Raw genomic sequence first — 115,343 nt, forward strand, 5'->3', positions numbered from 1 at the left:
CAACAGCAACAGCAACAGCAACAGCAACAGCAACAGCAACAGCAACAGCAACAGCAACAGCAACAGCAACAGCAACAGCAACAAAAGTCTCAAAACGAAGGGAAAGAAGCGCAAGGACAACAGTCACAAAATCAGCAGGATTCTGAAAATAAAAAAGAAAAACAAAAAACGGAACAACATCAACCGCAACGAGATGACAAGCAAGTGAAGGATCAAGGTGAACCAATACAGGCTAAAGCGCATCCCGAAAAAATGCATCAGGATGATCCTGAGTTTCGTCGACTAGAAGCAGTAGAAAGTGCTCGCGACCCAAGCTTTTTGATCCGTGCGCAAATGCAACTTCAAGCGCAACAAAAACAACCTCCACAACAATCTCAAAAGGAGTGGTAAGCCTGTGATGAACAAAGGCGTAAAACTGGTCTTTATTTTTGTGGCCAGCCTAATATCCAATTTCTCGGTGATGGCACAGACACTTCAAGCTAGTGTGAATAAAACACAAGTAGCCAAGAATGAAGTGATTAACCTCAGAATCATTTCAGATACTGAGCTCAGCTCAGACGCAATCGACTTCAACGTTCTAGAGAAAGACTTCTTCTTGGGTCAACCTCGTTATGGCCGCTCTAGCAATAACATTAACGGAAGAAAATCAGTGCGTACCGAGTGGAGTATCTCAATTGCACCAATGAAAGAAGGTGTTTTGACTATTCCAAGTTTTTCCGCTGATGGTATGAGAACGGAGCCGATCAAACTACGTGTCAACGCGAGCCAAACAGACCCCAATCTTGATGATCTATTTAGCTTCAATATTACGGTCGACAACAGTACGCTCTACCCTCAGCAATCTGCAACATTACGTATACAGCTTCTAATCAAAGCGGACACTCGACGCCTAGATAACCCACAAATAGTACCTCCGCAAATTGAAGGCATGAAGCTTGAGGCACTGGGTGGCTTACAGCAAAGACATAAGATCTTAAATGGGTTAGAAGTAGCGGTCATAGAGCAGTCGTTTCGCCTAACGGCCAATCAACCAGGCACTTATACCTTGATAGGTCCTAAACTGACCGGTTCTTATATTTATGGCGACAGCTTGACGGGCTCAACCAAAATAATGCCTATCAACACCAAAGCGGAACGCATGCCAATCACGGTCAAACCGATTCCGAGCGAATTTAAAGGTGAATGGCTTCCTGCTTCAGCGTTAGAAATGACACAGAGCTGGCAAGACGATCAAGGTAATCTACTGTCGACTAACGCGATCAACACAGTAAAGCAAGGTTCTTCACTCACTCGAACCATTCAAGTTAAGGCTCGCGGTACACAAGCCGAATATCTGCCACGAGTCAATATTAGTTACCCGAGTTCACTGCGCGTGTATCCCGAACAACCTAAGTTCGATAGCGGAAGAGATGGCACCGTTACCATGACGGTGAAGCAAGTCATTATTCCTACAGAGGCCGGGAGATATACCTTACCAGGATACGACTTGAACTGGTGGGACAGTCAAAATGATGAAGCGAAGAAAACAACGTTACCAGAGCTAACATTAGACGTAGAGAAAAATGACACTGGGCTAATCACGTTGCCGGAATCGCCTCTTTCAGCACCTTTAGTGTCAGCCCCTAGTCCTGAATCAAGCGGCGGTGTGAGCAGTCTCTGGCGAACGTTAACCTTTGTTTTCTTAGGGCTTTGGATAATGACATTGGGAATCGCAATTTGGGCATGGAAAAAGCGGTCAATAACAGCGAGTGGAACGGTTTCAAATACTGAACAACCACTTTGCATCGACGCGCTAAAAAAAGTCATCGAAGAGGGCGATGCTGCGAAAATTGAACGCTCTGTAAATGAGTATTTAACCACTCATCAAGACAGGTTAAACCCTGGTGACGTACAAGCAATTAAGCAAGAGCTTAATGCCATGAATCAAGCGCGTTTTAGTGCTAACCAACAACCTTGGAGCCCTGATTTGCTGCTAGCGAAAATTCAAAACCTTGGCAAAGCAAACGTAACGAAAACCGACCACCAACTCGAAAAGCTATAAATAACTAAATAACAATGGCAGCTCTCATGAGCTGCCAATTCTCTTATCCGGCCAAATTTTGCTTTAGCGGTTTTATCTAGAGCACCAACCGCCGCCTCTTCCCTATCAAGTTGCTCTTATGAACATCACTTACTCAACAAAACTTGGGCTCGTATTCGTATCGCCTTACACAATTTCGCCCATGATTCTTCGCTTGATAGAGTGCCTTATCCGACAACTGATATAAATGGTCGAAATTAAAGTCTTTGCCTTTCGCTTTATAACAGGAGTAACCGACTGAAACGGTAAGTAACTCCCCTTCTGGGTTATGTCGATGCTTTATCCCCTCGCCCTCGATACATTGACGAATGCACTCTGCTCTCAGTCGAACCTCCTCTTGATCAGAACCAATCATGAGCAACGCAAACTCCTCACCTCCGATACGGCAAAAAACTTCATCTTCACCTTTGGTATGATGATCCAAGATATAGCCAATTCGCATCAAGGCAATATCGCCTTCGAGATGACCATAGTGATTATTGAATAAGCCAAAATGGTCAATATCAATCAGGATCAGGCCAAACGACATGTCGTCTTCACACTCTAGGGCGCAATATTTTTGCATCACATGTTCTAACATGCGGCGATTACCAAGACGCGTCAAAGGATCGAGCTTAGAAAGTACCTCAAGCTGTCGATTGGCTTCCTCTAACTCTTTTGTTCGGTTCTGAACCTCCAGCTCTAAGTTTTCGTTTAATTCGCGAATCGCCTCTTGAGCTTGAGTACGTTGCAATACTTCAGCTAAGCTGGACGCGAACATACGAATCACTTCACGTAACTGAGAAGTTAAGGGCGCACGTGTCAGCAAATTATCAACAGCGATAAAGGCGATAGGACCACTGCTATTTGAAGTCAATACCGTCATCGCAGCCCAACCAAAGCCAACAATATTACAGTCATGATAAATAGGCACTGATTCTTCAAATGCGACTTCGTTTGGCATTGAGCGAGCCAGATTTATAAGAGAGAAATCTTGGGTTTCGCCAAAGAAGTAAGATTCATCCACCACGTTCCCTTGAATATCGGTGCCCCACGTTCCTTGCATGTAAGAGCAATTTTCATCAGTTAAAAACACCGCCATTCGATCAATACCAAGATTTTTAATGGCGAAAGTGACGGCCGATTTACATACTCCGCTGACAGTAGTGCAACGTGATAACTCAACCATGCTTGAATGCAACATGCGTACGTTTTGTTCTTGGCGCTTACGAATGTAAATTTGAGAGAAGAGTGAACCAAACGAGTCCAACATCTGTTTTTGATATGCCGTTATCGGCTTACGATGAATAAAGTTATCTAGCGCGAACCACCCAAACGGTTCATTGCCATCGCGTAAAATCAACATCGCATTCCAGCCCTGCCCGATGACCTTGCCTGCTGTGTATATTGGCGCGTCTTCTACAATCACTAAGTTGCTCTCAAGGCTAGATAACGCGGTGATATACTCCTCGCTAAGTTGGTGTAAATCATATTGTGTGTGAAATTCATCAATCGTAATTCCTGACTCATCCGTACCGTATGTACCACTGAAGCTACGCTTTTTCATATCGAGAAGCATCAGTGTAGAGCGATCAAACCCAAGTCGTTCACGTAACGCTTCGACGGCTTTGTAGTACAAGTCCTTTAAAGAATCAGGATTAGAGATTTCGAGTGCAACTTGCTGAACTAACTTCATATTTTCGATAAAGCGCTCGCGTTGGCTAATCTCATCAACATATTGCGCTTCACGAATATCTCTGTGCCTGATCTCTTTCGAGGCATTTTTTTCAGCACGAATACATTGCCAACGCGCCGCTGCGAGCTGCATTGCGTCGTAACTTTCTTCATAGATATTATGTGCTGTGCGAGCATGTACAGATTGAATCAGTAGGTAGGTACGTTTGATAGGCGTGTTGTCGAGCATCATGATGTAACTATCACCGCCTAAATCTCGGGTGTGATTCCAGTTACAAGTGTTAATCGCCAGAGGTATGATGCTTTCAGAGGTATCAAACTGACTTGCCCACTCCCAGAATGTCTCAGGATAGTTTTGGGTTGGGTAAAGCTCTCCGCGAGAGAAGCTCATTGAATGACGAGGGTTAATTGAAGGATCTTCAAAAATAGCGAGGGCTTGAGGGGAGAACAGACTCTCTAAATGATCAAAGATTGCCTCCGCTAGCAACCGATGGTCCCTCGTTGAAGACACTTTTCTTGTAAAACTTCTTAAACTCACCCTACCAACCTAATCTACTTTTTTATCCTCGATAAAAAACTACTTAGGCCATGATATGCAATCAATACGTTCAAATTTGAGCTGTTAAGTCATTCGCAAAATTATCAGATTTAGTGTTACATTCGAGAGCTCTTCAGCACTTTTAAAGCCATGTTTCACATAAGTTACATACTTTATAAACTGGGGAGGAAAGTTATGCTTATTTACAAGATTTTTTGTGTTGGTAGGCGTTATAAGCCCACGACTTAAAAAGAAAAAGGCCCCTCATCAAGAGGGGCAAAGTTACCATCGCTTATAGTTATTTAGTGATGCTTGTAAATACGGTGGATTAACCGAAATCACCATTTACGTAGCCTTGAGTACGGTCGTCTTGAGGGTTGCTAAAGATCACTTGCGTATCGTTGTGCTCAACCAGTTCACCCATTAGAAAAAACGCAGTGCGGTCAGAGATACGACGCGCCTGTTGCATTGAGTGAGTCACGATAACGATGGTGTAGTTCTTCTTTAGCTCTTCCATCAACTCTTCGATTTTGTGTGTCGCAATTGGGTCAAGTGCCGACGTTGGCTCATCCATCAGAATCACATCAGGCTCCATCGCGATTGTACGTGCAATACATAAACGTTGCTGCTGACCACCAGAAAGACCGAATGCGTGTGATTTAAGGCGATCTTTCACCTCATCCCAAAGTGCAGCACCGCGCAGCGAACGCTCTACCACTTCATCAATTGTCTTTTTGTCTTTGATACCTTGAGCACGTAAGCCGTAAGCCACGTTCTCGTAAATGCTCATCGGGAATGGGTTTGGCTTTTGGAATACCATGCCGACTTTGATGCGAAGGTCAGCAACATCAATGTTGCCGTAAATATCTTCGCCGTCCATCGCCAATTTACCTGTAATTTTCACGCCTTCGATTAGGTCATTCATTCGGTTCAAACAGCGTAGAAGCGTTGATTTTCCGCAACCTGACGGGCCGATAAGTGCCGTCACTTGGCGAACTGGAATTGGTAAGTTGATCGATTTCAGTGCTTGGTTGTCACCGTAGAATAGGTCTAGGTTTTCAATATCAAATTTGTTCATTGTCTTAATCTCTTAATTCTTGAATTCGTGTCTTTTAACGTGCGTTCTTAATTAGTGTTGTTAGTAAGTTGCGGTGTTAAAACGTCTAGCAATCAGTTTCGTTACCATGTTGATCAAGAGAACAACTACGATAAGCACTGTTGCCGTACCGTAAGCCTGATTCCATTCTTCAACGGTAAACAGTTCGGTAGTCAGTTTGTATAGGTGAACGGTTAGCGTACGACCTGAATCCAATAAAGAATCAGGAATACGTGCAACCATACCTGCTGTCAGGAATACTGGAGCAGACTCACCAATGACACGACCAATACTTAGAATGACCGAGGTTAAGATACCTGGCATTGCGCTCGGAAGAATCAAACGCCAGATAGTGTAAATCTTAGAAGCACCGAGGCCATAAGAGCCTTCACGGTACGTTTGTGGTACTGCCATCAACGCTTCTTCCGTTGTACGGATGATAACTGGCAGGATTAGGATACTTAGCGTCAATGCACCCGACAGAATCGAGAAGCCAAGGCCAAGAATCGCCACGAAGAAAGTCATACCAAACAGGCCGAAAATGATCGACGGGATACCCGCCAATGACTCGGTACAGAATCGGATGATTTTCACCAAACGACTGCCCACTTTCGCGTATTCGGTCAAGTAGATTGCCGTCATGATACCGAGTGGCGCTGCCACTGCGATAGAAGCGATAACCATGTAAATGGTCGCCACAATCATTGGAAAGATACCGTGCTCTTCACCTGTGCGCGTATAGTTATCAGTAATGAAGTTCCAATCTACGTGTTGTAGACCGTTTGATAGGATGTACCAGATAATCCAGAACAAAAAACCTACCGTTAGTGCTGCCGAGATCCAGACAAATGCGTTAAAGACATTATCTTTGAACTGGCGTGCTTTTTTCAGTTTTGCGCGATCCATAATAGTCACCTTTAACGAGCGATTACTTCGCTTTTTCTCGGTTTAGGTACAGTAGTACAGCGTTCAACGACATGATGAAGACCAGAAGTACTACACCTGTAGCGTAAAGTGCGTTCGCGTGAACACCACTTGCGTAAGACATTTCAATAGCGATGTTTGCAGTTAGTGTACGAGCCGAATCAAGGATGCCTTCTGGCATTGCCGGCGCGTTACCCATAACCATGATAATCGCCATGGTCTCACCCAACGCACGACCGATACCCAGAATCACACCTGTCATGATGCCTGAGCGAGCCGCTGGAACGAGCAATTTAAAGATGGTGTAGATTTTCGATGCGCCCAGTGCCAAAGAACCTTCTTTATAAGTACGAGGGACAGCGCGGATAGACGTTTCAGATACCGTAATTACTGTTGGTAGAATCATCACACCAAGAACAATAATACCGGCCAAGATAGTGTTACCTGCAGGTACATCAAATACCTTCTGAATCAATGGAACGATAATAACCAGACCGAAGAAACCGTAGACCACTGAAGGAATACCGGCTAGCAGCTCAACCGCAGGACGGATGATGTCTGCTAATCGCTTTGGTGCGATTTCAGCGATAAAAATGGCGGTCAGAACACCAATTGGAACCCCAACAATGACAGCACCAGCCGTCGATACGATAGATGCCACAATCATGGTGGCGACACCGTAAAGCGCAGGTGGTAACCAGTTTTGTCCTAAGACAATGCCCGATACGCCTGCTTCTTGGAATGCCGGAATACTCTCTCGAACGATGAAGTATGCAATAACGGCCAATGAAACAATGCCGATTACGGCACTCGTTAGGAACAAGCCGTGGAAGATGCGCTCTTTCCAGTCTACACGACGCTTCTCGCGTAGGCCTGACTTGCTGATAGCTCTAGCGTCAGTATTCATAAGCTTTTCACTATTTGTTGCGATGGTCATTTAAAAATCTCACGGTTCTGGGCAATGCCGTTGAACACAATGGATAGAAAAGGCTCAGCCCTAAACGTTGGGCTGAGCAAACTTTAGAGTCCCGATGGGATTAGTTAACTGAGATGTAACCTTTTTGGTCAACTAGCGCTTGCGCTTCGTCAGTTAGCATCCAGTCTAGGAATTTTTGCGTTTCTGTTGATGGCTTGCCTTCTTTGTAAAGAACAAGGAATGGACGCGCTACTTTGTAAGAACCGTTTTTAACGTTAGCTACCGTTGCATCAACGCCGTCGATTGCTAGCGCATTAACAGTGTTGTCTACAGTACCAAGAGAAATGTAGCCGATTGCGTATGGGTTAGATGCAACCATTGTTTTCAGTGCGCCGTTACCGTTTGCAACTTGAGCACGTTGAGAGATAGCTGATACTTTCTTACCAGAAATCTTCATTTTTAGAGACATGATGTCTTCAAATGCGCCACGAGTACCAGAAGCCGTGTCACGAGTAATGGCTACGATTGGCTTGTCTGCACCACCGACTTCTTTCCAGTTTGATACTTCGCCTTTGTAGATTGCAGTCACTTGCTCGGCTGTTAGACCTGGCAGTTTGTTTTGTGGGTTAACAACCACTGCGATACCATCACGAGCAACCACTTCTTCGATTAGTGTTGATTCTTTTTCAGAGTCTTTTAGATTACGAGAAGACATACCAAGGTCTGCTGAACCATTTTTCGCTGCTTTTACACCAGCTGAAGAACCAGGACCTTGAACTTCGATAAATACGTTAGGGTTCTTCTTCATGTACGTTTCAGAGAAAACTTCCATCAGTGGAGTTACGCTGCTAGAACCCACTGCAGAGATAGTTTCTTTAGCAGAAACAGGAGTCACTGCCATTGCGCCTAGAAGTGCGATTGCACCGATTACTGTCTTTTTCATCACAATTTCCTTAAGTGGCTTTATTGCCGTTGTGTTTCACTTGAACGGTGCTCACTTTAGAATTTGAATATGACAGTTGTGTTTCACTTAGTTGAACCCTCTATGACACGTTGTCATTTCTAACTATTAATTCCGCGACTTATCCCTCTCTCAATTTGAACGTAACGTTTTTATAACGTTGCCTCATGTTCAAGATGATAACCCCATCGATTTTGGTACATTTCATAACAATTAGATATGAGTAACTCATTGATTTGGCAAATATAACAATTAAAATCGAAATGCTTATTTATAAAAAAGATAATAATCAAACCGATAGAGGGTCAATCTCATGCGTCAATTTCTTAGTACGCTTTCTATTAAACTTCAGGTTTTTCTGCCTGTTCTATTCACAGTTATATTACTCATCATTGGACTGAGTGTCGGAATCGGTAAACTCGATCAAGCATTCAATAAGGTTTCGGCTTCCACCCATAAGCTAATCATTCACAAAGAGGAACTTAGCGGCATCGTAGACAACACTTACGCCATGCGCATCAAAGCCATTTATAGTCTATTTAGAGCCGAAGATGTTCAGTCTCTCAACCAAGAGCTTTCTGAGCGACAAAACAAAAACCGCGATTTTCTTAACTCCATAGACAATCTCCCTGGCGTTCAAAATGAAGTCAATGCTATGCGTAAGGCCATGAATCACTATGTTGATTTCACTCGCGTTACCATGACACCTCTGCTCACCACTAAACACTCTTCTGATTACACCACCTCTGATTTCAATCAAAAGTACGAATCTGCAATGGCTGAGTATCGATTAGCTGGCGAAGCGATGATCAACGCCATCGACAAACTATCTAAACAATTGAATCAAATCGTCACCGATGAAGTCGAAACGAATGGCGAACAACATTCAACCACGCTCACTTACAGCGCCGTCTCGCTTGCGGTGATCTTGAGTGCCGCTTCACTTATTAGTTGGGTACTCGCCAGCTACATCGTTGCGCCGATTCGTAACCTTCAAGTAACGATGCAGGAAGTCGCGAAGGGAAACCTACTAGTTAAGGCCGAAGCCATCGGGAAAAACGAAGTGTCTCAGCTGGCTCGAGATGTAAACCAGACCATAGAAAAACTGCGTGAAACTGTAAGCGCATTGGTTCGCATTAGTGAAGATGTGGCATCAGCATCAACCGAGTTAGCAACTGTTATGACTCAAAGCAGCGTCAACTCGGATCAAGAAAAGCAAGAAGTTGAGCAAGTAGCCTCTGCGATCAATCAGCTAGAGTCGACCGCAGCTGAAGTATCGACCAATGCACAAGAAGCCGATAGTGCATCAAATCAAGCACGTACGTTAACCTCACAAAGTATAAGCATGTTTGGGGAAAGTACTCGCGCAAGTGAAAAGATGGCGGAACAACTTAACGAAGCCGCTGCCGTCGTGACTTCGCTAAAAGAACAATCAGAACACATTGGTCGCGTGATCGAAGTGATTGAAGGTATTTCTGAGCAAACGAATCTACTTGCACTGAATGCAGCGATTGAAGCTGCACGAGCGGGCGAAAGTGGCCGAGGCTTTGCGGTAGTGGCCGATGAAGTACGTATGCTGGCAGCGCGAACTCAGGAGTCCACCAAAGAGATCCAAACCATTATAGAAGAGCTACAGCAACAATCTGGTCACGCAAATGAAAGTATGCATTCCAGCTTAGCCATGTTGTCAGACAACCAAGCTCTGACACAAGAAGTTAGCCAATCACTTGCTAATATCAGTAATGCTATCGCCGATCTGAACTCAATCAACACTCAAGTTGCAACCGCATCAGAAGAGCAGAAACAGGTCACGGCTGATATCAACAACAACTTAACGAACATCTATGAACTAGTGAGCCAGAACGTAACTGGCATTACGCAATCAGCCGCAGCAGCGCAAGAACTGTCTGGCTTAGCGGAAAACCAAAAACATCAGCTTAAGCAGTTCCAAGTTTAAATACTCTGCTCAACACGATAAGTTCCAAAGATTAGAAAAGAAAAAGCTCCGCACTGGCGGAGCCTATTATAAAGGCAAAGCTATCAACCCTTATTAACGTAATAATTATTATTCATCTGTCACTAACAAGAGAGAACTTTTGAAACTTGAGTTTAACGGATCTCTATTGAAAACCTCACCATTAGTCGTATCAAAAGTTGCAACATGCTTACCGTCGCCATTAGGTGTGTTGCTCCAGACATAACGCCCTAGAACATCATCTCCATCTGTCAGACTATAGCCGCTAGCAAACCCTGTACTATTTATGGCTGGGCTGTGGCAAGCTCGCTCAGTTAGAGATACCAGCTCTTTGATATTTGCTAGTCGCCAATTTTTTTTGTCAGCAAAATTGTGAAGAGGATGGTTGCCGTCCTTATTACGAATTTGTTTGGCTGTGGAGAGAGCGAGTTGCCATGACATTGTAGATCGCGTCCCCTGGCATTCTTGATTTCCTACATTCCATGTCATACCAACTGGACAGCGCATCCATGTAAGACCTGTTTTTAAGTCAGTTACGGTACCGTTATCAGAATATGTATAACGCGTGTTAGGTGCCGTTTTAGCAAAGTCAGTAGAACACTCTTGTGCAGCCATTGCAGTTTGAGAAGCCAAAGCAAGAGATAGTACAGTTATTAATTTCTTCATCTTATTGGCCCTTTACTGCTACTAGACGGATTGGGAATTGGTATGAGTCATCGGCGTCTGCACTTGTGTTGCTTGAGCGAATATCGACGAGTGAAATAGTGCCTCTATCTACGCCCCGAGAGATAATTGCAGGAAAATAAACCTCAGCATCAACGAGCTGTGATGATGTATTCACAAACGTAAAGTCGCTATGCCAAAACGCACCATACTCTAAATAAGGACTGCCTATCGTTTGCTGTGGGAAGTATTTAACATTGAAACCATACACGTTGTGTGGCGCATATTCCTCGTTCGGAGCGAACAGTGTTTGTTCACCAAAGTCTAATAAGTCATATGTTTCACGGTAAGTAGGCAAGCGCCAACCAGTGATTCCACATAACGATTGTTTGTTTATGTACTCAACATATTGGCTAGTGGTACAAACTTTATCACCAGCGTCTTTACAACCTGCAAGCTCTACATCTTTGCTAAATGGCTTAAATGTTTCAGACTCAAACGCAAATAGGCGATCTTTAAATTGAACCGAGCTCGCATCCGCACTCTTATTTTCCCAAACAAGACCAGTACGCTCGTCCATAGTACAAGCCCACTCAGTCGCATCTGCAGCTAAAGCTGCACCTTGTGAATCTAGCTTAACGAACTTAAAGCCAGCGCCTGTCGACGTTTGCTTGTCCTCTTTGTCGAAGCCGTATTCCGCATCTTGACCAGGGTAAGACGCTTGAACCTCTACTACGTCTGCTGCTCCTTCAGCAAAATAAAGAACGGCGCCCGTATCGTTACTACCAACCGTTTGTTCAGCAACCGCTACAATTTCTTCAGCAAATGCACTTACTTCCGCTTCAGACAGAAGATCAGAGGCCAACGATTTACCTTGGAAGCTAAGATTTTGAGCAAGCAGCGCTACGCCTTTGATCATTTGCTTTGGTTGCATCGCAGCTAATAGCACAACCGTGTTTTGCTCTAGCTTATCTAGCTCGCTGGCTTCTGCGTTAGACATCACCGTACCAGAAAGAGAAACGCCGGCATCGGCGAGTTGCGCTTTCACAATCTCTTCAGCTTGAGCAACGGTTTTACCGTCAATTACAAGACCCGCGAGCAACGTTGTTACACCATTGACCGTGTTACCCGTTGCTAAATTTTGACCCGGAGCCGCAAGACGCAACGTTTGGTTTGAACCTTGATCAACTTGAGCAAGAATGGTACTGGTTAGTACGTTTTTGTCGCTTGAAGTCAGGCTAAATTTACCGGCATTATCCGTTTTAGCACTCGGTTCAGTGGAATCACAAACGTAGTTTTGGTTTAAATCGATACATACTGGCGTATCAAGAAGTGTACCTGCAGAAACGATGGTGCCAGCTACATCATAGGTCGGTGCCGACGTGTCACCACCAGAACCTCCGCCACAGCCAGCAAGGGCTAGTGACATAGCAACGAAAGAATATTGAAACTTCATAGATTTTATCTTCTTTTGATTTTAATTAACGAGAGCGAATCACTCTCACCATTGAAAGCAGGAAAAGTCCTAACAAGGTCCAAGGCGAACCACTGCCACCTGAACCACCGCCACTGCTTTCTTTAGTGGTATCAGCACTACACTGATACTGAGCAAAGTGACTCACACCCCACTCTTTCAACACCCCAGAGTTCCCTGACACGCGGTCAGACACTTCGAGACGCCAAGTACCCCAACTCGGTTGCCCGACAAGTGCTTGTAACTCCTCGTCATACTGAGCGGTGAAGTAACCTTTAAATCCTTTGGTATTGCTTGATTGATGGCTAAGTAGCACGACCGATTTGCCTTGTGGAGACACAAGCGTCACTTGCAGATCTTGCAGTGAGTCATGTTCGATGTTCAGGTAAACCGCAAACGAATCATCAATCGTGCGTGACTTGTCCGATAGCGTCTGAGAGAACAGTCTGTCGCCCTGTTCCGGCAAAGCGGAGTTCACTGGTTGAGGCTGGATATCGAGCTCTGGCGTACCATTAACCAGCATCACCTTTTCACTCCACTGGTGAGTCTTTAGGCCTTCAGAAAATTGATAATCCAATGAAATAGAGGAATCGAATTGCGTGCCACATGTTAGACCGCTTGGTAACGCTACCTTCATTGAGGTCGAGTCAGAAAGCGTTTCATCAAAGTCGAAAACAGATGCGTTGTTTAGCTGCCATTGCCCTTTGATGCTCGCTTCACGGCCAGTTTGGCTCAGGCTCAAACCAACGTCTTGACCTTGTGCGATGTATCGAGCGTCATAGCGAACACGAAGAGGCGCTTTAAGTAAGTTGTGTCTGTTGAAGCTGTCCGTCAGGAATTGGGCGTAGTCTTTATTTGGGAACAAGGTGTTTGCGGCAAACACGGTCGACTCCGCCAGATCATGCATTTTCACGCCACGACCAATGCCGTACATGCCTTCAAGAACAATGGCGTCAAACTCGCGGAACACCCTATCGGTATCATCACCGTATCGTTCAACCGATGCTTTAAGCGCTTGAAACAGCGGCGTTGACCATAGCTCGTCACCTAGTTCACCGCCCACACTGACGTGCGCTGGGTACTCTGAGCTCTCGAAGTAACGTGCTCTTTGGTTCCATAAGCTACGAGTTGTTTTGCGTGTTCCGAACACACCGTCCCAGTTGAACACCGTATCTAACTCGAATTCTTGACCACGACGCGAAGCATCCAAATATTGAATGCGGTAGCTCGCGCTGCCCGCCCAGTAATCAGCAAAACCCTCTGCGATAGCACCAGTGTGACCGTACGCCCAATCCGGTACGATTTGGTAATGAATGCCATGCCCAAGCTCGTGTATCACGACATCAGCATCGACTGCATCCGGAGAAACACCACCGACACCCAGCATGAGTGCTTTCGGACCGTAATAGTAAGTAGAGTTATCTTTTGATAAACCGCGAGCGTCAAAACGAAGCGGTTCGTCAAACAAGTCGTAAGGCAGGCTTGTCAGATATTGGATCGAGCTATCAAGATGATAAAAAGCCATCAACTGTGGGAACGCATTGTCACCAAACTCGGTGCTTTGCATCTCATCAACACTGTCAAATGCTTGAACCCCTTCTGCGCTGAGAAAGTCCAACGTATCGAGTACAGGCGCTTCACCAGGTGTTGGGGCTGCAAATAAGCCCGTCGCATCCACTTGCTTCAATCTTGGGTTAGACAAATAGAACTTACCGCCGGACTGTAAAACCTCAATCGACTTGGTGACGTACTCGATCGGCTGAGGGTAATCAGACAGTGCTGACCACGTCGATTCTGGTGCCGCTTGCTGTTGCATGGTGCGAAGATCTGGGTTGAATAAAGAAACCTCAACATTAACCAGACTTCCAGAGCTCAAAGCAGGTGGCTCTTGTGCTTGCAGTTGGCGAGGCGATTCCAATTCCATTGCAACCGTTGGTTTACCGTTGCGAATGATCGTATCTTCAAGGCTCTTAAACACTCGCACAACGTGATGATTTTTATCGGTTGTTACTACTAGGGTGCGCTGTGCTTGATATTCACCGTTTACCCAAACATCAAAATTGTAATGCTCACCAAGCTGAGACTGGGTTTTGTAACGGAACTTAAACTCGCCCGCTTCTGAGTAGTGGCTATCTAGATAAGTTTTCGCTTGCGCTTCATTCGTTACCACAGAGTCCGTTGCGGGATAATCCCACTCTGCAGCCTGTGCCGCAGGGGTACAAGCAATAAGCAGCGAAAACGCCAATGGTTTTAGCTTCATGATTTCGTCCTAGAATTCGTATTTTGCAGTCAGCGTGAAGTAGCGCCCTGGCTCAGTTGAGTAACGCTTACTTTCCTCAGCGATACCCGCTACGTCTTGGTATCGGATGTATTCTTTGTCGAATAGGTTGATGATGTTTGCGCTAACACGAAGGTCTTTGGAAACGTGGTAAGTTGCGCCGATATCAAACGTATTCCACGCGCTTGTCTGCGCACACTCTGTCGCTAGGCCAAGCGTGGTCTGGCATTTAGGAACGCGATCCATAGCTGCGGCCCAGTTCCAAGCCACGTAAGCGTTGAAGTCTTGGTTGGCGTATTTCAGTTGAGCGTTACCTTCGAATGGCGTAATGCTTCGAACGTATTCGCCTTCCGCGTCTTTGCCATCTACGTAGCCAAACTTAGTGCTGATGTCCCATTGTTTGGTGAGCGCGTAACCCGCAGAAAGCTCTGCGCCATAAGTCTCTACGCCATCAAGGTTTTGGTACTGTTTGATGTAATTACCAGTGCTTGAGTCAAAGCCCGTGGTCACAACGTCGATGAAGTTTTCAAACTTGTTGTAGAACAAAGACGCATAGACATACGCACGACCGTTATCGAACTTGTTACCGATTTCAAATGAGTCGGAAGTTTCAGCTTCTAGATCCATGTTTGGTGCAATGACAAACGGCGTGAGCGGCACAAAGTCGTGGCTTACGAAGCCATACGCTTTATCGTATTCCGGAGCACGGTAACCATGGTTATAAGATACATAAGCGATGTTGTTGGCAAACATTTCACGAGAAACCGAAAGACTTGGAGATACCTCTGAGCTATCCATGTCTTTTAATGGGAAGCCGCCCACTTCACCCGCACCGTCTGGCGTGAGACGGTGCGCATCAAAGCGTAGGCCACCTGTGATGGTCCATTTATCCAGTTCCACCATGTCTCGGACATACAAGCCAATGTTATAAGCACGAGCAGGAGCGAAAGGTTGTTTGGTCGAAGGTGTTACTCCGTTCCAATCAATCTTGGAGTCGCTATCTGTGCGTTCGTAATAGTCAGTAGAAAGCTCGACACCGTAAGCCAATTGGTGCTCAGCATTTGCTGCATAAATCGTATTGGTGAAATCGCCACGGAAGCCAATTGTTTCGTCAATGAAGGTTTTGTGTTCCAGCTCGCGACGCTTGGTGATCAAACCATTGTGATCCACTTGGCGCATTAAACGGTTGGTGTCTTCCACCACTTCGGTGTGACGCCAGTAAACTTTGGTATCCAACTCTTCGAACCAAGTTGGATTAATCGGAGTCACCTCTGCACCAATATAAGCGCTGTACTCTTCCGTGGTTTCATCCTCAGCAAAGTCTTCAATATGCCAAATTCCATCAGGTTGAATGGACGGTGAACCCTCCAAACGCTCTTGGTTCTGGGTGTAGAGTTCCGCTTTGGCTTTCAACATCACCTCTTCATTGAAAAAGTGGTTGATCGTATAAGCACCGCTGTAACCATCGAGGTCGCGGTTATACAAATCTTCATCAAAGTTACGTGTCTCTTGTCCTTGCCAGTATGAAACGTTAAACAAACTCTCTGTATCACCGGAACGAAAAGCTAGATTACTCGTGCCTTTGTACTTGTTGCTGATATCGGTGTAAGTACCGGAAACATCGGTGTAGAAGTCTTTGTCTTTTAAGAAATCACCCGGCTGACTGGATTCTAAAATCACCACACCGCCGATCGCGCCAGAGCCATGCACCGAAGAACTTGCCCCTTTAATGATTTGCAGCGATTCAAAATTGGATAAATCAAAAGTATCTCGCCCAACGGCATCATTAATGTCATTCGCACCGAAGCCATCCGCAGAACGAATGCCATCACGAACGATCATAATACGGTTACCCGTCATACCACGGATGGTAATGTTTTGCGGACGTCCTGCACCGCCCGTCACGCTTACACCAGGTTCGTTACGCAGCACGTCATATAGCTCGGTCTCGCCTCTTTCTTCGATTTGCTCGTTTGTGATAACCGCGACACTACCTGCCACTTTTGACAATGGCTGATCGATTTTATTGGCGGTTACCACCACCTCTTCCATTGAGAAAACCTTAGATTCGGCGTGCACTTGACTGGCAGCAAGTACCGAAAGTACTGCCGCTGACACTGGGGTAAGCTTCATTTACTGCTCCGCTTTAGATGTTTTAATGAGTGATAGTAGAAATGCGTATTCTTTTGCTTGTTGTTCTTGCGCTTGTCGCGGGTCCATTTGGTGGCCCGAATTAAAATCAGTTTGCAACAAGTACGGCCCGTTGCGCTCACTTAACGCTGAAACTTTAGCGAGATACTTTGCGCCTTCCCAATATGGCACGCGCTGATCGATTAAACCGACTTGAACAAACATGGGTGGGTAAGCGTCTTTATGGATATTGAGAATCGGATCGTACGCCTTCATTAACGCCAATTGTTCAGGTTTGGTTGGGTTACCCCATTCGCCATACTGCTGTGTGGTAAGCGGAAGTGAGGTATCCGTCATACTTGCAACCACATCAACAAAAGGCACTTTAAGTACGACACCTGAAAACAATTTAGGATCTTGATTAACCGCTCCGGCCACCAACGTGCCACCAGCACTAGAACCGATGGCGAAAACCTCTCTATTGCCACGTTCGAATGTTTGCAGCGCCTTCGCGGCCGCGACAAAATCACCAATAGAATTGGCTTTTCGCACACCACGGCCTTGCTCGTGCCATTCATCGCCAAAGTACCCACCACCACGGACATGGGCGATAGCGTAAATCACACCTTGGTCGAGTAAACTGATAACCTGAGGCATAAAGTACGGTTTCATCGTAAAACCATACGCGCCGTAACCGTAAATCATCACAGGAGATTGTGGGTGCAATTTGTCTTTGCGATACGCCAAAGAGACAGGGACAGAAACGCCGTCGTGCTTAATAAAAATACGTTGGGATACATAACGCTGACTATCAAAGTCTTGGTAAGCATCTTGAGAGTACAAGGATTTATTCAGCGTTTTTACATCGAACTCTTCCCACTGAGGAGGCGTAGTCATCGACATGCTTCGGATACGAATTTTGTTTGATTCAAAATCGCCCAATGTGCTTAGCCAAGCGACATTACCATCGTGTTCCAATGGCAGTATCACTTTTTCCTGCCCTTGGTAAGAATACACCGTCAAAGTCGACACATTGTTTGGCTTGCTAAGTGCCACAACTCCTGCATCATAAAGGTAGAACTGTTCAAGCGGCTCACGAGGATTGGTGAAGCGTTGCCATGTTGCGCCAAGCGGTGCGAGTTCGACTTGGTAAAGGGCGAACTTTCCTTCAAGGTTGCTTTTCAGATAAATGTAACCTTTCGCCACATCCGCGTAATATTCCACACCCACTTCAGGCTTTCGCAATGAATCTGAGACAGTGCCCGTTTCTAGGTCGACAAGCTTCTGCTCTGTTGTTGACTCGTTGTTGCTTTGCAGCACAGCATAACGGCTATCTGCCGCACGATAGAAAGAAAGTAACCAATCTGACTTGGGTTCATTCCATAGGACTGTTTTTGCCAAAGATTCAGTGGAGATACGTAAGATCTGATGAGGTCGCTGAGTGCGCTTTTCTTTTGCAACGAGGAATGCCACTTTCCCGTTAGGTGACAACAATACGCCACTATCGACGTGCGTCGCCAGTTCCGTAGATTGACCGGAGAGTAAATCAACAACCACAGCACGATATTGTTCGCTACCGTCGATATCTTCCGTGAAAAGAAGCGTGTCACCATTCACTTGCCATTGACCAAGTTGGTAGTACTGATGCGCAGATTGTCGTTCATCGAAATCGAACACCACGTTTTCTGGTGCATGTTGACTCGCACGGGATAATAGTAAGTAACGACCATCGCGACGCGTTAGCGTCCATTCTCTTCCACTCACGATCGACCATGGCTTATCACCTTTGTCTGCCACCATGGTATCCCACTGCGTGAGTAGGTTTTTTGTCAACGTCTGATAACTTTTTTGGTGCTGTTCAGTTTTGTGGTTTTGTTCTGTTAGGTAGGTAAGAACTCGCTCATCTTTACGAGCATCATCTCGAAGCCAGTTGAAATCATCAGCAGCAAAGCCAGAACTAGAGGTAATTATGAGCCCTAAAAAAACATGAGTAAATTTCATATAGAGAGCGAATTCATTTATAGGATTAATACAATGGCGCGTATTCTGCCCTTAAATAAAAATGAGATCAATTATCATTTTCATAATCATGTGAGGTTTTTATCTAGTGTGTGAGGAAAAACGTTTGCTTTGACCGAGGTAATAAAACTTAATAACTTCCTAAATTAGCGTTCTATGCTGTTTATATACAACCAGACAAATATAAAAGCTGACAAACGAGTGAGTATGGAAAGACGCTATTTCACCTAGCGACAGACATAAAAAATCCGAGTGCGAACACTCGGATTTTTAAGAACTAAAATCAATGGGAAACTACAGCAGCTTTTACTCTTCAGAGCTCGGTGCCGCTGGTTTTTTCTTAGGGATGAAGACATCATCACCCACAGATACGTTTTTGTAGAAGCTCTTGTCACGCTTAGCTGGTTTTTTCGCCGACTTTTTCGCTTGAGGGCGAGCTTTCTTTGCGGTCGCTTTCTTATTGCGAAAATCTGGTTTAGGTGGCTTAAGGCCTTTAAACTTACCTTTCAAATCTTCGAACACTGAAAACTCAAGATCTTGTTGTAGGTATGCTTCTACACGTTTAAAGCTATCCCAGTCTTTTGGACCAACAAGAGAGATTGCATCCCCTTTGTTTCCAGCACGACCAGTACGACCAACTCGGTGTACGTATTCTTCAGTATGCTTTGGCATATCGAAGTTGATGACGTGTGTCACAGTTGCAATATCCAAACCGCGGGAAGCAACATCAGTCGTTACAAGGATCTTAAATACTGCGCGCTCAAACTGACTCATAATGGTGTTACGTTGAGTCTGGTTCAAGTTACCACTCAGTGCTACAGCCTTCAGTTTCTTTTCGTTTAGCTTTTCTGTTAGTCGCTCAGTATCATCACGCGTTGCCGTAAAGATAATAACTTGACGGTATTCAGCCTCAGAAAGAACACGATCTAAAATTGCCTCTTTATGATCCAGGTGATCACACAAGTAAAATTTTTGCGTAATATCTTTATGTTCTTCGTTAGAAACGCCGATAGCAATTCGCTTTGGCGCATTGAGCATTTCAGCCGCGATTTCATTGACGTCTGCATGATCTAATGTCGCAGAGAACATCAACGTTTGACGACGACGATGCTTGGCTGCTTTATGAATGCGACGAAGCTCTGGTGCAAAGCCCAAATCCAACATACGGTCTGCTTCGTCAAGAATCAGCGTTTCCAAACCATCCAGATAAAGCGAACGATGATCTAAGTGATCAGCCAAACGTCCTGGTGTCGCCACGATAAATTTCGGGTAACGACGCAGAGCTTTTACCTGATCGTTAAAGTTCTCACCACCCAAAATCAGTGCTGCTTCATAAGATAGGCCAGCTAGCATAGAACGAAGCTCACCATATACTTGTTTCGCTAGCTCACGAGTAGGAGCAAGGATAACCGCGCGAGGGTCTTTCGCAGAAAACGATTTTGTCTTTAAAGACTTATGAAGCATTGGCAATACAAACGCCAAAGTCTTGCCCGAACCTGTTTTCGAAGATGCCAATAGATCCTTGCCTGCAATCGCAACAGGAATCGCCTGCTGCTGAATGTCAGTCGCTTTTTTAAAATCGTAGTGTTTTAGGTTCTTCAACAATCGGTTGTCTAGGCCTAGATCTTTAAATTGCAAAGTATTCTCCAATAAATCAGTCAGCGTCTGAGCGCTCTGTAGTGTCGTTTCCGCTCTAACGCAGCAAAAAAATAAAGCTCGGTATAATACCGCAAATCATAGGAGTATAGATAGAGATCACACAAACTAATTCCCTGTGGTGACGGTAAAACATCATTTGTGGCTCAGTTCAGAGTAAACCCTAGCCTTTTTGATGTGCATCTGAACGTGAAGTTCAGTGAAAGGCCTTTCAGATATATCTTCTATTCTTCAACAAAACGACGTAAATAGCAGTTATTTGGGCCAATAAACTTTCATTTGTGTCAATATCGTCTAAATTATTGATATCAGGAACGTGGCAAATACACCTGCTATGAAAACTGTTGTGAGAACGAAATAAAGGATAGGTAGTTAAACTTTGTTAAGTTCAGGTAAAAGTTGACGTCAGGTACTCCATGAAATTCTTGGGTTTTTTTGACTTTTGCTACATCATGTACTGATAAAATGTAACCACATTTAACCTCGCTACTGTATAAAATAATAGTTAGTAGCGAGACTTTCACTATAAGCAAGGAGTTCTTATATGAACAAAACGTTGATCGCAGCTGCAGCAACTTCAGTACTTCTACTAGCCGGTTGTGCTTCTTCTGATGACGCAGCTACAGCAAATGCAGCAAAATTAGACGAACTAAGCAACCAAGTTAGCCAACTAAGCCAAGACGTACAAGCTCTTCAATCTGACGTTCAAAAATCAGGCGCAGCAGCAATGGCTGCTCAAGAAGAAGCTGAGCGTGCTAACGAGCGTATCGATAACATCGCTCAGTCTTACACTAAGTAAGATTTAATACCGCGTCTTAACGCCCGTTAAGGCGCGGTTATTTCGATAGGAACCCCATTCTGTGCAGCGATTGCTGCTTTAGCCTTCACGTTTTTCATACCGAATTCATCCAACCACCACTTTAACTCTTTCGGCACTTTGAGTTCATCTTTCTCGCCATTACTACGAGTCAAAGGCTCATGTGCTTCTAAGAACACACTTCTGTCAGGCTCAAGTGTCATTTTGATAGGCTGGTTAATGATGTTAACGTCTTCACCGTTACGAACCTTGTCAAATAACCACTCAATGTCACTTGGGTCCATACGAATACAACCCGCGCTGACCCGCATACCAATCCCAAAGTCCTTGTTGGTACCATGAATTAGGTATTCGCCATTCCCGTAAGCTAAACGCAATGCAAACATACCAAGTGGATTATCAGGCCCCGCAGGAACAACGGCTGGTAGGTCAATGCCCTTTGCTTTGTACTCGGCACGAATAGAGGCTGGAGGAGTCCATGTAGGGTTCGGTCGTTTTTGGCTGATACGCGTTGTCATTACTGGGGTATCGCGCCCTATTCGGCCAATTCCGACAGGAAATACATGGACAATATCCTCTCCTTTCGGAAAGTAATATAAGCGCAGCTCGGCTAGATTAATAACGATACCTTTATAAGGTACGTCTGGGAGGATTAGCTGTGTCGGAATAGTAAGAACATGCCCCTCTTCTGGTAAGAAGGGATCCACGCCTTTGTTTGCGGCCATTAAACCTAGCATACCCACATCGTAGAGCTTAGCGATATTTGCCATGGTTTCGCCTTCTTGCACGACGTGGTTTTCAAGGCGACCAATTAAACGGCTTCCATCCTCTGGTAATTCGTACATCTTAGCGAATGATAGACCACTCACTAAAGATAACGACACAGATAGCAGGGTACGTTTTGCGAAACTCATTGATCGCTTTTTGCTAAGCATTTCACTCTATTCCTTGGCACTTTTAAAGAGCTGTAAGGTTATCTCTCTTTCTGTCTTGTGATCAACCATCGGCTTGTGATATTCCAGTAAAGAAAAGCCCTCCCAAGTCCAAGGTTTATGGATGTATTTGTTCGGTACACTTTTGATTTCTGGTACCCAGTGGCGCACAAATTCACCATTAGCATCGAACTTTTCGCCTTGGCTTATCGGGTTGAAAATACGAAAGTATGGCTGCCCGTCACAGCCCGTAGAGGCAGACCATTGCCAGCCACCATTGTTCGCTGCAAAATCGCCGTCCACCAGCTTACTCATGAAGTACGCTTCTCCCCATCGCCAATCAACATGTAAGTCCTTGGTAAGAAAGCTCGCGACAATCATACGTAATCGGTTGTGCATCCAGCCTGTTTGATTGAGCTGACGCATTGCTGCATCAACGATTGGGTATCCTGTTGTTCCTGTCTTCCATCGCTCAAAGGCTTTCTCATCATAGGACCACTGGATTTTATCCTCCCAATCGATAAATCCTTTGCCTTTGACGAGTTTTGGTTCGAAAACCAATAGGTGCTGATAAAACTCACGCCAAATGATCTCACTTAGCCAAGTTGCTTTCCCTTCTGTAAGGTCATTTTGTTGATTTTCAGCATACAAACGAGCAATACACTGCCTTGGTGATAGCGCGCCAATCGCAAGGTATGGAGACAGTTGGCTAGTGCCATCAATAGCTGGAAAGTCTCGCTCGCTTTGATACGCGTCACTGCGCTCCCGTGCAAATTCCCTAAGCTGCTTCAAAATATCATTAGTCGAAGCCAGCCAGTCTTCACTGGATTCTCGAGGATAGCTAAATGTGAAGCTTGAATTAAATCGAGCCGACTCTAATTGTTCGAGTACCTTTTTATTGAGTGGCGCTTGCTCGTGAGGTTTTACTACCGTCGGCATATGGAACTGCGTTAACCAAGCACGCTTGAATGGCGTAAATACCTTAAAATATTCGCCTTGCTTATTAAGAACCGTCGTTGGCGCGTGCACACATTTGTCATGAAACAGTTCAAATTCGATATCGTGAGAAGCTAACGCTTCACTTACTTGTGTATCCAGCTCTCGTTCGTTCACCTCATAATGAATGTTTGCCATAACAGACGTGGCTTCAAGTGTTTCCGCCCACCCACTAATCACATCTGTACAATCGGAAAACGACGGCACCTCTTTGTACAAAAAAGGAATATTAAGGCTTTCAAGCTCCTCGTTAAGACAAGCTAAGCGACGAGCAATGAGATCTGCCTGCATCGGCGCCATGTGATGCTCCCGCCACTGCTCTGGCGTCGCGATAAAGCAAGCGACAACAGGCTGACCTGAATCCAACGCCGCTTTGAGTGCCGTGTGGTCTAACGCACGTAAGTCACGTCGAAACCATACTAAAATCATGGTAGCTCCTATCTTTTGTCTACTAAGTTAGGTGTAATTTCTCTATCACTTCAGAGCACCCCATCCGATCACCTAGTTGTGCGTGAAGCATTTTGATGGACGCTACTTGTTTAGCAGCTAGCGCTTTGTTGGAGAAAAGGTAGATAAACGAACCATTTTCAACGACCTCGTGATCTAGTAGACCAGAAACATCATCAACCTTATCGATCAAAGTCGTGTGATACCCTTGTTCGCAAAGCTTCGCTGCTTGAATCCAACTCTCAGACTCTCTGTTTTGTTCAAAGCTAATGAGCAGACACTTTCCTTTGGAAGCGGCTTTGTTTTCAGAATCGATAACAAGGGCAAGTCGAGTGATCAAACAAGTCTGAAATAACCCTACCTGTAAAGATCGCAGCGATCCTTTTACCATGTCTAGCGCATCAAATACTGGGCTAATAAACTGATCAATAACGAGTTTTAGTGGATACTCTTTAAGAACAGAGGCAAGTAAACTCTCTGCTTTTCCTCGATTCAGGGTAGACAGCGCAAGCAGCATGTTTTCAACTTCTTCGAGTGTGCGAACCTCGTTTTTGACTTCGACATCGGCGCTTTTTCCTAGCAGCCCCTTCACTTTACCAATCGAAATCCCCTTCGCGAGCCAGCTCTGGACTTCGCGAATCGTATCGAGATCTTGCTGGCGATAAAGTCTGTGTCCTTTTTCAGTTCGCTGAGGTTGGATCAAGTTGTATCTTCGTTGCCAAGCTCTCAGCGTAACTGGTTTTACACCCGTGATTTCTGCGACATCTCGGATCGCGTATAGTTTTTCTTCTGAACTACAAACCATAGCGTAATCTCATCTCCTGCGGATACGGTTCTAAAAACTTCTGTTTTGCTAAATACTCGTCTGGGTAAGTATTTAAGTAATGCTTAATCAATGTAAGTGGTGCTAGCAGAGGCAGCATTCCGATACGGTAGTCGTGAATCACTGTCGCTAACTCTTCTTTTTCTTCTTTAGTTAGTGAGCGTTTGAAGTACCCTTGTAAATGCATCAACACATTTGTGTTGTTTTTGCGGCTAGCCCGATTCGTTAACGCCTTCATAAGTCCTAAACGATACTCTTGGTAAAAGTCTTCAATTTCATAATTAGCGACATCAGCGACTAAGCGGCCAAGGGAGCGGTATGACTCTGGGTGGTGTGCCATTAACGTCAGTTTGTAGCGCGAATGAAAGTCGATGATTTTGCCACGAGTAGGCTCACCTTCCATCGAGCCGTAAAAGTCATTTAGACAAAATACTCGAGTAATAAAATTTTCTTTCAATACAGGGTCGTTAAGTCTGCCATCCTCTTCAACAGGCAACCAAGGCATTTTTTGCATCAATGTTTGTGTATACAAGCCAACACCTTCTTTCGCAGCACTGTTCTTGCTGTAAACCTTGACTCGCTCCATGCCACAAGTTGGTGACTTGGCACAAACGATGTAACCACAAAGCTGCTCGCTTTGAAGTTCATCTACTTTATTGGCCGAGTAAGTGAGCATATTGTCGGTATGATCATTTTCTGGATTTTTGGTTTCAACCAATGCAACACGCTCTTCATTAGAAACAAGACGAATTGTTGGACGGGGTACTGGCATACCTACGCCGACTTCAGGGCATACCGAAACAAAGTCAAAATACGGGCTGAGCTCTTTAGTCACAAAGTTGCTCACCTTATGACCAGAGTCAAAACGCACTCGTTCACCCAAAACACACGAACTGATACCTACTTTGATTGAAGATTCCATGATGACGCATCCCTATACAAAAAGTTTTGTTGTATAACTTATAGCAAGCCTTTCCAGATTGTACAAGAAAATAAGTTGTACAATTTAATCGTTTTACTTCACTCGAAAGTATTTCGATCAACCAGCTGTCAGAAAAAAGTTTGGCCCAAAAACAAAGAATTTGTGCGCGCAATCGACAAACTGCTCAAAAGCAAATCGATTGCTCTTTTGATTTCAACAGATTTGGTTATCAATAGTAGTTGCAGTTTCTAAATGCGTGGTTTTTGTGACTAAGCTCTCAAGGGGCTACTGTACGTCCCGATATTATTGCCTCAACGAAAACGAACAAGTTCAACAGAATTGGTAATAGCGTTCTATAATAGAGGCGTTTTATCAAAACAAAACTTTGGAGAGCACTTATGGCAACCCCACACATTAACGCACAACCAGGTGATTTCGCTGAAACAGTTCTAATGCCAGGCGACCCGTTGCGCGCTAAATACATCGCTGAAACGTTCCTAGAAGATGTGAAACAAGTTTGTGACGTTCGCAACATGTTCGGCTTTACTGGCACTTACAAAGGCAAAAAAGTTTCTGTAATGGGCCACGGCATGGGTATCCCGTCTTGCTGTATCTACGTACACGAGCTAATCGCTGAATACGGCGTGAAAAACGTTATCCGTGTAGGTAGCTGTGGTGCAGTACGTGACGACGTGAAACTAATGGACGTTGTTATCGGTATGGGTGCTTCTACAGACTCTAAAGTTAACCGTATCCGTTTCAACAACCACGATTTCGCAGCAATCGCTGATTACGGTCTTCTAGAAGAAGCAGTTAACCAAGCGCGCGCTCAGGAAGTGCCTGTAAAAGTAGGTAACGTATTCTCTGCAGACCTGTTCTACACACCAGAAGCAGACATCTTCGAGAAGATGGAAAAACTAGGCATCCTAGGTGTAGACATGGAAGCGGCTGGTATCTACGGCGTAGCAGCTGACCTAGGCGCGAAAGCACTGACTATCCTGACAGTTTCTGACCACATCATCCGTGGTGAAAAACTAAGCTCAGAAGAGCGTCAGAAGTCGTTCAACGACATGATGAAAGTTGCACTAGAAACTGCAATCAACATCTAAGAACAAATAGTAAGTAATAATTTGCAGCCAGAGTTATGCTGGCTGCCCGAATTATCCCGAGGGGGCGATTGTGTCTAACGGCGAACTGCCAAAAGACGCAGATGGGTTACAACTCAACTTTTGTAAAACATTGGCGTGTGACAACTTTGGATTGAGTGATGCAAAGCGTTACGTTCTGCAACATGCGAACCCTAAGCGTCCGGCGATGGTATGCCGTGAATGTGGAGCTTTCCCCCCCTTACTTAATAATCGCGATGTCGTGAACGAACTTCATCGCCTGCGGCACGTCCACAGTGACGGGTTGCCTGCTTGCCGTAATGATGATTGCGACAACTTTGGACTTTCTGTCCACACTCACAAACACCTCTATCACGCTTTCGGTTACAGTGGCGATCGCCAACGTTACCGCTGTAAAGTGTGTCAAAGTACCTTTGTCGACAAGTGGTCTGGTGCCAACAAGAAGCTTCAATTTCAAGAGAACTTGATGGGTTTATTGTTTACGGGATATTCCGTACGAGAAATCTGCCGCAAGCTTAGTATTAACCCAAAAACCTTTTACGATCATGTTGACCATATAGCTAGCCGCTGCCGCCGCAAGCTGGCAACCATTGATGCGCGCTGGGTAAACCACGCAACGCATTATGAATTGGCCTCAAACTATATTGCATTGCAACCGAACAGCAATAATGGTGTGTATTGGATTGTTTCTGGCGAAGCGCATTCTGGCTATATTCTTTGCCAGCACGTCAATTATTCCGCTGATGAAGAGCCAATCGCAACGCTCGATCATAATCCTTACGATGAGGTGTCTCGTTTTGTTTCCCAGGAGTACGTAGCGGAAGCAAGTGAGCCGCTTGCGGAACCTTCTCATCACCTCAGAGAGCGAATTGACCAAAAATACCAAACAATTTTGGCTCGCGGTAACGTAGAAGACCCTCTTGGTAATCTATCTGTATTTCATTACCCTTCAAAAGGGGCATTAGTCCGTCCGCCATACACCTCGTATGCACACTATTTGCACGTACTTGATATGTGCTGCCCAAACAAACGTGTATCTCTATACATGCCTCAAGATCCCCTACTACGTTCGGCTGCACTGAGCGTTTGTTTACCTCGCATTAAAGAGAAAAGTGTCGACTTGATGTACGTAGAAGAGGACGCTAGTTGGGACATGAGTACTCCCTTTGGCAAAGTCGATATCGCCTATATGAGTTGGTGGCGCGATCGTTGGGCAATCTCTAGTCAAAACGAAAACCACAAAGGCATTTGCTACCTCGCTGGCGATCAAAATGAGCCTGAAAAATGGTTTAACGTTGCGACAACTCGTCATGTGAAGTTTTATCAAAACCGCTTTCAGATTCTTTTCGAAAGCTTCATTAACGAGCCACGTCGCAAATTACGACCTGCTGGTATTTTACCTCTTTTAGATATATTCAGAGCTTGGCATAATTTGTGCTATCAGGATAAACAAGGTCTTACCGCTGCACAAAGGTTAGAAGTCTCTGATGCACCTTTGACAATCAAACAGCTCCTATCGTAGCTATTCTATTGGTAATTTAGATGTAGTAATTAGGGGTTGTAACGGTATACATTACGGCCCCTGATCGTTTACCAAAACGTTATCCGCATCGCTTTGGTAAAGAAACATGCATCTAACCACTTAATATTAGGTGTGATTTCCAGTTCGATAGTCATGGATGTGAACGTTGGATAAAAACCAAATTCAGCTAGAAGATGATCTCACTAAGCTTAAAGGCCAAATAAAATCGGCCCCTAAACATACCTTTAATGTTGCGCAGCAATATCTTATCCGCGCGGAACAAATTTTATTTGTGGACGGAGAGATCAAAGCCTTACTCATCATGGCGCAATGCTGTTGGTGCCTAATGGATTATCGACAAGGCTTAAAACTCGTCAAAGACGCTTACAGCAAACAAACACAGCTTGAAACCGACGATCATCTCCCGGAAATTCTCCATCTTTTTGCACTCCAATATTGGGGCCAAGCAAAGTATTATTCCGCGCAACAATATTGGATTAATGCGCTCGAACAATCTGCTCTTGTTGATGATGTTGAAATTCAAATCGAATCTCTAATTGGGCTTGGTAATGTATGGCGCATCACTAATGAACACCAACTTGCCGCTTCAACTCATGAGTTAGCCGTTAAAGTGGCAAACAATGTTCGTATTGCTTGGTTAGAAGGCAAAGCGCGCATCCTATTAGCTTGGGACTATTACTTACTAAATAAGTTTGTCGAGATGCTTACGGTACTGGATGGAGCAACCGAAGTATTAAAAGATCATGATGACAGTACGTGGCAAGCCGAGATCTGGGACTTTAAAGGGTTAGCACTGCTTGGACTAGAACGCCTTGATGCGGCCGAAGAAGCCACCCAAAAAGCCCACCAGCTCGCCATTGAGCATGATCTCGTTTGGATGAAAGCACACTCTTTTATTAGCCGAGCAAGACTTGAGCTTTTGCGCCAAAATACAGACAGCGCTGCCAAGTTGCTACTTGCAGCAGAAGAGTCTGCACTCAGTTTCGACCACGGTGAGCTACTCAGCCAAATTTGCTTCCAACAATCACGAGTCGCTGAAGAACAAGGAGACTTTGAGTCTGCGTTTAACGCGTTCAAGAAATACCGTAAGCACGCACTCAAAATGCTCAAAGAACAAACTCATCGAATCAGCATGGATAAAGCAAGAGGCTCTAAACGCCAACTAGAGCAGCGAGCACGTAAGCTGATCAATCATATTCGCTCTCAACACGAATACGACCCTGAAAAACAGTTCTCTAATGTCGTTTCTGAGACCTACTGGTGGGAACAGTTAGTTTTGTTTAAAACGGAGCTCAAACGCTCTAACCACGCCATCATTATGATTCAGCATTCAAACCCCGAAGTTCTCGATGTTTGTACCGAGCTCGTTCATGCATTGACAACCTCTAGCGACCTCATCTCGAGAATTTCCAGTAACAGGCTAGCAATGTTAATTGCAGAAAAAGGTCAAGCAGCAGAAGAGGTCTACCGCACTGTCCAAGCGATGTTAGACATCTATCCATGGAAGCGACGCGGAATCAAAGGCCCGAAACCGATACTGTATTTGCAAGATATCCTGACCTTCCCATTCACGTTAGAACAGCTCGAAGAAAGTTATATTGAGGTAATGAAGAATGGAACAACTGCTTAGCAAGGTGACTGACGCAGGTATCGATCCTTCTTCCGTTTCAGGTGAAGAAGCGATTACGCTATGGGAACACATAGGGTTACATATTGCGTCAACAAACCGAGAGAAAGCGCATTGCTATATCATTAGCGCCGAGTATCGAAGAGAGATCAAACAGCTCAACGACAGCATTAGTGAATTGAAACAAGCGCTTGAGTTGCTTGTTTTACCAGAGGATGTAGAAGATATTCTTTCTGTGAAAGCAAGCTTGAGTGAGCGTTTGGTTGAAGTAGGTGACTACAATGCGGCATTAACCGAGTATGTCGCTTCAACCAATATCGCCGTCGAGTACGGCTATATTGATGAGTACGTATTGGCCATTATTGGAATGGGTAATTTATGCGATGCCTATGGGGATCACCAACGTGCATTACGTTATTATCAAAAAATAGATGCTATCGATCACGCTATTGGCAGTCGATCCCTACGCCTTCGTTACAAGCTGTACATGCTTGCCTGTTATATCAGCTTGAACCGTACCGCAGACGCCAAAGAGCTGTTGAGTGAATGTGAAGAACTGAGCATTCTCGTCAGTGATAAAAACCTCGCCGCACAAATTCACCTCTACCGAGCCAAATTACATCGTCTGCAAGAAGACTACCCCAATGCGTTGCTGGCTATTTCGAATGTTCAGTATACAACGGGTAGTGCCACGACATACTGGTTATCCACGATGGTCAAAATTGAGACTGCGTATTGTCTAAACGGTGTAGGGCACACCTCTTTAGCTAATTTAACGTTGGACTCCATCAGTAAAAGGATTCAAAAGCAGCTATCTCCTATCGTTACTCAGCATTTTTATAACGCGATGAGTCAAGTTTACGCCTCTCAAGGGTTGTATCAAGAAGCATTAAATTGTGAAAAAAAAGCGCATAGAATCGAATCTGATCTTGTAAAACATATTCCGAACGGTGAGTTAGGGTCTGCTCAACTACGCCGACTTTCACGCTTTGAGTTACAACTCAAACTCATTTTGTCAGAGCTAGAAAACAAAGAACTAAAAGAAACCACCAAGCAGCATAAAAATACTGTTGCTCAGCTACAGCAGGACGTCTTTACCGATCCACTTACTTCTTTACACAACCGACGCTGGCTAGAAGTTAAACTAAAAGATCTACTTCTGCACGATACTGCATTTGCATTGATGGTCATCGATATCGATCACTTCAAATCCATCAATGACGAACTAAGCCACTTGGTGGGCGACAAAGCGATCAAAAGTGTGTCACAGGAACTGGCGTCCTACTTCAGATTTAAAGGCGCATCGTGCGTACGATTTGGTGGTGAAGAGTTCCTCGTGATCCTTGAGAATACCCAACTGGAACGAGCAGAAATGCATGCCGAGAATTATCGTGAACGGATTTATCAATATGGTTGGGACGATATTCTTGGTGAGCGGGGGCTGACCGTATCCATAGGGATTACCTTGCATCGGGAAGGCGAGAATACTCAGCGAACTTTTTATCGTGCAGACAAAGCTCTTTATCGCGCCAAAGCCAATGGCAGAAACCAAGTCTGTACCGAACTTTAAACCATGCCCCGGTTGACACCTGGGGCTTTAGTATACTTTTTACTTATCCTTCCTATATCACTTCACTGCTTGTTTAAATAAGTACTCAGCAACACTTTAACTGCCAATAAACATCCGTGGATACTTACATCGCATAAACATAATTCCTACATAAAAACCGCTTGATTCATCTGTAGTTAAGACAAATACTTAAATTGTTAATTTACGTAGATTTTCCATTTCGCAATACGCACAGGTAGGTAAGATGTTTCTAGACTATTTTGCACTTGGGTTACTCATCTTCGTTGCTTTAGTGATCTTTTACGGAATCATTGTCATCCATGATATTCCATATGAAATCGCCAAAGAGAGAGAGCACCCGCACCAAGACGCAATTCACTACGCTGGCTGGGTCAGCCTTTTCACTTTGCATGCGCTGTGGCCATTTTTATGGATCTGGGCAACATTATGGCGCAAGGAACGCGGCTGGGGTTTTAAACAACTAGAACAAGAAACACACGACATTCATCACCGCCTTGAAGAACTCATCGATGAAGTCAACGAACTCAAAAACGAAGTATCGATGTTGAAACAACAAAAGATTCAGCAAAAGCCTTTGCCTGAACAAAGTAAAGAGGACGAATAATGGACTTATTGCTGATTCTGACTTACGCAGCTCTTTGTATTGCCATTTTTAAAATTTTCAATATTCCTCTAAACAAATGGACCGTTCCAACCGCCGTACTTGGCGGCGTAGTGTTAGTGGGCACACTCGTGCTGCTTATGAACTACAACCACCCATTTACTCAATTGGGTAACCAAGTGTTCCCGACTACGCCTATCGTCTCTGGCGTGCGTGGCCGCGTGGTAGAAGTGCCAGTCCAGGCCAACCAACCGCTCAAAACGGGCGATATTCTTTTCAAAATCGATCCTGTGCCTTTTGAAGCAGAAGTTGCTCGCCTTGAAGCGAAAGTCAAAGAAGCAAGCCAAGGTGCCTTGGGTTTAGAGTCTGATCTAAGAGAGGCAGAAGCTGCTGTATTGAAAGCGCAAGCGGACAGAGATAAAGCACAAAGGGAATTCAGCCGATATCAAAGGGGCTTTGATCGTGGCGCGTTTACTGAACAAGATTTGGATACTCGACGCCAAGCGTATAAAGCGGCAGAAGCCATGTTAGACGTTGCGATTTTGCAACAAGAACAAGCGCAAATCGCTCTGGACTCTGAAATCGGAGGCGAAAATACCCAAGTCGCGCAACTTCTTGCCGAGCTGCGTAAAGCAGAGTTTAACCTAGAGCAAACCGTCGTTCGTGCGCCAACCGATGGTTACGTTACGCAATTGGCTTTGCGTCCTGGAGTTATGGCTGTGCCGTTGCCACTTGCCCCGGCAATGACCTTCGTACATACCGAAGACATTACGTACACCGCGGCATTCAGACAGAACTCATTACAACGCTTGAAGCCAGGCTTTGAAGCAGAATTTATGTTCCGCGCAATTCCGGGCAAAGTGTTCCGTGGCGAAGTCATTGACGTGATTCCAGCCATTGGTGAAAGCCAAATTCAAGCGCGAGGCGCTCTGCTTGGGACTGATGCCTTGCGCACGAGCGGACGTGTTTTTGCGAAGCTGAAAATTACCGACGACTTGAGTGGATACCACCTACCAATGGGTACTGCGGTTGAAGTTGCAGTTTATTCAGACAGCTTTACTCACGTATCAGTGATGCGCAAAGTTCTTATTCGTATGAAGAGCTGGCAGAACTATTTATACCTCGACCATTAATGAACATATAGCGCATTCATTTATCGGTAAAAATAACATCAAACCGTGTAATCAGGGGCTGACGATCAGCCCCTGATTCATTCTAGCCATCCAGATAGATAGCATTCCCACTTTTATTAATATTCTGTATAATGCGCGCCTTATTTTTAATGCTTGCTAAAACCAAAGCCAGTCAAAGGGATGCGTGAATCAAATCACACATTTCCTGAAGAAAAATAGAGCAAACAATAAGCAGCTTGGTTGTTTTGAATATATGTTACACAATCAAATAACTAACGCTTTCCGACAAAACAATTAAACGTTCTTTAAAATCGACTATTGAACTGAGGTTATCTATGAATCTTTCCGCTAAAACTGTTGTGGTTATTGCAATCGGTGCTGCTCTTTACGGTATCGGCGGCTTACCTATGTTTGGCATCCCTGTGTTTGCAAACACAACGCTAAAACCAGCAATGGCAGTATTAGCATTGTTCTCAGTACTATTTGGACCACTTGTTGGCTTCTTGGTTGGTTTTATTGGTCACTGGGTTACTGACCTATTTGCAGGTTGGGGCGTATGGCTCACTTGGGTACTTGGTTCAGGTATTGTTGGTTTGATTATCGGTCTATTCCCTTCTCTAACGCGCTACCGTTTGGAGAAAGGTGATTTCAATATGAAAGACTTCGCGTTATTCGTAGTACTTGCGCTATTAGGCAACGTATTTGGTTACGGTTGCTCTGCATTCCTCGACACGATTTTATACGCAGAACCGTTCACTAAAGTGTTTACCCAGCTTTCTATTATCGCGATCGGTAACACCATTCTTATTGCTATTGTTGGCTTCTTCATTCTTAAATCTGTCGCTAAACGTAACAAGCAAAGCCGTAACTTAACAGAGGCTTAATGTCGAATGACAATCGAATTTTCTAACTTCTCTTTTAGATATGAGTCGCTGGACAAACCGACGCTAAAAAATATCAATCTAAGGATAGAGAAAGGAGAGAAAATCGTCATTATCGGTCCAAGTGGTAGTGGTAAATCTACCCTTGGGCAATGTCTTAACGGACTGATCCCACACGCAATCAAAGGGGAAACCAGTGGAACATTGACCATCAATGGTCAAGACACCGCCCCCTTCGACATGCACCAATACACTGAGCAAGTTGGCACCGTACTGCAAGATACGGACAGCCAATTTGTCGGTTTGAGCATTGGCGAAGACATTGCATTTGCGCTGGAGAACCAGCTAACTTCAAATATCGACATGTACCCATTGGTCAAAGCCACGGCCAAAATGGTCGACTTGGAACAGATGCTAGAACGCTCACCCCACGATTTATCTGGCGGGCAGAAACAGCGTGTTTCTTTGGCGGGCATTCTCGTCGATGATGTCGATATCCTTTTGTTTGATGAACCACTAGCTGCGCTTGACCCTAAAACGGGAAAAAAAACCATCGAGATCATCGATGATCTACACCGCGAAACGGGCAAAACCATCGTAATCATTGAGCATCGTCTTGAAGACGTTCTGCATCGCTCAGTTGACCGTATTATCTTGATGGAAAGCGGCGAAATCATTGCCGATACAACGCCAGATGAAATTTTAGCGTCGCCTCTGCTAGAAGATTACGGCATCCGCGAACCGCTTTATATTTCAGCACTGAAAGAAGCAGGCTGCGCGATTGAGGACGATGCAAAACCTTCTAGCTTAACTACCTTACCGTTGGAGCAATATAAACCGGCAGTACAAGCATGGTTTGATGGTTCAACAGCACAACCACCTAAAACGCCAGCCGAGACTTTGTTTGAAGTCCGTGGCCTCACCTATTCTTACGACGGTGAGAAAAACGCGTTAGAAGACGTGAGTTTTGACATCAAGCGTGGCGAGTTTGTCTCTGTACTTGGTAAAAATGGCTCGGGTAAATCGACCATCACCAAACTGATTATGGGCGTTATTGAAGCGGATAGCGGCTCAATGAGTATGAATGGTCAAGATCTTAACGAACTGACCATCTTCGAGCGCAGCCAGAAAGTGGGCGTGGTGATGCAAAACCCGAATCACATGATTTCCCATCACATGATTTTCGACGAAGTGGCCTTCGGCCTCCGTAATCGTGGCGTTGAAGAGAAACAAATCGAAGCTAAAGTACTTGAAGTCCTTGAGCTGTGCGGTTTGAGCAAATACCGTCACTGGCCAATCGAAGCATTGAGCTACGGCCAGAAAAAGCGCGTAACCATTGCGTCAATTTTGGTATTGGAACCAGAGCTTCTGATCCTTGATGAACCGACGGCAGGTCAGGACTATCGAAACTACACGTCTATGCTGAGTTTCATCGAAAAGCTCAATCGCGAGTTGGGCGTAACCGTGATGATCATCTCTCATGACATGCATTTAGTGCTGGAATACACCACGCGCTCTATCGTGATTGCAGACAGTAAATTAGTCGCGGATGCACCAATGACGCAGGTATTCAGCAGTCCAGAGCTACTAGACCAAGCAAACCTCACCACAACAAGTCTGTTTGAGTTGGCTACAAAAGTTGGCATCGAAGACACCAATGGCTTTATGCAGCACTTTATCAATGTAGAAAAAGCGCACCGCCAACAAAAAAGCGACGACGTAAACCAACTAGAGAAAGCGGTGGCATGAAAGACAATAAGATGAAGTTTGGTATCAACTACATCGATACCCAATCGCCACTTCATAAGTTGAATGGCATTACTAAGTTCTTGCTTTTCATTGCTTGGGTAACGGTGGTGTTGACCACATTTGACTTGCGAATCATCGCGCTGTTGATCGTGCTTGGTTTAGGCTTATTGAAAATGACCAAAGTGCCATTTCATGTCTACAAACCGCTTTTACTGGGGACAGGCACGGTATTACTGATCAATGCCCTGTTTATGTTCGCGTTAGCACCGCAACAAGGTACTGAGTTCATGGGCTCATCAACGGTTTTACTCTCGTTACCCGGTAATTACTCGCTCACTCAAGAGACGTTGTTTTACCTAGTAACAGTGACGTTGAAATACTTAAGCATGTTTCCAATCGCGTTGGTGTTTGTATTTACCACTCACCCGACGGAGTTTTCAGCCAGCTTGAACCGCTTGGGTGTACCTTACAAAATCGCCTATGCCGTAAGCTTAACGCTGCGCTACTTGCCGGAAGTGAAAAAGGACTTTGTTAACATCATGCACGCGCAACAAGCACGAGGAGTAGAACTGAGCAAGAAGGCTCCGTTGTTCACTCGTATGAAGAACGTCGCGAAGATTCTTGGACCTCTGATTTTCTCTAGTTTAGACCGAGCCGATCAAATCTCAAACGCGATGACGCTACGTGGTTTTGGCCGTCACTCCTCTCGCACTTGGTACAGCTTAAAACCACTAACCACAGCCGATATGATCTGTATGGCGGGGATTGCGGTGATAGTGATTGCGGCGATCAGCAAGCGTGTGATGGACACACAACTGTTCTGGTATCCGTTTTAAATTCTGAAGCTTCAAACTGAACATAACGTGGTTAGTGTTGTGACCACGTTATCTTCCGTCTTTCCCCTCGATAACTCGCCTGTTGACTTCTAGCTTGCAAGTATTCAAAAGAAGCGGTAATTTCAGCGGCTCGCTGATGTGCCAGAAAGTTGCTTATTCAAACGACCAACATGAACTAAACTCATCAGTTTTATCAGGGGCTTAATGATCAACTGCGCACTGCCCACGATGAAAAGCCAAGTACCACTTTCAATCAACGAATCATTCAAAAAGAAAAAGCTACCAATTAAAAACCAAATAGCAATGAGTAGGTCGTTTGCAGCACCTAACGCCTCATAGCGGCGCTGAATAACGATGTGACGGCTTCCTAGATCTAAATCCAACTCTCTGCCATGTATCTGCACTGTATAGCTCCCCTCTTATTGTTTCGCGTCAGTTATGCCCAAGTTATTTCGAAATACTTAGTTCTAAACCCTAACGGACGTGGCATGCATTGACAACCATTGGAGGGATTATCTATTTGCAATAAAAAGAAAAGGGCGCATAAGCACCCTTTTTAGCGAGTCTAATTACAGGTATTCGCTTTAACGATTAGATAGTGAGTACCAACTTAACTCCACTTCAACAAGCGAGTTTCGTTGCCTTCTTCCGGCTTCGCTGGAATATTGAGTGACAACAGCAAGCTCACTGCTGCCATACCAGCGCCGATGTAAAATACGCTCGCAGGTGAAACAAGCCAGATGACACCAAACGTAACAGGTATTACAACTGCAGCAATATGGTTAATCGTAAACGCAACGCCTGCGGTCGACGCCATATCGGCAGGATCGGCAATTTTCTGGAAGTAGGTTTTAATCGCAAGCGCTAACGCGAAAAATAAATGATCGACAACATACAATGCTGCCGCCCACTCTGCCGTTTGCACCAAACCGTACCCGACGAACACGAAGATCAAACCGACGTATTCAAACATCAACGCTTTGCGCTCACCAACAACGCCGATAAAACGGCCTATTCGCTTCGCAAACAAGAAGTTAAAGACATAGTTAATCAGGAACAGCAACGTAATATCTGCGGCGGAGTAACCAAACTTTTCTACCATCAAGAAACCAGCGAACACCGTAAAAATTTGACGGCGTGCTCCACTCATAAACGTAAGCGCATAGTATAACCAGTAACGTTTACGCAGGATGAGCTTCTTGTTCTGAGGCACTTTTGTCTTAAATTGTGGGAAGGCAAATGCCATCACCAAAATGAGCACAAAACCTAAACCACCAGCCATTAAATAGACCGTTTTAAAATCAAGTTTGAGCTGTTCGAGCGAAACCCAAATGGCGCCGTAGGTAAACAGAGAAGCCAAAGCTCCAACAGAAATAAACTTACCCAGCATTTCTGGCGCTTCTTCTTTAGATAGCCATTGTAAAGACAAAGACTGCTTGAGTGTTTCAAAGTAATGGAAGCCGGTGGACATTAACAAGGTTGTAAAAAGTAGACCGTACAAAGTGGGAAAATAACCTGTTAATGCCGTACCAAGCGTAAGCATCGCCAAAGAGACGAGCATAAAGCGTTGCTCTCGGATAAACAGCAATACAAACACGGTGGTAAAGGCCAAAAAACCCGGAATTTCACGCACACTTTGCAATAGGCCTATGTCTGCACCATCAAAGTTTGCTTTCTCGATAACAAAGTTGTTCAACAACGCCATCCAGGTAGAAAAAGCAATGGGCACGATAATGGAAATTAACAGGAGGAAATTTTGCGGCGTTCTCCAGCCGTGCGATGAGGTAGTCATGATGTTTCCTTTAAATATGAAGGCATCATCATAGCTTTAAATGTAACAAATTCGCAATATCATTATTATTTTAAGCCCAGAGCAAGCAGATATGGCTGAGGGATATTGTTATGAAGATAAACATCGCGCTTAACTCCTGGCTAAGCGCGATGTTCAAGTATCAAGAGAAATAAAGCATGAGTAAATGTGCTCAGTGGCTTAATCAATGACTTTTACTGATAGGCGATTTTTAAATTCAAACACATGTTCTGGACATACATCCAAACAACGACCACAACTAATGCAGTTTTGATCCATAACTCGACGATCTCCCTCTTTCAAAGGCTGCCGAAGCACTTCTGGTTCTGGGCAAACGTAAAAGCAATCCATGCATTTGGTGCAATCTTCGCGGCGAACAGCAGTAACGCGCAACAGGCTTTTTCGGCCTATCACGCCATAGGTAGCCCCCAGTGGACATAAGTGCCCACACCACCCATGCTCAACCAAGAGTAAATCCAACACGAACACTAGGGCGATCAACACCCAACCTGCGCCCATACCAAACACCAACCCGCGATGCAGTGCCGCCACTGGATCTAACCATGTCCAAAGAATTGCGCCAGACAGCGCACTGCCCAACATCAAAACAGGGATCAGCCAATAACGAATCACGGGAGACCAACGATAGCTCGCTTTAATGTTGAGCTTTCGACGCAACCACGCCGCCAAGTCTGTCACGATGTTCAACGGGCACACCCAAGCACAAAATGCGCGCGGCGCCAAAATCGCGTAAAACACCACGACAATCACTACGCCTAACAACGCATTAAACTCCGGAACATGCCCTGTCGCCAAAGCTTGAAGCACAATTAACGGGTCACTTAACGGCACGGTATCGAGCAACATACTTGATGACAGATTACCAGTTAGAATTCCCAGCGTCGGCCCAGCCATAAATAGCGCAATGATGGTGAACTGACATAGCCGACGTAAAATCAAAAACCGATGCGCGCGCCACCAACCAAGCTTTTCAAGCGCTTCTTTGCCAGCATTTTGAGCTAAGTTCTTTGCCATTACTTACCTCCTTTTAGCGATTCAAGCGCACCTTCCGGTACAGGCGTCTCACTAGGGAGGATATTTTCGAGTGGTTTGTCGATCTCTTTCCAACCAAAATTGTAGTGGCTGCCCACTTTGCCTTTCGCCAAATCCGTCGGGACAACTTTAATAGCAGCGACATCCAACACGCACGCTTGTTCACACTTACCGCATCCGGTACACACTTCGGAATTCACTGTAGGGATAAGTTTGGCGTGATAGCCAGTTCGCTCGTTGTGAACCATCTCTAACGTGATGGCTTCATCAATCAGCGGACAAACGCGATAACAAACATCGCATCGTAACCCTTGCCAGTTAAGGCAAGTTTCATGGTCTATAAGAACCGCTGTACCCATTCGAGCATCATCAATATCGGTTAATTTCGGATCTAGCGCCCCACTCGGACAAGCGACAACACAAGGAATGTCTTCGCACATTTCGCAGGGAATATCGCGTGCAGTAAAGTAAGGTGAGCCAGTCGCGACAGGTGAAAGTAATGTCGCAAGTTTCAAGGTATCGTAAGGACATGCCTGAACACACAAGCCACATCGAATACAAGCTGATTCGAAATCGCCTTCCGGCAGTGCACCAGGCGGACGAATAGGCACACCTTTGGTTTCTCGAGCTTGGCTTTGTAGCGATTGTAAGCCCAATACACACGCAGCTGCGCCAACACCAGCCGCAGTCCGAGCTGTATCACGCAAAAATCGGCGCCGACTTTGCGATATTTTAGACTGAGAGGATTTCATGCTATTTCCTCAACAAAACTCCCTTATCAAGTTAAGCATAAATAGCCCTAAACGTGTCGTTTCCCTATACCTCATAGGAGGTAACTCCATCCTCTATTGATTCAAGTCAACTGACGCACAGTGCCGTCGTCACAGTTTGACTAAATGCGTTTATTTACTGCGACATGAAATTCACCACGATACTCTGCAGTACGCGCCATTCTCAGTACAATAATTCAACACCTTTGCAATCTACTCGTTCAATTCGATGACAAATCACTACTAAAAATTCAAAAAAACACATCATAACAAGCTAATTTAAAAGGCATTTATCCATTAAACATAAAAAAACACTATCCAAATAAGAAAACTGTGGTTAGATTAAAAATTAAAACTAAAAAGCGAAGGAGAGAGGCATGGAAATTATCGTACGTCCAACGACCGTCGAAGACGCAGCGGCACTCGTAGAAATCTATTCACAACCAAAAGCACAACGTGAAACCCTGCAACTCCCAAAGCCTTCGCTCGCGATGTGGGTGGAAAGGTTGTCAAACATACCTGATGGTGTTTATAGCTATGTCGCTGAAATTGATGGTAAAATCGTCGGAAATATTGGCTTTCACCACTCTCTACGTCCAAGAACGATGCACACGGCATCGTTTGGCATCGGAGTACATGATAGTTTCCATGGACTCGGTATTGGTAGCAAATTGATAGAAACAGTCACTGAACTAGCAGATAACTGGTTAAATGTGAGAAGAATTCAGATAGAGGTCAATGCCGATAACGACGCCGCCATTGGGCTTTATAAAAAGCATGGATTTCAAATTGAAGGTGAAGCGATTGACGGTTCCTTCCGTGATGGTGAATTCATCAATACCTATTATATGGCGCGCATCAGACCAGGCCAAAGATAAAACAAAGCCTCCTACTAATTGGAGGCTTTTCTTTTTAAACTTCGACTCACTTTCGTAAGTAAGCCAACGCTCTGCGAGTCAATGCTTCTGTGTAGGGATTGATCTTCCAGTGGTCGGAACTCCAACCTTTCACAAAGCGCTGAAAGTCTGCCCAAGCCACAGCAAACAAAGGACGCCATTCACGCTCGACTTCATTAGGGTCAAGATTCGGTTGATAGACCATTAGCGCGTGTTGCAACTGAGCAAAATACGTATCCAAAACCCAAACTTCCATCTCTGCACAACGTTCTGGCTTAACGGCGCTACTCATAAACAGTGCCACATCTTTCATTGCACACCCACATCCAACGTATTGAAAGTCAACCGCAGCAACGCTTGATTCTTCTTCATCAAAACAGAAGTTCGCCAATTTGGCATCACCATGTACTAGTGTTTTAAACTTAGCTTGCGAAAGCGTTTGATCAATCAATTGAGCCGCATTTTGTAGCTCAGTGTCTTGCAATGCTTCAAGCTCGTCGGGTCTGGTTGCTAAGTGCCAGTATGTTCCGGTATGCCACAACTTATCCGAACGAACATCGATGTATCGCGCATGAAAGTTCGCCAACCAAGTGAGGCAGGCTTGTAGATGCTCTAGCTGTGCATCTGTGATGACTTTTGGAAAGCCCACCTCGGCGAGATCTTCCATCACAATGAGCCATTCATTCTCCGATTGGAACGTTTTTAGACCTTGTGGTACTCGGCAGCGAGTATCCACCCCTCCGGAAAAATGCTCATACCAATTCACTTCCACCTGATAAGAGTGCAGCTTTCTTTGATGAGAACGGTCCGTATTCCAGCCTCTAGGATGCTCTGAAGGCTTAGGGAGTTTTACATGCTTAATGATCACCGAACGAGTTGAATAAGTAACTCGGACTAACTCTCCATAGCCTCCCCATAGCGATTGTATGACTTCTACAGAGCGGTAATTACCTAGATTGAGTTCCTGGCCAATATTTTGGTAGCGTTGGTGGTTGTTACTCATCATGCGAGCAGATGTAACCACGTTTGGTTCTTCTCCATGTAGTGAATAACATATGGGCAAACTGGTTTGATTTGATAACCGAGTGACTCAATTTCTGGCAACACCGCTTCCATCATCACTTTTCCGTACCCCTTACCTCGCAGTGCTTCAGGAACAACCGTTGATGTAATGTGCATGACATTACCCTTAAGCTGATAAATTAACTTGGCTTTATAGCCCTGCTCTAAATCAACCCAGAATGTACTATTCGTGGCTTCATGAGTTACTTTATGCATATCTTGCTCTCTAATTTTTGTTACAGATTGATTGAATCAAACTATATCACTGAATAAAATCGATACCATGCGAGAGTGCTGCTTCGCCTCACGCGATTACCTTCTTACATCAGGTACGACAATTATAATGAGAAATATGAGCCCAATTGCCAGAGACGGCAAGCTACCTCTGCAAAGCAAGAAGGCACCAGAACGTCAGGCAAGTACATTAAATAGCACCGATGCAATGGCAATGGTCGAACATGGCAGTGAAGTGAGCTTAAACGTCACCACCCCCGTTGGTACAAAGTTTATTACAACCAGCACATTTGTTGGCTGTCACTCAAATAATACTGCATTGATAGAGGTTCCGAACATCTCCGATGAAGACTTGAAGTTCTATTTTCAAGAAGGCTTTTGGATCAATGTAAAAGCCTACTCTCATCGAGGTGAAGGGGCCGTTATCCCATTTCGGGCCCAATTACAGCATCGACTAGGCGATCCGTACCCAATTTTGGTGCTAGACCTACCTAACACTATGCAGGTCTTTCAGCTTCGCAAAGAAGTGCGTTACGAAGTAAATTTGAGAGCGCGTGTTTGTTTAGAAGCCTATCGAACTGAATGCGAAATAAGAGATTTATCTCGTAGTGGCTGTCGTTTTGTAACATCACCAATGAGCCGACCACTTCAGGTTGGTGACCACGTTTCATTGGATCTAACGATGCCCGGAGAAAGTCGTATGCTAGCGCCGTTGCGAGGTCGTATTTGTAATTTACAAAAATCAACGCACTATGCTCGCTACGGAATGGAGTTTGATGAGGTTGGTAAAAACAACGCTAAAAACCTCCTCAGTCACCTCAAATTTGATGGTACTAAGCTCACACTAAAAAGATAGATTTGATAACCCCTATCGCTTATCAAGAAGCTTCGAAGTGCTAGAAAACAAGAAACCCCATACTTTTCAGTAAGGGGTTTTATTTACTAAGAATAAGGCAGTATCTTAGATAAGAGTCATGACTTAAAAGTCGTAACGTAGACCTAGCGCTAGCTCATCTTTTTCATCAGCGCCTTCGTTATCCATTAGATCGAAGTTGTATGATGCGTAGCCACGGAAGTTAGGCTTGAAGTAGTAAGTTACATCAACAGCTAGGTTTTCTACAGTATCTGCGTCTTCTAGTTCACCTTTGTTGAACGTAGAAGTGAATACAGTTTGACCCATAGTGTAAGCAGCGGCTAGTTCGTAGCCTTTGTAATCAAGAGTCTTGCCTGCAACATCCATATCCGCGCCAGTGTAGTTACCAGCGAAGTAGAAGTCACCTACAGAGTATGCAGCTACCAGCATGAACTCATCGCTGTCGTTTTGATCTGCGTAACCAGCACCTAGTTCAAAACCAGTGTTAGCAAACGCGTAAACACCAGATAGAGAGAAGCCATCTTCCTCGTTGTCTGTAAAGCCTTGTGCATCTGTTGTGCGATCAGCAAAACGGTAGCTAGCGCGTACAGCTAGTTGCTCGAATTGGCCTTTGTAAGACAGCATGTTATCTGTACGGTCAGAAACAGGCAGTTTAAGTGCTGCTGTGTTACCGTGGTAAGCCATAATGTCAGTAAAGTCAGTAAGAACCACTAGTGCGCCGTCGTTTTTACCGTAAGTTACTTCACCGTATTTGCCACCCAGACCTGCATAAGCGTAACGAGTTTCAAGATCACTGTCGTTATCTACAGCACCTTCTTCTTTTGTTTTGAACTCACCTTCCCAAAAACCAACACCGTATAGGTTTTCATTGATTTCCTGTTTGCCTAGGAAGTTAAGACGGATGCGAGTACGGTCTTCTGCCTTACCATCCATCATAGAAAGACGCGCTTCAGCGCGGCCGCCCATCTCAAGAGAAGTGCCATCTTGGTTGTATAGTTCTGAAGCGACAACTTGAGATCCTGATGCCATTAGCGCCACTGCTACAGCTAAAGTTTTTAATTTCATTTTTATTTTCCATATCATTGTTTTATATGTGCTTTCTCACCAGAAAAACAGGACTTTTCTGTACCAACGAGAAAACTGGCGGCATAGTAGCAGCTGTTATTTTTCACGCAACGTGTTGAATAAACAGCGCTTATAGAAGAAAACACCACTTAAAATGACGATATGAATACCTCTCAACCATCAAGTTATCGGTTGAGTTAAAAAAAATGTTCGCGTCAAAAAAAAATTGACGAAAAAAATGTAAAAACAATATCACAAAACGTGATATCGCCCGCAAAAAAAATCTTGTTAACTAACTGTTTTAGATAGACTTATTGATAATAAATCCGATTATTACAAACAAAAAAATCCCTGAGCATTCACTCAGGGATTTAGAGATTTGATAAGTAGATGATGAATTAAAGCTTAAAGAAACTTAATTGCTCTTTCTGCTTCTCTGCAAGTAATGAAAGCTCAGTACTCGCACTTGCACTCTGGCTGATGCCCGCTACGTTTTGGTTTACAAGCTCCGACATGTTAACCACGTTGCGATTGATATCTTGAGTAACTTGAGACTGCTCTTCGGCTGCGGTTGCTACTTGCGTGTTTGAATCGTTGATGTTGGCGACTGACTCGGTAATTCCAACCAACGCTTCATTCGCTTGTTGCGTCAGCTCGTTGTTGCGGCTAAGCATATCAAGGCTGACTTGCATACTGTCATTCGCAAGCCCAGACTGCGCTTGAAGCTCTTCAATGATCGTTTGGATCTCTTGTGTCGAGTCTTGAGTACGCGCTGCTAGCATGCGTACTTCATCAGCTACTACCGCAAAACCACGACCAGATTCACCAGCTCGCGCCGCTTCAATCGCAGCATTCAATGCTAGCAAGTTGGTCTGCTCAGATACGCCGCGAATCACTTCAATAACATCGTTGATCTGTACAGATTGCTCTTTTAGACGCAAAACAACTTGCGCTGCATCGTTCAATGCTTGAGACATTTGCGCACTTGCTTCCGCACTTTCTTGGAAGATAGCCAAACCTGATTGAGCAAGTCCATCAGCTTCACGCGCAGTTGCGTCAGCAGAGGTCGCGTTATCACTCACATTATTCGCAGTGCTTGCAAGCTCGTTAACCGCAGATGCAACTTGCTCGATCTCCGCCAACTCTTGTTGAGCGTTCGCTTCCGCTTGCGTCATTACCGCAGCTAATTCGGTCGATGCAGATGCAACTTCCTCACTAATACGGGTTAACTGGTCCACAGTGTTGTATAACTGCTCTGCGGTTTGGTTTACATCTTTGCTCAGCTTAGAGATCTCATTGTCCCCATCGACATCTGCACGTACTGATAGATTACCCATTGCTAACTGACGCATCACTTCTTGCAGCTTTTGGATTGGTGTAACAATCATGCCAGATAGGAACCAAGCGCCTATCAATGAGAAAGCAAATACCGCTAAAACCGTCAACATAGCGTTATTTTGCACACGTTCATTTTGCTGATGACTTCTGATAGTAGATTGTTCAGCTTGCTCGTTTACATGCTTTGATAGTGTGTTAATTTGTTGGACCATTTCTCGGCCAACATTGCGATACTCTTTGACAAATGCACGGTACTCGCTATCCGATTTCAAACCTTGATCGTATTGGTTGAAGAAAGCAACTGAGCGCTCTGAATATCGCACATAGGATTCAATTGCTTGGCGAACTTTAACGGCATCGTCACGGAATAGGTTTCGGGCTTCAATTGCGCTTAAATCGGCATCAACTTGCTTTAAGCCTTCTTTCAATTCGGTTAGAAAATTCTCACGACGAGAAGCATCGTAAATAGCGTAAACCGCGCTTATGCGCAGAGGGTAAATTTGGTCGTCAATACTCGCCAATGTGTCTTTGTGAAAAACCAAAGATTCTTGGTTGGAAGCAATAACATCTTGCTCTGCTTGAAGATTGTTTTTAGTAATCCAAAGAGCAATAAACAAAACAATCGCGGTAAATAATACCGGAACCAAAATTTGCGTTCGTACTGACAAATTTTTCAGTGATAACTGCATGACAGGGCCTCAGTTGTATGCGTGATGTCTATATCCAAACAAACTCGAGCAGTGCTTATAACAACGTTACTTTTCGGCAGTTTGAATATCTATGCTTCCTTGCGACGGGATAAATCCCAGACGAATAAACAAGTGGCGAATATTAGAGGTCGATCACACTTTTGTCTAGTGCAAAAACTCTCCATTTTCAATCTGTTATTGACAATATCCCGACAGTGGCGTCGGGATATTGTCGTTATGATAAATTATGATCACTTATGATGAGATACATTCACATTTAGGACGGTTTCAGCCTATTTTCTCAACGAATTGAGCTTAGCTTGAGCAAGGCCAAAAATGGTATCGATTGGATAAGAGCCTTCATCGGTTGGCTCACCAGCAACTTTCCCCGTAAACAATTCGATAGCTTCAGTAACATGGTCAATCGCCCAAATATTAAACTCGCCTTTTTCGACTGCTTTCACGATGTCGGAACGAAGCATTAGATTGTGAACATTAGAGCGCGGAATAATGACCCCCTGCCCGTCATGACGACCTTTAATTACACACACATCATAAAAGCCTTCGATCTTTTCGTTTACGCCACCAATAGGCTGAGCTTGGCCAAATTGATTCATCGATCCTGTTATCGCAATGTCTTGTCGATTTGGTTGCTTTGAAAAAGCAGACACAACCGCACATAACTCAGCCATGCTGGCACTATCACCATCAACACCACCATAGGATTGCTCAAAGGTAATGGTGGTCGTTAATGGCACTCGTGCCGTTTTACCAAATACGGAAGATAAGTAGGCAGACAAAATCATCACGCCCTTAGAGTGAATACTGCCCCCCAAATCCACGCTGCGCTCGATATCGATAACATCCCCATCACCGTAACACGTCGTCGCTGTGATGCGATTCGGTGCACCAAACATGTAGTCACTAGTGCTCAATACCGAAAGTGCGTTCACTTGGCCTACGGCTTCTCCTTCGGTGCGAATCAGCGTTGTGCCGTTAATAAAGGTTTCCATTACATTATCGCGTAATCGGCTTACTCGCATTTCTTGGTTATTGAGCGCCTCTTCAACATGACCAATACGGATCATGTTAGAGTTGGCTTGACGAGCCACGTAGTTCGACTCTCGAAGCAAGTTGGCGATATTAGCCGAATGTAGAGATAGCTTGGATTGGTCGCCAGACAAACGTGAGCTGTATTCGATGATCCGAGCAATGGCTTTGCGATCGCAATGCAGCATATTGTTGTCATGCACCACGCTAGATATAAAGCGCGCGTAATGCAGCTCAGACTCCGGCGTACGTTTCATTTCGTCTTCGAAATCTGCCGTCACACGGAACAACTCGCTGAACTCTGGATCGTAATGTTGGAGTAATTGGTAAGTTCGGTAATCACCAAACAAGATGATTTTGATATCAAGCGGAATCGGTTCAGGATCGAGTGATACCGCCCCCGTCAATGTGACTTCTTTTTCTAGAGACGTAAAACTCAATTGACGAGCACGCAATGCGCGCTTCAAACCATCCCAAACGTAAGGCTGTTCAAGTACTTTCTGAGCATCCATTAATAGAACGCCGCCATTCGCCTTATGCAAGCTCCCTGCGCGAATCAGCGAGAAGTCGGTAAACACCGTTCCCTTGAAAGTGGCAGTCTCAATCGACCCGAAGAGTGAATGATAGTTGGGATTTTCTTCAACAACGATAGGAAATTCGCTGCTTTTACGGCTTACCAAGACGTTCACTTTATAACGACGTGGCAATTTTTTATCCAAGGATGCCGTCGCAATTTCGCCTTGCTCGCCACTTTGGTCAAGGAAGATATCTGCGTTTTCAACAATATCTTTTTGCAGCTCAGTTAAGTAGGTTTTGATTTCGGAATATTGCGCGTAATCCACTTTGAGTTTTTTGATGAAGTGAGTAATCACATCAAGCGTCACTTCATCATTGAGCTTTTTGATTTTATCGCTGTATGTCTCTTCCCACTCCGTAAGCTCACGAACCATCGAGCGCAATCGCACTTCGAGTTCATCAATAGCATCGCTGAATTGCTCTTGTTCTTTTTTGCTTAGTACATCAAAAGACTCTTCCGTATGAAGCTCATCACCGTTCATGGCGACAAACTGATAATCCCCCTGCGTAGTCAGTGTTAGGCTGATGCCCTTTTCTTTTGCCTCTCGACTAATACGATCCAGCTCGTTTTGTTGCTTAGCTGCCAATTGATTTTTTAATCGCTCAGCGCGGCTAAAGTACATTTCATTGTCGAATGCTAGGGGTAAAGCATTCAATAATTTGCCCATTAAAGCTTCAATATCAACACGTAGTTTATTTCCGATACCACAAGGCAGCTTTAATACCTTTGGTGTACGGGTATCCTCAAAGTTCGCAACGTAACACCAATCAAACAGGGCTGCTGCATCGTGCTGGTGACGATTCAGATAGCGCAAGATCATGGTGCGTTTACCTAGCCCATTCTGACCAATGGCGTAGATGTTATACCCTTTCTCTTTGATGGACATCGCAAACTCGACCGCTTTTTGCGCGCGCTCTTGGCCCACGATTTCATCAATTGGAGGTAACTCCTTGGTCGACTTACATGGCATATTCTCTAGATCTGCTACAGAATATAGCAGCTTAGCTTCCAATCTTAGTATTGCCATATCCACTTCCTTTTTTCTTATTTTCGTTATTTGAGTGTAGAGATTATTTGCTTAATTTTAAGTGATTTACCTTCCACCCTAGATTGATTGGACATTTTATGAACACATAAGTGATATTAACACGCACTTGCAATTGATAATCAATTTCATTTAATATCTAAACAAATCAAATGTTGTGGAGATGGATATGAATATTGAGCAATGCTGGATGCGCTACTTAAAAGCGGAGCAACTGATGGAACAAGGCCATTGGCCAGAAGCTCATCGTTTATATGACGACGTGCTCAACAATCTACCCAACCACATTCATTTAGCGCTAGAAAATGCACAAACTAAACCTTGCCAATTTGTATGTCTCATTACGGGACTTAGAGATGCCAGCGTGACGCAATCAGAGATTCTCAACAAACTCGGCTTACAACATGATGCGTTCTCAATACTCAATCAAACTTACGCGCTATTTCAATTTTTGCAGCTAGAGAGCCATGAACTGATTGAGCGCGTAGGTCACCTACTTGGTCAACAGAGCGAAGACTTATTAGCTCACATGGCGGCATTTTGCTCTGCCCAACGTAATGCTCAATGGATGATAGAACTCGAGCACGTAACGCGGGCGCATGAGCAGTTCTTACATTTGCAAGCAATGAGTTCGGCAAAATCTTCGCCTTCTCACCTGTATAATTAATCTAAAGCTCAAGCATTGAGGCCAGCTAGGTTTATGCTATCCATTGCTTGAGTATCATTTGCTTTATCAACCACAAGGATCTGTGATGTCTTCTAAAACCATTCTTTCGGTGAACAACCTATCAGTCAGCTTTACGACAAACGATGGGATCGTCGATGCAGTAAAGAATGTTAGCTTCGATTTAAAAGCAGGCGAGACGCTGTCCATCGTTGGCGAATCTGGCTCTGGCAAGTCAGTCTCAACCAATGCACTGATGAAACTACTGCCAGACAACGCTATTTTGCATGAAAGCTCATCCATCATGTTTGAGGGTAGCTCCATCTTGGATAAAACAGAGCGTGAAATGCAAAGTATTCGCGGTGATCGCATTGGCATGATTTTTCAAGAGCCGATGACCTCACTAAACCCGTACATGCGGGTGGGTATCCAAGTCGCTGAGGCCATCATGTGTCACCGCCCGGTCGACAGACGAACAGCAAAAGCAAAGGTGTTAGAGCTGTTTGAATTGGTTCATATGCCAAACCCAGAAAAAGCGTACAACAAGTACCCACACGAATTTTCTGGTGGTCAATTGCAACGCATCATGATTGCGATGGCACTGATTAACGAGCCCGATATTTTGATCGCCGACGAACCAACAACGGCGTTGGATGTCACGGTTCAAGCAGAAGTGTTGCACCTGATTAAAGAAATTCAGGCTCAGATGGGCATGGCAATCCTATTTATTACTCATGACTTAGGCGTCGTAAAACACTTTGCAGACCGTGTCATTGTGATGTGTAAAGGAGAAGTCGTCGAAGAAGGCGAAACACAAACACTCTTCAAGGACCCAAAGCACGAATACACACGTATGCTAATCAATTCGATTCCTAAAGGCAGTAAGGAGCCTATTAGCGAAAGTGCTACGCAGCTGTTAAAGGCTGACGATATACGAGTCAAATTCTTGGTAAAGTCGCATTTTATTGCGAGCAAGAATGAGTACTTCGAAGCGGTAAAAGGCATTTCTCTTGAGCTTAAACAAGGAGAGACCCTCGGGATCGTTGGGGAGTCCGGTTCAGGTAAGTCTACACTCGGCCGAGCTTTGATAGGTCTACTGCCCTCAACTGGCAAAATAGAATATAAAGGCCAAGATATGGCCTTGCTGACAAACAAAGAACGTTTTGAGCTGAAAAAAGACGTTCAGATGGTATTCCAAGACCCTTATGGTTCGCTTTCTCCTCGTATGACTATCGGCGAGATCATCACTGAAGGATTAACTGTCCACCAGCCAATGTTGAGTAAAAAAGAACGTATGCAGAAAGCACGCGACGTGCTTCGAGAGGTTCGCTTAGATCCCGCGTCCATCAACCGTTATCCACACGAGTTTTCGGGAGGCCAGCGTCAGCGTATTGCTATCGCGCGAGCACTGATTCTTGAACCTTCGTTTATTTTGCTTGATGAGCCAACCTCTGCATTGGACCGCTCGGTTCAACTGACTGTGATTGATCTCCTGAAAGATTTGCAGAAAAAACACAATATTGGCTACTTGTTTATTAGCCACGATCTATCAGTAGTTAAAGCACTCTCTGATCGTGTTCTAGTCATGCAAAAGGGCGAGGTCATGGAGCAAGGTACGGCCGAAAAGATTTTCCAAAACCCTAAAAATGACTACACGAAAAAACTGATAGATGCCTCATTTGATCTTGAAAACAGTGAAAATCAGCACAATGCGGCTTAGGTTCATCACAGTTTCATATTCATAAACTAGGATTAAGAAAAGGTGATAAATTCATCTTGTCTTAAGAATGGCGTAGCTGCCTTTCGGTTTGGCCGCCGAGACTGGTTGGTTCAAGAGTCAGACTTAGTCAACCTGGCTCAAATACTGGCAAACAGTATGAATTGAGTTCCCCCAACCATGAAAAATGCCGCGACACTGTCGCGGCATTTTTTTATTCTCAGAAGCTTCGAACAACTAGGGCATTAAATCGACTCAATACCCATATTATGTAACGTAAATGCATACATGTCTGTGGTGAGGTCAATTTGCTTACTCAGCGGCATTCCTGCACCATGACCGGCATTAACATCAATGCGTATCAATACTGGATTAGCGCCTTGCTGTTTGTCTTGCAGCTCCGCAATAAACTTGTACGAATGTGCTGGAACCACACGATCGTCGTGATCGGCGGTTGTCACCAATGTCGCAGGATATTGCACGTTTTCTTTTACATTGTGAACAGGAGAGTAGCCAAGCAAGTATTGGAACATCGCTTCGCTTTGCGAAGACGTGCCATAGTCATACTTCCAGCCTTCTCCAGACGTAAACGTGTGGTAACGCAGCATATCAAGCACGCCAACCGCAGGCAGCGCGACTTTGAATAGTTCAGGGCGTTGCGTCATACACGCTCCAACTAACAAACCACCATTAGAACCACCGCGAATCGCTAGGCGATCCGAGCTCGTGTAGTCGTTTTCAATCAGGTATTCCGCCGCCGCAATAAAGTCATCAAACACGTTTTGCTTTTGCTGCTGAGTGCCTGCGTTGTGCCAGGCTTTACCGTATTCACCGCCGCCTCGCATGTTGGCGACAGCGTATATACCACCCAACTCTAGCCAGTTGGCTACATTGCCAGAAAACATTGGAGTAAGGCTGATGTTAAAACCGCCGTAACCATACAACATGGTTGGTGCTCTACCATCAAGTGCAACGCCCTTCTTGTATGAAATGATCATCGGAACTTGCGTGCCGTCTTTTGAGGTGTAAAACACCTGTTTTGATTCATACTCATTACGATCGAACGGTGCCTTTGATTCTTGAAACAGTGTCGATTCACCAGACTCAACATCAAATGAGAAGATCGTCGGAGGCGTCACGTAGTTAGTGAATGTGTAATAAAGTGTGGTTTCTTCTTTTTTACCCGCCAGACCATAAGCCGTGCCTTCTCCCGGCAATTGTACATCTCGAATCCACTCACCTTGGTAGTTAAACTGCTGCACTTTAGAAAGCACATCTACCATATAAGTCGCAAACAGATAACCGCCACCTTTGCTGATTTCTAACGGCTGTTCTTGTTCAGCAATCACGTCAGCCCATTGTTCTGTCTGAGTGTTGTAGCTGACAACTTTGCCATTCGGCGCGTCTAGGTTGGTGTAAAGCAGCAAGGTTGCGTCTTGGCTATCAATTAAGTAGGTGTCTCCTTGCGTTGTCTCGCGCAGCGTCACAATTGCCTGTAACTCAGACTGTAAATCAATATAAAACAGACGATTACCCGATGTAGATTCTGCGCCAGAGATAATGAGGAAGCGATCATCTGTCGTCGTCGTACCAGACACATAACGATGAACTTGCGTATCCAACTCACCGAAAATCACTTTATCTTCAGATTGAGGTGTACCAAGTTCATGATAATAAAGCTTGTGATGCTCAGTTCGAGCAGACAACTCGCTGCCTTGCGGCTTATCGTAGCTTGAGTAATAGAAGCCTTTGCTGCCCAGCCAAGAAATCGACGTAAACTTCGCATCAACAATCTCAGGCTCTAACTGTTCTTTGGTTTCCGTATCAATGACAAAGATCTTACGCCAATCACTGCCCCCTTCCGAGATGGAATACGCGACCAAACGATAGTCTTTAGAGAAGCTGACTTCGCCAAGAGAGGTCGTGCCCTCTTCGGAGAAAGTATTTGGATCAAGGAAAACCTCGGCTTCTCCCTCGCCTTTACGTCGATACAATACGCTTTGGTTTTGCAAACCGTCGTTTTTGTAGAAGTAGGTGTAGTCACCACGTACAAATGGCTGGGAATATTTTTCGTAGTTTTGACTGTTCGCCACTAAGTCACGGATTTGTTGGCGGTACGGGATCTGACCAAGGAAATCGAACGTGACCGAATTTTGACCCGAAACCCATTGTGCGGTTTCTTCACTTCGATCATCTTCTAACCAGCGATAAGGGTCGGCAATGTCGTGACCAAAATAAGTGTCCACGACAGAATCTTTACGTGTTTTTGGGTAATGCATAACGTCCGTGTTACTCCGTTGTTTTTATTAAGTTGTTTATCTTCAATCGTTTTATTGCGGTGATTACCTTAGAGCACCCTATTTTGATTTCAACGACATTGTTTTAAATCTATGAAGAACCTAGAAATAATGAGATATCGTTAAGTATCGGTCACGAATGTGCTCAATAAGCAGCTTCACTTTGTTCGGTGGTTGACGAGTAAACGGATACACCGCGTAGATACCCAACTTTTTACCTACTAATTCAGGAAAAATATCCACCAGTTGACCATTACGAATATCGTGATACACCAAGCAGCGCGGGACGTAAGCAATACCATGGCCGCCCAGAGCGGCTTTACGTAATGCGGTCGCGTTATCAGTAGAAAAGCAGCCCGATACTTTGACGATGTAATTGCCATCTTCTCCTTTAAACTCCCAATCCGTTGCACCTGTGGTTTGGTAAGCGTATTGCAGACAATTGTGCGTGGTGAGATCAATCGGCTCGATCGGTTTCCCATTTTTCGCAATATAAGAAGGTGACGCGCATACCACCCATTGGGAATCGAGAATATGTCGTGCGATCAAACTAGAGTCGGCTAGGTAGCCAGTTCGAATGACTAAATCGTAACCATCAGCCACTAAATCGACAAAGCGATTATCCAATGACATGTCCACGGTCAGACCCGGATGAAGGTTACAAAACTCGGCAACAGCATCAGCAAGTATCAAATCTCCAGAGATACACGGCACGGACATTTTTATATGACCGCTCACATTCTCTCCAAAGCCTGCAACAGCATCCATAGCTTCCTGAGTGGCCTGCTTCACATTTTTAGCACTGTGGAGTAACACCTTACCTGCCTCGGTCAAGGTTAATTTGCGCGTTGTTCGATATAATAGCTGAGCCCCTATTTCTTCCTCTAACCTCGCCATTCTTTTGCTAACTACCGAATTTGTAAGGTTATTTGCCTCTGCAACCTTACTAAAGCTGCCAAGTTCGATTACTTGAGAAAATAGGATTAAGTCGTCTGCTCTCATACCATTATGTCACTTTTGGAATTAATTATTTTCATTATTTCCCTATATCAACAAAAAATAAAGGAGTAAATTCACGCCAAATTAACAAAACCATTACAACAAAAAGTCACCTCTACAGCGGATTGACACCGTTCGAGAAGTCAGCGTACGAAGGATGTACAAATGAGTGAAACCCTACTTGCCCTAGTGGCATTTTCGCCAATTGTTGTTGCCGCCATCTTATTGGTTGGTCTCAACTGGCCTGCTAAAAAAGCCATGCCTGTTGCGTTCGGTCTAACCGTCGCTATCGCACTTATGTTTTGGGATATGTCAGCCAATCGCGTACTGGCTTCCGTATTCCAAGGACTGGGCATTACTGTCTCTGTTCTATGGATCGTGTTTGGTGCCATCTTCTTGCTCAACACTTTAAAACACACTGGAGCGATCACCACAATCCGTAATGGATTTACCGATATTTCGGCTGACCGCCGTGTACAAGCCATCATCATTGCTTGGTGCTTTGGCTCGTTCATTGAAGGCGCATCTGGGTTCGGTACCCCGGCAGCAATCGCTGCACCACTACTGGTTGCAATCGGCTTCCCTGCGCTAGCCGCTGTCCTTATGGGCATGATGATTCAGTCTACGCCTGTTTCATTCGGCGCGGTAGGCACGCCTATCATCGTAGGTGTAAACAAAGGTTTAGACACGCATAACATCAGTGAGTCGTTGGCCGCACAAGGTGCAACGTGGGAAATGTACCTGCAAGATATCACAGCACACGTTGCTGTCATTCACGCAGTCGTAGGTACGATGATCCCGGTATTAATGGCGATGATGTTAACACGTTTCTTCGGCAAGAACAGAAGCTGGAGTGAAGGCCTGGATATTCTACCATTTGCGTTATTCGCTGGTGTCTCTTTCACCGTTCCATACGCGTTAACCGGCGTATTCTTGGGCGCAGAGTTCCCTTCACTTATCGGTGGTTTGGTTGGTCTGTCTATCGTTGTTACCGCAGCGAAAAAAGGCTTCTTAGTACCAAAGACTAAGTGGGATTTCGAAAGCGAAGACAGATGGCCTGCAGAGTGGTTAGGTTCGCTAAAAGTCGATCTAAACGACAATCCGGGCAAGCCAATGAGCATCGTAAAAGCTTGGGTTCCATATGTAATGCTGGCAGTTATTCTCGTCGCAAGCCGCGTAAGCCCCGAGCTGAAAGGCTTTGTACAAAGCGTAAGTTTGTCGTTCAGCAACATTCTTGGTGAGACTGGCGTTAGCGCTGCGATTCAGCCGTTATACCTTCCTGGTGGCATTCTGGTGTTTGTCGCACTACTTGCTGCAATGTTACAAAGCGGCAGCGTAAAGCCATTGCGTGAAGCATTTGGCGAGTCAAGCAAAACACTGATTGGGGCGGGTTTTGTCTTGGTATTTACCATTCCGATGGTTCGTATCTTTATCAACTCAGGCATCAACGGTGCTGACCTAGCAAGTATGCCCGTCACAACCGCAAACTTCGCCTCTGACCTTGTTGGTTCTGCGTTCCCAGCGCTGAGTGCCACCGTTGGTGCTCTGGGTGCGTTCATCGCTGGCTCAAACACGGTATCAAATATGATGTTCAGCCAGTTCCAATTCGAAGTGGCACAAACGTTGTCTATTTCGAGTGTGATTGTTGTATCACTCCAGGCCGTCGGTGCTGCCGCAGGTAACATGATTGCGATTCACAACGTTGTTGCCGCATCAGCCACGGTAGGTTTGCTTGGTCGAGAAGGCGCAACATTGCGTAAAACGATTATCCCTACGTTCTACTACATTGTAATGACAGGCATTATTGGATTGGTGCTGATTTATGGCTTCCAAATGACAGATGTCTTGATGAAGTAACGCGAAATGCAGGGTTTACAGCCCTGCCTAATTTGACACAGCTGTCTGCACTACTACCCCGACATGTTGATTTAGCTTGCTACATCAATTCCCCCGACAGCTGTGTCACCCTTTCCAGTTTGCATAACTGATTGAGTGATTTAACAAAATTTTTCAACCAATTATGTAAATGGGTTACCAACATCACCGATTCAAACGTAAGTGAACCATAGGTAACTATACTCATTTTGATGTCTTCACTGCTTTGCGATGAAGGCTCAACGAAAGAGCAAATTGCTCCACAACTTTGCTTAGAATAACCGCTAGGACACCATTATGATTATCTCAGCTTCTACTGACTACCGCGCTGCCGCGAAAGCCAAGCTTCCCCCGTTTCTATTCCATTATATTGATGGCGGCTCTTACGACGAACGCACGCTGAAGCGTAATACTGACGATTTAGGTGATGTCGCTCTTCGCCAACGCGTCCTACGCGATATGACAGATTTGAGCCTCGAAACCGAGATCTTCGGTGAGAAACTGGCAATGCCAATCGCGCTAGCTCCTGTTGGTCTAACTGGTATGTACGCGCGCCGAGGCGAGGTGCAAGCAGCAAAAGCAGCCGAGAAAAAAGGCATCCCATTTACTATGTCGACTGTTTCGGTTTGTCCGATTGAAGAAGTCGCACCTGCAATTGAACGTCCAATGTGGTTCCAGCTTTACGTGCTTAAAGATCGTGGCTTTATGAAAAACGTACTTGAGCGTGCAAAAGCAGCAGGCGTAACAACGCTGGTGTTTACCGTTGATATGCCAGTTCCTGGCGCACGTTACCGTGACATGCACTCAGGTATGAGTGGCCCTAACGCGGCCATGCGTCGTGTATTCCAGGCGATGCGCCACCCAAGCTGGGCGCTGGATGTGGGTCTACTTGGTAAACCGCACGACTTAGGTAACATCTCAACTTATCGTGGCGAACCAACAAAGCTAGAAGATTACATCGGCTGGTTAGGCGCAAACTTCGACCCTTCTATCTCCTGGAAAGATCTTGAGTGGATTCGTGATTTTTGGGATGGCCCAATGGTTATCAAAGGCATTCTAGATGAAGAAGACGCGAAAGATGCGGTACGTTTCGGCGCAGATGGCATTGTGGTATCTAACCATGGTGGCCGTCAGTTAGATGGCGTACTTTCAAGTGCTAAAGCACTACCAAGCATTGCGGATGCGGTAAAAGGTGATCTTAAGATCTTCGTAGACTCTGGTATTCGTACTGGTCTTGATGTCGTTCGTATGCTCGCACTTGGTGCAGACTGTACGCTTCTTGGCCGTTCATTTGTGTACGCATTGGCAGCACAAGGCGGAGCAGGCGTTGAAAACCTACTGGATCTGTACGATAAAGAAATGCGTGTAGCAATGACACTGACTGGCGCTAAGTCTATCGCGGATCTTTCACGCGATTCGCTAGTGAAAATCCCATAATCTTTGCAAGCGAGCAAAACAGAAACGAAAAAACGAGCCAACAGTGGCTCGTTTTTTATTGCTCTTCAACCCGATAATTTGACGAGCAAGCTAGCTAACTTGGTGGACGTACTCGATCACGACTTGGTTTCCGTCGATAAACACGTTACTGATATCGCCATCCACCGTCACACGATTTTGTAAATAAACGGTACCAGAAGCAGATAGATCACGCTCCGTCAAAGACGGAATCACCTGACCAGGACGTACATGTAGCTGCTCGCATAGCTGTTTTACAAAACCTAGCGTCAGTGGAGAATTACCACGTAACAAGCCAGAAAACTCGTGTAGACTCAAACCAAGGCGCTTCGCCATTTCCATTTGAGTGATGTGCATTTTGGCTTTTTGTGACATCCAGATGTCGTAGAGCGCGTTTCGATCCAGCTCTGTAAATTCCATATCTGCCTCCGCTAATTCAAGAGCCAATACACTCTCACACTTACTTAAGATAAATGTTAGCGATAAGTCAGAGAAGTTATAATTGATCGTCCAAATATCAACCCTCAATCATTGGTAGCGTACCTCTGAACATGCATGAGGCGGTCGCTCAGCAAAACGTAAAGGTAACTCTCTTGTCATTGGAAGGAAAAGTCCATCTCGGCGGTTTAGACATAAGTAAATGATTTAAAGGAAATCACTGGGGTGAAGGAGTAATATCTGCTACCTTTCCTTCCATGGTTCACTAGAAATAAGTTACATATGCCACAGTGGTTTACCGAATTACAAAGCTACATTGAAACGTCTCATCAAAATTGGAGTGGAAGCGTCCTTTTCATTACGCTCGCTAGCTTTATAGCTTGGATAGCTTGGCGGCTGATTCGCTCTCGCCTCGCTGCGCTCGTAGAGAAAACGCCCTTCCACTGGGATGACATGTTGCTTGATGCGCTAAAAGCGCCAGTCAGTACACTCATTTGGTGTTGGCCTGCAACCGTCTCTATCGGCATCATATTAGAGAGCGAGCTCAACGATAAAATAAACTGGTTAAGTACGCTGAAACTGATTTTAATCATCAGCATCTTCGTATGGACCGTTATGCGGCTCATTACCAATGTTGAAGAGCATGTTCTCGAACAAAAGAACCGAGATGAAACAACAGTACAAGCGATAGCTAAGGTCGCGCGCCTGTTCTTTATTACCGTCGGAATTCTAACCGTAATGCAGGCATTTGGTCTGTCACTATCGGGCCTACTTACCTTCGGTGGTGTTGGTGGTTTGATCGTCGGTTTAGCGGCGAAGGATTTGCTGTCTAACTTTTTTGGAGGTCTTATGATCTACTTCGATCGTCCATTTAAAGTTGGCGATTGGATCCGTTCTCCAGACCGACAAATAGAGGGGACGGTAGAACGCATTGGCTGGCGTATGACCATTATCCGAACTTTCGATAAGCGTCCACTGTATGTGCCAAACTCAGTGTTTAGCAGCATTGTCGTAGAAAACCCATCTCGCATGCTGAACCGACGTATCTACGAAAAAATTGGACTTCGTTACGACGATGCTGAAAAAATGCCGCAAATTATCACCGCGGTAAAAGAAATGCTGAAAAATCACAAAGACATTGATGCACGCCAAACACTTATCGTCAACTTCGATACATTCGGTCCATCATCATTGCACTTCTTTATCTATACCTTTACTAAAACCGTGAATTGGGTGAGATACCATGAGGTAAAGCAGGACATACTGCTTAAGGTAATCAACATCATTAAAGAACACGATGCAGATATCGCGTTCCCTACTCAGACGCTTAAGCTTGATCCTGTACAAATGGTAAAAGCGGAAGAGCAAGAAGATCACGGCTTCTAGTTCTCACCAATACCCAAATAATCAAGCCCGCTGTGTTTAAGCGGGCTTTTTATTTTTCTTTGCATGAAGTGGTTATTGTTGCGTTAACACCATACGTGCATTCAGCGGTTGGATTGGGCGATTGTTTTTCCCCATTACTTCCGAAAAAGATTTTATCTGCTCAGGAGAAATAGTTTGTGCTTCTTTCATCACGAACCAACGTACACCTTCAGAGCATGGCGGTGTCGTTAGTGAGCCGTTAAAGCGGTAGTAGTCTTTATCACTTGGGATAAGGGCATCAGCATCAAATGGAACCTTGATGGTAACATCTTGATCTTTAGTTGGAATGTTAGCTAGCATCTTAGCTAGATCTGGGTTCGCGTCACCCAGTTTAAAGAACACCGCGACAACAGCTAGATGACCTACTTTGTCGGCATGCACAAAGTGTACTTCTAATGGGTATTCTTTACCATCCACATGGTTTTCAGATGGCGTATGGAAGTGGAACTGTTTCAACATAAACTCTTTACCATCAATGGTGAGTGTGTTTTTACCTTCTAAACCAGTCTGTAAAGTGTGACCGTTGTTCAGCAGTGAAATTGCCTTACCTTCGTAGTCGAAATTCAATTTTTCTAGCTTCGCTTCGGTCGCCGATTCAATGTTGATTGGGCTCTGGTTTTGACCTTTCGCGCACTCAGATGCAAACTCACCCCAATGAGCTGGCCCATGGTTTCCCTCGTAGCCCCAGCTTGCTGCATAAGCTGTTCCTGTAAATACCAGTGCCAAACCTAATGTTGTTAGTGACTTCTTCATCATTTTCCTTATTTCTGAAAGTTAAATTCCGTGAGAATAAAGCCATACTAATCTCACAAAATTAAGCAGTGACAGAGTGAAAACTATGATTACAAAAGATTTTTGGAATAGAAGCCTCTAATGATGTAATTGACATGATGCTCAAAATTGAACGTCAACGATTATTGAGTCGGTGTAAGTACCTGCAGGAGGGGTCGTTTGGCTGGTTAGTATCTGCGCGCGATAATTATAATTCTGTGGAGTGATACCATCCGGAATGGAGCCGCCAGTATCGACGTCACCGTGTTCACGACGTTCAGAACTGGTGCCTCCCCAGCGCTCCATCGTTGATGACTTATAGATTTCATACTCCAAATAGTGACCACTAGAAATCATTCGCCGCTGACCGCCGGACGCATTTAGGCCGTCATTCAAGCCAATGGAGAAGGAACTATTCTTGGTACAAGTTAACGATATAACCTGACTGACTGGTTCAAAACCGGCCACTAATGGGGACGAACCAAAATCAATATCTGGCGCTGTGATCATACAATCAGGGGTCACTTCCAACTCAACCGTAATCACGCTTTGAGCGCTGCCATTGGCGCGGCCAATGCATACCCCTAGAACCCCGATACCCTTACAGTAATCCCAAATCCAGGATACGGTGATTTGGTCTTTGTAAGTCCCAGCGGAAAGATTACTACCCACTCCCGTCCGAGCATAGAGCGGAAACTCGGCTTGAGTGCCAAACAACCCGAGTAAATCGAGTAACCCGATTTCAAAAAAATTGTAAGTTTGGCCGAATACATACTCTTGTGAAAGACCTGGATCGCCAAAAATCTGATAGCTGAGCTCCGAACTCGGATCATCCTCATTTAATAGCAAACCATTATTTATACTGTTAAACGTTGCTGATACGTAGTCGCCACTTAACAAAGACACAAGTGTAGAAAAGTCACACATAATCCCCGCATGAGGCTGAGCTTTGCTGCTGAGAGCTTGCAACAGTAAACGAAGAAACATTGCCAAACAAGATTAAAGGTGTTGCCGCCGTGAGCTGACAAGCCATTGTCGAGAACGAGAAAAAGAGAAGTAGGCTAGCAAGCCAGCGGCGCAAAATCATAGTACGGTCTCTTCTTCGGCTTTGATACAAACCTGCTCAGGCAATGTTTGTATTTTTTGACTCTCACGCTGATACAACCCCTCAATAAACACTTTACATGGCGACTGTCCTTGAGGATAAAACTGAATATAGCGGCCTGGGTCAACGCCTTCAAAGTACGTAAAACCATCCCAACCAATTTGGCTTGTTAAGCCCGTTTCTGAGCGGCCATATGTACCAATCGGAAGGAACAAATGATTTTCGTCTACCACCGTCATGCTCAGTGCAATTTGTAGCTCTATTGGGAACTCTAACAGGTAGCCGTAGCCCGAATGTATCGAAGCAAACTGCTCTGTTGCAGAAAACGCAGCATTGGCAGGTAAATTAAGTGGATCGATTTCATATTTGGCGGTGTAATACGCCGTAGCCCAAGGAACAAGTAAGTAACCTTCATCGTCTGTCACTCCGACAATTTGATTTTCATATTTAACCGGAATACCTTCAAAACCACTGGTGCTCACCACAGCGAAGCTGTCATACACTTCATTCGCCGGGAATATTTCTCCATCCAACGTAGAGACCGAACCTGCCATTTCCGCAAAATAATCATAGTCGCCACTGGTGCCATTTAACCCCGCTCTGAACTGCGCCCATGACGCACGGTAGGTCAAATCAGCCTGTTTACGGTTTTCTGGGTGTTCGTTAATATCATGCGCTAAATTGACGCCCCATCCACCTCGTATTGGCGCAAGGCGGCTGTAACCCACTCGCCCTCGCACATCGCCATCATCCTCTCTTTTCAGCGTTAGCCCCGAACTTCCCCCCAAAGAACTGAAAGGTAGAGAGAATTGCGCCAACGTAACACTCTGACCACCAATACTATGGTTGTAAGACAGGGACATATTGATATTAAAAGGCAGAGCGTAGCTATAAGTAAGATTTAGGGTACGTGAATCTGAGTCGGATTGTTGAATATCAAAGTACCCACCAGAAAGTGAGCCCCAATCTCCCAAACGGACTCCCATATTGATTTGTGATAGATGGCGCGACGCGAGTGAAGCGTCCTTGCCGTCATCGAGCATTTCGTAATTTGGTAAATGAGATAAGGTATAAAAGTCGGCTTGTTCTACTTGAGTACGAGCAGCGAAGCTAAACAGCCGAGACTGATAACTATAACCTAGCGCATATGAGGTAGATTGATCCTGAAAATTACTCACACGAAACGAGGCATCCACCGTACCTAAATTGAAAGCATTGGTGACAAAGCCCAGCCCCGCAACGATCAGGTCATCTTTTGCTTCGGCTTGAGCTTCTAATGTTAACCAATCAGTCATGCCATGACGCAGAGCGGTAACCACGCCACCGTCTCCATAGTCGTTAGATGCATTACCGAAATTTTCTCTGATCGCACCAATACTCGCACTGTAAGATGTAAATCCGGTCTTCAGTAGATCGGAAGAGAGAAAAAATGGGCTGGTCATGACCGTTTGCTTACCTTGAGCATCCGTTGCAATTACCGTTGCTTCCCCAGCACCAGAGAGCATTGGAATATCGTTAATAATGAAAGGACCGGGCCCAACATTCATTGAGTCAGTTTTAAAGCCATTGATAAACAAATCTAACGTAGTGGGCGCTGTGACCTCACCGTAAAATGCAGGTAACGGCGTCGTCACGACATCCGGACGCATAGAGAAATCATGCGACAACTGAATACCCGCCAGTCTTACTGGTTGGCTCCAAGATAAAGGGCGAACAATATAGTCACCTACCTCTATACGAATTCGCTTCTCTTGATTGACGTACTCGTAACTCGTATCAAAACGAGTGTACTGGCTGCTTTGCTGGGACTGAACATCGCGATGAAAGTTAGATTTAAATATCCCGGTAGTAGAAAAAACGCCAAACTCAGAAAAGGCTCTGACTTCATGATTGATAGAAACCTCCTTTTGTCGGCTTTCGTTCTCGTACACACCAAATACGTTGTAGTTAAGCAGGCCACCACGCCCAAACTGAGCCGGGGAAAATCGCCCCATATCCTGCGCTGATAAGTTCTGCATCGGTAACCAATTAGGCGGTACGTCAATTGCAAGTTGCAATGACGATTGCAAGTAACGCACGTTAACACCTGGGATAGACGTAACCTCAAGTCTCTCTTCGGTTCCAGGCAACGACTTGGCGGTAACCCCAACTGAAATGAGGTCCTCCCGGAGCAAAAAGAACTGATCGCCAACTCGCTCAACTTTCGCAACAAGCCCTGTTGCTCTTTGATTGATCACCAACTCCAGATTGAGGCTGATATTCTCAAACTTTTCTAAAGAGAAATTTTCAGGACTCGGTAGCTCAGAGAAGTGGTTTGCTGAATTTGCACAAAGACCAATACTGCTCCACGTTACGCTAAGTAATACCAACCAAAAGAAAGCATTCATTGTATTAAATCTATTCATTATTGCTTCAATGGTATTTGGTAACGTTTACCTCCAATATTCGCGCTCAAACTCATAGGTCTGACATTACTATGGGGAATAGACCAAACCTTATACTGTTCAGGAAGAATATAGCCAGCTAGTCCATCGGAAATAACGACAGGATCTTTATTTGGTAGGTTCAATTGTAAATTCACTAAGCGAACATGGTATTTTCCTGAATTTTTAATGTGAACAAAACGCTGATTATTTTTCTTAATAAACTGTGCCTGTAAATCACCCCATAATTCACTGTCACGGTTTGGTTTTTGAGTATCAGTCAGCCCTTTCCCGTAAATAAACAAAGGTATCGAGTAACGCATTCGGACTTTTACAGCGAGTTCATTTTCCGTCAATTCTGTTTGAGGGTTTTGAGTTGGCGGTAATTCATCTATGATCACTCGGTATGCATACTCCTTACCTGCAGAGGCCTCATCTTGGTTGATGATGCGGATTAACTGCTTTTCACCTGGTTCAATTTTGACAAACGGAGGGGTTGCAATTAACTGGCTTTGACTTGAATAACTATCTTCTCCTTCGTTTTGTTCCCACTTAAAAATTCTCACTTGCAAATAAGAATCAGCACTGCCTTTATTTACCATCCAAAGTGATGTTGCATTACTCTCCTCTGATATTTTGGGGTAAATCGGCCAAATTAATAATGAGTTAGCATTGGCATTTGAGAAAAAAACAAAAAGGAAGGTTATTAATAATAGTTTTTTGAGTATGAATTCCATTTCACCCCTCCAAAGTTCACTTACCACTCTAATGTCAGCGTAAGCGTATCCATATAAATTCCAGCCATTTCATTCCCATTTATTGTCGCCTTTGCCCAGATAGGAAACTGAATATTATCTGGGTCTTGGTCGGTATCGACGGAATATTGCGTGTCAATATCAAGCACCTGCGTATAATTTAGATCCTGAAACAAAAAGTAATCTACCGTTGTCGCTTCTTCACTGTGCTTTAGCTTACGTACACCGTCCGATTCATTCATCCCGCCATTTACGGAAACATTCATCGTAATACCCGGAGTACAACTTAATGTGAGTGATGAACTGTAAGTGATGCTGCCTTGTACTTCCGTCGCGTAAACTGAAGAATGCTCACCAAAATCTAACGTACCTATTTGCCCGGCTTGGGTTGGGCTTTCTTCTTGTACTGAGCCGTTAATCAAACAACCTGTATCTACGATGGCAGACACCTGAAAAGTTTGTGTCGCATCAGCCAGCACAGTTAAAGAACACAAACTCATCGCGACAAGTGAAAAGCTCCTAACAACCAGCGTCACGTTTTACCAGCTTAGCGTCACACTGATGGTATCGGAGTATGTACCGGCAATGCTGCTCGTACCGTAAGCTTTCGCAAAAAGCTCAATAGTTTGCGATGTTGCACTAGTAAATTCAGACAGAGCTACCGTCCCGCCTTGTATAATTTGTGTGCTTCGGTCTGAGTCGGTAAACAACGTATAATCAATAAATTGCGCGCCATTTGACATCGCATAGGTACCAACGGTCGCACTTGCATCATACAATCCGGTGCCCAATGTAAACGTCGGTGTCACACCGTTACTACAAAGCACTTCAATACCCGTCGCACTACCACCATTTACCACACCATCTTGTTCACTGAAGATTGCAGGCACGTCTCCAAAGGCGAGTGAGCCAAAGCCAACGCCAGAAGCTGCATCTACCGCATTATTTCCATTAATCACACAACCTTGTACAAGGTTAATTGAAACATCAATCGTACCGCTCACTGACGCTCCACTCGCTTGCCAACTAAATGAGGTTAAGAGCAGAGGCATCATCAGATAAAATCTTTTCATATAAAGCTCCATTTTTACATTCCACTGTATATCGGTAACCTTTTTATTAGTTATAGCTCAATTATGACAAACCAAATGCATATAAAATGTAAAACAATAAAAAGAAGCAGGATAAGGATAAAGACGAACAGCAAATAAAAACATTAAACTTAAAAATTACGCTTTTTAAGCATATGATGCTGAAAAATAACCACTAAAAACAAATGGTTATTATCTTGTTCCAAATACAGAATCGACAATGAGTTAGAAGGTAGGGTGAAGTTGAGTGGAAAAAATCTAAAAAAAGTAGCAGAACGATACGAGAAGTTTAGAAAAGATTGGCGACCATTTCTTCCCGAAACAAGAATCTTCATGAAACAAAAATGCGCCCCAAAAAGGAGCGCATTTCTTACTTGAATAAGTTATTCCCAATCAAGAATAACCTTGCCTGACATGCCGCTGCGCATTACGTCGAAGCCTTCTTGAAAGTCATCAATCTTGTAGTGGTGCGTGATGATTGGCGATAGATCCAGACCAGATTGGATCAGTGAAGCCATCTTGTACCAAGTTTCGAACATTTCGCGACCGTAGATACCTTTGATCACCAAGCCTTTGAAGATAACTTGGTTCCAGTCGATACCCATGTCTGACGGTGGAATACCTAGTAGTGCAATGCGACCACCGTGGTTCATTGTGGTTAGCATTGAGTTGAATGCTGCTGGGTTACCAGACATTTCTAGACCAACGTCGAAGCCTTCTGTCATGCCTAGCTCAGCCATTACGTCTTCTAGCTTCTCTTCAGCCACGTTTACTGCGCGTGTTACACCCATCTTACGAGCAAGCTCTAGACGGTATTCGTTCACGTCTGTGATCACTACGTGGCGAGCACCAACGTGCTTTGCTACTGCCGCTGCCATGATACCGATTGGGCCGGCACCTGTGATAAGCACGTCTTCGCCTACTAGGTCGAAAGAAAGTGCTGTGTGTACTGCGTTACCAAACGGGTCAAAGATAGACGCTAGATCGTCAGAGATGCCTTCAGGGATCTTGAACGCGTTGAACGCTGGGATCACTAGGTATTCTGCGAATGCACCTTCGCGGTTAACGCCCACACCAATCGTGTTACGACATAGGTGAGTACGGCCGCCACGACAGTTACGACAATGACCACACGTGATGTGACCTTCGCCAGATACGCGGTCACCGATTTCAAAGCCACGAACTTCCTGACCAATCGCAACCACTTCACCCACGTATTCGTGACCGACAACCATAGGCACTGGAATTGTCTTTTGTGACCATTCGTCCCAATTGTAGATGTGTACGTCTGTACCACAGATAGCGGTTTTCTTAATTTTGATCAGAATGTCGTTATGGCCAACTTCAGGTTTATCAACCTCAGTCATCCAGATGCCTTCTTCAGGCTTTAGCTTTGATAATGCTTTAATTTTCATAATGTAACCTTAATTAAAGGCCCTATTGTCTAAGGCCTAGAATCTTAAATAAGACCCATGTCCTTACCAACTTGGATGAACGCGTCGATTGCACGGTCTAGTTGCTCGCGAGAGTGCGCCGCAGACATTTGAGTACGGATACGTGCTTGACCTTTTGGTACTACAGGGAATGAGAAGCCGATTACGTAGATGCCTTTCTCCAGCGCACGCTCTGCAAATTCTGCTGCTACTTTTGCGTCGCCAAGCATGATTGGGATGATTGCGTGGTCAGCACCACCCATTGTGAAACCCGCGTCTTCCATACGAGTACGGAAGTGTGCTGCGTTTTCCCATAGACGATCACGTAGGTCACCGCTCTCTTCTAGTAGATCTAGAACGCGGATAGAAGCGCTTACGATTGCTGGTGCAACAGAGTTAGAGAATAGGTATGGACGAGAACGCTGACGTAGCCAGTCAATCACTTCCGCTTTACCAGATGTGTAACCGCCTGAAGCGCCGCCCATTGCTTTGCCTAGCGTACCAGTGATGATGTCGATACGGTCAACCACGTTGTGGTGCTCGTGCGTACCTGCACCTGTTTTGCCCATGAAGCCAACAGCGTGAGAGTCATCAACCATAGTCAATGCGCCGTACTTCTCTGCTAGGTCACAGATAGCCGGAAGGTTTGCTACTACGCCGTCCATTGAGAACACACCGTCCGTTACGATAAGAATGTGGCGAGCACCTGCTTCTTTCGCAGCGATCAGTTGTTGCTCTAGCTCTTCCATGTTGTTGTTTGAGTAGCGGAAACGCATTGCTTTACATAGACGAACACCGTCGATGATTGACGCGTGGTTTAAAGCGTCAGAGATGATTGCGTCTTCTTTGCCTAGAATAGTTTCAAATAGGCCCGCGTTTGCGTCGAAACATGATGTGTAAAGAATCGTATCTTCTTTACCTAGGAACTTAGAAAGCTTCTGCTCAAGCTCTTTGTGGATGTCTTGCGTACCACAGATAAAACGTACTGAAGCCATACCAAAGCCGTGCTCGTCCATGCCTGCTTTACCCGCTTCGATAAGTGCCGGGTGATTGGCAAGGCCAAGGTAGTTGTTCGCACAGAAGTTTAGTACTTCTTCACCAGTAGAGATTTTAACAGCCGCTTGCTGTTGAGACGTGATGACACGCTCTGATTTGTAAAGGCCTTCCGCCTTTACTTCTTCGATTTGCTGCTGAATCTGTTGGTAGAATGCAGAAGACATTTGAAATTCCTTCCTAGTTATTTTGGCGAGTATTTACTCGTTTAGAATTAGGCTTAGCCTTTATGTGACGGGCGTCACGGGCTATCACTCATCAATTAATTGTAGTGTAATTCAAGGAAGGAGGAAGGATTATACCTTAAGGTGGAAAAGCATTAATGAATCCTAGGCACAAATTAAATTAATGCTTTTCTATGAGGTTGTTATAAAAGGAATTATAGCCAGGTAGGCTTAGCCAAAAGTGCTTCAAAGTCCTTAGCAGGTAATGGTCGGCTATAGTGGAAACCTTGTCCGAACTCACAGTTTAGGTTTTTCAGGTAATCCACATGACGCTGTTCTTCGATGCCTTCTGCGACGATCTTAAGATCCAGCGCTTTCGCCATTGCTATGATTACGTTGACAAGCTCGCGGTCTGAGTCGTTCTCGAACATATTTTGCATAAAGCTACGATCAATCTTTAAGCGGTCGAACGGAAACTTCTGCAAGTAACTCAGCGCAGAATAACCAGTACCAAAATCATCAATAGTAAGTTTGGTGCCTAACGCTCGTAAGTTATTAAGCATGTCTAATAGCTCAGAATCGTGATTGAAGAGGAGACTTTCTGTCACTTCAATATCGAACTTATCTGACGGAAGACCAGACTCCTCAAGGCTGTGTTTAATAAACGTAAGTAAGCGCTCGCAGTACCTAAATTGAACACTAGAAAAGTTTACAGAAACAAACAACGGAGTCAGACTCTGCCATTGTGCCGCTTGTCGACACGCTTGTTGAATAGCAAACTCACCAATTTGATGAATTAAACCATTTTTCTCTGCAATAGAGATAAACTCTTCAGGGTTTACGAATCCGTACTTGTTATCATTCCAACGCATTAGCGCTTCTGCCCCTACGATTTTACCACTACTCAGCTCAATAATTGGCTGATAATACAGCTCTAACAACTGATTGGAGATCGCACTTCTCAGACGATTTTCCAGATCTAAGTAACGTTGCAAGTCTTGGTTCATATTATGGTTATAAAAACAAAAGCCATCACGCCCATCTTGTTTCGCCCGATACATTGCCATATCAGCACATGCAAGGAGCTGCTCAGCGTTGTCTCCGTCATCCGGGAACACAGACATTCCGACGCTGCTACTCAAGAAGAATTCATGGTTGTTCCAAACAAACGGATCGTTAAACGCCGAAAGTACACTTGAAGCAACTCGCTTTGCAGTATCATTATCAGGCAAATCAGGGATGACGAGTAAAAACTCATCCCCACCAATTCTCGCCAATAAGTCTGTTTTTCTCGCGACTTGATACAGTCGCTGAGCACTGAGTTTAAGGATTTCATCCCCAACAAAGTGTCCCATTGAATCGTTAATCTGCTTAAAGTGGTCTAAGTCGATGAACATCACCAAAACTTTAGACCCACTACGCGATGCCCTAATTAACTCCAAAGCCAATCGCTCGGAACCATAACTACGATTAGGTAAATTGGTTAATGTGTCATATTTAGCTTGGAAGGCGAGTTCTTTTTCAGACGCTTTTCGACGTTCAATTTCGTTCGTTAATTTTTTATTCTGTTGAGAAAGAATATCTTTACGCTTTTTTTCTTCCTCAAGCTTAATTTTCAATTCAATCCTATTATTGTTCGTGATGAATGCATAACATAAAGCAATGACGATCATAACGGCCAGAATACTCAAACCAATAATAAAGAGTCGTGATGTAAATATATCTCGTTCACTCAAAGGCTCGAACCACGCCATCAATTTGAAGTGGTGTTTATCCACAGGCACTTCAAAGTAAATTTTTCCGTCTACAGCCTCAGAAACGAAATAGTTCTCATCCTTATTGTGAGAAGGTGTTTTATTTATGGTATCCCATACAACCATTTCCACGTCTTTTATTTTTAGCACCATTCGGCTATAACTATCTTCGTGTTCTTGGTTAGTAAGTTGGTCAATAACAATATTCTTATTAAGATCGGCAATTAAAAAGGCGACAGGCTTTCCGGAGAACTTAACTTGCTTAATGACTTGAATGCGAACGTCATCATTGTATCGCGTCGCACAAACCTCTTCGGGATGCCCGTGTTGAGTCATTAAGGTTTGTATGTCCATTTTGTGCTCGGCAAGGTTTTCAGATCCAGTGGTGACAATGGTGACTCCATCACTGCCTACCAGCGTGAGCTTCTTATAGATTTGGCTGCTATTAATTAGCTTACTGTCTATCTTCTCATCGAAGCGACGCTTTAAATTAATTAGACTGGCTCCTAATCCATACTCCATTGACATGCCAGAAGCTAAATTACCAAAGAATGTTTGTATTGTTTTATCTGTAGCTAGATTATCAACATCTTCACTCGCTATGGTAAATAAATTATCGAGTGTGCTTGCATAACTTTTTACTTTTAAATCTAGTTCTCTGTATTGAGATTCTTTTAATTTATTTTGACCTACGCTAGTCACAGTAATAAGCATAGCTAGGTAAATTGAAACTAATATTGCGCTTATTGTAATAAATCTTTTACTGGAAAATTTTTTAACGGCCTTATTCATCGGACTTTCTTTTTATCTTCTATAAAGTAATCGTTATAAAAGTAGTAAATAGATGGATAGTATTTTTTTACTAATTTTTCGTATGAACCGTCTTTTTTTATCGAGTCTAAATAACGATCAAATGCTTTGCGTAATTCAGGGGAATTTTTACGGAATGCAACAGCCATTTTTTGATTTTCAGATATAGGGCCAATGACTTTTATTTCACCCGGCCATTTTTCGAGGGCAATTAGCGTATCCGCAACATCTAATAATGTGCTTTCCGCATCATTTTTCATTATCGCTGGAACCATCTCATTAAGGAGACGCGCCCCATCAGGTAATATAACTTTTGCACCTGTGTCATATAAGTCATAAAGGTTAGGATCCAAGCAAGAATGTTCTAAAGCTAACACTTCGCGACCATCGATCAGCTGCTTGACGTTTTTAACATCTTCATCGACCGACCCACTTGGTTTAATCGGGCTCAGACTAGAGTCGGATCTGGAAACCAACCATACACCTGAAGGAAAATAATCTTGTGAAAAATCGACAACCTCAGAGCGCCAATCAAGAATAGTAACGCCATTTGCGATCAAATCGCCTTCAATTGGAACACTTTCTCCGACAACAGCCTGCTTGTTGTGATATTGCACATTTTGCCCTGTCAACTTACCAACCACGTCGCTCCACTGTGCTGGAACATACTGGTACTGAACACCTAACGACTTGGCAAAACCTTTTATTATCTCTACATCCAAGCCAGTCAAAGTTTCCACTTCACCTTGTTCAATATAAGAGACAAAGTTAGCGTACGGGACACCAATGTGACGCAGTACACCGCGTTCACGGATTTGTTGTAAATCGTCTGACCAAGCGGCAGACGACGCAACAGAGGTAACCATGAGCGCCACCGTCGCTAAAGTTCTTTTGAATGTTATGACTGACATAATAATATCCTTACCTTTCACAAAGCGCCCAATAATGGGCGCTTGAGTGATAAACAACGATGTTAGAACGACGAGTAATACAAATTCGTCATCGCCACTACGAGCCCTTCCACATCTTGTTCGTCATGGAACAAATGTGTAGAGATACGCAGCGCGTAAGTATCAAAGTCATCATCCTTATGCAGCTTAAAGCTAGTCGTACGGATGATGTAACCATACTCTTCACGTAAACGATCTCGGAATTCCGTCAGTATCTCTTCATTAGTTACATCGGAGAACGGGTTAACCGTCGTTAAGCCACTGGTTAAGCCTTCCACGTTTGGTGAATACATTTTGGCTTGTGGTAAGTACTCTTGAAGCAAGGTTTTACATAAACTACCAAGGCTTACAACTCGCTCTTCGATACGGTCTCGACCAATCTCATCCCACATTTTGCAACTATCAACTAGTGCTTGTTTCGCAGGATAGTTATCGTTACCAATGTATTGCATTTGCAGCTGTTTACCCAGGTAATCAGCATGAGAAAGTGAGGAGTTGATCAACCATAACGGGTTCTCTCGGTCGCTCCAATACTCATTCAAACGGTTACCGTTATCACGAACATACAGAATACCTGTCGCGCCCGGACCACACTGCCACTTATGACCAGATCCTGCATAGAAATCACAATCCATATCGTGGAAATCAAGGTCAAACATACCGACCGTATGAGCGCCATCAACAAGAGTAGGCACACCATACTCTTTTGCTAAAGCACAAATGGCTTTTGCTGGTAGCGCGGTTCCTGTTTTGTATGTGATATGAGAGAAAACAATTAGGCGAACGTTTTGATTCGCATCAAGCGCGTCTCGGAACGCTTGAATGTAATCTTGCTCAGAAACGTTTTCAGTACCAGTAAATACTGGTAGTTGAATTTCTACCACATCCACACCAAAACGATGTTTCGCTACGTTCATAGGTGATGTTGCAGCAATATGTTCATGGTGTGTCGTTAGAATCACATCACCTGGTTCAAAGTGTAAGCCATTAATGATCGAGCATAAGCCATCAGTAGTGTTGCGGCTGAGAATGATCTCTTCTGGGTTAGCACCAAAACCTGGTGCGACGTCTTTAACCATCTCAGAAACATACGGCCAAGAGCCAAATTTGCCTTTCATATCCCAAGGATATTTAGCCACTAGCTTGTTGTTATGCTCGTAATCTTCAAGAACATGTTTTGGCATTGAACCTGTTGTACCAATGTTCATGTAAGTGGTTCGTTTGTCCAAAACGAACTGTCTTCGCACTTTACGCCAGAAGCGCTTATCATGTTTTCTACCTAGCCCGCGGCTGCTCCAATCAATTTTCTGTTCTCGTGCTTGAGCTACGCCTGAGAAAGCGGAAGCACTCACACCAGCAACAACAGCTCCTGTTGCGCCTTTCAGAAAATTACGGCGGCTGCTATTAGTCTGAATAGATTCCTTGTCTTTCATCTTTTTCAATCCTTGTCGGAAATTAGCCATATTATTAATTTTAAGTGCGTAACTATCTGTTACTAAAACATTATTACCCATTACAATCAGAGTTTAATTTTTTCCTCTGCCATTAAGTGACTTTAGTTCCAATTTTTTATCTTATTTGATGATATAAGCAACAGTTTGACCACAAATCTATAAACAACAATGTTCACATTAATATATTCGTTAATTTGATTATTCTTTATTGCGGACAATTCCACCAAATTCTTTATAAAACAATTATGAGCTTTGTTATAAAGTCATTAAAAATTTAACTTTGCGTTAATTTAAAAATATTCAGGCTATTTTAAGATTGGCGTCTATTCTTTTTATATCTTAACGATCTCAACATGTTAAGACTAAATAAAAGAAAGCTGATTTCGGATCGAGATATCAGTTTAAGACCATAAAGTGATACACATCACTCTATGACATAAACTCACCGCTCAACAGACATAAGTAAAACAGGTTTTCACTAATATGTGCTTGAGCGTACACCCTAAAAGAAGGAGGTCCCATGTTAAAAGGATTGCTATGCATTTCAGTTGCATCCGCTCTTGTCGCCGCCCCTAACGCGCTAGCAAAAACGGTAGAAATGACTGCTCTCAACACCAATGAGAGTGCGGGTACCATTGAGATTTCACAAAGTGATTATGGCGTTGTTTTTACGCCTCAATTATCAGGTTTGTCAGCAGGTGTGCACGGTTTCCATGTTCACACTAATCCATCTTGCGATAGCATAGAAAAGGATGACAAAACCGTATTAGGCGGCGCAGCAGGTGGCCATTATGATCCTAACAACACAGGGAAGCATGGCTATCCTTGGACCGATGACAATCATTTAGGCGACTTGCCTCCACTCTATGTGGACATGGACGGCAATGCCAATCAGCCCGTTGTCGCGCCTCGCCTAAAATTATCGGATTTAAAAGGTCGAGCGTTAATGATCCATGCAGGTGGTGACAATCACTCCGATCACCCAAGTAAGCTAGGTGGTGGCGGCGCTCGCGTCGTATGTGGTGTTATTGAATAAACATTAACTTATGTCTCACACTTCTCTTTAGATTGCGAGAAGTGTGAACTTCTGTTGATATTGAGAGGATGTTGCATTGGTCTCAAGGTAGCTGTGGTGAAGCATTAAGATCGATTGAACAATCTTCGTCCCGATCCCCAAAGAACCGCCCTCCGCTTCTTCCTCGATGTGATTGACGAAGGTAAAGTGGATACGCGACTTATCCTCACTCAAATGCGCTTGGCAATGCACTTCCGAGCCGATTGGGCTGTGACGCAATGCGTTTTCAAGCAGGTTCAACACCAACCGCTCTAAGAGTCCTTTATCACCCACGGTTTGGATCTCGCTATCGATATCCACTTTCAACACCACTTCTTTACGAGAAAACTGACTCTGCATCGTTTCAGCACATTCTGCCATCAACGCGCCAAGATCTACGGGGCGGTACTCGTAGTTTGGCATTGGTGCTTCTTTGCGCGCGGCGTCTAACAAAGAATGCAATTGAGTTGAGAGCTTCTCACAATTTCGGAAAGCAACGTCAATCAAAGGATCGGATTCCGGATGTTGCAAACGCCACGTTTCCAAATAGCCCAGCACACTCGATAACGGCGTTTTTAAATCATGACTAAGCTGCAACAAGCTTTGACGACGATGAGACGATTGATACTCCAACTGTAAAAACTGCTGCTGAATGTGCTTCGCCATCATCTGATAAGAGTGCGCAATCAGCACGAGCTCCGGCACTTGGTGAGTAAAATCAGGTTGCAGGCGGAAATCATGTTCAGCTTGTTGTTGAAGTTGCTTGGTCACACGTTCAATCGGATTCAATAGGCTACGTTTGACTAGCACATAAGCTCCAAGGGCAAAGCCTAAAATGGACACTAAGACCAATCCTGCCAGCGCGATGTAAGGGGTATCGACTTGAGCATTGGCAATGGCGTCATGTCGGGTACTGCCAATCACCACGTAGAGATAACCGACCGTAGAGCCTAATTCCTCTATCGCCGCGACAGAAAAGACTTTGTGCTCACCACGATTGCGTGGGTCTTCACCCAAAATAGGAAAAGGCTGGTCATTTAAGAATTGCTTAATGGGATTGAGATCCACCTTCCCCATGATCTCCGCCCCTTCCGGTGCAGCATGGGTGGTGATGTTACCTTGGCTATCGAGGAAGTAGATTTCAAAATCAGGGCCGATCAGCATGAGCGTGTGAAAAATCGACTTGAGCGCTTTCGGATTGTAATCCGTCCCGATCATCAGCGGATTATCATCACGCATGTGGCTGGCTAGATCTTTATGCAGGCTTTGCTTGGTGCGTAACTCAATGGTTTCTTTTTGCCAATTGTAAGTCAGTGCAATCACCACCGCCGCGAGGCAAAACCACAAGCTAGTAAATACCACTAAGCGAGATTTGAAGCTCACCCTATCGCCTCCTTAAACAGCGATGTTTCTGAAACACCCGTGATGATTGAAAAATGACGGTGAAAACAGCTGCCGACTTACTGTCTTGACTTACTTTCTTACATTAGTGTCTTGGTTGAAACTTATACCCAACCCCCCACACGGTTTGAATGAAGTGATGATCAGAGTCAGACAACGACAATTTGCTGCGTAAACGGTTTATGGTGCTACACACTGTGTGGTGATAACCAGAATGGCTGGTGTTCCAAACGTGATCGAGCAATTCATCTTTACTGTAGACTCTGCCCGGACGAGTCGCGAGAAACTGCAGCAAAGTAAACTCTGTCGCGGTAAGAGTGACATCCTTGTCGTTTAGGGATACTTGGTGCAACTCCGGAATAATTCTCAGCGGACCAAAATCCATCGCATCATTGAGGACTTCATTTGCTACTTTGGCTTCTACGGTTTGGCTGACTCTGCGTAGCACGTTTCGCACTCGTGCTTGGAATTCTAATACGCTAAATGGCTTAGTGATGTAGTCATCAACGCCCGCTTCTAAACCGTCAACCTTGTCCATTTCACCGTCTCTGGCTGTCAGCATGAGCACTGGGCTCCAATCTTGTTGCTGACGCAAATAATGGCAGATGTCTAGACCATCACCATCTGGCAAACCTCGGTCAAGGATCAATAAATCAAAGGGGTGTTGCTGGTATTGCGCTTTAGCATTGGCGACATTTGTGGCTCGCGACACTTGGTGTCCTTGAAACTTAAGATGCATCTGAACCAGTTCTGCCAAATCATCGTCATCTTCCACCAACAAGATGTTCGCGACTAAATTGATTGCCTGTTGTTCCATGGTCCTTTCCTTGCCTTCGAGTATCCTCACTTTGCACATGACCGGAACAAATTAGAAATTCTTTCAAAAAAGGTTCCGATGACGCCATGAGGGATAAAGCGCTCGGCTACAAGCGCTTTGGAAAGGAGACGTCATCGGAGCCTGTGTTACTCGACTCGAGTGATGGTGACTTTCGCACCTGGGTTCAAGAAACGATGGTTCGCAGAGAGTGCTGAGTTTGCTAATCCATCATCTTGGCTAACAACACCCGCATGGAATGCAACAACGTCACTGCTGTCATTACGAGCGGCATTGAAACCCTCACCGCCACCTGCTGGGCCCGGAATGGTTGCGGCAAGCTCATCATTCAGTTCCGTGCCGGAATCCCAAACGTTCATGCTCATTTCATAGCTTTCACCCACTGCGAGCGATTTGAGCGATAGCCCCGTTTCACCAACAAAGGCATCATTGGTATTCACAAACATAGACGCCACAGACAAGTAACCGTAACGACTAGGGTCAACCGTGATGGTGACTTCGTCCGATGCACCCGGCAACACCAATCCATTGCCCGAAATGCCTTGGTAAACACTGTCATTGCTGTTCATCAACTCAATCAGCTCAGCGTTACTCCCGCCTTCGGCAAGATGCTCAAGTTCAACAGATGCGGCTTGTCCAATTTCAAACAGTTGGTAGTCACCATTGTGAGTGAGTACCGCGAGCGGAGACATAGGTTGATTCGCAGTCAAGTTCGCCACGTTGACGGTGTAGCGGTACGATTTCACTACATCGTTATCATCATCGCTTGGACAACCGGCGAGCAAGCCGACTGAAGCTGCAACTAGTAAGATTCTGTATTTCATACATCCCCCTTACTTCACAACGATTGTGATGGTTGCAACTGGGTTTAACCAACGATGGCTGCTGCTGTCTAGGTCACTGATGCCGCCTGCTGGATCGCTATCACCAAGGTTACCCGGATGCACGTGAACTTTGTCGTTAGTTACCGTTGCTTCAACGCCTGTGCCGCCAGTACCAAAGGTAATGAAAGGTGGGTTTGGCATGCTAGACGCAAGTTCATCATTCGCTTCTGTACCGGCATCGTAACTTCTTAGCGTTGCTCGGTATGTACCCGCTTCCGTTGGAATCTTCCAACTATCCAGACCGACGAAACCATCATTGGTTGGCAACAACATCGCGCTCAGAGAAAGATAACCGTGGTCGCCACTGTCCAAGGTGAAGGTGGTTGCAACACCCGGATTCAAAATGCCACCAGCAGGATTCTCAACCACCGCACCACCAGCGTTACCAATCACACTAGCAAGACCAGAGATATCACCGCCTTCTGCCATTGCTTCTAGTTCTGGCGTTGCTGCTTGACCCGTTCTGAACATTTGAAGATCAGAACCATGTGCGGCAACAATAAGAGGCGTAAAGTAGATGCCTTTGGTTGCGTTTGTCACGGTGATTTCCAATTCCGCCGCATTCACTGATGCAGAGCCTAGTGCCATAGCGACTGAAGTCATGACGAGTCCGAGTTGGGTACGTTTTTTCATTGTGATTCCATCCTTTAATGAGGGTTGAACTACCCAAGCCCATGTGTACGGCTTTACTTCTTTGTTCGTGACTTGAGTAGGTTAAGCATTACGTTTCGAACGTTTTGCGTTCTTGCCTCTAAGAATGACGAGCAAATCTATCAGCAACTTCATCGAATTCTCATAAAATTCTCACAAGTTCTGTTCGAATTCTGTCAGCAGCACTTTTTTACTCTTAATCAGGTGTTTACACGTCGCGCTTTCCCCTCCTACAATGCGATATTCCCTGTTTAAATCACGATTCTCACCATGATTCATAACGTTCTGTCTGCCTACTATGGCGAAATCTACGGCATCGCTTTTTTCAACCACTACTTGAGCCATTACACCCAAAGTGAACAACAAACACTATGGCAAACCTTGATTGAAGTGGAAGAGCTAACCGCAGAAAAGCTCAAACCTGTACTGCTAACAAATGGCATGGATATCGAAAGTCGACACCAAGAGATGCTGGATAAAGGCTTGGCAGATGCAACTAAGTGGATTGGTTTACCATGGCAAGAGTTGGTGGCGACTCTTCTGAAATGGGTAGAACCTTATGAGGTCAAGTATCGAGAGTGGCATGAAGAAGTGAACGCTTCACAGCAGTATTCAATCGCTGAGCGAGAAGCTATCGAGTTAATTGCAGACCACGAAACGGCCATTTATCACTGTTGGCAGCAATACCATACTGGTGAATCTGGCTTGCCTGCACTCAATGCATTTTTGGCAAAATATCGTTAAAGCGAGACGGTGACACTTGAACCTCGTGAAACCGTACCAGACAATATCGTTATTCCGCTGCGCAGAACTGAACAATTATGGTTAATCCAAAACTCATTGCCCTACTTCCTGATCTTGCTTCGTTTATCTTGGTGGTAAACGAAGGCAGTTTTACCGCTGCTGCTAAACAACTCGGCGTAACGCCATCGGCTTTAAGTAAGTTGATCACACGGTTGGAACAAGCCCTCTCGGTCAAACTGTTTGAGCGCACGACTCGTAAGTTGATCATCACTCAAGCTGGGCAAAAGGTTTACGACCAAAGCATCGCAATGGTGAATGCCGCGCAGCAAGCCGTTGAGCTATCTGCGGAAGATCATGCTGAGCCAACAGGCGCACTCACAGTAGCAGCCCCTGAAGCATTTCTTAATTCGGTGCTTCAACCGTTTGTGTTGCCATTCCTAGAACGTTATCCAAATATTCAGCTTAAGCTGCGTGCAGCAGATGGTGAGATTGATCTTTTCCGCCAAGGAATTGATGTCGCATTTAAGCTCACCGACAAACCCGATGAGAATCTGGTCCTCAAAGAGATCAGCAAGACCAATCTTGTTTTGTGCGCCTCTCCAGATTACCTAGCCAAACACGGTATGCCAGAGCACCCAACCGAGCTTGAGCAGCACGACTGTATTTACCTTGCCGAGAACGACAAAGACAATATCTGGTCGTTCTTTAAAGAGGAAGCTTTCCACTCGATTGCAGTAAGTGGACGCTACGCCGTCAACCACTCTCAAATGCGCTTGAACGGGGTTAAGTCTGGCTTGGGAGTTGGGATCTTCCATGACTTCGTGATCAAAGACGCGTTAGAGCAAGGGGAAGTGGTGGAAGTATTGCCGGATTGGATGATCAAGAGTAACTACCACGGCGCTATCGCGATGCAGTATGCGCAAACCAAATACATGCCTGCTCGTCTGCGCGTGTTTATCGACTTCGTTAAGGAGCATTTAGTCTCCGAGGACACTAACCATGCTTGAGGATACGAGCCATGTTTGAAGAGGCTAACCATGTTTAATGCTATTCATCACGTCGCGATCATTTGTAGCGATTACTCAAAATCAAAACGCTTTTACACTGAAGTGTTGGGGTTAAAAATCATTGCTGAAAACTATCGTGAAGCCAGAGACTCCTACAAGCTTGACCTCGCTTTACCTGACGGCAGCCAAGTTGAACTGTTTAGCTTTCCGAGCGCGCCAGAGAGACCGAGCTTTCCTGAAGCACAAGGGCTACGACATCTCGCGTTTTTGGTTGATGATGTTGAACAAGTGAAAGCCTACCTAGAATCGAATGATGTTGAAGTTGAGCCAATTCGTATTGACGAATTCACAGGCAAAGCCTTTACCTTCTTCCAAGATCCAGATGGCTTACCGCTGGAAATTTATCAGAAATAAAAAGAGCCAGCACTTCGCTGGCTCTTTTACTGTTTCGCTCTTTATCTGTTATTAATTCAACGCCGTTTTCAGCTTCTCAACTCGGTTGAACAACAGCCAATCCAGTGCGAGAACCGTAACAATCGCGAAACCGCCCATCGGGAACGCGAGACACAATATCACTAACGTTACTAAGCCAAGCTTCCAAATACCTTCTTGCTGAAACTTAGGTGGTGCGCCCAATGCGGCACTGCGACTTGGTCTACGAATCCACCACATCACCACACCTGTGATTGAGATTAAGATGAACGCCAAACAGAACATTACGTTGAGCACTTTGTTAAGCACACTGACATCGCCTTGGTGCAATGACACACCTGCCGCCATGAACTTGGCAAACAAACTGTAATCTTGCCACGTTACATCCACCAACAAGCGACCGGAATACTGGTCAAAGTGGCTGGTGCGATCTTGTCTTGGGTCGGAGATATCGCCACCCATGGAGTTAGCTGCAACAGTGTAAACGCCCGTCTCAGAGCGTGGCAAAAACAGCTTATAGCCAGTGAAGCCCATCATTTCAGCTTTGAGGACAATATCATCAATGGAGAGCGCATCATGGTTGCCTGCGTATGCCATATCTTCCTTCATATTGGCATGATCATGAGCGGGTTTGTCTTTCGATTCAGGCACAGCAGCAAGCTCTAAGTTCCATGGCATCTCTTCTGATGCACCATGATTCAGGTCTTTGTGTGTCAGTGTCGACTCTGGTTTCTCACCCCATGTGTAATAGGTTGGGAAGGTATTCCAAGCTTGCACCATTTTCGCGCCCCATATCCCAGCCCAAGACAGACCTGAAATCAAAAAGAACAACAGAACAATTGATAGCACACCACCTAAATTCGCATGCAGATCTCGCATCAAAATACGAGTTCCACTGCCAAAACGAATTTTCAAAAAGCCAGCACGGCTTGCGTTGTCTCTTGGTAACCACAGGTACAAACCAGACACCAACAGTAAAATGCCTAAACTGGCGGCGATTTCAATTAAACGGTCGCCTAAGTCTCCGATGAGCAACGTACCGTGAATGCTGTTCATCAGTTCATAGATGCTATCACCACGATTAATGGTGCCTTGTACGTCTCCTGTATAAGGATTTACTGCAACAATCAGTGAGCTGCCTTCTTGGTTTTGAATCGAGAAGCGGTTGGCAATATCGGCCGTTTTAGCAGGTACAAATTGAGTGACATTAAAATCGGGGTAGGCCTGCTTTACGGTTTCTAATTGTACAGAGACGGGAACCATTTGCTCTTGTGGTGAAACTTGTAATGTCGCTTCGTATCGAGCCAATTCGATTTCGTCATCAAACAACATCACCAACCCCGTGAGGGAAAGCATGAGCATAAATGGAATGACGAACAAACCTGCGTAAAAGTGCCATCGCCACGTCATAAAGTAGATGGATTTTAAGCGTGAGGCTTCCTTGAGTTGAGGCTTTGCCGAGTTTCTCAACATGTGTATTTTCCTTTTTTCATTGTTGAACACCCAAATTCAGTCAAACGCATCCTGCACATACACATTCGTATGCGGCGCTAATTGACTTAGATTTGGGAGTACCACTGCTCGAAGTGGCAGTGCTATGTGACTTTACTTGTTATTGTTTTTGTTATGAGAAAAAGGAAACTGGCGGCGCTCGAGGAACTGGTGTTTCAAATCGCACACTTAGAGCCAAATAAGCATAGCTGTCAGAAATCACCAAGCTCAGTCTTGAGAGTATTGGTGTCGTTGGAAGTGTATCGTGATGAAAAGTCGAGAAGTGGCTAAAAGGACAAGGCTTACCTTTGTGGCTGACAGAATTGTCGCCCTCTTCTATTTGGACCAACTCAAATCCGTTAAGCGTACATAGCGTCGCCCACACGCCCATGCTGTTACCATGAGCATTGATAACAGGCATCAGCGTCACTAGCACCCAACTGAGAGCACTAGCAAATAACATCGAGCGGTAAAAAGGAATTAATCTACGCATAACGGTGACTTAACAAATTTCACACAGCGTAACCAATTTTGAGTGATAGCTCAAAAAACAGTATCAATAAGTGGTTGCTACCTCACAGGTTTTCTTGAATGCATCGATTGACAGGCGCAAAAAAGCCCGCCGAAATGGCAGGCTGATGATGTGTTCATTCATTACTTAGAGATAACGCGTAACCCACTGCCACGAGCAAATGCTCCGCTCAGTAGATAATTAGCCAAACAACTTGCTCCAAATGCTTGGATTGCGCTTGTCGTGGTACTCTTCACGAAGACTATCGATTTCACGCAGTTGAGCTTTTGCTTCTTGTAGCTTGCCCGCATCAAGATCCGCTTCAATCTTATCTAGCGTTACCGTCAGCTTGTTAAAGCCTTCTAAGTAAGTATCAAACTTCTCTGGTGGGTAATTACCACGCTTAGATTGTTCAACAATCGCTTGCAAGCTATCAATCGCAGATTTCATGGTTTCGACATCAGATGCTTCTGCCGCCTGTTTGAATTCCATCTTCATCTGTTTCATGTTTTGTTTTAAATCAACCGCTTCTGCCATTGCGTATGTTGAGCCAAACGCAATCGCACACCCTAGGACTAAAGGACGTAACATTTTTCACTTCTCCATTTATAGTGCCGAATTCTGTGTCGGCTTTATTCACCCAAATAACCTACGCCATAAAAGGCGAAAAACTAGCTTAGTTGAGTATTTCCGGGTCGCAGTGTAAAGCAATCTGGCGTCGGGTGCATACCTTAAATGTAATCAAGTTTATGCGTTGAGAATGCTGTCATATTCTGCAATTGGTTTACGGCCTCTCAAAGCTAAGAAAGACAAAAACTGCTGAGCGGTGTGAGTAATCACTTTCTTGCTATCAATACCCACTTTGTCCATTAACTCTCCAACCAAATCCAGATTACCAACATCGTGACAGAAGTGCGCGTCACTGCCCGTGGTGAAGAAAACACCGAGATCTTTCCCGATTTGTGCAATCTCGTGGCAACGGTCTACGCTGCCTACTCGGCTGTTGCCTTTCAGCGTGGTGTTATTAATTTCAATCGCGACATTGTGCTCTTTCGCGCACGCTAAAACGGTCTGAAAATCAAAGTCGAAATTTGGATTACCAAGATGACCGAGCGCATCAATACGACCACTCTGAATGACATTAACAAGTGCTTCCGTGTGAGTTTGCTTGTTTGCAGGACGAAAAACGGGTTCATGAAAACTCGCAATCACCCAATCTAAGTTGCGGTCCACACTCAGTGGAATATCAATGTCGCCTTCGGTATTCATAATGTTAGATTCAACGCCGCGAATAATCGCAACGCCTTCAAGAAAGCGAGGCAGAATTTTCTGGTTAGAGAAGAACCAGTAATGAGGCGCACCCGGCATTGATTCTGCGTGATCGGTCGTGCAGAACATATCCAGCCCGTTCTCTTTTGCCAACTTTGCATTTTCAATCAAGGTACTGTACGCGTGACCACTTGCGTACGTATGTGTATGGGTATCAACTTTAAATTCCATCATCCACTCTCTAAGGTGCGCTATCTTGCGTGCTATTGTATACCTTCAGGCAACGCATCGTCAGCCCAAGATAAGCAAGAACCCTAAGCTTGCTCTTCACTAATGGCTTTTATCAAGGGTAAGGCTTTTTCCCATCCGTGATTAAACATGGAAACAAAGTCATTGTGAGTATGAATGGTAACATTGAGTAGTAAACGATCGTTGTTGGTATCGATCTGGTAGATCTCTCGCGATCCGATCCACCTAGATGCTAGGTCAGCATCGAGTTGTTGACGATTATCCGGATTAAAAATGGCAACGTGATGAAATTCAAGTTTTTGAAGGGGTAGCACCGTATCTATGATTGCCCTTGTCCCGCCCATATCTGGATCAAAAAAAGTGATGCCACCTCCTTCTTCCCAAGCTCCTTCAAATTGAGACTGCGGTGAAAAGGCTTGTGCCCAACGTTTATACAACTCAACATCGGTTAGCACTTCCCACACTCGTTGCGGTGTCGCCGAAATTTCGACGTAATAATTTAGCGTAAGCATGACTTCTCTCCCTGAACCTTTCTTGACGCTAGCCCATACTCAGGAAAAATCAAACCACACGACCAATTTATCTACCTGCCCGCTTCATTTTCCGACAGACTAAGAAGTTCTCGCTTGTAAACCGCCACTGCGATGCGCCTTAAAGCGAACCCAACATGTGTTCAGTATGATTGCGAGCACTATTAAACTCATCCCAACAATTTGACTTTGACTCATTCGGTCTTCAAAAAACAGGCTCTGCCAAACCGCAGTGAACAATAAGTTAGTAAAAATGAGTGGCGCAAGTTGAGAGCCACTGCTTGCCAGTTTATATGCTTTGGAGCGAAAAACTTGGGTGTTAATGATCATCAGAGACATCATACCGATCCACAGCGTATTTGAAGAAATCTCAGGCGCCATAACACTCATATTAAGTAACACGTCGAAGTCGTTAAACAAAGTTAGCGGCAACAGAAATACGGCAGCAAAACCAAACGCCCAAAAGTTGATTTCTAGCGGCGACATATTTGTTTTACTCACTTTATATAACGTAAGCTGAGAACCAGAATTGAAGAGTCCCCCAGCCAAGCCGAGCAATAAATCCGCTCGCCATGTAATCTCACTTCCACCGCCCGCCAACATAACCACACCAGTGAACGCCATTGCTAAAGCCGCCAATGTTGAAACACGAATGCGCCCCCTCATGAACAGCTTTTCAACCAAGGGAATAAATAATGGGCCAGTAGCAAACAAAACGACCCCCTCAACGAGCGTTAACGTTTGTAATGACGCGATAAAGCAAAGTTGTGACAAACCGATACAAAGAGCACGCAATAAAATAGGCTTTAGCGTGCCCGCTTTAGGAAAGGTAAGGTTTTTCACACGAAGTAAGATAAGCAAGATAAGCGCAGGCACTAAAAAACGTAAGAAGCTAAATAGTGTGACGGAAAGTTCGCCTGACAACTGCTTTGCTAACAGTCCAGTAACAGATAAGCTTAACGTAGACATCAACATGAAAAGGATAGATTTATTTACAGCATTCATTCAATACTCCTTAATATATGGAGCATTTTAAAAGACATCACTTATCGTAAATAGCGAGTAATATTAACCATTGATGTAAGAAAAACTTACAGTTTAACTTATCTATCACCAGCTACGGTTTTTAAATTATGCGGAAACTAGTCCCCTTAAAGTCCATCTACGCATTTGTTGCAGTAGCTGAGTCTGGCAGCATGACAGAAGCAGCACAGATATTAAGTGTGAGCCACTCAGCCGTAAGTCAGGCAATTAAATCGCTGGAGAGTCAAGTCAACAAGCCTCTATTTGATCGCATAGGCAGACAAGTTCAACTCAACGCGGACGGTAAAAAGTATTACAGGAAGGTGGCACCCGCTTTAGAGCAAATTGTCGATGCAACGGAAGCACTCATCCAAGATCAGAACTTGCAGCGTGTTACGCTCAATATGGTGAATTCATTGGCTCTTCACTGGTGGATTCCTCGAATGTCAGATTTACAAGGGTTTGCTCCTCAATTAGACGTTCGTTTATCAAACCTGTCTGGCAGATTCAATTTAGAACAAGAAGGTATCGACGCGGCCTTGGTGCATGGAAATCCCGAAGAATGGCAGGATTACTACTGCGAAAAGCTCAGTGAAGATGAACTGGTTTTGGTGTGCAGTCCTGAATTGATAGCGAAGACAAAGGACTCAAACATCACTCAACTCTTAAAGCAGTATCCCATCATTGAAGTTACTAACGAACGAAGAAAAAATGACTGGAACGTGTGGCTGGACGCGACGGGTATCCAGCGACCTAAAAATAAAAAACCAATCACTTTTAATATGTCGATACAAGCCGTCCAGGCCACAACTCGTCGTTTGGGGTTATTGGTCACTCATCGCTTGTTTGTGAAGGATGACATCAAATATGGTCAGCTAATCGAGCTGGGTGAACCCGTCATTAATCCTCATCAACAGCTTTACTTTGTATGCCCGCCACACAAGCTAAAGCTTGAATCGTTTCATCTGTTGCGATCTTGGCTACAACAATCATTCAACTATTAGAAACTTTTGTTAAGCACATTCACTGAAAAACTAGTATAAAGTTAGAGGAGCACTTTTCATCCAAGGATGGTTTATGAAGCAGTATCAAATATGGCTAAGCGCACTCTGTTTTGCAGTATCTTTGAGTGCGACCGCAGAAGCAGAAAATGATAACCGCCTTTCAGAACAAGGGATCTCCACGGCAATTATTGGAGGGCAGCAGGCGACCCAAAACCAACTTCCTTTTTTTGCACGTCTTATTCTACATAAAACTGGCGCTAATCAGTTTGCCAATATTTGTGGGGGAACCATTGTAAACGACCGTTTCATTTTAACTGCGGCTCACTGCGTAGAACCAAGCGTTTTCACTGACGGGTGGACAATCAACGATCTACGAGTGCTAGTCAAAAACCCTACGATGAATGACGTGTTTGTTGAAGAATTCAAAGATGTTCGCTCTATCACGATTCATCCTGATTATGTGCCTAGCGATTTATGGATTAATGACATCGCTGTCCTTGAATTGACTCGCCCTATTACCGATAACGTTCAATCCATCACTTTACCGCAAGACTTTGGAGACTACAGCAGCAAGACGGTTTATCAGATATTCGGTTTAGGTCAGACCTCGACTAGTGATGAAAACGGGCCAAACTATTTACGCTGGGCAGAAGTAAAACCCCTTACCGACACCCAATGCGCTTCGCTGGTAACAGGGTTTAATGCTCAGGAAAGTTTATGTGCGAATGGATTTCCTGAGCGAAGCTACACTGGTATCTGCCGCGGTGACTCAGGCGGTCCTCTCACTTATCAAGACAATAATGGCATGTATCAGCAAATCGGTATTGTTAGCTATGGTTCTTCTGTTTGTGAATCTGCTGCGATTCCGAGTGTGTTTACTGAGGTTCTAAATTATACAACGTGGATTGAAGCCCAAACCAGTTCGGGAGTGAAAACTCGTTATAACCCCCTCTTAGCAAGTACAGAAGATTATCATAGTGAAGGCGATTCCGGCTTTGAACCAGAAGATACTAACACGTCGGGCTTTGACGATAACGGCAGCAGCGGCGGCGGTGCTCTCGGATCAGGGTTGATCATGCTTGGAGGCTGGTTTGGTTGGCTAAGACACCGCAGAAATGATTCGCGCTCCTAGTTGCGTCAACAAGACATCATAATATCTTGCGCTTAACGCGAGAGTTAATGATGTCTTCAATCATCTTTTGCTCTTTTTTCGCTTTTTCATAGTTCTGCTTAGTACGCCAACGCTCAAGCACTTTTTCTAACCCTTGAACGCGTGCGTGCTTGTGTTCTAGTGTTTTCTGTACAGATGCACATTCCGCTTGCATAACGGCTTGCTCTTGCTCGTGGTGACGAAGCATTCTTTGTAGCATTTGGTCAACACGATTAAAGTTCATCAAAGCCGCGCTCGTCAGCGTCGGGCCGGTTCGGGTTGATTGTCCAGCGTGGCCTTTCAACGCCGATAACTGTTCCAATTGCATTGAAAGATGGGAGTGACGCTGACGCATGGCATCAAGTTGTTGACCCACACGATCACGCTGTTTTTCTTCCATTTGCTGTAACTTGCCTACGGCTTTTAACTTGGATTTCATTTCAGCCTTGTCACTCCCATTTGATTAAGCACTTTGAAAAAGCTGCGCGAGCTCGGTCAAACTAGTTGGGTAATCTACAGACTCATTGGCAGCTTGTTGTAGATATGCACGCAAGTTTGGATACATAGCAACAGATTGATCTAACTCAGGATCTTGTCCTGGTTGATAACCCCCTAATGGCAGTAACTCTTTAACCTGAAGGTAGTTGGAGTACATTTGACGGAAGTTATTCGCAATCGTGCTGTGTGCGTCCTGCGTACAAGTATTCATACAACGGCTAATAGACGCGTTGATATCTATCGCGGGATAATGCCCTTGCTCAGCTAGTTGACGCGATAAAACAACATGCCCATCTAAGATGGCGCGCGCGGAATCCACGACAGGATCTTGTTGGTCGTCCCCTTCTGCCAATACGGTGTAAATTGCCGTTAAGCTACCATGTTGATTTTCACTGTTACCCGCTCGCTCTAGGAGTTGAGGTAACACGCTGAAGACAGAAGGCGGATAACCACGAGAAGCTGGAGGCTCACCGAGCGAAAGAGCGATTTCGCGCTGTGCCATGGCGTATCGGGTTAGAGAGTCCATCAGAAGTAGAACGTCTTTGCCTTGGTCTCGGAAATACTCTGAAACGCGATGACAAAGTAGTGTCGCTCTTAACCTCATTAGCGGGGATTCATCAGCAGGAGCCGCGATAATGATCGCTTTCTTGCGCGCTTCTGGGGTTAAGTTTCTCTCGATGAACTCACGTACTTCTCTGCCTCGCTCACCGATAAGCCCGACCACAATTACATCGGCCTCCGTGTTTTTGGTGATCATCCCCATTAACACACTTTTACCGACGCCACTGCCAGCCATCAAACCAATACGTTGGCCTTTGCCTACCGTCAATAGTCCATTAATAGCACGCACGCCTACGTTGAGTGGTGTATCAACTGGGCGTCGCTTCAGTGGGTTAATCGGTTTTGGTTCAAGTGAAACTCGATCTCCCCCCTTAAGCGGTGCCCCATCATCTAACGGCTCACCTAAACCATTCAGTACGCGTCCTAACCACTGAGAGCTTAGCTGCACGGTACTGTCACCATCAAGAGGGATGACTTTTGCACCTGCAAACAGACCGCCTAAACGGCGGATAGGCATGAGGTAAGCAATAGTGTGTTCAAAACCCACAACTTGCGCTTCGATCATATCGCCTTCCGCGGTTTCTACGAGACAACGCTGCTCAAGCTTAAACCGACACCCTACGGCTTGTAACATTAGGCCGTTTACTTTTATCAATCGCCCTGTTACGCGAGCAACAGGGATTGAATCGAGCGAAGCCAAGGCTTCGCTCAAACGCTCACTTAATAGTTCATGGCTTAGGGTATTACTCATGCTCAGACTCTACCTGTGGAATACTGACTTCATCCAAAAGGTGTTGCTTTACATTGTCCATACAGGCTTCCAAGCGAGAGTCGCAGCTCGCATCCGCTTCTGCGTCATCAGTCACTAACTGACAGCCACCAATAGGAAGCTCCGTATTAGGGACCAGTTTCCAAGATTGCGGCAAATCAGCATTGATGTGAGTAATGCGCTCTAAATCTTGCGGATTTAAATGCACAGTTACTGTTTCCGCTTTACCAGGCATGGCAGACAATGTCTCGTCCACCAAAGCTAGGATCTGCTGAGGCATTAAAGTGAGCTCGGCACGAATCACTTGCTGAGCTACCTTTTGTACCAGTTCACAAATCATATGACGTTGTTGCTGCTCTTTTTCATCCTGCCAACGAGAAAGGGCGTGAAAAAGTTCATTGACAGGCTTCGCCGCCTCCAAAAAGCCTTGCTTTCCAGACTGCTCACCGGAAACAAAGCCTTTTTGGAAACCTTCTTTTTGGCCTTCCAACAGACCTTGTTGCTTGCCCTGTTCGATACCTTGGCGTAAGCCTTCCTCATGTCCTTGTTGCAAACCTTGTTGAAAACCTTCTTCAAGTTGCTGTTGGATATCTATTTGAGGTTCTTGCCAGCCTTGGTTATCTAGCCCGAATTCGTCTTCGATAGTCTTAGGTTGCGCTAAAGGCGGAAAACGGTGTAAACGATACCCGCTCGGAGGCAATCGCATAGTACTTGATTTTGTCTCTAGCATGACCTTACTCCACCGTTGGCTCTTCATAGAGAAGCAGCTGAACTTCACCAGATTCATCCAGCTCACGTACCATTTGCATGATGTCTTGACGTGCTTTTTGAACTCGACTTAACGCAACAGCGCCGCGTGCGTCCATGTCATCTTCTAGCGCTTTCACCATACGTTGCGGCATTGAACGCTTAATAGCTTGTTGTAAGGTAATATCGGAACCTTTTAGCGCAACTGCCCACAACTCTAGCGGAATCTGCTGCACCAACATGTCCATAGTTTCTTCTCGTTGTCGGCCAAGAACCATAAAGTCGAACATGTTTTCTTCGATTGCATTAACAACATCTTCATCATGCAACTTCAGCATTTCCATCAATGAACCACGGTCACCTTCAAAGCGGTTAATGATATCTGCTGCTTGCTTAACACCTGATAACGGCGTGCTTTGACTCGCGGATACTTTTTCGATGCAACGCTCAACGAGTTCATGCAAATCAACGGCAACTTGATGATCGATATCTTGCAATTGAGCAATACGGAACAAGATTTCGTCATGGTAATCTTGTGGCAAGTGCTTCAATACCGCTGAAGAGCTGTCTGCTGGCAAATACGCTAGAAAAATTGCTTGCATTTGTGGGTGCTCGTTCACAATGAAACGAGCGAGAGTTTCTGCTTCCACCCACTGTAAGCGCTGCATATTGTTGCGAATTTCATCGCCATATAAGGTATTTAATAACCCTTTTGCCAAATCGTTACCCAATGCTTTACGCAATGTATTAGATAGGTATTCCTTAGAGGCTCCTCGAATACCGCTGTGCTCACGGAAATCTTCAAAGAAAGTTTGAATAACACCACGAGCAGAATCGCTCTTAATGCCATTTAACTTCGCCATTGCACGAGTCACACGCTGGGTTTCATCACGGCTAAAGTGTTGCAAAACCTTCGCTGCGGCATCCTCGCCCATGCCTAATAGCACGAGCGCGGTTTGTTCAACATAACTAAGCGTCTGCTTTGATAGAACTGTGTTCATTGATGTTTACCCATTGTTTCAGTATTTCGGCTACGCGCTCTGGCTCTTCATTAGCAATAAGCTGTAGGTGTTTCAATTGAATTTCTAATGGCGAACCTGCTGGTGGTAGCATGTCGCTGTTTACATCTAAACCTGAAGAGGCTGAGATGCCTTTTTCTGATAGGCGGCGATCAAGTACTTCTTCATGCTCGCGCTCTTCACGCGTTTGCAAGTTTTCGTAGTCAGGCTCTTCCTGAGGCTCAGCAAAATTTAGCTCAGGCACAGGTTTATCAACGCCAGTTAGGTGCATGATTAATGGACGCAGTACGAAGAAGATCATCGCCAAGCCTAACAAGCCACCAATAACGTAGCGTATTGGCTGCTGTACTGTAGGGTCTTGCCACCACGGCAGTGCAGGAGGAGCATCAATTTCAATTGGGGTGAAGTTGAAACTCATTAAACTTAAGCTGTCACCTCGTGTGGCAGAGATACCAACAGCATCCATGATCATGTTTGAGATTTGCTCTTTATCGGCTTCACTCCACGCCACACCATCTGGCGAAGCTTTCGAGTTCAACAGAACCGAGACACTAAGCTTTTCTATTTGGCCTTGTTGGTATTGAGTACGACGAACACTACTACCTACAGCATATTGACGATTCACTTCAGATCGCGCATTCGTGTTTTGGCTGTCGTTCGTTTCCACTTCACCAGATCCTGTCACTGGCGGTTGGTTACTTAGAGAACCAGGAACACCCAACGCAATTTGATCAACCGAGTTGTTATGAATGGTGTGCTCATTACGCACAACCGGCGCGTTATCCAAAATTTCTTGTGTTTCTTCAACTTGGCTAAAATCCAGATCGGCAGCGACTTGTACTCGGAAGTTACTCGGCCCCACAATCGGCGTAAGCATATCTGCTGCGCGTTGGATGATCTGTTTTTCAACACTCTTCTGGTATTCAAGATATTTCGCGTTTACTTTACCGGCTTCCGCAGAAGCGACATCCGCACTAAGAAGACGGCCATACTGGTCAATGACAGAAACAAATTCTGGCTTCATTGCCGTGACACTGCCGACCACTAGGTTAATGATCGCTTCAACTTGTTCAGGCTTTAAGTCTTCACCAGGTTTGAGCTCAAGCATGACAGATGCTGAAGGATTCTCACTGTTTTGGCGGACGAATAGAGTTTGACGAGGTATTGCTAAATGAACACGCGCGTTCGCTACTGAGTTCAAAGACATGATAGTACGTACTAACTCACCTTCTAAACCATGACGATAACGCGCCGTTTCCATAAATTGGCTCGTACCAAGAGAGCTATCTTCCTTGAGCGAATCCAAACCTGTCGGCAGCTTAGCTTTAACACCTTTTGATGCAAGCAACATGCGCACCTTCGCAACCTCACCTTCTGGTACAAGAACTTGTCCATTTTGCTCTTGCATGCGGTAGCTTACGCCTTCGCTTTCTAATACCGACACAATTTCGCCGATATCAAAACGCTCTTGTTGGCTATATAGCGGACGAAAGCTCTGCGAGGAACTCCATAGTGCAACCACAATAATCGCTGCAACAATCGCAGCTAACACCGCAGATAGCACTAAGTTTCTCTGACTGCTAGACCAGATTTGCTTCAGCTTCGTTGTCACATCGTCCATGCCGTTGGCAGTAGAAAATGTCTGTGCTGTGCCGGTAGCCATAGCTGTGTTTCCGGCGACTTGGGGGGTTAGTTCTGACATGAATTACACCGGCATCTTCATAATATCTTCAAATGAGGTCACGACTTTGTTGCGCACTTGCATCAAAGCATTAAAGGACAAGCTGGCTTTTTGGCTCGCGACCATTGCACCAACTAGGTCATCACTTTTTCCTGTTTCTACGGCCGTCATTTTTTGACTAGCCACTGATTGATGTTGATTCACTGTATCCAACACATTTGTCATCGCTTGTGAGAACGATAAAGGTGCGTTTAGTGATTGTTGATCTAAAGGATTTGCACTCACGATAAACTCTGGCGGCTGCACTTGTGCCTGCATCGCCTGCATTTTTGACAACATAAGTTGCTCTGCCGAGACCGCATGAGTAGGTTGACTTGCCATCTATTTTTTCTCCTATTAGGCAGCCGAGCCTAGTGCCGACTGTAAATCAATACCATGTTCTCGCATTGCTGCGAGCTTGTAGCGTAGCGCTCGAGTAGAGACTCCAAGCGCGTTTGCGGTTTTCGTTCGGTTTCCACCAAACTGACGTAACTTTTCCAAAATAAACTGATATTCAGCTTGCTTCTTCGCTTCTACATGACCAAAACTTGAAGTTGGCTCTGCTGTAGGAACTGACGCGACAAGCTCAATAGGCAGCATCAGGTCATGGGCTGTAATGTAATCACCATGACGCATAACCAAAGCGCGTTGAATGACATTTTCCAACTCACGAATATTGCCCGGCCAGTGATACTGACTCAGCGCACTAATCGCATCTTGGGATAGGTGACAGCGGCTGCTATCTTGATACTTTTCAATAAAGAATTGGCTAATCGGTAGAATGTCCTCTTTTCTTTCACGCAAAGGCGGCCAGTGCAGAGGCAGCACATCTAATCGATAATAAAGATCTTCACGGAACGTGCCTTTTTGAACTTCCTCACGTAAGTCTTTGTTGGTTGCCGCAATAACACGAATATCGAGCTGAACGGCTTTATGGCTACCAACACGTTCTACTTCACGCTCTTGAAGGACGCGTAACAATTTAGCTTGAACCGCAGGTGACATTTCACCAATCTCGTCAAGCAGAATCGTCCCGCCATTTGCTTCTTCAAACTTACCGCTTTGAGAATTTGTCGCTCCGGTGAACGCGCCTTTTACATGACCGAATAGCACAGCCTCTAACATTGACTCTGGAATGGCGGCACAGTTAACCGCCACAAATGGACCATTGATACGCGGAGAGTGCTCATGCACATATCGCGCCAGCACTTCTTTACCCGTTCCCGATTCACCTGTAATAAGCACACTCGCGTTAGTACATGCTGCACGATGCGCCAATTGCAGAACTTGTTTGCTTCTCCAAGACTCCGCAACAATGTTGGCCATTGGCTTACCTAACGCTTCAACACGTTTAAGCAGATTAACCAACTGATTAGATTCAAATGGGCGTAATAGATAATCAGTAGCGCCCGCTTTCATCGTCTCAGCAGCCAAGATGCCTTGTTCTTGGTCGACAATCGCAATAACAACACCCGAATTTCGCTGCTTTTGGTGACACGCGACAAACTCACGAACACACATATCCGGCAGCGTAGAGCTCACTAAAGTGATTTCTGCTCGCTCTTCAAGCAAAGCGCCTCGACCAGTACGAGTGTGTTTCGCGGTGTAACCTGCATTTTGCAACACATCCAATACTGGTTGAGCAAGAGCTTCATTTGGCTCAACCAACAAAATTTTCGTTTTCGTCATCATTGAACCTTAACTTTCGTTTGTTGATTTTGTGATTGTAGATCTGGGTAGTGTTTCGTAGCCGTATACTCGTTGTCCCTCACTAAACGCAGGGTGACACGTCGGTTTTTTGCTTGGCCATTAACCGAGTTATTGCTGGCAATTGGGTAACGCGAACCATGAGCTCGTGTTTCGATCATCGACTCGTCGACCCCAAGCTCAATCAAAGCGTTGGTGACTTGCTCTGCTCGAGTACGTGACACAGAAAGGTTCGTTAAACTTGAACCAACGTTATCGGTGTGACCGTCGATGAGGATTTTGGTCACTCGATCATCCACAGATACATAGCTATACAGCGCTTCTAGTGTTGCTTTCTGTCCACGACTTAACGTCTTCTGACCAAACTCAAATGAGAGCGCCATATCCCTTGCCTCTGAAAAAGACAATTTAGGCAATCGCGCGCGACACGCATTAAATGATTTCAATGCGTTTTGAATTTGAAGAGTAGGAATCACAATCTCTGAAACAGAGGAAGCATTACTTCCTTTAAGTGACAGCGTCACCCAACTACCCGAAGCAATTGAATCCATGAATTCTTCAGCGCCTTTATTAAAGATGAAACGCTGAGACGGCTTAGTAAATTCAAGGGAGCCAAATTCTTTTCTATAAAGCTCATTACTCCAAGGAGCATTTTGAGTTGTTAAAGCAATCGTTTTCCATTTATTGTTTTCATATTCTATATCGGAAATAAAATAGAATTTATTATTAGGTTCCGCTAGGAAATAAAACTTCCCATAGTCATTATTTGATTGCAACAAGTTGCATTTGAATTTATTTCCCTCATATGTCCATTTAGAGAGGTCCATAGGGATTGTTAAGACTTCTTCTGAATATGACACTTTTGAAAAAATAAAACTGATAACAATAATTGTGTTACAAATTATCAAACGGACATGATTCATGTATATCTTACATTCCCATGACTTAAACCGTTTAATTAAATATGCCACCAAGCCGAGAGAACTGGCATAGCTAATCATTTTAATTACCTATTCTGAATATTAAAATTGGTTACAAAACGCTCAAGAGAGCACGCTTAGCCTCCAATGGAAGCTTTAAGCATAAAAAACAGTATCTTATAATTTATTTATTTGAAGTTGTTGTTACGCCATAAAGGCAATTTAAAAAATCTATAACAACTAAAACGCTCAACATTGTTATTTTATTTATTAAGCGATTTATAAAGAAAACTAACTCTTTTTAAATTTCATTAAAAGATTATGACTATATGAACAAAGCAACATGTGAACTAAAGTCACAATCTTAGAGTTTGGAGCTAAAAGATCATTAAAATTTCTGTGTAGACTACACGCCATTAAGTTAAAACACTTTCGATTGTTAACGCACGGTAAAATATAAATGGAAAATAGAGTTAGCGAGCCTATTTCTGATAGTCAACTACTTGATGTAGAATTATTAGGCAAACCTATTCATATCATTCGTGAGAAGCTCGATAATTTAATTTCAGAATCTTGCTCAAACCTTACGACTGAATTACAAAATTGGCTCAGCACAGGAAAAGTGGAAGCTAGCTTAACCTCAGTAGACTTGCACCGCTTTACATCGGTTGAGATGGACAAAGAGCAAACGTCGACCTATCAACATCAGGAAGGCGGCATGGTATTCATCCATGGTAACCCCCACACGCTAATAAAGTTGGCTGATAGATTTTATGGTGCAAGTGCAGAGCGTTCAGCCGCTACTCTGACGGCCAGTGACTTACGTTTACAAGAGCGCATCAGTCGAATCATCATCGGTTGGCTTGCTCCTGGTGAAATGTGGGACACGGGTGAGTATGAGACCCCTAGAGGTATTGGCATTAACGTTCAATTAAACATTGCGTTTGACGATCATCAAGGCTCAATTCATCTCAAGCTAGATGGTCATCTTATTCAAACGCTAATCGAGCAGCTTGAACTGCAGCCTGATACCGATTTGTTTCAACCTTTCTGTCGTTCTTTAGAGACGACCCCCGTTCGACTGAACGTTGTTCTAAGTAAAAAGAAGATGCCTTTAAGTGATGTGGTTGGCTTACAACCCAACGATATTTTACCTATTGAGCTTCTTAACACGGTTCCAGTAAGCATTGGCAACCAATCTCTATTTACAGGTCGTATTGCCGAGCAAGACGGCCAACTTGTTTTGATCTTTAACCCTGATAAGGAACCGCAGCGATGAGCGAAGCGCTAGAAACTAATGCATTCGACGCAGAAGAACTGAACTTTGATGATTTTCAATTAGAAGACTTTGAAGCCGAAGATACGCTCCAACAAGAACCAGCCACTGCGGAACGTGACCTTAGCTTTTTCAAAAGCATTCCTGTCACAGTCACGCTGGAAGTTGCGAGTAAGGAGATCCCACTTGGGGACTTAATGAAAGCGGGTGAAGGCACGGTTATCGAGTTGGAAAAGCTCAATGGCGAGCCTTTAGACGTGAAAGTAAACGGTTCTCTTATGGGCCACGCTGAAGTTGTCGTTGTCAATGATAAGTATGGACTTCGTCTGATCGATGTACATGACTCTGCATTGAGTGGCGTTGGTCAATAATCTTAGGTAGGCATCACAATGAAAAATCTGAGCGCTTGGCACCGTTGGTTACCTCTTTTGGTATTGGTGTCACTTTTGTTTGCTTTCCCAACAATGGCGGCTGACAACGGCTTAACTATCTTGTCCGTTTCTGATGGCGACACACAACAAGAATACAGCGTTAAACTGCAAATTCTGTTGTTGATGACGGCGCTCAGTTTTCTTCCAGCATTTATTTTGATGGCGACGAGCTTTACTCGAATTGTCGTTGTCCTTGCGATTTTGCGCCAAGCTCTTGGTCTTCAACAAAGCCCACCTAACAGAGTGTTGGTCGGGATCGCTCTCGCATTGACGTTACTGATTATGCGCCCTGTCTGGAGCGATATTTATGAAAATGCGTTTCAGCCATACGACAACGGCGAAATCACGCTAATACAGGCTTTTTCTGTTGCAGAGAAACCAGTGAGAGAGTTCATGCTGGCACAGACGCACCAAAGCTCTCTTGAACAAATGTTACGTATTGCCAATGAGCCTCTCGACCAAAACGTTGAGGATATTTCATTTGCCGTTGTCTTGCCTGCATTTGTCATTAGTGAACTGAAAACCGCCTTCCAAATTGGTTTTATGCTTTTCATCCCGTTTTTGGTCATCGACTTGGTTGTCGCCAGTGTCCTGATGGCAATGGGTATGATGATGCTATCACCTTTAATTGTCTCACTTCCCTTTAAGTTGGTGGTATTTGTACTCGTGGATGGTTGGGCAATGACAGTTGGCACCTTATCTGCCAGCTTCGGTTAACTAGGAGCAGTTATGACCCCAGAACTAACCGTAACGTTATTTTCCGATGCAGTATGGCTGATCATTTTGATGGTTGCCGTATTGGTTGTTCCAGGCTTAATTGTCGGTTTGTGTATCGCCGTATTTCAGGCTGCCACACAAATCAACGAGCAAACACTCAGCTTTTTGCCACGTTTGCTCGTTACCTTATTAATGGTGATTTTTGCAGGTCACTGGATGCTCCGTAAGATCATGGAACTATTTGATTTCTTGTTCCACAACATACCAGGGATGATTGGCTAATGGCCATCACATTTGCAGAGCTCTCGGCGATACTCGGTCAACTCTGGTGGCCGTTTTTTCGTGTGGGAGCCGTATTTATTTCAATGCCTTTCTTTGGTGATGCAATTATTCCTGTTTGGGTTCGTACTTTACTGGCCCTCTCGATCGTTGTCATTACTGGACCGTTAATGCCACCCATGCCACAAGTCGAATTATTCTCTATGACTTCCCTGTTCCTTGCTTTTGAGCAAGCTATTTGGGGGGTAATGTTTGGGTTAATTTTGCACATGCTCTTTAACGTTTTCACCATGCTTGGCCAGGTGATTTCTCTGCAAATGGGCTTAGGTATGGCGATGATGAATGATCCTATTAACGGGCTTTCTGTCGCCATTTTGGGACGCATATTTCTGATTTTCTCAACCTTGTTGTTTCTTGCGCTAGAAGGACACTTACTCGTCATAGATATCGTGATTCAAAGCTTTGTTGTTTGGCCAGTCGGGTCTGGTATCACATCGCTTTCTCTGCAAGGTGTTGTCAATATTTTCGGTTGGATGTTTGCCTCTTCATTAGCTTTGGCTTTGCCCGCTATTGTTTCCATGCTTCTAGCCAACATCAGTTTTGGTGTAATGAACCGAGCCGCACCATCACTTAATGTCTATGCGTTAGGTTTTCCTATGACGATGCTGCTGGGTCTATTCAGCGTACTAATCTCAGTTTCTGGTGTTCCTGGTCGCTACACGGCGCTCGTTCACGACACTATTAGACACTTGAGTAACTTTATGTTGGGGGGAGCATGAGCGATCAATCTTCTCAAGACAAAACTGAAAAAGCCTCACCGCAGAAGGTAAAGAAAGCCCGTCAGGAAGGACAAATTCCTCGCGCGAAAGAGTTTACTACTGCGGTGATATTTCTGGCGGTGGCGCTCTACTTTTACTCTCAGCTTAATAGTATTTGGGAAAGCATGTCGGGTATCTTTCGCTACAACATGATGCTGACGCGAGCCGACCTAGAAAATCCTAAACAACTTGTCGAGCAATTGGGACAAAGTTTAGCGGTCATCATCGACATGCTATTACCATTGTTTACCGTCATTATTATCGTGACCTGTGGTAGTAGCCTTGTGTTAGGCGGTTGGATGTTCCGTCCAGCGAACGTGATGCCAAAGCTGAGCAAAATTAATCCGGCGAGCGGGATAAAGCGCATTTTTTCGACCCGCTCAGTGGTTGAGCTCTTAAAGTCGACGTTCAAAGTAGCCGTGATCTTCGGCATCTTATATGGCTATTTAGACAACCACTTACAGCCATTACTTGGCATGCAAAACCTCCCACTCAGCCAAGGTTTTTCTCTAGTAATGTCCATTCTGTTTGAAGGCTTACTCTTAATGGGCTTCGCCTTGTTGTTATTTGGGGTTATCGACATTCCTTATCAGCGTTGGGAACACCTAAAAGAACTCCGCATGACGAAACAAGAATTGAAAGAGGAATTTAAAAATAATGAAGGTCGTCCGGAAGTAAAGCAACGTATTCGTCAAATACAGCAACAGTTTGCGCGCCGTAAGATCGATAAAATGGTGCCGACGGCTGACGTGATCATCACAAACCCAACGCACTACGCAGTCGCACTGAAATACGAGCCTTCGCTTTCTGACGCGCCCTTTGTCGTCGCAAAAGGCGTAGACGAAACTGCTATGCACATTCAACGTATCGCCCGAGAAAACAAAGTGGAAATCATTAACTCCCCGCCACTTACCCGTTCGATTTATCACACGACGGCGATTGAACAAGCAATCCCAAGCCAACTGTACATCGCAGTGGCACATATTCTTACTTACGTTTTGCAATTGAAAGCCTTTCGTAAAGGTGAGGGAAAAGAGCCAATTCCTTTACCTCATTTTTCGATTCCAAAACATTTGCAGCACTGATTAACCCGCGTTTATCCAAGGACACGAAAGTATGCTTAACCGGTTAAAACAACTTCAAACATCAACCAAAGGCTACGTTGGCATTCCAATCGTCTTGCTAATGATATTAGCAATGGTGATTCTTCCTTTGCCTCCTCTGCTACTGGATGCGCTGTTTACCTTTAATATCGTCTTAGCAATCCTAGTATTGCTGGTCAGCACAACCGCAAAGCGACCATTAGATTTCTCTGTTTTTCCAACTATTTTGCTGGTCGCAACATTATTACGTCTCACATTGAACGTGGCTTCTACGCGAATTGTACTCCTAGAAGGACATAATGGTGGTGACGCAGCGGGTAAGGTCATTCAAGCATTCGGTGAAGTCGTCATTGGCGGTAACTACGTCGTTGGTATGGTGGTGTTCGTCATCTTGATGATCATCAACTTCGTCGTAATCACCAAAGGTGGTGAACGTATTTCTGAGGTTTCAGCCCGCTTTACGTTGGATGCTTTACCAGGCAAACAAATGGCAATTGATGCCGACTTAAACGCTGGCCTTATCGATCAGGAAACGGCTCGCTTACGCCGTAAAGAAGTCGCCAACGAAGCCGATTTTCATGGTTCGATGGATGGTGCATCAAAGTTTGTGCGTGGCGATGCCATCGCAGGTTTGTTGATTCTGTTTATCAATATCATTGGTGGTATCAGTATTGGTGTCTTCGAGCATGGACTCGCTGCGTCTGACGCCTTTAAAACTTATGCCCTACTCACAATCGGTGATGGTCTAGTTGCTCAAATTCCTTCACTACTATTGGCAACGGCTGCCGCGATTATCGTTACGCGAATTAATGATAGCGATAATGGCATGTCGGAAACCATGCAAAAGCAATTACTGGCAACTCCTGCAACGCTATTTACTGTCGCAGGTATTATGGCGGTAATCGGTATGGTACCGGGTATGCCACACCTAGCCTTTTTTGCGTTTGCTGGCGCATTAGCGTTCGCAGGGTGGCGTCAAACCAAGAAGCCAGTGCAAGACTCCCAGATTGAAGAGGTCGAAGCACTTTCACAAGCAATGCAAGACGATGATACACCGCTGACATGGGATGATATTCCTCACGTCCAAACATTATCACTTGCGCTTGGTTACCGACTCGTCCATCTAGTCAACAAAGAACAAGGGGCTCCTTTATCACAACGTATCCGCGGTGTGCGTCGAAACCTTTCTGAACAAGTTGGCTTTTTATTACCTGAAGTTCGTATTCGTGACAACCTGAGCCTCAAGCCAAACCAATACACAATTTCTCTAAATGGCGAAGTCATTGAGCAAGGTTTTATTGAACCAGAGCGTTTAATGGCGATAGCGGTTGGCGAAACTTACGGTGAGGTAGATGGCATTTTGGGTAGCGATCCTGCTTATCAGTTGCCAGCTGTGTGGATTGAGCATCAAGATAAAGCAAAAGCACTTAATATGGGTTACCAAGTTGTCGATGATGGCACTGTTATTGCCACTCATATTAGTAAAATCATGAAGACAAACCTTGCAGAATTGTTTACGCACGACGATGTGGAAGCAATAACCCAGCGTTTGACACAACAAGCCCCGAAACTAGCAGAAGCATTAGCAGCAGCACTTAATCCAGCACAGCAGCTGAAAGTATATCGTCAGCTTTTATTGGACCAAGTGCCACTAAAAGATATTCGCACGATTGCCAACACAATGTTGGAATCCGCGGAAAATACAAAGGACCCGATCCTACTTGCATCTGATGTACGCTGTGCACTAAAGCGTACGCTTGTTAACTTAATTGCAGGACAAAAGAACGAATTAAATGTCTACGCACTGTCTGATGAGTTAGAACAAATGCTACTAACTTCACTGCAACAAGCACAATCTTCTGGTACGGTAACACTAGATAGCTTCCCAATTGAGCCAAACATTCTTGGTCAGTTCCAACAAAACTTGCCATTGATCAGACAACAGCTTAAACAACAGGGGCTACCTCCGATCCTTCTCGTTATGCCACAGCTGCGCCCTCTTCTAGCGCGTTACGCTCGTACATTTACACAAGGGCTGGCAGTATTGTCTTACAACGAAATCCCAGAAAACAAACAAATCAATGTGGTAGGAAACCTTGGTTAATCTTATTTCAACACATGCGATGTACGAACATTTGGTTGGTCTCGCAGTACAACATATCGTCACGGATGACGATCAATTAGTCTTTGATGCTTTAAAACACAATGATGTCCAACACGCATGCCAAGCAATTAGGGAAGCTCAATCAGGAGAAGTAGAATTCCAACACCTGACGTTGAGATTTGGTATGCGTGGAGAACAAAGTGTCTATCAATTCAAACTCTCTGAACAAATGCAGTACTGCCTGGATTTGTTCAGTCTTTACCTTGCACTAAGACAAACACAATTTCAGTTAGAAGCCTTTCATCACGACTTGATTAGTAATGTTGTCGTGCCGATTCGCGTGGATGCATTACTGTGGGAGCCTGGGGTTTATTTCCTCGAACAGACGATTCAATTCCACTCTTCTGCTTTTCAACATGTGATTCCTTCTCTTCAAGCTGATGAAACGTTATGTGATCGTGATAAAGTCGCCACACTCACCAAAAAGTTAAAAGAGAATGCATATTCACTTTGGTTTGAAGTCGCGACATCGCAAGTGAACTTCGAGCGCGTCGCAGACTTTAGTCCCGATATGATCAAATTGTCAGTCACACTAGAGGATAAAGAAGAAAGACACGCTTTCCTACCTATTGCTAAGTTCTTAAGAAAGCATAAATATACTTGGGTTGCCGGACGTGTAGCGAGTCAAACGGAACTTAACCGCTATCGTTTATTGGGTGCCAGTTATTATTTTGGTTATTTCAGCGATATCCCAACCTCTCTCTCCTTTCAGTCTTTTGATGAGGAATAGTTGAAACTCAACCATTTATATTTAAAACAGCACGATTTATTCGTGCTGTTTTTTTATTTATAACGGATAACCACAAGATCATTGGGCAATAGTTTCTTTAACTTAACTAAAAAATTTAGGCTTATATGATGATTTTCCCGGTTTTCATGGAATACAAATCACTAAAAATCATCAATTTTTATCTTTTTTAGAAATTTTTTAATTTTCAAATTAATCATTAAAGCCGACCGACCGCCTCTAGTTAGTGACAAGGGAATATCCCGAGGCCTGAAAGATATAGTGACTAACTAAGGAGACTAAGATGGCTTTATCAATGCACACTAACTACGCTTCGCTTGTAACTCAAAACACAATGAACACAACAAGCGGACTTCTAAACACAGCAATGGAACGTCTAAGCACAGGCTACCGTGTGAACTCAGCTGCTGATGACGCTGCTGGTCTTCAAATTGCTAACCGTCTAGAAGCGCAAACACGCGGCATGTCAGTAGCAATGCGTAACGCACAAGACGGCATCTCTATGATGCAAACTGCTGAAGGTGCGATGGATGAAATGACAAACATCGTTTACCGTATGAACGACCTTGCTACACAATCGTTGAACGGTTCAAACAGTGCAACAGACCGTGCGTCTCTTAACAAAGAGTTCACACAGCTTACTGCAGAACTAAACAACATCGTAGACAACACTAAGTTCGGTGGTCAAAACCTTCTTAAAGGCGGCGGCTTCGGTGCAGGTGACGTAACATTCCAAATCGGTGCATCTTCTGCTGAAACATTGACTGTAAGCGCAAGCGCAGGTATCGGTGAAATCACTACTATCCTTGCTGATGCAGCAATTACAGATGGTATCGATGACGCGACTAAAGCAAAAGCAGCACTAGACAAAATCAGCGGCGCTGACGGTCTAGTAGAAAAAATTGGTAGCTCTCGTGCAGACTTCGGTGCGAACATCAACCGTCTTGAGCACACTATGGCTAACCTTGGTAACATGGTAGAAAACGTTACAGCATCTAAAGGTCGTATCATGGATACAGACTTTGCAGTAGAGTCTTCAAACATGACTAAGAACCAAATGTTGATGCAAGCAGGTACAACTGTTCTGTCTCAAACTAACCAGCTTCCAAGCATGGCAATGTCACTACTACGCTAATTACTTAGTTAATAGTGCGCTTAATTTAAATCGTCTTAATTATAAAGCCTTCCTATGGAAGGCTTTATTTTTATCTACGAATATAAATAGAGCTCGTATTATCTTTGTGAGGTTCAGGCACTCTGAATCCGAACTTCAACATAATATTGAATAAAACCTTATTAAACAGTTCTAATTCTATCGTCTCTAATTTACTTCCTATTTTACTATCTCTAAGTTCAGGAAAATTGAACTTAGCTTCCTTTAAGATACTAGCTATCTCATCAGAATTGATGCTCTGTTTACTTAATAGTTTTTTGTTAATGAACTCTTCATATGCACGAGCACATTTCATCAATCGTAACGCAAATTCATTCATAACTGACATTCTTTGAAACGTAAAAAATTTAATTTTTAGTGAGAACACTTGCACATCGCACTATCAAAATAATATCAGAACGCAATTAATGCACTCTGTAAGAATTATCTGAATCAAGCTGAAGTAAAGGCTGAATATAACGTCTAATTAAAACATCTCTCCTAATTAGAACCGTCAATACAATTAAATATTTTCTTTGTTTAGGTCGCCTTTTCTTATAAGGAAATTACTTTTTCCATGGAGGAAGGCGGAACAAACAAGGTGGAAACACCACTTCCTCCCAAGAAAACAAAATAGCTTTAAACCTTTGTTTTAATTGAATTTAATATACGGCACGCATCTTGCCACTGATAATTAAACTAAGGCGTAGCATTCAAAGTATTCAAGCCAATAAGAGATGAGAGGAGCACACCTCATGAGTTCTTTAGACCCAGTAAAAATGGCAACCCAATTCGCACAATTGGACACAAACCCATTCAAAAACCGTTACCAAGCGCAAGCTAATGTGTACCAGTCACAACTGTCAGCTTTTAATAAAGTTGAAAGCGCACTACGTGATTTTCGTACTGCAATGAAAGAGATGAATAACAGCACAAACAGCATCATCAAAAACAGTGCGACACTCTCTCAAGAAGGTAACTTTACTGCAAACGCGGATGCTAAAGCGCTAACGGGTAACTATCAGATTTTTGTAGAAAAAGTGGCAACGGCGCATCAAGTATCTACAGGAATGCCTGCAGACCTTGAGACGACGACAGAAGTACCAACAACTGGATCTTTAGAATTCACCATCAACGGTGAAACAATGACTCTAGACTTGTCCTCCGTTGATGTTAATGGTGACGGCACTGCAACGATCAGTGATTTAGCCAGTGCGATTAACAATCACACGGATAACCCTGGCGTTAACGCCACTCTAGTTCGCTCGAATGGTCAAACACACTTTATGCTATCGAGCACTGAGACTGGTGTCGAAAATAAGATCAACGTATCTGCATCGGGTACTGGCCAAGCGTGGTTTGAAGACGCCTTCACCAACCTCAAGCAAATCAACGCTCCGCAAGATGCGGTTATGTGGCTAGGTGCAAAAGACTCAGGCCTGAAACTAACCAACGCAAGTAATACTTTTGAAGGTGTCATCGACGGTGTTGACATTACCGTATCTAAACCGCAAGCCGCGGGAGATTCGCCAATCGGTTTAAAAATTGGAGCTGATAGCGAAGGCACTAAAGAACAACTAGATAAGTTTGTGGAAACCTACAATGCCCTTGTTTCTACTATCGATCAGTACACCCAAATTGGCGGTGAAGATCAGAAACGCGGCGTGCTCGCTAGCGACTCGACATTGCGTTCTATTGAGAGTCAGTTAACGGGGTTAATCCGAGGTGAACACAATGGTATGCGCCTAAGCGAAATCGGCGTGAGCCTAGACCGCAACGGTAAAATGAAAGTTGATCAAGAAAAGTTCAAAGAAGCTCAACAAACAAACAGCGCAGGCTTAGAGGCGTTGTTTAATGGGGATGACGCTTTGCTAGATTCTCTTGACGCGATGGTAGAGCCTTTCTTGAAGTTCTCATCAGGCACCTTCAGCACGCGTAAAGACGCAATACAGTCAAGCTTAGACCGAATCAAAGATAAACAAACCAATTTAGAGCGTAAGTACGAAATGTCGTACAACCGCTATCTCAAACAATTCACTCAAATGAATTCAATTATGACCCAAATGAACCAAACCATGTCCATGTTTAATGCTCAAAAATAAGACATTTGGTTCCAAATTTAGGAGAAATATTCATGCTTATGGATTCTGGTTACGATTCGTACCAACAAGTCGATCTCGACGCTCAAGCGGCAGCAGCAAATCCACACCAATTGGTCATCATGTTAATCGATGGCCTACTCGATGAAGTTGAACGTATTCGCGGCCACCTAGCCGCAAATCGTTTGGCCGAGAAAGGGAATGGAATCAACAAATGCATGAACATCTTGATTGGACTAACAAGTGCTTTAGATGATGAAAACGGCGGTGAAATTGCGGAAAACCTACGCCAGCTGTATGACTTCTGCCAAGTCGAACTTTATTACGCTAGCGTGCAAAACGATGCAAATCGCTTGGTTAACGTTGAGCGTGTAATGGGTAACATTCGTGAAGGTTGGATGAATTTTGGACAACAAGCATAAAGTATCGCCAGAGCGATTCCGTCATTTATCTCAGCTCATCCAGTTCGCCGCAAAAACGGCCGATTGGCATGCGCTCAAGCGGTACGACTTGCAGTTGCGAGAGCTTTTGATCAGTCACAAACCTTTTTTGAAAGATCCTAAGCTTGCACCTGAAATCCAGCGAGCGAAAACAGTGCACGCTAATGCCTTCGCAGTATTAGAGAAGTCGACCAACGAGTTGAAAAAAGAGATGAACATGGTCAATGACCATCAAGAACGCGCTATGGCCTATCAATTAGCAATGACCATGGAGCTAACTCAATGATCATAACTTCTTCAACTCAGCACTCGGGTAATTCGCCAGCTAACAATGAGGGTCACATCAAGCAAGCGAACTCGGTACACGGCTTTTCTCATGGTTTTAAATCAGGGAACAAGCAGAATGGTGAGCAAGACTTTAACTCTGCGTCAGCGGTACCGAGTTTTCACCTTACGGCCTCTACTTTGAACAGCGCAAACAAAGTACAAAGTCATGGTTTTGATACTGATGACCGCTCAGCTTCAGATCCGGATGCCAACTTGACCAGTACACTAGGGTTAACAGAATCGACTGATCTTGCAGCGCAAGCTCAAGCTTTAACCCAGGGTATGATTACCATGGCAGAGAAGCAGGCTGAGAAACTAGGAAAAGCGTCATCTTTAATGACTGCGAGCGAAGTTAAGTCTGTTACTCAAGATTCGTCTAACGCTATGTTAAACACATCATCAAAACAAGATGTGAAGCAAAGTCTGCCAACTTCATCGAGTTCGCGTTTGCCTATCTCCGGTGCTGAGTTTCAAACTCTTTTGAATCAACCTGTTCAAGGGCAACCAACCGCCTCTCTACTTCAAGCACAAGCTCCTACAACACAACCTGCACATTCACCGGTTGCGACGAGTCATGTTCAAGCTCAAGGCTCTGAGTGGGCAGCGGTGCGTGTTGATACCACTGCAGGAAAGTGGGGGGAGCAAATGATGCAAGTATTACATGATCGCGTGACGCTCCAAGCTCAACAAAATGTACAAGAAGCAAAAATCCGCCTAGACCCACCAGACTTAGGGAAATTGGATTTACTTGTACGTGTTGAAGGTGACCGATTGAGTGTCCACATCAACGCCAATGCCGCAGCAACACGAGAAGCTTTAATGCAAGTTTCGGAACGATTGCGTACTGAGTTACAAGAGCAAAACTTCGTTCATGTCGATGTCAATGTTGGCTCTGATCAAAACCAAGGTCGAAATGACCCACATGCAAACGAAGAAGACGCCAATATTTTCGCCGCACGAGAATCTGGTGCATTCCAAACCACGACAACAACTAACTATTCAGAACACTGGCTAAGCACTCAAGCTTAGTGAATCTTCGAGGAAAAAGGTTATGACCAAACAACAAATGATCGCCCTGTTTATCGCCATGATCATCACCAGTGCCCTCGTTTCGGCCGTCACAATTATGGGCGGAATCTGGTACTTAAACAAACACGCTCAAGAGTCACCTGACTCTGGTTCACTGATCGAAGACTCTCCACTGTCTTTTTTGGTCACAGAACAACCGACAAGTAAAGGTCCTAGCTTCCATCCTTTGGACAAAGTCGTTTTGACCGTTAAAGGCAAGAAACAGACTCACTTTGTGATGCTAGAACTGGCAATTGAGACACGCCGTCCAGAGCGTATCAAAGAGATCGATGAATACATGCCTATGGTACAAAACTCTCTATTAAAACTGTTTAGCGACAAAACGTTTGATCAGTTACAGCAAGCGGGTGCCATCGATATTCTGCAAGACGAAGTGAAGCAAACGCTTCTACTCGCTTTTGCTAAAACAGACATCGTCCGAGAAATCGACGATGTTTTGTTGACTAAATATGTTGTGCAATAACGGAGCACAACCATGTTAGACATGAATGTACAAGACACTTACACCACAGAAGAGGAAGTGACAACACCGTCACGACCAATTGATGAAAACGCATTGCTACAACGTCATCAGGTCATGGTAAAACGCGTAGTTAACCAGCTGCGCGTTCATGCCACTTCTCACTGTAGTATTGAAGATATGCAGCAGATAGGCCTTATCGCTCTAGTCGAGGCTGGACGCCGATATGGCGATGTTGACGATCCTCACTTTCCTGCTTTCGCCGTTTGTCGAGTTCGGGGAGCTATTTTAGACGAATTACGCCGACTAGATTGGCGTTCACGTAAGACTCGTCAACAAGCCCACGAGCTCAACGACGTGACTCGAGATCTCACTCGAACGTTAGGTCGAATGCCAACGGATGCCGAAATCATCCAGGCTTTAGGGACGAATGAGCAAGATTATTACAACCGCCAAAATGCCGCTCTCGCAGGCGAGATGCAAAGCCTTGACCAACTGATGGAGAGCAGCGGTGATAGCTACATTGGCGGGCAATACGATGGCATGGAACATGAACATATTCGTCGTAGTTTAGACAGTGCTTTGGGTAAATTACCTAAGCGCGATCAACTGCTCCTGACTCTGTTCTATCAACATGAACTCAACTTACACGAAATAGCTCTGGTATTGGATCTGACACCACCTCGTATATGTCAGCTTCACAAACAAGCGCTGAAACAACTCAACCAATTAATGTCCTCTTAGGAGTCACAAGATGCAAAAGTTTTTTGGAGTGCTCACTATCCTGGTGTGCGTCTTCGGTGGATATATGTGGGCCGGTGGTAGCTTAGGTGCTATCTGGCAGCCAGCCGAATTCCTTATCATTATTGGCGCCGCTGCTGGTTCTTTGATCATCGGTAATCCGCCTCATGTACTGAAAGAAATGCGTCGCCAAGTGCCAGCGACCATTAAAGGTCCAACAGAAGAGCATGAGTACTACATGGAATTAATGGCACTACTCAACAACTTGCTAGAGACAGCGAGAAACCGCGGATACAAGTTTCTGGATTCTCATATTGAGGCTCCGGAGCAAAGCTCTATGTTCCTCGCTTACCCGACGATCGCAGAAGATCATCGCCTAATTTCTTTCATTACTGACAATTTACGTTTAATGGCAATGGGACAGATGTCGCCTCATGAATTAGAGGGACTGCTAGAGCAAGAAATCGAAGCAATACAGAACGAAATGCTTTTACCTTCACGCTCACTACAGCGTACAGCAGAAGCACTACCTGGCTTCGGTATTCTTGCAGCAGTTGGTGGCATCATTATCACCATGCAAGCTATTGATGGCTCAATCGCTATGATTGGGTATCACGTTGCGGCAGCTCTCGTTGGTACATTCATTGGTATTTTCGGTTGTTACTGTGGCTTAGATCCACTAAGTAACGCCATGGCTCAGCGAGTAAAACGTAATATGACTGCTTTTGAGTGCGTTCGTGCAACCTTGGTTGCCTACGTAGCGAAAAAGCCGACATTGCTCGCCATTGACGCTGGTCGTAAACATATTCAGCTAGACATCAAACCAACATTCAACCAAATGGAGAAGTGGTTAGCTGAACAGGAGGGATAATGCAAAAACAAGAGCATGTAGTGTTCAAACGTGCCAAAGTATACAGCCATGATGAGTCGTCTCATGGCGGCGCGTGGAAAGTCGCGTTTGCTGACTTCATGATCGCCCTAATGGCGCTGTTTCTTGTACTTTGGGTTATGCAGGTGGTAGACAAAGAAGAGCGTAAAGCGATTGTTGCCCACTTGCATAGTTCAAGCGTATTCGACAAGAGTTACGGCAACCCATTTGATACATCACAAAGTATTTCTCCTATCGACTTGGCACAGGACTCTTCTGTGCCAAGTAAACACAACTCCAACCATGTAGTAAGCTCTTACTTTAAAGGTGATGGGGATGGACCAGAAATTGATTCTTTGATTCCTGGTAACTTCGATACTCAAGAGCAACTTGCCGCACTAGCGAAAGTAATTGAGCAAATGACTGCCCAAATTAATGCGCAGGGAAATGTAAACGTCACGGTGACACCACAAGGTTTGCGTATCGTCCTTCAAGATGATTACAAACAGCATATGTTCAGCCGTGGTGGTGCAGAACTTACTCCTTTTTTTGAAGATTTACTGCTCGCACTAGCACCTGTATTTCATCGTGTTAACAACCCTCTGATCATCAGCGGACACACAGATGCAATTCCATTTAAAAAGCGTTTTGGTCGTCAATCTAACTGGGCGTTATCAGCCTCTCGAGCAGACGTAGCAAGAAATACGTTAGTTGAAGGCGGTATGCCGGATGATAGAGTAATGCAGGTAACGGGTATGTCAGATAGAGCGCTGCTTAATCCTGATGAGCCAGATTCTAGCGAAAACCGTCGTATTGAGCTGTTTGTTTTAACGACTCCTGCCGCTAAAGTGCTTGAGACCCTTTTTGGCAACCACCAAGAAAGCGAACTGCAAAAAGCGAAAGATAAGGCTGAATTCAACCAACCAGTCATTCGTCAAGAAGTCATCAATTACTCCGGCGATACCGCCACCAGCGAAGTAAAAATTCAAGAATTATAATCTTAAAAGGTCACCACTCTGATGGTGACCTCTCTAACCAAAGCCTCTGTTACTGTGACTTTTTAGTTGAGTTCTATATGCACATAACATCATCCGAAAAAAGAAAAAGCGACTTACTAAAGAAAGCCTTTTTATGGCTCATTGTCTTCGATTACCTTTTATTGGCGTTTTTCTTAACTCAGCTATCAAGTATGACACTAAACAGCGGAACCATGATCAGCTTGTTACTTGTTGTTTATAACGTCTTACTTGTTTCGCTATGTTTTCAACGAACCAACAAGCAGGACTCTTACATTATCTACCCTGTTTTGTCCGCAACGTTATTAGCATTTGTCTGCTTTCTTTACTTCTTTTTTTTAATTTAGCTCCCCGACTCGACCATTGATTTTATTTTTACTGCTTTTTCGAAGTGGTCGAGCTGATGAGTCTGAATCCACCACGTAGCCGCTTCCATCAACAGCTCTGGGTCATCATTTTTATTAACGAAAAACGCATAAAAAGAGAGACCAACCAATTCACCTTTACTCGCGATCTTTTTGTCACAGACCTCTATAATTTTGTCTCTCAGCGAAGCTCTCATTTCTAATCCCTTAACCTAGTACATACTCACTAACCATACGGTTGAAAGAAATCAAATCAAACGAGCCTTTAATTTCAAAACGCACTCTTCCCACCTCACTCATGAAGAACTCGATTTCACAATCCAAATCAAAAGTACCAGAGGTCTCGATAGAAAATGCATTGATCTTACTGTAAGGCAAAGAAGTGTAATCCACTTTTGAGCCGGTAATCCCTTGCACATTTGCCGCTATCACTCGCTTGTTCGTAAACACCACTTGGTCACGAACTGTTTTAAAAGCAGCGAAAATAGTCTCACCATCAATCAAGAACTTAAGGAAGTCTTCTCTGGCATTAGAAACGTCAATCGGCTTAAGCTTAAATACAGAGGAATTGTCGAAATCAATCATAATTAATCCTTTGAGTGGGCGTTAGAACGAATTATCAACGTATCAGATAGCACCACTTTTGCCTACTCGCAACGCACGTTTCTGATTGATTCGCCCAACAACGAAGCGTCACTCACTTCCACCCTTGCATCCATTGATCAGAGTCTTTTAGGTCTTGCCAGTTCATCTCTCGGTCGCGTTTACTCATGACTGCCTCGATGACACATCTCACAACGTTACCATCTTCATCTAGTTCCATTTCCGTCACGACAAAATGCTTCTCTTTGTTTTTAGGTGAAATTGCCGTCCATTTACTGTGCAATAGTTTCTTAGGGTGGATTCTGTTCATCGCATTGTACCAATTTAACTACCATGTTGATGTATACGACTGAATACCAAGAGAGAATCAGATTTTGTTTTTGCAAACCGACAAAAGATAAAACCGCAAAAGAGCTCACTCCCTTTCGCGGCTCTAACTACAATCCGACTAGGTCTTCTGACCATTCAGTCGAGGGTTTAGGTACTGATTTTGTAGCAACTGTAACCCTTTACCGACCAGAACAATCACTACCGCGCCAATCAGGACAGGCGTGAAGAGAAAACTCCATCCCTGCCCAGACGCCATGATCAAAATTGGATTTGCACCCGCAGGTGGATGAGTGGTCTTCGTAATCAGCATCGCAGAAACACCTAGCCCCGTCGCAATCGCGAGCGTGACCGGCGTGACGTCAACATACTGGCTAAACGCAATACCGATAGATGCCGTAATGAAGTGACCAATGATAACGTTTTTTGGTTGAGCGAGAGGGCTGCTAGGCACCCCAAACACCAACACCGCCGTAGCACCAAATGGCGCCATGAGAAGTACTACCTCAGTAAGAGATACCTCGGCGTAGGACAATACGCCAATAGCCAACGTAGCGCCAAGCCCGGCAACCAACGATAAAATTAAATTATTCATAAACACCTCAAAAGTAGACCGAATTGTCTACAAAATAAAATAGACAAATCTGTCTACCTTTGTCAATATGTATTTATGGAACTTTTTGAGGACGTAGTTATGAACAAAAAGAAACAGTTATTGATCGACACAGCTTTGTCACTGTTTTATAAACAAGGCATCAACTCTATTGGCATCAATGAAGTCCTCAATGTTTCCGGCGTGGCTAAACGCACGCTATATAACCATTTTGAGAGCAAAGAAGCGCTTATCATCGCCGCATTAGAACAACGCCACCAAGTATTTATGGAATGGTTGGAGGAAAAGCTTTCTTCAGCACAAACGTGCGCGGAGGTGATCGATCAGTTATTTACAGCACTCAACGGCTGGTTTCATGGCTCTGAAGAAAAGTTGGGCGAGTTTCGCGGTTGCTTTTTCATCAATACGTCCGCGGAATTCAGTGACGACAGTGGCGAGATCGCAACGTATTGCCGCTACCATAAACAGCAAGTCAGAGAGCTAATTCAACGCTATCTCAAATCAGACAACGCTTCATTACTCGATGCCATTTGCATCATGAAAGAGGGCGCGATCACTACCGCTTACATGACGAAAGAGTACGACAACGTCACGAAGAAATGCGTGACCATTTTGCACAAGCTTTAATGCGTTCAGGTATAGTCATTTGCGGATTAAGTATTCAAACCAAAGGCACCAATCGGTGCCTTTGGTTTTAGTTAGTGAGTGTACTTACAGCTCGTGCTCAGTACGTGCGATGATGTCCTCTTGCGCATCTGGTGATAGCGCGGTGAAGAAGGCTGAGTAACCTGCAACTCGCACGACAAGATCACGATATTGCTCTGGGTTCTTCTTCGCGGCTAACAAGGTCTCACGAGAGACGATGTTGTACTGCACGTGCCAACCTTTGTGGTGGTTGAAGAAGGTACGAATCAACATAGAAAGCTTGAGCTTATCCCCTTCAGACTCAACCGCTGCCGGGCTTAACTTCTGGTTAAGCAGCACGCCACCAAGGATCTTGTTCGCTTGGATCTTACCGACCGAGTTGTACACAGCCGTTGGACCTAAACGGTCTGAGCCAGATGACGGGCTTGCACCTTCAGCTAACGGCGTTTTCGCTTTACGACCATCTGGCGTTGCCATGGTTGAAGCACCGAATGGGACGTTTGCCGAAATACTTGATGTACCTGCGTAGTAACCGCCGCCAATTGGACCACGACCATGACGCGTATTAACGAACTGCTCTAGCTCATCAATGTACACTTGGTACGCGTCTGCCAGTAGTTGGTCTACTGCGTCATCATCGTTACCGTATTTTGGTGCAAAGTTGATAAGACGTTGGCGAAGCTGTTCGTTCTCCATGCCATCGAAATCTTCTGCCAATGCTTTTGCTAGCTGTTGTTGTGAGATAAGGGGCTGAGTGATTTGCGCATCATCGAAAACAAGATGTTTGATTGCCGCTAGGCTGTTACCCAAGTTGGCGATACCGACTTGCAAGCCAGATACCCAGTCGTATTTCGCACCGCCTTCTTTCACAGTTTTACCACGAGCCAAACAGTCATCCACCAGCGTTGAACAGAAGATGTCTTGTGCTTGCTGTTCAAGTACGCTGTCGACTACCGTATCAATCTCAATCGATTTACGGGTGTAGTAGCGGATTTGCTCTGCCCAAGAAGCTGTCACTTGCTCAAAGTTCTCAAAGTTGCCTTTTGCTAATGACTTATCGTGCCGCAAGAAAGCTTTACCTGTTGTTGCATCCACACCTTCGTTAAGTGCCGCCAGCAGGATACGAGCGAAGTTAATAAAGCTCATGCCCGTACAACGGTAACCCCATTTGCCCGGAACCGCCGTCTCGATACAGCCGATAGATGCGTAGTTGTACGCGTCTTCTTTCTCGACGCCAAGTTTGATGAATTCAGGAATGACAATCTCATCGTTGTTAAACGCAGGCATACCGAAGCCACATTTAATCACTTCAACACAGCCCATCAGGAATTCTTGGTTTAAACCTTCATGGTAACGCACACTCAAGTTAGGTTGCGTCGA

Annotated in this window: 106 protein-coding genes and 1 pseudogene (1 of these 107 cut by a window edge); 45 read left to right on the forward strand and 62 right to left on the reverse strand. The window is 44.6% G+C overall.

The window, feature by feature from the left end; genetic code table 11:
* A pseudogene (locus R7O13_RS06405) lies at nt 1–390 on the forward strand (hypothetical protein); the annotation flags it as partial.
* Nucleotides 391–394: 4 nt separating this feature from the next.
* The gene (locus R7O13_RS06410) at nt 395–2,041 is read left to right on the forward strand and encodes a BatD family protein (RefSeq protein WP_318303324.1); all 1,647 of its coding nucleotides are present in this window, start codon (nt 395–397) and stop codon (nt 2,039–2,041) included.
* A 133-nt stretch (nt 2,042–2,174) separates the two neighbouring features.
* On the opposite strand, the gene R7O13_RS06415 is transcribed toward R7O13_RS06410, so the two are convergent.
* The 5 genes from R7O13_RS06415 to R7O13_RS06435 all read right to left on the reverse strand — a co-directional run bounded on the left by R7O13_RS06415 (nt 2,175) and on the right by R7O13_RS06435 (nt 8,171).
* Nucleotides 2,175–4,292 (reverse strand): GGDEF domain-containing protein, encoded by a 2,118-nt coding sequence (locus R7O13_RS06415; protein ID WP_318303325.1) that lies wholly within the window; start codon nt 4,290–4,292, stop codon nt 2,175–2,177.
* A 328-nt stretch (nt 4,293–4,620) separates the two neighbouring features.
* Entirely contained in the window at nt 4,621–5,370 is a 750-nt protein-coding gene (gene pstB, locus R7O13_RS06420; RefSeq protein ID WP_005375156.1) for a phosphate ABC transporter ATP-binding protein PstB, read from the reverse strand.
* 60 nt (nt 5,371–5,430) lie between these two features.
* Complete coding sequence (gene pstA / locus R7O13_RS06425; protein WP_005383923.1) at nt 5,431–6,294, reverse strand: phosphate ABC transporter permease PstA; 864 nt, start codon at nt 6,292–6,294, stop codon at nt 5,431–5,433.
* A gap of 22 nt (nt 6,295–6,316) precedes the next feature.
* A complete protein-coding gene (gene pstC / locus R7O13_RS06430) occupies nt 6,317–7,249 on the reverse strand; it encodes a phosphate ABC transporter permease subunit PstC (protein ID WP_005375154.1) in 933 nt (310 codons plus the stop codon).
* A gap of 100 nt (nt 7,250–7,349) precedes the next feature.
* The gene (locus R7O13_RS06435; RefSeq protein ID WP_005375153.1) at nt 7,350–8,171 is read right to left on the reverse strand and encodes a phosphate ABC transporter substrate-binding protein; all 822 of its coding nucleotides are present in this window, start codon (nt 8,169–8,171) and stop codon (nt 7,350–7,352) included.
* Between the two features lie 331 nt (nt 8,172–8,502).
* Between R7O13_RS06435 and R7O13_RS06440 the strand changes: the two genes are divergently transcribed.
* Nucleotides 8,503–10,146 carry a methyl-accepting chemotaxis protein gene (locus R7O13_RS06440; protein WP_262659740.1) on the forward strand — a complete coding sequence of 548 codons (1,644 nt, stop codon included), beginning with the start codon at nt 8,503–8,505 and terminating at the stop codon, nt 10,144–10,146.
* Between the two features lie 108 nt (nt 10,147–10,254).
* On the opposite strand, the gene R7O13_RS06445 is transcribed toward R7O13_RS06440, so the two are convergent.
* From R7O13_RS06445 to R7O13_RS06470, 6 genes are all read right to left on the reverse strand, one after another.
* Nucleotides 10,255–10,830 carry a DUF1566 domain-containing protein gene (locus tag R7O13_RS06445; protein ID WP_053307911.1) on the reverse strand — a complete coding sequence of 192 codons (576 nt, stop codon included), beginning with the start codon at nt 10,828–10,830 and terminating at the stop codon, nt 10,255–10,257.
* A 1-nt stretch (nt 10,831) separates the two neighbouring features.
* On the reverse strand, nt 10,832–12,283 hold the full coding sequence (locus tag R7O13_RS06450) for a DUF1566 domain-containing protein (protein ID WP_318303328.1): 1,452 nt from the start codon (nt 12,281–12,283) through the stop codon (nt 10,832–10,834).
* Nucleotides 12,284–12,308: 25 nt separating this feature from the next.
* Nucleotides 12,309–14,561, reverse strand: coding sequence for a proprotein convertase P-domain-containing protein (locus R7O13_RS06455; protein WP_262656293.1), 2,253 nt, complete (start codon nt 14,559–14,561; stop codon nt 12,309–12,311).
* 9 nt (nt 14,562–14,570) lie between these two features.
* Nucleotides 14,571–16,712 (reverse strand): TonB-dependent hemoglobin/transferrin/lactoferrin family receptor, encoded by a 2,142-nt coding sequence (locus R7O13_RS06460; protein ID WP_262656292.1) that lies wholly within the window; start codon nt 16,710–16,712, stop codon nt 14,571–14,573.
* Nucleotides 16,713–18,710 carry a prolyl oligopeptidase family serine peptidase gene (locus R7O13_RS06465; protein ID WP_262656291.1) on the reverse strand — a complete coding sequence of 666 codons (1,998 nt, stop codon included), beginning with the start codon at nt 18,708–18,710 and terminating at the stop codon, nt 16,713–16,715.
* Nucleotides 18,711–19,034: 324 nt separating this feature from the next.
* Nucleotides 19,035–20,378, reverse strand: a complete 1,344-nt coding sequence (locus R7O13_RS06470) for a DEAD/DEAH box helicase (protein WP_005383932.1) — start codon at nt 20,376–20,378, stop codon at nt 19,035–19,037.
* Nucleotides 20,379–20,928: 550 nt separating this feature from the next.
* Here R7O13_RS06470 and R7O13_RS06475 point away from each other — a divergent pair.
* On the forward strand, nt 20,929–21,183 hold the full coding sequence (locus tag R7O13_RS06475) for an Lpp/OprI family alanine-zipper lipoprotein (RefSeq protein ID WP_005375145.1): 255 nt from the start codon (nt 20,929–20,931) through the stop codon (nt 21,181–21,183).
* A 26-nt stretch (nt 21,184–21,209) separates the two neighbouring features.
* Here the strand turns inward: R7O13_RS06475 and R7O13_RS06480 are convergent, their stop codons facing one another.
* Genes R7O13_RS06480 through R7O13_RS06495 form a run of 4 tightly spaced genes read right to left on the reverse strand, consistent with a single transcriptional unit; the run spans nt 21,210 to nt 25,321 of the window.
* On the reverse strand, nt 21,210–22,136 hold the full coding sequence (locus R7O13_RS06480) for a L,D-transpeptidase family protein (RefSeq protein ID WP_025768560.1): 927 nt from the start codon (nt 22,134–22,136) through the stop codon (nt 21,210–21,212).
* 6 nt (nt 22,137–22,142) lie between these two features.
* Nucleotides 22,143–23,558, reverse strand: coding sequence for a deoxyribodipyrimidine photo-lyase (gene phrB / locus R7O13_RS06485; RefSeq protein ID WP_318303329.1), 1,416 nt, complete (start codon nt 23,556–23,558; stop codon nt 22,143–22,145).
* Between the two features lie 22 nt (nt 23,559–23,580).
* Nucleotides 23,581–24,381, reverse strand: coding sequence for a MerR family transcriptional regulator (locus R7O13_RS06490; protein WP_033906723.1), 801 nt, complete (start codon nt 24,379–24,381; stop codon nt 23,581–23,583).
* Nucleotides 24,371–25,321, reverse strand: coding sequence for a DUF523 and DUF1722 domain-containing protein (locus R7O13_RS06495; protein WP_318303332.1), 951 nt, complete (start codon nt 25,319–25,321; stop codon nt 24,371–24,373). The genes R7O13_RS06490 and R7O13_RS06495 overlap by 11 nt, the downstream gene beginning before the upstream one ends.
* Before the next feature lie 398 nt (nt 25,322–25,719).
* Here R7O13_RS06495 and deoD point away from each other — a divergent pair, with 398 nt between their 5' ends.
* The 9 genes from deoD to R7O13_RS06540 all read left to right on the forward strand — a co-directional run bounded on the left by deoD (nt 25,720) and on the right by R7O13_RS06540 (nt 36,409).
* Nucleotides 25,720–26,430, forward strand: a complete 711-nt coding sequence (gene deoD / locus R7O13_RS06500) for a purine-nucleoside phosphorylase (RefSeq protein ID WP_005375140.1) — start codon at nt 25,720–25,722, stop codon at nt 26,428–26,430.
* Nucleotides 26,431–26,500: 70 nt separating this feature from the next.
* Entirely contained in the window at nt 26,501–27,970 is a 1,470-nt protein-coding gene (locus R7O13_RS06505) for a hypothetical protein (RefSeq protein ID WP_005383936.1), read from the forward strand.
* A gap of 166 nt (nt 27,971–28,136) precedes the next feature.
* Nucleotides 28,137–29,621: a hypothetical protein gene (locus R7O13_RS06510; RefSeq protein WP_053303858.1), complete on the forward strand. Its 1,485-nt coding sequence runs from the start codon at nt 28,137–28,139 to the stop codon at nt 29,619–29,621.
* Complete coding sequence (locus R7O13_RS06515) at nt 29,605–31,188, forward strand: GGDEF domain-containing protein (RefSeq protein WP_318303334.1); 1,584 nt, start codon at nt 29,605–29,607, stop codon at nt 31,186–31,188. The genes R7O13_RS06510 and R7O13_RS06515 overlap by 17 nt, the downstream gene beginning before the upstream one ends.
* Nucleotides 31,189–31,432: 244 nt before the next feature.
* Complete coding sequence (locus R7O13_RS06520) at nt 31,433–31,813, forward strand: DUF3302 domain-containing protein (protein ID WP_005375135.1); 381 nt, start codon at nt 31,433–31,435, stop codon at nt 31,811–31,813.
* Nucleotides 31,813–32,943, forward strand: coding sequence for an HlyD family secretion protein (locus R7O13_RS06525; protein WP_005375134.1), 1,131 nt, complete (start codon nt 31,813–31,815; stop codon nt 32,941–32,943). Before R7O13_RS06520 ends, R7O13_RS06525 begins: the two co-directional genes overlap by 1 nt.
* 335 nt (nt 32,944–33,278) lie before the next feature.
* Nucleotides 33,279–33,827 (forward strand): ECF-type riboflavin transporter substrate-binding protein, encoded by a 549-nt coding sequence (locus R7O13_RS06530; protein ID WP_005375133.1) that lies wholly within the window; start codon nt 33,279–33,281, stop codon nt 33,825–33,827.
* Nucleotides 33,828–33,833: 6 nt separating this feature from the next.
* Nucleotides 33,834–35,573 carry an ABC transporter ATP-binding protein gene (locus tag R7O13_RS06535; protein WP_149191632.1) on the forward strand — a complete coding sequence of 580 codons (1,740 nt, stop codon included), beginning with the start codon at nt 33,834–33,836 and terminating at the stop codon, nt 35,571–35,573.
* Entirely contained in the window at nt 35,570–36,409 is an 840-nt protein-coding gene (locus tag R7O13_RS06540; RefSeq protein WP_318303337.1) for an energy-coupling factor transporter transmembrane component T, read from the forward strand. The genes R7O13_RS06535 and R7O13_RS06540 overlap by 4 nt, the downstream gene beginning before the upstream one ends.
* Before the next feature lie 122 nt (nt 36,410–36,531).
* Here R7O13_RS06540 and R7O13_RS06545 read toward each other — a convergent pair whose 3' ends face one another.
* From R7O13_RS06545 to napG, 4 genes are all read right to left on the reverse strand, one after another.
* Complete coding sequence (locus tag R7O13_RS06545) at nt 36,532–36,813, reverse strand: YrhK family protein (RefSeq protein WP_025768568.1); 282 nt, start codon at nt 36,811–36,813, stop codon at nt 36,532–36,534.
* Between the two features lie 206 nt (nt 36,814–37,019).
* Nucleotides 37,020–38,201 (reverse strand): MFS transporter, encoded by a 1,182-nt coding sequence (locus R7O13_RS06550; RefSeq protein ID WP_238843706.1) that lies wholly within the window; start codon nt 38,199–38,201, stop codon nt 37,020–37,022.
* Nucleotides 38,202–38,399: 198 nt separating this feature from the next.
* Nucleotides 38,400–39,254, reverse strand: a complete 855-nt coding sequence (napH, locus tag R7O13_RS06555; protein WP_017635480.1) for a quinol dehydrogenase ferredoxin subunit NapH — start codon at nt 39,252–39,254, stop codon at nt 38,400–38,402.
* Complete coding sequence (gene napG / locus R7O13_RS06560; protein ID WP_318303339.1) at nt 39,254–40,024, reverse strand: ferredoxin-type protein NapG; 771 nt, start codon at nt 40,022–40,024, stop codon at nt 39,254–39,256. The genes napH and napG overlap by 1 nt, the downstream gene beginning before the upstream one ends.
* A gap of 395 nt (nt 40,025–40,419) precedes the next feature.
* Between napG and R7O13_RS06565 the strand changes: the two genes are divergently transcribed.
* Complete coding sequence (locus R7O13_RS06565) at nt 40,420–40,920, forward strand: GNAT family N-acetyltransferase (RefSeq protein WP_256896024.1); 501 nt, start codon at nt 40,420–40,422, stop codon at nt 40,918–40,920.
* A gap of 46 nt (nt 40,921–40,966) precedes the next feature.
* Here R7O13_RS06565 and R7O13_RS06570 read toward each other — a convergent pair whose 3' ends face one another.
* Both R7O13_RS06570 and R7O13_RS06575 read right to left on the reverse strand, forming a co-directional pair.
* The gene (locus R7O13_RS06570; RefSeq protein ID WP_225491646.1) at nt 40,967–41,944 is read right to left on the reverse strand and encodes an ecdysteroid 22-kinase family protein; all 978 of its coding nucleotides are present in this window, start codon (nt 41,942–41,944) and stop codon (nt 40,967–40,969) included.
* Nucleotides 41,941–42,216: a GNAT family N-acetyltransferase gene (locus tag R7O13_RS06575; protein WP_318303342.1), complete on the reverse strand. Its 276-nt coding sequence runs from the start codon at nt 42,214–42,216 to the stop codon at nt 41,941–41,943. The genes R7O13_RS06570 and R7O13_RS06575 overlap by 4 nt, the downstream gene beginning before the upstream one ends.
* Nucleotides 42,217–42,343: 127 nt before the next feature.
* Here R7O13_RS06575 and R7O13_RS06580 point away from each other — a divergent pair, with 127 nt between their 5' ends.
* Nucleotides 42,344–43,090 carry a flagellar brake protein gene (locus R7O13_RS06580; protein WP_042521645.1) on the forward strand — a complete coding sequence of 249 codons (747 nt, stop codon included), beginning with the start codon at nt 42,344–42,346 and terminating at the stop codon, nt 43,088–43,090.
* A 123-nt stretch (nt 43,091–43,213) separates the two neighbouring features.
* On the opposite strand, the gene R7O13_RS06585 is transcribed toward R7O13_RS06580, so the two are convergent.
* The 3 genes from R7O13_RS06585 to R7O13_RS06595 all read right to left on the reverse strand — a co-directional run bounded on the left by R7O13_RS06585 (nt 43,214) and on the right by R7O13_RS06595 (nt 48,854).
* Nucleotides 43,214–44,173 (reverse strand): porin, encoded by a 960-nt coding sequence (locus R7O13_RS06585; protein ID WP_053350045.1) that lies wholly within the window; start codon nt 44,171–44,173, stop codon nt 43,214–43,216.
* A 398-nt stretch (nt 44,174–44,571) separates the two neighbouring features.
* Nucleotides 44,572–46,200 (reverse strand): methyl-accepting chemotaxis protein, encoded by a 1,629-nt coding sequence (locus R7O13_RS06590; protein WP_005375120.1) that lies wholly within the window; start codon nt 46,198–46,200, stop codon nt 44,572–44,574.
* Between the two features lie 293 nt (nt 46,201–46,493).
* Nucleotides 46,494–48,854, reverse strand: coding sequence for an ATP-binding protein (locus tag R7O13_RS06595; protein ID WP_318303344.1), 2,361 nt, complete (start codon nt 48,852–48,854; stop codon nt 46,494–46,496).
* Between the two features lie 187 nt (nt 48,855–49,041).
* Between R7O13_RS06595 and R7O13_RS06600 the strand changes: the two genes are divergently transcribed.
* Together R7O13_RS06600 and R7O13_RS06605 are read left to right on the forward strand one after the other, a co-directional pair.
* The gene (locus R7O13_RS06600) at nt 49,042–49,539 is read left to right on the forward strand and encodes a hypothetical protein (protein ID WP_005375116.1); all 498 of its coding nucleotides are present in this window, start codon (nt 49,042–49,044) and stop codon (nt 49,537–49,539) included.
* Between the two features lie 85 nt (nt 49,540–49,624).
* The gene (locus tag R7O13_RS06605; protein ID WP_262640920.1) at nt 49,625–51,256 is read left to right on the forward strand and encodes an ABC transporter ATP-binding protein; all 1,632 of its coding nucleotides are present in this window, start codon (nt 49,625–49,627) and stop codon (nt 51,254–51,256) included.
* A 242-nt stretch (nt 51,257–51,498) separates the two neighbouring features.
* Here the strand turns inward: R7O13_RS06605 and R7O13_RS06610 are convergent, their stop codons facing one another.
* Nucleotides 51,499–53,532: a prolyl oligopeptidase family serine peptidase gene (locus R7O13_RS06610; RefSeq protein ID WP_318303347.1), complete on the reverse strand. Its 2,034-nt coding sequence runs from the start codon at nt 53,530–53,532 to the stop codon at nt 51,499–51,501.
* Between the two features lie 120 nt (nt 53,533–53,652).
* Nucleotides 53,653–54,552, reverse strand: a complete 900-nt coding sequence (locus tag R7O13_RS06615) for a LysR family transcriptional regulator (protein WP_005375112.1) — start codon at nt 54,550–54,552, stop codon at nt 53,653–53,655.
* Between the two features lie 162 nt (nt 54,553–54,714).
* Between R7O13_RS06615 and R7O13_RS06620 the strand changes: the two genes are divergently transcribed.
* Together R7O13_RS06620 and lldD are read left to right on the forward strand one after the other, a co-directional pair.
* A complete protein-coding gene (locus R7O13_RS06620; RefSeq protein ID WP_213904626.1) occupies nt 54,715–56,406 on the forward strand; it encodes an L-lactate permease in 1,692 nt (563 codons plus the stop codon).
* A 315-nt stretch (nt 56,407–56,721) separates the two neighbouring features.
* On the forward strand, nt 56,722–57,861 hold the full coding sequence (gene lldD / locus R7O13_RS06625) for an FMN-dependent L-lactate dehydrogenase LldD (protein WP_005383962.1): 1,140 nt from the start codon (nt 56,722–56,724) through the stop codon (nt 57,859–57,861).
* A 90-nt stretch (nt 57,862–57,951) separates the two neighbouring features.
* Here lldD and R7O13_RS06630 read toward each other — a convergent pair whose 3' ends face one another.
* On the reverse strand, nt 57,952–58,299 hold the full coding sequence (locus R7O13_RS06630; RefSeq protein WP_005375109.1) for a helix-turn-helix domain-containing protein: 348 nt from the start codon (nt 58,297–58,299) through the stop codon (nt 57,952–57,954).
* 300 nt (nt 58,300–58,599) lie between these two features.
* On the opposite strand from R7O13_RS06630, the gene R7O13_RS06635 reads away from it, so the two are divergent.
* Nucleotides 58,600–59,703, forward strand: coding sequence for a mechanosensitive ion channel family protein (locus tag R7O13_RS06635; protein ID WP_262665810.1), 1,104 nt, complete (start codon nt 58,600–58,602; stop codon nt 59,701–59,703).
* A 72-nt stretch (nt 59,704–59,775) separates the two neighbouring features.
* Here R7O13_RS06635 and R7O13_RS06640 read toward each other — a convergent pair whose 3' ends face one another.
* From R7O13_RS06640 to R7O13_RS06690, 11 genes are all read right to left on the reverse strand, one after another.
* Nucleotides 59,776–60,495 carry a carbonic anhydrase gene (locus R7O13_RS06640; RefSeq protein WP_262665821.1) on the reverse strand — a complete coding sequence of 240 codons (720 nt, stop codon included), beginning with the start codon at nt 60,493–60,495 and terminating at the stop codon, nt 59,776–59,778.
* A gap of 141 nt (nt 60,496–60,636) precedes the next feature.
* On the reverse strand, nt 60,637–61,500 hold the full coding sequence (locus tag R7O13_RS06645; RefSeq protein ID WP_318303351.1) for a spore coat protein U domain-containing protein: 864 nt from the start codon (nt 61,498–61,500) through the stop codon (nt 60,637–60,639).
* A 96-nt stretch (nt 61,501–61,596) separates the two neighbouring features.
* A complete protein-coding gene (locus R7O13_RS06650; protein ID WP_394630811.1) occupies nt 61,597–64,023 on the reverse strand; it encodes a fimbria/pilus outer membrane usher protein in 2,427 nt (808 codons plus the stop codon).
* On the reverse strand, nt 64,023–64,778 hold the full coding sequence (locus R7O13_RS06655; RefSeq protein WP_318303353.1) for a molecular chaperone: 756 nt from the start codon (nt 64,776–64,778) through the stop codon (nt 64,023–64,025). The genes R7O13_RS06650 and R7O13_RS06655 overlap by 1 nt, the downstream gene beginning before the upstream one ends.
* A 20-nt stretch (nt 64,779–64,798) precedes the next feature.
* Entirely contained in the window at nt 64,799–65,296 is a 498-nt protein-coding gene (locus R7O13_RS06660; RefSeq protein ID WP_306309089.1) for a spore coat U domain-containing protein, read from the reverse strand.
* 39 nt (nt 65,297–65,335) lie between these two features.
* Nucleotides 65,336–65,881 (reverse strand): spore coat U domain-containing protein, encoded by a 546-nt coding sequence (locus tag R7O13_RS06665; protein WP_005375099.1) that lies wholly within the window; start codon nt 65,879–65,881, stop codon nt 65,336–65,338.
* Between the two features lie 389 nt (nt 65,882–66,270).
* Entirely contained in the window at nt 66,271–67,302 is a 1,032-nt protein-coding gene (gene tdh / locus R7O13_RS06670) for an L-threonine 3-dehydrogenase (RefSeq protein ID WP_005383983.1), read from the reverse strand.
* Nucleotides 67,303–67,346: 44 nt separating this feature from the next.
* On the reverse strand, nt 67,347–68,540 hold the full coding sequence (locus R7O13_RS06675; RefSeq protein ID WP_005375095.1) for a glycine C-acetyltransferase: 1,194 nt from the start codon (nt 68,538–68,540) through the stop codon (nt 67,347–67,349).
* 212 nt (nt 68,541–68,752) lie between these two features.
* Nucleotides 68,753–71,083, reverse strand: coding sequence for a putative bifunctional diguanylate cyclase/phosphodiesterase (locus tag R7O13_RS06680; protein WP_258655879.1), 2,331 nt, complete (start codon nt 71,081–71,083; stop codon nt 68,753–68,755).
* The gene (locus R7O13_RS06685; RefSeq protein WP_005375093.1) at nt 71,080–72,012 is read right to left on the reverse strand and encodes a transporter substrate-binding domain-containing protein; all 933 of its coding nucleotides are present in this window, start codon (nt 72,010–72,012) and stop codon (nt 71,080–71,082) included. The genes R7O13_RS06680 and R7O13_RS06685 overlap by 4 nt, the downstream gene beginning before the upstream one ends.
* A 62-nt stretch (nt 72,013–72,074) precedes the next feature.
* Nucleotides 72,075–73,484: an aminotransferase class V-fold PLP-dependent enzyme gene (locus tag R7O13_RS06690; RefSeq protein WP_005375092.1), complete on the reverse strand. Its 1,410-nt coding sequence runs from the start codon at nt 73,482–73,484 to the stop codon at nt 72,075–72,077.
* Nucleotides 73,485–74,025: 541 nt separating this feature from the next.
* On the opposite strand from R7O13_RS06690, the gene R7O13_RS06695 reads away from it, so the two are divergent.
* Nucleotides 74,026–74,541, forward strand: coding sequence for a superoxide dismutase family protein (locus R7O13_RS06695; RefSeq protein WP_005375091.1), 516 nt, complete (start codon nt 74,026–74,028; stop codon nt 74,539–74,541).
* A 27-nt stretch (nt 74,542–74,568) separates the two neighbouring features.
* Here R7O13_RS06695 and R7O13_RS06700 read toward each other — a convergent pair whose 3' ends face one another.
* The 4 genes from R7O13_RS06700 to R7O13_RS06715 form a co-directional block, all read right to left on the reverse strand.
* Nucleotides 74,569–75,942, reverse strand: a complete 1,374-nt coding sequence (locus tag R7O13_RS06700; RefSeq protein WP_318303358.1) for a HAMP domain-containing sensor histidine kinase — start codon at nt 75,940–75,942, stop codon at nt 74,569–74,571.
* Nucleotides 75,943–76,045: 103 nt separating this feature from the next.
* Entirely contained in the window at nt 76,046–76,777 is a 732-nt protein-coding gene (locus tag R7O13_RS06705; protein WP_318303359.1) for a response regulator transcription factor, read from the reverse strand.
* Nucleotides 76,778–76,923: 146 nt separating this feature from the next.
* Nucleotides 76,924–77,619 (reverse strand): spondin domain-containing protein, encoded by a 696-nt coding sequence (locus R7O13_RS06710; RefSeq protein ID WP_005443001.1) that lies wholly within the window; start codon nt 77,617–77,619, stop codon nt 76,924–76,926.
* Nucleotides 77,620–77,628: 9 nt separating this feature from the next.
* Nucleotides 77,629–78,312, reverse strand: a complete 684-nt coding sequence (locus R7O13_RS06715; RefSeq protein ID WP_033906705.1) for a spondin domain-containing protein — start codon at nt 78,310–78,312, stop codon at nt 77,629–77,631.
* Nucleotides 78,313–78,600: 288 nt separating this feature from the next.
* On the opposite strand from R7O13_RS06715, the gene R7O13_RS06720 reads away from it, so the two are divergent.
* The 3 genes from R7O13_RS06720 to R7O13_RS06730 all read left to right on the forward strand — a co-directional run bounded on the left by R7O13_RS06720 (nt 78,601) and on the right by R7O13_RS06730 (nt 80,495).
* On the forward strand, nt 78,601–79,074 hold the full coding sequence (locus R7O13_RS06720) for a hypothetical protein (protein ID WP_033906704.1): 474 nt from the start codon (nt 78,601–78,603) through the stop codon (nt 79,072–79,074).
* A gap of 77 nt (nt 79,075–79,151) precedes the next feature.
* On the forward strand, nt 79,152–80,081 hold the full coding sequence (locus R7O13_RS06725) for a LysR family transcriptional regulator (protein ID WP_172563927.1): 930 nt from the start codon (nt 79,152–79,154) through the stop codon (nt 80,079–80,081).
* Nucleotides 80,082–80,111: 30 nt separating this feature from the next.
* Entirely contained in the window at nt 80,112–80,495 is a 384-nt protein-coding gene (locus R7O13_RS06730) for a VOC family protein (protein WP_222711981.1), read from the forward strand.
* A 51-nt stretch (nt 80,496–80,546) separates the two neighbouring features.
* Here R7O13_RS06730 and R7O13_RS06735 read toward each other — a convergent pair whose 3' ends face one another.
* From R7O13_RS06735 to R7O13_RS06760, 6 genes are all read right to left on the reverse strand, one after another.
* Nucleotides 80,547–81,986 carry a PepSY domain-containing protein gene (locus R7O13_RS06735; RefSeq protein ID WP_318303361.1) on the reverse strand — a complete coding sequence of 480 codons (1,440 nt, stop codon included), beginning with the start codon at nt 81,984–81,986 and terminating at the stop codon, nt 80,547–80,549.
* 151 nt (nt 81,987–82,137) lie between these two features.
* Nucleotides 82,138–82,497, reverse strand: coding sequence for a hypothetical protein (locus R7O13_RS06740; protein WP_250155488.1), 360 nt, complete (start codon nt 82,495–82,497; stop codon nt 82,138–82,140).
* A 219-nt stretch (nt 82,498–82,716) separates the two neighbouring features.
* On the reverse strand, nt 82,717–83,106 hold the full coding sequence (locus R7O13_RS06745; RefSeq protein WP_021035869.1) for a cytochrome b562: 390 nt from the start codon (nt 83,104–83,106) through the stop codon (nt 82,717–82,719).
* 156 nt (nt 83,107–83,262) lie between these two features.
* The gene (locus R7O13_RS06750) at nt 83,263–84,015 is read right to left on the reverse strand and encodes a phosphatase (protein ID WP_005375066.1); all 753 of its coding nucleotides are present in this window, start codon (nt 84,013–84,015) and stop codon (nt 83,263–83,265) included.
* Nucleotides 84,016–84,098: 83 nt separating this feature from the next.
* A complete protein-coding gene (locus R7O13_RS06755; RefSeq protein WP_005375065.1) occupies nt 84,099–84,545 on the reverse strand; it encodes an SRPBCC family protein in 447 nt (148 codons plus the stop codon).
* 99 nt (nt 84,546–84,644) lie between these two features.
* On the reverse strand, nt 84,645–85,568 hold the full coding sequence (locus R7O13_RS06760) for a DMT family transporter (protein WP_033906700.1): 924 nt from the start codon (nt 85,566–85,568) through the stop codon (nt 84,645–84,647).
* Between the two features lie 128 nt (nt 85,569–85,696).
* On the opposite strand from R7O13_RS06760, the gene R7O13_RS06765 reads away from it, so the two are divergent.
* Both R7O13_RS06765 and R7O13_RS06770 read left to right on the forward strand, forming a co-directional pair.
* Nucleotides 85,697–86,590 (forward strand): LysR substrate-binding domain-containing protein, encoded by an 894-nt coding sequence (locus tag R7O13_RS06765; protein WP_033906699.1) that lies wholly within the window; start codon nt 85,697–85,699, stop codon nt 86,588–86,590.
* Nucleotides 86,591–86,663: 73 nt separating this feature from the next.
* Nucleotides 86,664–87,722 (forward strand): S1 family peptidase, encoded by a 1,059-nt coding sequence (locus R7O13_RS06770; RefSeq protein ID WP_213968248.1) that lies wholly within the window; start codon nt 86,664–86,666, stop codon nt 87,720–87,722.
* Between the two features lie 16 nt (nt 87,723–87,738).
* Here R7O13_RS06770 and fliJ read toward each other — a convergent pair whose 3' ends face one another.
* Genes fliJ through R7O13_RS06810 form a run of 8 tightly spaced genes read right to left on the reverse strand, consistent with a single transcriptional unit; the run spans nt 87,739 to nt 95,762 of the window.
* Nucleotides 87,739–88,179: a flagellar export protein FliJ gene (fliJ, locus tag R7O13_RS06775; protein WP_005384016.1), complete on the reverse strand. Its 441-nt coding sequence runs from the start codon at nt 88,177–88,179 to the stop codon at nt 87,739–87,741.
* Between the two features lie 24 nt (nt 88,180–88,203).
* Nucleotides 88,204–89,550: a flagellar protein export ATPase FliI gene (gene fliI, locus R7O13_RS06780; protein ID WP_005375057.1), complete on the reverse strand. Its 1,347-nt coding sequence runs from the start codon at nt 89,548–89,550 to the stop codon at nt 88,204–88,206.
* Nucleotides 89,543–90,298: a flagellar assembly protein FliH gene (gene fliH, locus R7O13_RS06785; protein WP_005375050.1), complete on the reverse strand. Its 756-nt coding sequence runs from the start codon at nt 90,296–90,298 to the stop codon at nt 89,543–89,545. Before fliH ends, fliI begins: the two co-directional genes overlap by 8 nt.
* Nucleotides 90,299–90,302: 4 nt before the next feature.
* Nucleotides 90,303–91,316: a flagellar motor switch protein FliG gene (locus tag R7O13_RS06790; protein ID WP_005375048.1), complete on the reverse strand. Its 1,014-nt coding sequence runs from the start codon at nt 91,314–91,316 to the stop codon at nt 90,303–90,305.
* Nucleotides 91,285–93,036, reverse strand: coding sequence for a flagellar basal-body MS-ring/collar protein FliF (fliF, locus tag R7O13_RS06795; protein WP_005384024.1), 1,752 nt, complete (start codon nt 93,034–93,036; stop codon nt 91,285–91,287). Before fliF ends, R7O13_RS06790 begins: the two co-directional genes overlap by 32 nt.
* A gap of 3 nt (nt 93,037–93,039) precedes the next feature.
* Nucleotides 93,040–93,396, reverse strand: coding sequence for a flagellar hook-basal body complex protein FliE (fliE, locus tag R7O13_RS06800; RefSeq protein WP_005375045.1), 357 nt, complete (start codon nt 93,394–93,396; stop codon nt 93,040–93,042).
* A gap of 15 nt (nt 93,397–93,411) precedes the next feature.
* A complete protein-coding gene (locus R7O13_RS06805) occupies nt 93,412–94,743 on the reverse strand; it encodes a sigma-54 interaction domain-containing protein (protein WP_031778880.1) in 1,332 nt (443 codons plus the stop codon).
* The gene (locus R7O13_RS06810; protein ID WP_318303367.1) at nt 94,743–95,762 is read right to left on the reverse strand and encodes an OmpA family protein; all 1,020 of its coding nucleotides are present in this window, start codon (nt 95,760–95,762) and stop codon (nt 94,743–94,745) included. The genes R7O13_RS06805 and R7O13_RS06810 overlap by 1 nt, the downstream gene beginning before the upstream one ends.
* Before the next feature lie 379 nt (nt 95,763–96,141).
* Between R7O13_RS06810 and R7O13_RS06815 the strand changes: the two genes are divergently transcribed.
* From R7O13_RS06815 to lafA, 9 genes are all read left to right on the forward strand, one after another.
* Nucleotides 96,142–96,960: a FliM/FliN family flagellar motor switch protein gene (locus R7O13_RS06815; protein WP_005375039.1), complete on the forward strand. Its 819-nt coding sequence runs from the start codon at nt 96,142–96,144 to the stop codon at nt 96,958–96,960.
* The gene (gene fliN, locus R7O13_RS06820) at nt 96,957–97,328 is read left to right on the forward strand and encodes a flagellar motor switch protein FliN (RefSeq protein ID WP_005375038.1); all 372 of its coding nucleotides are present in this window, start codon (nt 96,957–96,959) and stop codon (nt 97,326–97,328) included. The genes R7O13_RS06815 and fliN overlap by 4 nt, the downstream gene beginning before the upstream one ends.
* An 18-nt stretch (nt 97,329–97,346) precedes the next feature.
* Complete coding sequence (gene fliP / locus R7O13_RS06825; protein WP_005375037.1) at nt 97,347–98,105, forward strand: flagellar type III secretion system pore protein FliP; 759 nt, start codon at nt 97,347–97,349, stop codon at nt 98,103–98,105.
* A gap of 12 nt (nt 98,106–98,117) precedes the next feature.
* Complete coding sequence (fliQ, locus tag R7O13_RS06830) at nt 98,118–98,387, forward strand: flagellar biosynthesis protein FliQ (RefSeq protein ID WP_005375036.1); 270 nt, start codon at nt 98,118–98,120, stop codon at nt 98,385–98,387.
* Entirely contained in the window at nt 98,387–99,163 is a 777-nt protein-coding gene (fliR, locus tag R7O13_RS06835) for a flagellar biosynthetic protein FliR (protein WP_005375027.1), read from the forward strand. The genes fliQ and fliR overlap by 1 nt, the downstream gene beginning before the upstream one ends.
* A complete protein-coding gene (gene flhB, locus R7O13_RS06840; protein ID WP_318303368.1) occupies nt 99,160–100,287 on the forward strand; it encodes a flagellar biosynthesis protein FlhB in 1,128 nt (375 codons plus the stop codon). Before fliR ends, flhB begins: the two co-directional genes overlap by 4 nt.
* 31 nt (nt 100,288–100,318) lie before the next feature.
* Nucleotides 100,319–102,409 carry a flagellar biosynthesis protein FlhA gene (gene flhA, locus R7O13_RS06845; protein WP_005375024.1) on the forward strand — a complete coding sequence of 697 codons (2,091 nt, stop codon included), beginning with the start codon at nt 100,319–100,321 and terminating at the stop codon, nt 102,407–102,409.
* A 19-nt stretch (nt 102,410–102,428) separates the two neighbouring features.
* Entirely contained in the window at nt 102,429–103,199 is a 771-nt protein-coding gene (locus R7O13_RS06850) for an EAL domain-containing protein (RefSeq protein WP_005375023.1), read from the forward strand.
* A 301-nt stretch (nt 103,200–103,500) separates the two neighbouring features.
* Nucleotides 103,501–104,352 (forward strand): lateral flagellin LafA, encoded by an 852-nt coding sequence (gene lafA, locus R7O13_RS06855; protein ID WP_005375019.1) that lies wholly within the window; start codon nt 103,501–103,503, stop codon nt 104,350–104,352.
* A gap of 70 nt (nt 104,353–104,422) precedes the next feature.
* Here lafA and R7O13_RS06860 read toward each other — a convergent pair whose 3' ends face one another.
* Nucleotides 104,423–104,710: a hypothetical protein gene (locus R7O13_RS06860; protein WP_025768597.1), complete on the reverse strand. Its 288-nt coding sequence runs from the start codon at nt 104,708–104,710 to the stop codon at nt 104,423–104,425.
* Between the two features lie 415 nt (nt 104,711–105,125).
* On the opposite strand from R7O13_RS06860, the gene fliD reads away from it, so the two are divergent.
* The 9 genes from fliD to R7O13_RS06905 all read left to right on the forward strand — a co-directional run bounded on the left by fliD (nt 105,126) and on the right by R7O13_RS06905 (nt 111,757).
* Nucleotides 105,126–106,472: a flagellar filament capping protein FliD gene (gene fliD, locus R7O13_RS06865; protein ID WP_318303370.1), complete on the forward strand. Its 1,347-nt coding sequence runs from the start codon at nt 105,126–105,128 to the stop codon at nt 106,470–106,472.
* Nucleotides 106,473–106,504: 32 nt separating this feature from the next.
* Nucleotides 106,505–106,891, forward strand: coding sequence for a flagellar export chaperone FliS (gene fliS / locus R7O13_RS06870; protein WP_005375014.1), 387 nt, complete (start codon nt 106,505–106,507; stop codon nt 106,889–106,891).
* Nucleotides 106,875–107,195: a hypothetical protein gene (locus tag R7O13_RS06875; RefSeq protein WP_005375013.1), complete on the forward strand. Its 321-nt coding sequence runs from the start codon at nt 106,875–106,877 to the stop codon at nt 107,193–107,195. The genes fliS and R7O13_RS06875 overlap by 17 nt, the downstream gene beginning before the upstream one ends.
* A complete protein-coding gene (locus R7O13_RS06880; RefSeq protein ID WP_213914751.1) occupies nt 107,192–108,265 on the forward strand; it encodes a flagellar hook-length control protein FliK in 1,074 nt (357 codons plus the stop codon). The genes R7O13_RS06875 and R7O13_RS06880 overlap by 4 nt, the downstream gene beginning before the upstream one ends.
* 22 nt (nt 108,266–108,287) lie before the next feature.
* Nucleotides 108,288–108,788 carry a flagellar basal body-associated protein FliL gene (gene fliL / locus R7O13_RS06885; protein ID WP_005375011.1) on the forward strand — a complete coding sequence of 167 codons (501 nt, stop codon included), beginning with the start codon at nt 108,288–108,290 and terminating at the stop codon, nt 108,786–108,788.
* Nucleotides 108,789–108,800: 12 nt separating this feature from the next.
* Complete coding sequence (locus tag R7O13_RS06890) at nt 108,801–109,529, forward strand: FliA/WhiG family RNA polymerase sigma factor (protein ID WP_005375008.1); 729 nt, start codon at nt 108,801–108,803, stop codon at nt 109,527–109,529.
* Between the two features lie 10 nt (nt 109,530–109,539).
* Entirely contained in the window at nt 109,540–110,397 is an 858-nt protein-coding gene (motA, locus tag R7O13_RS06895) for a flagellar motor stator protein MotA (RefSeq protein WP_005375006.1), read from the forward strand.
* Nucleotides 110,397–111,392 carry a flagellar motor protein MotB gene (locus tag R7O13_RS06900; RefSeq protein ID WP_005375003.1) on the forward strand — a complete coding sequence of 332 codons (996 nt, stop codon included), beginning with the start codon at nt 110,397–110,399 and terminating at the stop codon, nt 111,390–111,392. The genes motA and R7O13_RS06900 overlap by 1 nt, the downstream gene beginning before the upstream one ends.
* Before the next feature lie 77 nt (nt 111,393–111,469).
* The gene (locus R7O13_RS06905) at nt 111,470–111,757 is read left to right on the forward strand and encodes a hypothetical protein (RefSeq protein ID WP_005375002.1); all 288 of its coding nucleotides are present in this window, start codon (nt 111,470–111,472) and stop codon (nt 111,755–111,757) included.
* Here the strand turns inward: R7O13_RS06905 and R7O13_RS06910 are convergent.
* The 4 genes from R7O13_RS06910 to R7O13_RS06925 all read right to left on the reverse strand — a co-directional run bounded on the left by R7O13_RS06910 (nt 111,754) and on the right by R7O13_RS06925 (nt 113,300).
* Nucleotides 111,754–111,972, reverse strand: coding sequence for a DUF6500 family protein (locus tag R7O13_RS06910; protein WP_053350023.1), 219 nt, complete (start codon nt 111,970–111,972; stop codon nt 111,754–111,756). The genes R7O13_RS06905 and R7O13_RS06910 overlap by 4 nt on opposite strands.
* A 10-nt stretch (nt 111,973–111,982) precedes the next feature.
* A complete protein-coding gene (locus tag R7O13_RS06915; RefSeq protein WP_005386881.1) occupies nt 111,983–112,360 on the reverse strand; it encodes a PH domain-containing protein in 378 nt (125 codons plus the stop codon).
* Nucleotides 112,361–112,472: 112 nt separating this feature from the next.
* A complete protein-coding gene (locus tag R7O13_RS06920) occupies nt 112,473–112,688 on the reverse strand; it encodes a TIGR02450 family Trp-rich protein (protein WP_167415862.1) in 216 nt (71 codons plus the stop codon).
* A 138-nt stretch (nt 112,689–112,826) separates the two neighbouring features.
* Nucleotides 112,827–113,300 (reverse strand): HPP family protein, encoded by a 474-nt coding sequence (locus R7O13_RS06925; RefSeq protein ID WP_064354938.1) that lies wholly within the window; start codon nt 113,298–113,300, stop codon nt 112,827–112,829.
* Nucleotides 113,301–113,399: 99 nt separating this feature from the next.
* Here R7O13_RS06925 and R7O13_RS06930 point away from each other — a divergent pair, with 99 nt between their 5' ends.
* Complete coding sequence (locus R7O13_RS06930) at nt 113,400–113,945, forward strand: TetR/AcrR family transcriptional regulator (protein WP_054574902.1); 546 nt, start codon at nt 113,400–113,402, stop codon at nt 113,943–113,945.
* A gap of 84 nt (nt 113,946–114,029) precedes the next feature.
* Here the strand turns inward: R7O13_RS06930 and R7O13_RS06935 are convergent, their stop codons facing one another.
* Nucleotides 114,030–115,343: the 3' portion of a formate C-acetyltransferase/glycerol dehydratase family glycyl radical enzyme gene (locus tag R7O13_RS06935; protein WP_262689165.1), read on the reverse strand. Its footprint extends 1,125 nt past the window's final position; only the last 1,314 of its 2,439 coding nucleotides appear in the window; its start codon lies beyond the right edge, outside the window; the stop codon is at nt 114,030–114,032.

The sequence above is a fragment of the Vibrio sp. Y176 genome (assembly GCF_033438945.1).

Excerpts from the sequence above, each read along its gene's own strand:
- R7O13_RS06585 (WP_053350045.1), bottom strand. The coding sequence starts at position 44,173 with ATGAAATTAAAAACTTTAGCTGTAGCAGTGGCGCTAATGGCATCAGGA.
- R7O13_RS06435 (WP_005375153.1), bottom strand. The coding sequence starts at position 8,171 with ATGAAAAAGACAGTAATCGGTGCAATCGCACTTCTAGGCGCAATGGCA.
- R7O13_RS06790 (WP_005375048.1), bottom strand. The coding sequence starts at position 91,316 with ATGAACACAGTTCTATCAAAGCAGACGCTTAGTTATGTTGAACAAACC.
- R7O13_RS06620 (WP_213904626.1), top strand. The coding sequence starts at position 54,715 with ATGAGTGAAACCCTACTTGCCCTAGTGGCATTTTCGCCAATTGTTGTT.
- R7O13_RS06665 (WP_005375099.1), bottom strand. The coding sequence starts at position 65,881 with ATGGAGCTTTATATGAAAAGATTTTATCTGATGATGCCTCTGCTCTTA.
- R7O13_RS06910 (WP_053350023.1), bottom strand. The coding sequence starts at position 111,972 with ATGAGAGCTTCGCTGAGAGACAAAATTATAGAGGTCTGTGACAAAAAG.
- R7O13_RS06740 (WP_250155488.1), bottom strand. The coding sequence starts at position 82,497 with ATGCGTAGATTAATTCCTTTTTACCGCTCGATGTTATTTGCTAGTGCT.
- R7O13_RS06725 (WP_172563927.1), top strand. The coding sequence starts at position 79,152 with ATGGTTAATCCAAAACTCATTGCCCTACTTCCTGATCTTGCTTCGTTT.
- R7O13_RS06455 (WP_262656293.1), bottom strand. The coding sequence starts at position 14,561 with ATGAAGCTAAAACCATTGGCGTTTTCGCTGCTTATTGCTTGTACCCCT.
- R7O13_RS06860 (WP_025768597.1), bottom strand. The coding sequence starts at position 104,710 with ATGAATGAATTTGCGTTACGATTGATGAAATGTGCTCGTGCATATGAA.
- R7O13_RS06695 (WP_005375091.1), top strand. The coding sequence starts at position 74,026 with ATGTTAAAAGGATTGCTATGCATTTCAGTTGCATCCGCTCTTGTCGCC.
- R7O13_RS06810 (WP_318303367.1), bottom strand. The coding sequence starts at position 95,762 with ATGATTAGCTATGCCAGTTCTCTCGGCTTGGTGGCATATTTAATTAAA.
- fliN (WP_005375038.1), top strand. The coding sequence starts at position 96,957 with ATGAGCGAAGCGCTAGAAACTAATGCATTCGACGCAGAAGAACTGAAC.
- R7O13_RS06715 (WP_033906705.1), bottom strand. The coding sequence starts at position 78,312 with ATGAAAAAACGTACCCAACTCGGACTCGTCATGACTTCAGTCGCTATG.
- R7O13_RS06525 (WP_005375134.1), top strand. The coding sequence starts at position 31,813 with ATGGACTTATTGCTGATTCTGACTTACGCAGCTCTTTGTATTGCCATT.
- R7O13_RS06755 (WP_005375065.1), bottom strand. The coding sequence starts at position 84,545 with ATGCTTACGCTAAATTATTACGTCGAAATTTCGGCGACACCGCAACGA.
- pstB (WP_005375156.1), bottom strand. The coding sequence starts at position 5,370 with ATGAACAAATTTGATATTGAAAACCTAGACCTATTCTACGGTGACAAC.
- R7O13_RS06705 (WP_318303359.1), bottom strand. The coding sequence starts at position 76,777 with ATGGAACAACAGGCAATCAATTTAGTCGCGAACATCTTGTTGGTGGAA.
- R7O13_RS06490 (WP_033906723.1), bottom strand. The coding sequence starts at position 24,381 with ATGGTTTGTAGTTCAGAAGAAAAACTATACGCGATCCGAGATGTCGCA.
- R7O13_RS06465 (WP_262656291.1), bottom strand. The coding sequence starts at position 18,710 with ATGAAATTTACTCATGTTTTTTTAGGGCTCATAATTACCTCTAGTTCT.
- R7O13_RS06905 (WP_005375002.1), top strand. The coding sequence starts at position 111,470 with ATGCACATAACATCATCCGAAAAAAGAAAAAGCGACTTACTAAAGAAA.
- R7O13_RS06850 (WP_005375023.1), top strand. The coding sequence starts at position 102,429 with ATGTACGAACATTTGGTTGGTCTCGCAGTACAACATATCGTCACGGAT.
- R7O13_RS06530 (WP_005375133.1), top strand. The coding sequence starts at position 33,279 with ATGAATCTTTCCGCTAAAACTGTTGTGGTTATTGCAATCGGTGCTGCT.
- R7O13_RS06660 (WP_306309089.1), bottom strand. The coding sequence starts at position 65,296 with ATGAGTTTGTGTTCTTTAACTGTGCTGGCTGATGCGACACAAACTTTT.
- tdh (WP_005383983.1), bottom strand. The coding sequence starts at position 67,302 with ATGAAAATTAAAGCATTATCAAAGCTAAAGCCTGAAGAAGGCATCTGG.
- fliS (WP_005375014.1), top strand. The coding sequence starts at position 106,505 with ATGCTTATGGATTCTGGTTACGATTCGTACCAACAAGTCGATCTCGAC.
- flhB (WP_318303368.1), top strand. The coding sequence starts at position 99,160 with ATGAGCGATCAATCTTCTCAAGACAAAACTGAAAAAGCCTCACCGCAG.
- R7O13_RS06900 (WP_005375003.1), top strand. The coding sequence starts at position 110,397 with ATGCAAAAACAAGAGCATGTAGTGTTCAAACGTGCCAAAGTATACAGC.
- R7O13_RS06580 (WP_042521645.1), top strand. The coding sequence starts at position 42,344 with ATGAGAAATATGAGCCCAATTGCCAGAGACGGCAAGCTACCTCTGCAA.
- R7O13_RS06760 (WP_033906700.1), bottom strand. The coding sequence starts at position 85,568 with ATGAATGCTGTAAATAAATCTATCCTTTTCATGTTGATGTCTACGTTA.
- R7O13_RS06730 (WP_222711981.1), top strand. The coding sequence starts at position 80,112 with ATGTTTAATGCTATTCATCACGTCGCGATCATTTGTAGCGATTACTCA.
- R7O13_RS06600 (WP_005375116.1), top strand. The coding sequence starts at position 49,042 with ATGAATATTGAGCAATGCTGGATGCGCTACTTAAAAGCGGAGCAACTG.
- R7O13_RS06675 (WP_005375095.1), bottom strand. The coding sequence starts at position 68,540 with ATGTCTTCTGCATTCTACCAACAGATTCAGCAGCAAATCGAAGAAGTA.
- R7O13_RS06605 (WP_262640920.1), top strand. The coding sequence starts at position 49,625 with ATGTCTTCTAAAACCATTCTTTCGGTGAACAACCTATCAGTCAGCTTT.
- fliD (WP_318303370.1), top strand. The coding sequence starts at position 105,126 with ATGAGTTCTTTAGACCCAGTAAAAATGGCAACCCAATTCGCACAATTG.
- deoD (WP_005375140.1), top strand. The coding sequence starts at position 25,720 with ATGGCAACCCCACACATTAACGCACAACCAGGTGATTTCGCTGAAACA.
- R7O13_RS06690 (WP_005375092.1), bottom strand. The coding sequence starts at position 73,484 with ATGAAAGACAAGGAATCTATTCAGACTAATAGCAGCCGCCGTAATTTT.
- lldD (WP_005383962.1), top strand. The coding sequence starts at position 56,722 with ATGATTATCTCAGCTTCTACTGACTACCGCGCTGCCGCGAAAGCCAAG.
- R7O13_RS06520 (WP_005375135.1), top strand. The coding sequence starts at position 31,433 with ATGTTTCTAGACTATTTTGCACTTGGGTTACTCATCTTCGTTGCTTTA.
- fliI (WP_005375057.1), bottom strand. The coding sequence starts at position 89,550 with ATGAGTAATACCCTAAGCCATGAACTATTAAGTGAGCGTTTGAGCGAA.
- napG (WP_318303339.1), bottom strand. The coding sequence starts at position 40,024 with ATGAAATCCTCTCAGTCTAAAATATCGCAAAGTCGGCGCCGATTTTTG.
- R7O13_RS06750 (WP_005375066.1), bottom strand. The coding sequence starts at position 84,015 with ATGGAATTTAAAGTTGATACCCATACACATACGTACGCAAGTGGTCAC.
- R7O13_RS06765 (WP_033906699.1), top strand. The coding sequence starts at position 85,697 with ATGCGGAAACTAGTCCCCTTAAAGTCCATCTACGCATTTGTTGCAGTA.
- R7O13_RS06915 (WP_005386881.1), bottom strand. The coding sequence starts at position 112,360 with ATGATTGATTTCGACAATTCCTCTGTATTTAAGCTTAAGCCGATTGAC.
- R7O13_RS06450 (WP_318303328.1), bottom strand. The coding sequence starts at position 12,283 with ATGAAGTTTCAATATTCTTTCGTTGCTATGTCACTAGCCCTTGCTGGC.
- fliR (WP_005375027.1), top strand. The coding sequence starts at position 98,387 with ATGGCCATCACATTTGCAGAGCTCTCGGCGATACTCGGTCAACTCTGG.
- R7O13_RS06930 (WP_054574902.1), top strand. The coding sequence starts at position 113,400 with ATGAACAAAAAGAAACAGTTATTGATCGACACAGCTTTGTCACTGTTT.
- R7O13_RS06920 (WP_167415862.1), bottom strand. The coding sequence starts at position 112,688 with ATGAACAGAATCCACCCTAAGAAACTATTGCACAGTAAATGGACGGCA.
- pstA (WP_005383923.1), bottom strand. The coding sequence starts at position 6,294 with ATGGATCGCGCAAAACTGAAAAAAGCACGCCAGTTCAAAGATAATGTC.
- fliP (WP_005375037.1), top strand. The coding sequence starts at position 97,347 with ATGAAAAATCTGAGCGCTTGGCACCGTTGGTTACCTCTTTTGGTATTG.
- R7O13_RS06475 (WP_005375145.1), top strand. The coding sequence starts at position 20,929 with ATGAACAAAACGTTGATCGCAGCTGCAGCAACTTCAGTACTTCTACTA.
- fliE (WP_005375045.1), bottom strand. The coding sequence starts at position 93,396 with ATGGCAAGTCAACCTACTCATGCGGTCTCGGCAGAGCAACTTATGTTG.
- R7O13_RS06480 (WP_025768560.1), bottom strand. The coding sequence starts at position 22,136 with ATGCTTAGCAAAAAGCGATCAATGAGTTTCGCAAAACGTACCCTGCTA.
- fliJ (WP_005384016.1), bottom strand. The coding sequence starts at position 88,179 with ATGAAATCCAAGTTAAAAGCCGTAGGCAAGTTACAGCAAATGGAAGAA.
- R7O13_RS06880 (WP_213914751.1), top strand. The coding sequence starts at position 107,192 with ATGATCATAACTTCTTCAACTCAGCACTCGGGTAATTCGCCAGCTAAC.
- R7O13_RS06590 (WP_005375120.1), bottom strand. The coding sequence starts at position 46,200 with ATGCAGTTATCACTGAAAAATTTGTCAGTACGAACGCAAATTTTGGTT.
- R7O13_RS06640 (WP_262665821.1), bottom strand. The coding sequence starts at position 60,495 with ATGAAGAAGTCACTAACAACATTAGGTTTGGCACTGGTATTTACAGGA.
- R7O13_RS06655 (WP_318303353.1), bottom strand. The coding sequence starts at position 64,778 with ATGGAATTCATACTCAAAAAACTATTATTAATAACCTTCCTTTTTGTT.
- R7O13_RS06680 (WP_258655879.1), bottom strand. The coding sequence starts at position 71,083 with ATGAATAAGGCCGTTAAAAAATTTTCCAGTAAAAGATTTATTACAATA.
- R7O13_RS06630 (WP_005375109.1), bottom strand. The coding sequence starts at position 58,299 with ATGGAATTTACAGAGCTGGATCGAAACGCGCTCTACGACATCTGGATG.
- R7O13_RS06815 (WP_005375039.1), top strand. The coding sequence starts at position 96,142 with ATGGAAAATAGAGTTAGCGAGCCTATTTCTGATAGTCAACTACTTGAT.
- R7O13_RS06595 (WP_318303344.1), bottom strand. The coding sequence starts at position 48,854 with ATGGCAATACTAAGATTGGAAGCTAAGCTGCTATATTCTGTAGCAGAT.
- napH (WP_017635480.1), bottom strand. The coding sequence starts at position 39,254 with ATGGCAAAGAACTTAGCTCAAAATGCTGGCAAAGAAGCGCTTGAAAAG.
- R7O13_RS06745 (WP_021035869.1), bottom strand. The coding sequence starts at position 83,106 with ATGTTACGTCCTTTAGTCCTAGGGTGTGCGATTGCGTTTGGCTCAACA.
- R7O13_RS06495 (WP_318303332.1), bottom strand. The coding sequence starts at position 25,321 with ATGGAATCTTCAATCAAAGTAGGTATCAGTTCGTGTGTTTTGGGTGAA.
- R7O13_RS06890 (WP_005375008.1), top strand. The coding sequence starts at position 108,801 with ATGTTAGACATGAATGTACAAGACACTTACACCACAGAAGAGGAAGTG.
- R7O13_RS06610 (WP_318303347.1), bottom strand. The coding sequence starts at position 53,532 with ATGCATTACCCAAAAACACGTAAAGATTCTGTCGTGGACACTTATTTT.
- R7O13_RS06440 (WP_262659740.1), top strand. The coding sequence starts at position 8,503 with ATGCGTCAATTTCTTAGTACGCTTTCTATTAAACTTCAGGTTTTTCTG.
- R7O13_RS06570 (WP_225491646.1), bottom strand. The coding sequence starts at position 41,944 with ATGATGAGTAACAACCACCAACGCTACCAAAATATTGGCCAGGAACTC.
- lafA (WP_005375019.1), top strand. The coding sequence starts at position 103,501 with ATGGCTTTATCAATGCACACTAACTACGCTTCGCTTGTAACTCAAAAC.
- R7O13_RS06615 (WP_005375112.1), bottom strand. The coding sequence starts at position 54,552 with ATGAGAGCAGACGACTTAATCCTATTTTCTCAAGTAATCGAACTTGGC.
- flhA (WP_005375024.1), top strand. The coding sequence starts at position 100,319 with ATGCTTAACCGGTTAAAACAACTTCAAACATCAACCAAAGGCTACGTT.
- fliL (WP_005375011.1), top strand. The coding sequence starts at position 108,288 with ATGACCAAACAACAAATGATCGCCCTGTTTATCGCCATGATCATCACC.
- R7O13_RS06540 (WP_318303337.1), top strand. The coding sequence starts at position 35,570 with ATGAAAGACAATAAGATGAAGTTTGGTATCAACTACATCGATACCCAA.
- R7O13_RS06535 (WP_149191632.1), top strand. The coding sequence starts at position 33,834 with ATGACAATCGAATTTTCTAACTTCTCTTTTAGATATGAGTCGCTGGAC.
- fliQ (WP_005375036.1), top strand. The coding sequence starts at position 98,118 with ATGACCCCAGAACTAACCGTAACGTTATTTTCCGATGCAGTATGGCTG.
- R7O13_RS06575 (WP_318303342.1), bottom strand. The coding sequence starts at position 42,216 with ATGCATAAAGTAACTCATGAAGCCACGAATAGTACATTCTGGGTTGAT.
- R7O13_RS06735 (WP_318303361.1), bottom strand. The coding sequence starts at position 81,986 with ATGTTGAGAAACTCGGCAAAGCCTCAACTCAAGGAAGCCTCACGCTTA.
- R7O13_RS06645 (WP_318303351.1), bottom strand. The coding sequence starts at position 61,500 with ATGTTTCTTCGTTTACTGTTGCAAGCTCTCAGCAGCAAAGCTCAGCCT.
- R7O13_RS06565 (WP_256896024.1), top strand. The coding sequence starts at position 40,420 with ATGGAAATTATCGTACGTCCAACGACCGTCGAAGACGCAGCGGCACTC.
- R7O13_RS06550 (WP_238843706.1), bottom strand. The coding sequence starts at position 38,201 with ATGACTACCTCATCGCACGGCTGGAGAACGCCGCAAAATTTCCTCCTG.
- R7O13_RS06635 (WP_262665810.1), top strand. The coding sequence starts at position 58,600 with ATGCCACAGTGGTTTACCGAATTACAAAGCTACATTGAAACGTCTCAT.
- R7O13_RS06460 (WP_262656292.1), bottom strand. The coding sequence starts at position 16,712 with ATGAAGCTTACCCCAGTGTCAGCGGCAGTACTTTCGGTACTTGCTGCC.
- R7O13_RS06805 (WP_031778880.1), bottom strand. The coding sequence starts at position 94,743 with ATGACGAAAACGAAAATTTTGTTGGTTGAGCCAAATGAAGCTCTTGCT.
- pstC (WP_005375154.1), bottom strand. The coding sequence starts at position 7,249 with ATGACCATCGCAACAAATAGTGAAAAGCTTATGAATACTGACGCTAGA.
- R7O13_RS06685 (WP_005375093.1), bottom strand. The coding sequence starts at position 72,012 with ATGTCAGTCATAACATTCAAAAGAACTTTAGCGACGGTGGCGCTCATG.
- R7O13_RS06770 (WP_213968248.1), top strand. The coding sequence starts at position 86,664 with ATGAAGCAGTATCAAATATGGCTAAGCGCACTCTGTTTTGCAGTATCT.
- R7O13_RS06925 (WP_064354938.1), bottom strand. The coding sequence starts at position 113,300 with ATGAATAATTTAATTTTATCGTTGGTTGCCGGGCTTGGCGCTACGTTG.
- fliF (WP_005384024.1), bottom strand. The coding sequence starts at position 93,036 with ATGTCAGAACTAACCCCCCAAGTCGCCGGAAACACAGCTATGGCTACC.
- fliH (WP_005375050.1), bottom strand. The coding sequence starts at position 90,298 with ATGCTAGAGACAAAATCAAGTACTATGCGATTGCCTCCGAGCGGGTAT.
- R7O13_RS06720 (WP_033906704.1), top strand. The coding sequence starts at position 78,601 with ATGATTCATAACGTTCTGTCTGCCTACTATGGCGAAATCTACGGCATC.
- R7O13_RS06650 (WP_394630811.1), bottom strand. The coding sequence starts at position 64,023 with ATGAATAGATTTAATACAATGAATGCTTTCTTTTGGTTGGTATTACTT.
- R7O13_RS06445 (WP_053307911.1), bottom strand. The coding sequence starts at position 10,830 with ATGAAGAAATTAATAACTGTACTATCTCTTGCTTTGGCTTCTCAAACT.
- phrB (WP_318303329.1), bottom strand. The coding sequence starts at position 23,558 with ATGATTTTAGTATGGTTTCGACGTGACTTACGTGCGTTAGACCACACG.
- R7O13_RS06710 (WP_005443001.1), bottom strand. The coding sequence starts at position 77,619 with ATGAAATACAGAATCTTACTAGTTGCAGCTTCAGTCGGCTTGCTCGCC.
- motA (WP_005375006.1), top strand. The coding sequence starts at position 109,540 with ATGCAAAAGTTTTTTGGAGTGCTCACTATCCTGGTGTGCGTCTTCGGT.
- R7O13_RS06515 (WP_318303334.1), top strand. The coding sequence starts at position 29,605 with ATGGAACAACTGCTTAGCAAGGTGACTGACGCAGGTATCGATCCTTCT.